At 68.8% G+C, this 109665-nt stretch carries 115 protein-coding genes and 2 tRNA genes (2 of these 117 cut by a window edge); 84 read left to right on the plus strand and 33 right to left on the minus strand.

The window, feature by feature from the left end:
- The 3 genes from rpoC to ACO2Q0_RS12520 form a co-directional block, all read left to right on the plus strand.
- Window positions 1-4174, plus strand: partial view of a DNA-directed RNA polymerase subunit beta' gene (gene rpoC / locus ACO2Q0_RS12510; RefSeq protein WP_423351849.1) — the 3' portion only. Its footprint begins 17 nt before the window's first position; the window shows 4174 of its 4191 coding nt (coding positions 18-4191); its start codon lies off the left edge, out of view; it ends in the stop codon at window positions 4172-4174.
- 130 nt (window positions 4175-4304) lie between these two features.
- Window positions 4305-4634 (plus strand): zf-TFIIB domain-containing protein, encoded by a 330-nt coding sequence (locus ACO2Q0_RS12515; RefSeq protein WP_423351850.1) that lies wholly within the window; start codon window positions 4305-4307, stop codon window positions 4632-4634.
- A 112-nt stretch (window positions 4635-4746) separates the two neighbouring features.
- Window positions 4747-5850: a ferritin-like domain-containing protein gene (locus tag ACO2Q0_RS12520; RefSeq protein ID WP_423351851.1), complete on the plus strand. Its 1104-nt coding sequence runs from the start codon at window positions 4747-4749 to the stop codon at window positions 5848-5850.
- Here the strand turns inward: ACO2Q0_RS12520 and ACO2Q0_RS12525 are convergent, their stop codons facing one another.
- The gene (locus ACO2Q0_RS12525) at window positions 5851-6522 is read right to left on the minus strand and encodes a hypothetical protein (protein ID WP_423351852.1); all 672 of its coding nucleotides are present in this window, start codon (window positions 6520-6522) and stop codon (window positions 5851-5853) included.
- Between the two features lie 184 nt (window positions 6523-6706).
- Here ACO2Q0_RS12525 and ACO2Q0_RS12530 point away from each other — a divergent pair, with 184 nt between their 5' ends.
- From ACO2Q0_RS12530 to ACO2Q0_RS12765, 48 genes are all read left to right on the plus strand, one after another.
- Complete coding sequence (locus tag ACO2Q0_RS12530; RefSeq protein WP_423351853.1) at window positions 6707-8683, plus strand: alpha/beta hydrolase family protein; 1977 nt, start codon at window positions 6707-6709, stop codon at window positions 8681-8683.
- A gap of 230 nt (window positions 8684-8913) precedes the next feature.
- Window positions 8914-9285, plus strand: a complete 372-nt coding sequence (rpsL, locus tag ACO2Q0_RS12535; RefSeq protein ID WP_257837985.1) for a 30S ribosomal protein S12 — start codon at window positions 8914-8916, stop codon at window positions 9283-9285.
- A gap of 11 nt (window positions 9286-9296) precedes the next feature.
- Window positions 9297-9770, plus strand: coding sequence for a 30S ribosomal protein S7 (gene rpsG, locus ACO2Q0_RS12540; protein ID WP_257837986.1), 474 nt, complete (start codon window positions 9297-9299; stop codon window positions 9768-9770).
- A gap of 101 nt (window positions 9771-9871) precedes the next feature.
- A complete protein-coding gene (gene fusA, locus ACO2Q0_RS12545; RefSeq protein ID WP_423351854.1) occupies window positions 9872-11950 on the plus strand; it encodes an elongation factor G in 2079 nt (692 codons plus the stop codon).
- A gap of 49 nt (window positions 11951-11999) precedes the next feature.
- Window positions 12000-13190, plus strand: a complete 1191-nt coding sequence (gene tuf, locus ACO2Q0_RS12550) for an elongation factor Tu (protein WP_423351834.1) — start codon at window positions 12000-12002, stop codon at window positions 13188-13190.
- A gap of 147 nt (window positions 13191-13337) precedes the next feature.
- Window positions 13338-14168, plus strand: coding sequence for a GIN domain-containing protein (locus ACO2Q0_RS12555; protein WP_423351855.1), 831 nt, complete (start codon window positions 13338-13340; stop codon window positions 14166-14168).
- A gap of 315 nt (window positions 14169-14483) precedes the next feature.
- Complete coding sequence (gene rpsJ / locus ACO2Q0_RS12560) at window positions 14484-14792, plus strand: 30S ribosomal protein S10 (RefSeq protein WP_012521787.1); 309 nt, start codon at window positions 14484-14486, stop codon at window positions 14790-14792.
- A 13-nt stretch (window positions 14793-14805) separates the two neighbouring features.
- Window positions 14806-15585, plus strand: coding sequence for a 50S ribosomal protein L3 (gene rplC, locus ACO2Q0_RS12565; protein WP_423351856.1), 780 nt, complete (start codon window positions 14806-14808; stop codon window positions 15583-15585).
- Entirely contained in the window at window positions 15585-16223 is a 639-nt protein-coding gene (gene rplD / locus ACO2Q0_RS12570; RefSeq protein WP_423351857.1) for a 50S ribosomal protein L4, read from the plus strand. Before rplC ends, rplD begins: the two co-directional genes overlap by 1 nt.
- Entirely contained in the window at window positions 16223-16525 is a 303-nt protein-coding gene (locus tag ACO2Q0_RS12575; RefSeq protein ID WP_423351858.1) for a 50S ribosomal protein L23, read from the plus strand. Before rplD ends, ACO2Q0_RS12575 begins: the two co-directional genes overlap by 1 nt.
- Window positions 16526-16529: 4 nt before the next feature.
- Window positions 16530-17366 carry a 50S ribosomal protein L2 gene (rplB, locus tag ACO2Q0_RS12580; protein WP_423351859.1) on the plus strand — a complete coding sequence of 279 codons (837 nt, stop codon included), beginning with the start codon at window positions 16530-16532 and terminating at the stop codon, window positions 17364-17366.
- Window positions 17367-17369: 3 nt separating this feature from the next.
- Window positions 17370-17648, plus strand: coding sequence for a 30S ribosomal protein S19 (rpsS, locus tag ACO2Q0_RS12585; protein WP_257837993.1), 279 nt, complete (start codon window positions 17370-17372; stop codon window positions 17646-17648).
- A gap of 1 nt (window position 17649) precedes the next feature.
- Window positions 17650-18030: a 50S ribosomal protein L22 gene (gene rplV / locus ACO2Q0_RS12590; protein ID WP_257837994.1), complete on the plus strand. Its 381-nt coding sequence runs from the start codon at window positions 17650-17652 to the stop codon at window positions 18028-18030.
- Complete coding sequence (gene rpsC / locus ACO2Q0_RS12595; RefSeq protein ID WP_309091950.1) at window positions 18030-18788, plus strand: 30S ribosomal protein S3; 759 nt, start codon at window positions 18030-18032, stop codon at window positions 18786-18788. Before rplV ends, rpsC begins: the two co-directional genes overlap by 1 nt.
- Before the next feature lie 11 nt (window positions 18789-18799).
- Entirely contained in the window at window positions 18800-19228 is a 429-nt protein-coding gene (gene rplP, locus ACO2Q0_RS12600) for a 50S ribosomal protein L16 (protein ID WP_423351860.1), read from the plus strand.
- Window positions 19228-19422: a 50S ribosomal protein L29 gene (gene rpmC, locus ACO2Q0_RS12605; RefSeq protein WP_423351861.1), complete on the plus strand. Its 195-nt coding sequence runs from the start codon at window positions 19228-19230 to the stop codon at window positions 19420-19422. Before rplP ends, rpmC begins: the two co-directional genes overlap by 1 nt.
- 14 nt (window positions 19423-19436) lie before the next feature.
- Window positions 19437-19685 (plus strand): 30S ribosomal protein S17, encoded by a 249-nt coding sequence (gene rpsQ, locus ACO2Q0_RS12610; RefSeq protein WP_012521797.1) that lies wholly within the window; start codon window positions 19437-19439, stop codon window positions 19683-19685.
- A 12-nt stretch (window positions 19686-19697) separates the two neighbouring features.
- Window positions 19698-20066 (plus strand): 50S ribosomal protein L14, encoded by a 369-nt coding sequence (rplN, locus tag ACO2Q0_RS12615; RefSeq protein ID WP_012521798.1) that lies wholly within the window; start codon window positions 19698-19700, stop codon window positions 20064-20066.
- Complete coding sequence (gene rplX, locus ACO2Q0_RS12620) at window positions 20066-20380, plus strand: 50S ribosomal protein L24 (protein WP_257837998.1); 315 nt, start codon at window positions 20066-20068, stop codon at window positions 20378-20380. Before rplN ends, rplX begins: the two co-directional genes overlap by 1 nt.
- Window positions 20373-20942 (plus strand): 50S ribosomal protein L5, encoded by a 570-nt coding sequence (gene rplE / locus ACO2Q0_RS12625; RefSeq protein WP_423351862.1) that lies wholly within the window; start codon window positions 20373-20375, stop codon window positions 20940-20942. Before rplX ends, rplE begins: the two co-directional genes overlap by 8 nt.
- Window positions 20943-20946: 4 nt before the next feature.
- Window positions 20947-21252, plus strand: coding sequence for a 30S ribosomal protein S14 (gene rpsN, locus ACO2Q0_RS12630; RefSeq protein WP_423351863.1), 306 nt, complete (start codon window positions 20947-20949; stop codon window positions 21250-21252).
- 13 nt (window positions 21253-21265) lie between these two features.
- Window positions 21266-21661 (plus strand): 30S ribosomal protein S8, encoded by a 396-nt coding sequence (rpsH, locus tag ACO2Q0_RS12635; protein ID WP_423351864.1) that lies wholly within the window; start codon window positions 21266-21268, stop codon window positions 21659-21661.
- A 1-nt stretch (window position 21662) separates the two neighbouring features.
- Window positions 21663-22196 (plus strand): 50S ribosomal protein L6, encoded by a 534-nt coding sequence (rplF, locus tag ACO2Q0_RS12640; RefSeq protein WP_423351865.1) that lies wholly within the window; start codon window positions 21663-21665, stop codon window positions 22194-22196.
- 3 nt (window positions 22197-22199) lie between these two features.
- On the plus strand, window positions 22200-22556 hold the full coding sequence (gene rplR / locus ACO2Q0_RS12645) for a 50S ribosomal protein L18 (RefSeq protein ID WP_423351866.1): 357 nt from the start codon (window positions 22200-22202) through the stop codon (window positions 22554-22556).
- A gap of 11 nt (window positions 22557-22567) precedes the next feature.
- Window positions 22568-23155 (plus strand): 30S ribosomal protein S5, encoded by a 588-nt coding sequence (gene rpsE, locus ACO2Q0_RS12650; RefSeq protein WP_423351867.1) that lies wholly within the window; start codon window positions 22568-22570, stop codon window positions 23153-23155.
- A 4-nt stretch (window positions 23156-23159) separates the two neighbouring features.
- Complete coding sequence (rpmD, locus tag ACO2Q0_RS12655) at window positions 23160-23336, plus strand: 50S ribosomal protein L30 (protein ID WP_257838005.1); 177 nt, start codon at window positions 23160-23162, stop codon at window positions 23334-23336.
- A 132-nt stretch (window positions 23337-23468) separates the two neighbouring features.
- Window positions 23469-23963, plus strand: coding sequence for a 50S ribosomal protein L15 (gene rplO / locus ACO2Q0_RS12660; RefSeq protein ID WP_423351868.1), 495 nt, complete (start codon window positions 23469-23471; stop codon window positions 23961-23963).
- A gap of 83 nt (window positions 23964-24046) precedes the next feature.
- On the plus strand, window positions 24047-25396 hold the full coding sequence (gene secY / locus ACO2Q0_RS12665) for a preprotein translocase subunit SecY (protein ID WP_423351869.1): 1350 nt from the start codon (window positions 24047-24049) through the stop codon (window positions 25394-25396).
- 65 nt (window positions 25397-25461) lie between these two features.
- Complete coding sequence (locus tag ACO2Q0_RS12670) at window positions 25462-26028, plus strand: adenylate kinase (protein ID WP_423351870.1); 567 nt, start codon at window positions 25462-25464, stop codon at window positions 26026-26028.
- A gap of 319 nt (window positions 26029-26347) precedes the next feature.
- The gene (rpsM, locus tag ACO2Q0_RS12675; RefSeq protein WP_423351871.1) at window positions 26348-26716 is read left to right on the plus strand and encodes a 30S ribosomal protein S13; all 369 of its coding nucleotides are present in this window, start codon (window positions 26348-26350) and stop codon (window positions 26714-26716) included.
- A 15-nt stretch (window positions 26717-26731) separates the two neighbouring features.
- Window positions 26732-27121, plus strand: coding sequence for a 30S ribosomal protein S11 (gene rpsK, locus ACO2Q0_RS12680; RefSeq protein ID WP_012521811.1), 390 nt, complete (start codon window positions 26732-26734; stop codon window positions 27119-27121).
- 73 nt (window positions 27122-27194) lie between these two features.
- Entirely contained in the window at window positions 27195-28211 is a 1017-nt protein-coding gene (locus ACO2Q0_RS12685; protein ID WP_423351872.1) for a DNA-directed RNA polymerase subunit alpha, read from the plus strand.
- A 194-nt stretch (window positions 28212-28405) separates the two neighbouring features.
- A complete protein-coding gene (rplQ, locus tag ACO2Q0_RS12690; RefSeq protein ID WP_423351873.1) occupies window positions 28406-28822 on the plus strand; it encodes a 50S ribosomal protein L17 in 417 nt (138 codons plus the stop codon).
- A gap of 118 nt (window positions 28823-28940) precedes the next feature.
- Window positions 28941-29393, plus strand: coding sequence for a VOC family protein (locus ACO2Q0_RS12695; RefSeq protein WP_423351874.1), 453 nt, complete (start codon window positions 28941-28943; stop codon window positions 29391-29393).
- Window positions 29384-29722 (plus strand): ArsR/SmtB family transcription factor, encoded by a 339-nt coding sequence (locus ACO2Q0_RS12700; RefSeq protein WP_423351875.1) that lies wholly within the window; start codon window positions 29384-29386, stop codon window positions 29720-29722. The genes ACO2Q0_RS12695 and ACO2Q0_RS12700 overlap by 10 nt, the downstream gene beginning before the upstream one ends.
- On the plus strand, window positions 29719-30186 hold the full coding sequence (locus tag ACO2Q0_RS12705) for an SRPBCC domain-containing protein (RefSeq protein ID WP_423351876.1): 468 nt from the start codon (window positions 29719-29721) through the stop codon (window positions 30184-30186). The genes ACO2Q0_RS12700 and ACO2Q0_RS12705 overlap by 4 nt, the downstream gene beginning before the upstream one ends.
- A gap of 52 nt (window positions 30187-30238) precedes the next feature.
- On the plus strand, window positions 30239-31486 hold the full coding sequence (locus ACO2Q0_RS12710) for a TCR/Tet family MFS transporter (protein ID WP_423351877.1): 1248 nt from the start codon (window positions 30239-30241) through the stop codon (window positions 31484-31486).
- A gap of 68 nt (window positions 31487-31554) precedes the next feature.
- Entirely contained in the window at window positions 31555-32961 is a 1407-nt protein-coding gene (locus tag ACO2Q0_RS12715) for a Do family serine endopeptidase (RefSeq protein WP_423351878.1), read from the plus strand.
- Window positions 32962-32985: 24 nt separating this feature from the next.
- Window positions 32986-34290 (plus strand): replication-associated recombination protein A, encoded by a 1305-nt coding sequence (locus ACO2Q0_RS12720; protein WP_423351879.1) that lies wholly within the window; start codon window positions 32986-32988, stop codon window positions 34288-34290.
- 66 nt (window positions 34291-34356) lie between these two features.
- Window positions 34357-34809, plus strand: a complete 453-nt coding sequence (locus ACO2Q0_RS12725) for a hypothetical protein (RefSeq protein ID WP_423351880.1) — start codon at window positions 34357-34359, stop codon at window positions 34807-34809.
- An 8-nt stretch (window positions 34810-34817) separates the two neighbouring features.
- Window positions 34818-35549: an RluA family pseudouridine synthase gene (locus ACO2Q0_RS12730; RefSeq protein WP_423351881.1), complete on the plus strand. Its 732-nt coding sequence runs from the start codon at window positions 34818-34820 to the stop codon at window positions 35547-35549.
- 85 nt (window positions 35550-35634) lie between these two features.
- A complete protein-coding gene (locus tag ACO2Q0_RS12735; protein WP_423351882.1) occupies window positions 35635-36120 on the plus strand; it encodes a CC0125/CC1285 family lipoprotein in 486 nt (161 codons plus the stop codon).
- A gap of 37 nt (window positions 36121-36157) precedes the next feature.
- Complete coding sequence (crcB, locus tag ACO2Q0_RS12740) at window positions 36158-36538, plus strand: fluoride efflux transporter CrcB (protein WP_423351883.1); 381 nt, start codon at window positions 36158-36160, stop codon at window positions 36536-36538.
- The gene (locus ACO2Q0_RS12745) at window positions 36535-37506 is read left to right on the plus strand and encodes an RluA family pseudouridine synthase (protein ID WP_423351884.1); all 972 of its coding nucleotides are present in this window, start codon (window positions 36535-36537) and stop codon (window positions 37504-37506) included. The genes crcB and ACO2Q0_RS12745 overlap by 4 nt, the downstream gene beginning before the upstream one ends.
- A gap of 14 nt (window positions 37507-37520) precedes the next feature.
- Window positions 37521-38255, plus strand: a complete 735-nt coding sequence (locus ACO2Q0_RS12750) for an ATP12 family chaperone protein (protein ID WP_423351885.1) — start codon at window positions 37521-37523, stop codon at window positions 38253-38255.
- A gap of 85 nt (window positions 38256-38340) precedes the next feature.
- Window positions 38341-39039 carry a hypothetical protein gene (locus ACO2Q0_RS12755; RefSeq protein WP_423351886.1) on the plus strand — a complete coding sequence of 233 codons (699 nt, stop codon included), beginning with the start codon at window positions 38341-38343 and terminating at the stop codon, window positions 39037-39039.
- An 83-nt stretch (window positions 39040-39122) separates the two neighbouring features.
- Window positions 39123-40655: an acyl-CoA carboxylase subunit beta gene (locus ACO2Q0_RS12760; protein WP_423351887.1), complete on the plus strand. Its 1533-nt coding sequence runs from the start codon at window positions 39123-39125 to the stop codon at window positions 40653-40655.
- Between the two features lie 75 nt (window positions 40656-40730).
- The gene (locus ACO2Q0_RS12765) at window positions 40731-42047 is read left to right on the plus strand and encodes a BON domain-containing protein (protein WP_423351888.1); all 1317 of its coding nucleotides are present in this window, start codon (window positions 40731-40733) and stop codon (window positions 42045-42047) included.
- Window positions 42048-42215: 168 nt separating this feature from the next.
- On the opposite strand, the gene ACO2Q0_RS12770 is transcribed toward ACO2Q0_RS12765, so the two are convergent.
- Both ACO2Q0_RS12770 and msrB read right to left on the minus strand, forming a co-directional pair.
- Window positions 42216-43022, minus strand: coding sequence for a phytanoyl-CoA dioxygenase family protein (locus ACO2Q0_RS12770; RefSeq protein WP_423351889.1), 807 nt, complete (start codon window positions 43020-43022; stop codon window positions 42216-42218).
- A 92-nt stretch (window positions 43023-43114) separates the two neighbouring features.
- Window positions 43115-43612 (minus strand): peptide-methionine (R)-S-oxide reductase MsrB, encoded by a 498-nt coding sequence (msrB, locus tag ACO2Q0_RS12775; protein WP_423351890.1) that lies wholly within the window; start codon window positions 43610-43612, stop codon window positions 43115-43117.
- A gap of 96 nt (window positions 43613-43708) precedes the next feature.
- Here msrB and ACO2Q0_RS12780 point away from each other — a divergent pair, with 96 nt between their 5' ends.
- Window positions 43709-45682 carry an acetyl-CoA carboxylase biotin carboxylase subunit gene (locus ACO2Q0_RS12780; protein WP_423351891.1) on the plus strand — a complete coding sequence of 658 codons (1974 nt, stop codon included), beginning with the start codon at window positions 43709-43711 and terminating at the stop codon, window positions 45680-45682.
- Between the two features lie 26 nt (window positions 45683-45708).
- Window positions 45709-46107 carry a DUF805 domain-containing protein gene (locus tag ACO2Q0_RS12785; RefSeq protein WP_423351892.1) on the plus strand — a complete coding sequence of 133 codons (399 nt, stop codon included), beginning with the start codon at window positions 45709-45711 and terminating at the stop codon, window positions 46105-46107.
- Here the strand turns inward: ACO2Q0_RS12785 and lipB are convergent.
- Window positions 46104-46823: a lipoyl(octanoyl) transferase LipB gene (lipB, locus tag ACO2Q0_RS12790; RefSeq protein WP_423351893.1), complete on the minus strand. Its 720-nt coding sequence runs from the start codon at window positions 46821-46823 to the stop codon at window positions 46104-46106. The genes ACO2Q0_RS12785 and lipB overlap by 4 nt on opposite strands.
- A gap of 11 nt (window positions 46824-46834) precedes the next feature.
- On the opposite strand from lipB, the gene ACO2Q0_RS12795 reads away from it, so the two are divergent.
- The 7 genes from ACO2Q0_RS12795 (at window position 46835) to ACO2Q0_RS12825 (ending at window position 52109) form a co-directional block, all read left to right on the plus strand.
- A complete protein-coding gene (locus ACO2Q0_RS12795) occupies window positions 46835-47143 on the plus strand; it encodes a FliM/FliN family flagellar motor switch protein (protein ID WP_423351894.1) in 309 nt (102 codons plus the stop codon).
- 59 nt (window positions 47144-47202) lie between these two features.
- Window positions 47203-47287 (plus strand) — tRNA-Leu (locus tag ACO2Q0_RS12800).
- A gap of 94 nt (window positions 47288-47381) precedes the next feature.
- Window positions 47382-47630, plus strand: a complete 249-nt coding sequence (locus ACO2Q0_RS12805; RefSeq protein ID WP_423351895.1) for a GIY-YIG nuclease family protein — start codon at window positions 47382-47384, stop codon at window positions 47628-47630.
- A gap of 93 nt (window positions 47631-47723) precedes the next feature.
- On the plus strand, window positions 47724-49154 hold the full coding sequence (gene mgtE, locus ACO2Q0_RS12810) for a magnesium transporter (protein WP_423351896.1): 1431 nt from the start codon (window positions 47724-47726) through the stop codon (window positions 49152-49154).
- A gap of 73 nt (window positions 49155-49227) precedes the next feature.
- Window positions 49228-50463: a lysozyme gene (locus ACO2Q0_RS12815; protein ID WP_423351897.1), complete on the plus strand. Its 1236-nt coding sequence runs from the start codon at window positions 49228-49230 to the stop codon at window positions 50461-50463.
- A gap of 72 nt (window positions 50464-50535) precedes the next feature.
- Window positions 50536-51702: an isovaleryl-CoA dehydrogenase gene (locus ACO2Q0_RS12820; RefSeq protein WP_423351898.1), complete on the plus strand. Its 1167-nt coding sequence runs from the start codon at window positions 50536-50538 to the stop codon at window positions 51700-51702.
- Complete coding sequence (locus ACO2Q0_RS12825) at window positions 51699-52109, plus strand: DUF3574 domain-containing protein (RefSeq protein ID WP_423351899.1); 411 nt, start codon at window positions 51699-51701, stop codon at window positions 52107-52109. The genes ACO2Q0_RS12820 and ACO2Q0_RS12825 overlap by 4 nt, the downstream gene beginning before the upstream one ends.
- Here the strand turns inward: ACO2Q0_RS12825 and ACO2Q0_RS12830 are convergent.
- Both ACO2Q0_RS12830 and ACO2Q0_RS12835 read right to left on the minus strand, forming a co-directional pair.
- On the minus strand, window positions 52106-52882 hold the full coding sequence (locus tag ACO2Q0_RS12830) for a thioesterase family protein (RefSeq protein WP_423351900.1): 777 nt from the start codon (window positions 52880-52882) through the stop codon (window positions 52106-52108). The genes ACO2Q0_RS12825 and ACO2Q0_RS12830 overlap by 4 nt on opposite strands.
- Window positions 52879-53310 (minus strand): hypothetical protein, encoded by a 432-nt coding sequence (locus ACO2Q0_RS12835; RefSeq protein ID WP_423351901.1) that lies wholly within the window; start codon window positions 53308-53310, stop codon window positions 52879-52881. The genes ACO2Q0_RS12830 and ACO2Q0_RS12835 overlap by 4 nt, the downstream gene beginning before the upstream one ends.
- A 314-nt stretch (window positions 53311-53624) precedes the next feature.
- Here ACO2Q0_RS12835 and ACO2Q0_RS12840 point away from each other — a divergent pair, with 314 nt between their 5' ends.
- The gene (locus tag ACO2Q0_RS12840; RefSeq protein ID WP_423351902.1) at window positions 53625-54347 is read left to right on the plus strand and encodes a glutathione S-transferase N-terminal domain-containing protein; all 723 of its coding nucleotides are present in this window, start codon (window positions 53625-53627) and stop codon (window positions 54345-54347) included.
- Here the strand turns inward: ACO2Q0_RS12840 and ACO2Q0_RS12845 are convergent.
- The 3 genes from ACO2Q0_RS12845 to ACO2Q0_RS12855 are packed head-to-tail and all read right to left on the minus strand — an operon-like array spanning window position 54344 to window position 57508.
- Entirely contained in the window at window positions 54344-55327 is a 984-nt protein-coding gene (locus ACO2Q0_RS12845) for a helix-turn-helix domain-containing protein (RefSeq protein ID WP_423351903.1), read from the minus strand. The genes ACO2Q0_RS12840 and ACO2Q0_RS12845 overlap by 4 nt on opposite strands.
- Window positions 55328-55383: 56 nt before the next feature.
- Window positions 55384-56292 carry an SDR family NAD(P)-dependent oxidoreductase gene (locus tag ACO2Q0_RS12850; RefSeq protein ID WP_423351904.1) on the minus strand — a complete coding sequence of 303 codons (909 nt, stop codon included), beginning with the start codon at window positions 56290-56292 and terminating at the stop codon, window positions 55384-55386.
- A gap of 40 nt (window positions 56293-56332) precedes the next feature.
- A complete protein-coding gene (locus ACO2Q0_RS12855; RefSeq protein WP_423351905.1) occupies window positions 56333-57508 on the minus strand; it encodes a CaiB/BaiF CoA transferase family protein in 1176 nt (391 codons plus the stop codon).
- 53 nt (window positions 57509-57561) lie between these two features.
- Between ACO2Q0_RS12855 and ACO2Q0_RS12860 the strand changes: the two genes are divergently transcribed.
- Window positions 57562-58707 (plus strand): acyl-CoA dehydrogenase family protein, encoded by a 1146-nt coding sequence (locus ACO2Q0_RS12860; RefSeq protein ID WP_423351906.1) that lies wholly within the window; start codon window positions 57562-57564, stop codon window positions 58705-58707.
- A 4-nt stretch (window positions 58708-58711) separates the two neighbouring features.
- Window positions 58712-59383 (plus strand): acyl-CoA dehydrogenase family protein, encoded by a 672-nt coding sequence (locus ACO2Q0_RS12865; RefSeq protein ID WP_423351907.1) that lies wholly within the window; start codon window positions 58712-58714, stop codon window positions 59381-59383.
- 28 nt (window positions 59384-59411) lie between these two features.
- Here ACO2Q0_RS12865 and ACO2Q0_RS12870 read toward each other — a convergent pair whose 3' ends face one another.
- Together ACO2Q0_RS12870 and ACO2Q0_RS12875 are read right to left on the minus strand one after the other, a co-directional pair.
- On the minus strand, window positions 59412-62747 hold the full coding sequence (locus ACO2Q0_RS12870) for a DEAD/DEAH box helicase (RefSeq protein ID WP_423351908.1): 3336 nt from the start codon (window positions 62745-62747) through the stop codon (window positions 59412-59414).
- Between the two features lie 288 nt (window positions 62748-63035).
- On the minus strand, window positions 63036-64835 hold the full coding sequence (locus ACO2Q0_RS12875) for a patatin-like phospholipase family protein (protein ID WP_423352268.1): 1800 nt from the start codon (window positions 64833-64835) through the stop codon (window positions 63036-63038).
- Window positions 64836-64937: 102 nt separating this feature from the next.
- Between ACO2Q0_RS12875 and ACO2Q0_RS12880 the strand changes: the two genes are divergently transcribed.
- Window positions 64938-65348, plus strand: coding sequence for a DUF1489 family protein (locus ACO2Q0_RS12880; RefSeq protein WP_423351909.1), 411 nt, complete (start codon window positions 64938-64940; stop codon window positions 65346-65348).
- Between the two features lie 121 nt (window positions 65349-65469).
- Here ACO2Q0_RS12880 and ACO2Q0_RS12885 read toward each other — a convergent pair whose 3' ends face one another.
- A complete protein-coding gene (locus tag ACO2Q0_RS12885; RefSeq protein WP_423351910.1) occupies window positions 65470-68181 on the minus strand; it encodes a family 16 glycosylhydrolase in 2712 nt (903 codons plus the stop codon).
- Window positions 68182-68618: 437 nt separating this feature from the next.
- A complete protein-coding gene (panC, locus tag ACO2Q0_RS12890; protein ID WP_423351911.1) occupies window positions 68619-69467 on the minus strand; it encodes a pantoate--beta-alanine ligase in 849 nt (282 codons plus the stop codon).
- Between the two features lie 146 nt (window positions 69468-69613).
- Between panC and ACO2Q0_RS12895 the strand changes: the two genes are divergently transcribed.
- Both ACO2Q0_RS12895 and ACO2Q0_RS12900 read left to right on the plus strand, forming a co-directional pair.
- Window positions 69614-70447 carry a division plane positioning ATPase MipZ gene (locus ACO2Q0_RS12895; RefSeq protein ID WP_423351912.1) on the plus strand — a complete coding sequence of 278 codons (834 nt, stop codon included), beginning with the start codon at window positions 69614-69616 and terminating at the stop codon, window positions 70445-70447.
- A 4-nt stretch (window positions 70448-70451) separates the two neighbouring features.
- Window positions 70452-70871, plus strand: a complete 420-nt coding sequence (locus ACO2Q0_RS12900; RefSeq protein WP_423351913.1) for a J domain-containing protein — start codon at window positions 70452-70454, stop codon at window positions 70869-70871.
- A gap of 62 nt (window positions 70872-70933) precedes the next feature.
- Here ACO2Q0_RS12900 and ACO2Q0_RS12905 read toward each other — a convergent pair whose 3' ends face one another.
- Window positions 70934-72223: a D-alanyl-D-alanine carboxypeptidase gene (locus ACO2Q0_RS12905; RefSeq protein WP_423351914.1), complete on the minus strand. Its 1290-nt coding sequence runs from the start codon at window positions 72221-72223 to the stop codon at window positions 70934-70936.
- Between the two features lie 283 nt (window positions 72224-72506).
- Between ACO2Q0_RS12905 and ACO2Q0_RS12910 the strand changes: the two genes are divergently transcribed.
- The 6 genes from ACO2Q0_RS12910 (at window position 72507) to ACO2Q0_RS12935 (ending at window position 76878) form a co-directional block, all read left to right on the plus strand.
- Entirely contained in the window at window positions 72507-72941 is a 435-nt protein-coding gene (locus tag ACO2Q0_RS12910; RefSeq protein WP_423351915.1) for a phasin family protein, read from the plus strand.
- A 104-nt stretch (window positions 72942-73045) separates the two neighbouring features.
- Complete coding sequence (locus ACO2Q0_RS12915) at window positions 73046-73507, plus strand: RidA family protein (RefSeq protein WP_423351916.1); 462 nt, start codon at window positions 73046-73048, stop codon at window positions 73505-73507.
- Window positions 73504-74250, plus strand: a complete 747-nt coding sequence (locus ACO2Q0_RS12920) for a glycerophosphodiester phosphodiesterase (protein ID WP_423351917.1) — start codon at window positions 73504-73506, stop codon at window positions 74248-74250. The genes ACO2Q0_RS12915 and ACO2Q0_RS12920 overlap by 4 nt, the downstream gene beginning before the upstream one ends.
- On the plus strand, window positions 74247-75407 hold the full coding sequence (locus tag ACO2Q0_RS12925) for a GNAT family N-acetyltransferase (RefSeq protein WP_423351918.1): 1161 nt from the start codon (window positions 74247-74249) through the stop codon (window positions 75405-75407). Before ACO2Q0_RS12920 ends, ACO2Q0_RS12925 begins: the two co-directional genes overlap by 4 nt.
- Before the next feature lie 116 nt (window positions 75408-75523).
- A complete protein-coding gene (locus ACO2Q0_RS12930) occupies window positions 75524-75961 on the plus strand; it encodes an HIT family protein (protein ID WP_423351919.1) in 438 nt (145 codons plus the stop codon).
- Window positions 75958-76878 (plus strand): phytanoyl-CoA dioxygenase family protein, encoded by a 921-nt coding sequence (locus ACO2Q0_RS12935; RefSeq protein ID WP_423351920.1) that lies wholly within the window; start codon window positions 75958-75960, stop codon window positions 76876-76878. The genes ACO2Q0_RS12930 and ACO2Q0_RS12935 overlap by 4 nt, the downstream gene beginning before the upstream one ends.
- 59 nt (window positions 76879-76937) lie before the next feature.
- Here the strand turns inward: ACO2Q0_RS12935 and clpA are convergent, their stop codons facing one another.
- The 6 genes from clpA to ACO2Q0_RS12965 form a co-directional block, all read right to left on the minus strand.
- A complete protein-coding gene (gene clpA / locus ACO2Q0_RS12940) occupies window positions 76938-79247 on the minus strand; it encodes an ATP-dependent Clp protease ATP-binding subunit ClpA (RefSeq protein WP_423351921.1) in 2310 nt (769 codons plus the stop codon).
- Window positions 79248-79253: 6 nt separating this feature from the next.
- Window positions 79254-79583: an ATP-dependent Clp protease adapter ClpS gene (gene clpS, locus ACO2Q0_RS12945; RefSeq protein WP_012521861.1), complete on the minus strand. Its 330-nt coding sequence runs from the start codon at window positions 79581-79583 to the stop codon at window positions 79254-79256.
- 123 nt (window positions 79584-79706) lie between these two features.
- Window positions 79707-80978 carry a DNA polymerase IV gene (locus ACO2Q0_RS12950; protein ID WP_423352269.1) on the minus strand — a complete coding sequence of 424 codons (1272 nt, stop codon included), beginning with the start codon at window positions 80976-80978 and terminating at the stop codon, window positions 79707-79709.
- On the minus strand, window positions 80975-81832 hold the full coding sequence (locus ACO2Q0_RS12955) for an ROK family protein (RefSeq protein WP_423351922.1): 858 nt from the start codon (window positions 81830-81832) through the stop codon (window positions 80975-80977). The genes ACO2Q0_RS12950 and ACO2Q0_RS12955 overlap by 4 nt, the downstream gene beginning before the upstream one ends.
- Before the next feature lie 25 nt (window positions 81833-81857).
- A complete protein-coding gene (locus ACO2Q0_RS12960; RefSeq protein WP_423351923.1) occupies window positions 81858-82316 on the minus strand; it encodes a hypothetical protein in 459 nt (152 codons plus the stop codon).
- 4 nt (window positions 82317-82320) lie between these two features.
- The gene (locus ACO2Q0_RS12965) at window positions 82321-82953 is read right to left on the minus strand and encodes a hypothetical protein (RefSeq protein ID WP_423351924.1); all 633 of its coding nucleotides are present in this window, start codon (window positions 82951-82953) and stop codon (window positions 82321-82323) included.
- Window positions 82954-83088: 135 nt separating this feature from the next.
- Here ACO2Q0_RS12965 and ACO2Q0_RS12970 point away from each other — a divergent pair, with 135 nt between their 5' ends.
- Together ACO2Q0_RS12970 and ACO2Q0_RS12975 are read left to right on the plus strand one after the other, a co-directional pair.
- Window positions 83089-83454: a response regulator gene (locus tag ACO2Q0_RS12970; protein ID WP_423351925.1), complete on the plus strand. Its 366-nt coding sequence runs from the start codon at window positions 83089-83091 to the stop codon at window positions 83452-83454.
- 5 nt (window positions 83455-83459) lie between these two features.
- A complete protein-coding gene (locus tag ACO2Q0_RS12975; protein WP_423351926.1) occupies window positions 83460-84824 on the plus strand; it encodes a PleD family two-component system response regulator in 1365 nt (454 codons plus the stop codon).
- Between the two features lie 62 nt (window positions 84825-84886).
- Here ACO2Q0_RS12975 and rpmG read toward each other — a convergent pair whose 3' ends face one another.
- The 6 genes from rpmG to plsY all read right to left on the minus strand — a co-directional run bounded on the left by rpmG (window position 84887) and on the right by plsY (window position 92732).
- A complete protein-coding gene (gene rpmG / locus ACO2Q0_RS12980; protein ID WP_257838066.1) occupies window positions 84887-85054 on the minus strand; it encodes a 50S ribosomal protein L33 in 168 nt (55 codons plus the stop codon).
- A gap of 102 nt (window positions 85055-85156) precedes the next feature.
- Window positions 85157-85873, minus strand: a complete 717-nt coding sequence (locus ACO2Q0_RS12985; RefSeq protein WP_423351927.1) for an NUDIX hydrolase — start codon at window positions 85871-85873, stop codon at window positions 85157-85159.
- Between the two features lie 66 nt (window positions 85874-85939).
- Window positions 85940-88273 (minus strand): ribonuclease R, encoded by a 2334-nt coding sequence (gene rnr, locus ACO2Q0_RS12990; protein WP_423351928.1) that lies wholly within the window; start codon window positions 88271-88273, stop codon window positions 85940-85942.
- A 44-nt stretch (window positions 88274-88317) separates the two neighbouring features.
- Entirely contained in the window at window positions 88318-90888 is a 2571-nt protein-coding gene (gene topA / locus ACO2Q0_RS12995; protein WP_423351929.1) for a type I DNA topoisomerase, read from the minus strand.
- Window positions 90889-90988: 100 nt separating this feature from the next.
- Window positions 90989-92080: a DNA-processing protein DprA gene (gene dprA / locus ACO2Q0_RS13000; protein ID WP_423351930.1), complete on the minus strand. Its 1092-nt coding sequence runs from the start codon at window positions 92078-92080 to the stop codon at window positions 90989-90991.
- 10 nt (window positions 92081-92090) lie between these two features.
- Window positions 92091-92732 (minus strand): glycerol-3-phosphate 1-O-acyltransferase PlsY, encoded by a 642-nt coding sequence (plsY, locus tag ACO2Q0_RS13005; protein ID WP_423351931.1) that lies wholly within the window; start codon window positions 92730-92732, stop codon window positions 92091-92093.
- Between the two features lie 177 nt (window positions 92733-92909).
- On the opposite strand from plsY, the gene ACO2Q0_RS13010 reads away from it, so the two are divergent.
- Window positions 92910-93281, plus strand: a complete 372-nt coding sequence (locus ACO2Q0_RS13010) for a cupin domain-containing protein (protein ID WP_423351932.1) — start codon at window positions 92910-92912, stop codon at window positions 93279-93281.
- On the opposite strand, the gene pyrC is transcribed toward ACO2Q0_RS13010, so the two are convergent.
- Window positions 93278-94573, minus strand: coding sequence for a dihydroorotase (pyrC, locus tag ACO2Q0_RS13015; RefSeq protein WP_423351933.1), 1296 nt, complete (start codon window positions 94571-94573; stop codon window positions 93278-93280). The genes ACO2Q0_RS13010 and pyrC overlap by 4 nt on opposite strands.
- Window positions 94570-95550, minus strand: a complete 981-nt coding sequence (locus tag ACO2Q0_RS13020; RefSeq protein WP_423351934.1) for an aspartate carbamoyltransferase catalytic subunit — start codon at window positions 95548-95550, stop codon at window positions 94570-94572. The genes pyrC and ACO2Q0_RS13020 overlap by 4 nt, the downstream gene beginning before the upstream one ends.
- 79 nt (window positions 95551-95629) lie before the next feature.
- Between ACO2Q0_RS13020 and ACO2Q0_RS13025 the strand changes: the two genes are divergently transcribed.
- Window positions 95630-96139 (plus strand): DUF1993 domain-containing protein, encoded by a 510-nt coding sequence (locus ACO2Q0_RS13025; RefSeq protein ID WP_423351935.1) that lies wholly within the window; start codon window positions 95630-95632, stop codon window positions 96137-96139.
- Here the strand turns inward: ACO2Q0_RS13025 and ruvX are convergent.
- Window positions 96136-96606, minus strand: a complete 471-nt coding sequence (gene ruvX, locus ACO2Q0_RS13030; RefSeq protein WP_423351936.1) for a Holliday junction resolvase RuvX — start codon at window positions 96604-96606, stop codon at window positions 96136-96138. The genes ACO2Q0_RS13025 and ruvX overlap by 4 nt on opposite strands.
- 70 nt (window positions 96607-96676) lie before the next feature.
- Between ruvX and gatC the strand changes: the two genes are divergently transcribed.
- Both gatC and gatA read left to right on the plus strand, forming a co-directional pair.
- On the plus strand, window positions 96677-96964 hold the full coding sequence (gene gatC / locus ACO2Q0_RS13035) for an Asp-tRNA(Asn)/Glu-tRNA(Gln) amidotransferase subunit GatC (RefSeq protein WP_423351937.1): 288 nt from the start codon (window positions 96677-96679) through the stop codon (window positions 96962-96964).
- The gene (gene gatA, locus ACO2Q0_RS13040) at window positions 96964-98436 is read left to right on the plus strand and encodes an Asp-tRNA(Asn)/Glu-tRNA(Gln) amidotransferase subunit GatA (protein ID WP_423351938.1); all 1473 of its coding nucleotides are present in this window, start codon (window positions 96964-96966) and stop codon (window positions 98434-98436) included. Before gatC ends, gatA begins: the two co-directional genes overlap by 1 nt.
- Window positions 98437-98491: 55 nt before the next feature.
- On the opposite strand, the gene ACO2Q0_RS13045 is transcribed toward gatA, so the two are convergent.
- Window positions 98492-98809: a hypothetical protein gene (locus tag ACO2Q0_RS13045; RefSeq protein WP_423351939.1), complete on the minus strand. Its 318-nt coding sequence runs from the start codon at window positions 98807-98809 to the stop codon at window positions 98492-98494.
- Between the two features lie 138 nt (window positions 98810-98947).
- On the opposite strand from ACO2Q0_RS13045, the gene gatB reads away from it, so the two are divergent.
- Window positions 98948-100447, plus strand: coding sequence for an Asp-tRNA(Asn)/Glu-tRNA(Gln) amidotransferase subunit GatB (gene gatB / locus ACO2Q0_RS13050; protein WP_423351940.1), 1500 nt, complete (start codon window positions 98948-98950; stop codon window positions 100445-100447).
- Between the two features lie 6 nt (window positions 100448-100453).
- Here gatB and ACO2Q0_RS13055 read toward each other — a convergent pair whose 3' ends face one another.
- Window positions 100454-100891 (minus strand): RcnB family protein, encoded by a 438-nt coding sequence (locus ACO2Q0_RS13055; protein WP_423351941.1) that lies wholly within the window; start codon window positions 100889-100891, stop codon window positions 100454-100456.
- A 381-nt stretch (window positions 100892-101272) separates the two neighbouring features.
- Here ACO2Q0_RS13055 and ACO2Q0_RS13060 point away from each other — a divergent pair, with 381 nt between their 5' ends.
- The 3 genes from ACO2Q0_RS13060 (at window position 101273) to ACO2Q0_RS13070 (ending at window position 104862) form a co-directional block, all read left to right on the plus strand.
- Window positions 101273-101545: a sel1 repeat family protein gene (locus ACO2Q0_RS13060; protein WP_423351942.1), complete on the plus strand. Its 273-nt coding sequence runs from the start codon at window positions 101273-101275 to the stop codon at window positions 101543-101545.
- A 109-nt stretch (window positions 101546-101654) separates the two neighbouring features.
- Window positions 101655-101744: transfer RNA gene (locus ACO2Q0_RS13065), tRNA-Ser, on the plus strand.
- Window positions 101745-101898: 154 nt separating this feature from the next.
- Window positions 101899-104862, plus strand: coding sequence for a TonB-dependent receptor plug domain-containing protein (locus ACO2Q0_RS13070; RefSeq protein ID WP_423351943.1), 2964 nt, complete (start codon window positions 101899-101901; stop codon window positions 104860-104862).
- Between the two features lie 54 nt (window positions 104863-104916).
- On the opposite strand, the gene ACO2Q0_RS13075 is transcribed toward ACO2Q0_RS13070, so the two are convergent.
- On the minus strand, window positions 104917-106440 hold the full coding sequence (locus ACO2Q0_RS13075; RefSeq protein ID WP_423351944.1) for a flavin-containing monooxygenase: 1524 nt from the start codon (window positions 106438-106440) through the stop codon (window positions 104917-104919).
- A 218-nt stretch (window positions 106441-106658) separates the two neighbouring features.
- On the opposite strand from ACO2Q0_RS13075, the gene ACO2Q0_RS13080 reads away from it, so the two are divergent.
- Window positions 106659-108146: a flavin-containing monooxygenase gene (locus ACO2Q0_RS13080; RefSeq protein WP_423351945.1), complete on the plus strand. Its 1488-nt coding sequence runs from the start codon at window positions 106659-106661 to the stop codon at window positions 108144-108146.
- 21 nt (window positions 108147-108167) lie between these two features.
- On the opposite strand, the gene ACO2Q0_RS13085 is transcribed toward ACO2Q0_RS13080, so the two are convergent.
- The gene (locus tag ACO2Q0_RS13085; protein ID WP_423351946.1) at window positions 108168-108392 is read right to left on the minus strand and encodes a hypothetical protein; all 225 of its coding nucleotides are present in this window, start codon (window positions 108390-108392) and stop codon (window positions 108168-108170) included.
- A 189-nt stretch (window positions 108393-108581) separates the two neighbouring features.
- Here ACO2Q0_RS13085 and ACO2Q0_RS13090 point away from each other — a divergent pair, with 189 nt between their 5' ends.
- Window positions 108582-109665: the 5' portion of an MFS transporter gene (locus tag ACO2Q0_RS13090; protein ID WP_423351947.1), read on the plus strand. The gene runs 341 nt beyond the window's last position; only the first 1084 of its 1425 coding nucleotides appear in the window; the start codon lies at window positions 108582-108584; its stop codon lies off the right edge, out of view.

A 109665-nucleotide genomic window follows, 5' to 3' on the forward strand; every position in this document is an offset into this window, starting at 1 on the left:
GAACATCTTCAATCCGGTCCAGGCCGCTCCGACCTTCGACCAGATCCGTATCGCGCTGGCCTCGCCGGAAAAGATCCGCTCGTGGTCGTTCGGCGAGATCAAGAAGCCCGAGACCATCAACTACCGTACGTTCAAGCCGGAACGTGACGGCCTGTTCTGCGCCCGCATCTTCGGGCCGACGAAGGACTACGAGTGCCTTTGCGGCAAGTACAAGCGGATGAAGTACAAGGGCATCATCTGCGAGAAGTGCGGGGTCGAAGTGACCCTGGCGCGCGTCCGCCGCGAGCGGATGGGCCACATCGAGCTGGCCTCGCCGGTCGCCCACATCTGGTTCCTGAAGTCGCTGCCGAGCCGCATCGCCCTGATGCTGGACATGGCGCTGAAGGACGTCGAGCGCGTCCTCTACTTCGAGAACTACATCGTCACCGAGCCGGGCCTGACGCCGCTGAAGCTGCACCAGCTCCTGTCGGAAGACGACTACCTGCGCTTCCAGGAAGAGTTCGGCGACGACAGCTTCACCGCCGAGATCGGCGCCGAGGCGGTCCAGGGCCTGCTGCGCGGCATCGACCTCGAGAAGGAGGCCGAGAAGCTTCGCGAGGAGCTGCAGACGACGACGTCCGAGATGAAGCTGAAGAAGGCGTCCAAGCGCCTGAAGCTCATCGAGAACTTCACCGAGAGCAACAACAAGCCCGAGTGGATGGTCCTGACGGTGATCCCCGTGATCCCGCCGGAACTGCGCCCGCTGGTGCCGCTGGACGGCGGCCGCTTCGCGACCTCGGACCTGAACGACCTGTACCGCCGGGTCATCAACCGGAACAACCGCCTGAAGCGCCTCATCGAGCTGCGCGCGCCGGACATCATCATCCGCAACGAAAAGCGGATGCTGCAGGAAGCCGTCGACGCCCTGTTCGACAACGGCCGCCGCGGCCGCGTGATCACGGGCGCCAACAAGCGTCCGCTGAAGTCGCTGGCCGACATGCTGAAGGGCAAGCAGGGTCGCTTCCGCCAGAACCTGCTGGGCAAGCGCGTGGACTACTCGGGCCGTTCGGTCATCGTGGTGGGTCCCGAGCTGAAGCTGCACGAGTGCGGCCTGCCCAAGAAGATGGCGCTCGAGCTGTTCAAGCCGTTCATCTATGCGCGCCTGGACGCCAAGGGCCTGTCGGGCACCGTCAAGCAGTCCAAGCGCATGGTGGAGCGTGAGCAGCCGGCCGTTTGGGACATCCTGGACGAGGTGATCCGCGAGCACCCCGTGCTTCTGAACCGCGCGCCGACCCTGCACCGCCTGGGCATCCAGGCGTTCGAGCCCAAGCTGATCGAAGGCAAGGCGATCCAGCTTCACCCGCTGGTCTGCGCCGCCTTCAACGCCGACTTCGACGGCGACCAGATGGCCGTCCACGTGCCGCTCTCGCTGGAAGCCCAGCTTGAAGCGCGCGTGCTGATGATGAGCACGAACAACATCCTGTCGCCCGCCAACGGCCGGCCGATCATCGTGCCGTCGCAGGACATCGTGCTGGGCCTGTACTACCTGTCGCTGGTCAAGGACGGCGAGCCCGGCGAGGGCAAGGCGTTCGCGAGCCTGGGCGAGATCGAGGCCGCGCTCGACGCCGGCGTCGTGTCGCTGCACTCGAAGATCCGCTGCCGCTATACCGAGATGGACGCCGAAGGGACGCTCGTGACCAAGGTCATCGAGACCAGCCCCGGCCGGATGAAGATCGCCGCGCTGTTCCCGCAGCACCCGGCGGTCGGCCATCGCCTTCTGGAGAAGAACCTCACCAAGAAGGAAATCGGCAACCTGATCGACACCGTCTATCGGCACTGCGGTCAGAAGGCGACGGTCATCTTCGCCGACCAGATCATGGGCCTGGGCTTCCGCGAGGCGGCCAAGGCGGGGATCTCCTTCGGCAAGGACGACATCGTCATCCCGGCCCGCAAGGCCCCGATCGTCGAAGAGACCCGCAAGCTCGTGGAAGAGTACGAGCAGCAGTACGCCGACGGCCTGATCACCAAGGGCGAGAAGTACAACAAGGTCGTCGACGCCTGGGCCAAGGCCACGGATCGCGTCGCCGACGAGATGATGGCCGAGGTGAGCTCGGCCCCGGTGGGCGCCGACGGCCGCCAGGGCGAGATCAACTCGATCTTCATGATGAGCAACTCGGGCGCCCGCGGTTCGCAGGCCCAGATGAAGCAGCTCGGCGGGATGCGCGGCCTGATGGCCAAGCCTTCCGGCGAGATCATCGAGACGCCCATCATCTCGAACTTCAAGGAAGGCCTGACCGTCCAGGAGTACTTCAACTCCACCCACGGCGCCCGTAAGGGCCTGGCCGACACGGCGCTGAAGACGGCGAACTCGGGCTACCTGACCCGCCGTCTCGTCGACGTGGCGCAGGACTGCATCATCACCGAGGAAGACTGCGGCACCACGCGCGGCATCACGCTGCGCGCCGTGGTCGAGGGCGGCGACGTGCTGGTCTCGCTGGGTCAGCGCATCCTGGGCCGTTTCGCGGCCGAGGACGTGAAGGATCCGGGCAGCAACGACGTCATCGTTCCCGCCGACACCTATCTCGACGAGAACATGATCGAGCTGGTGGAAAGCGCCGGCGTCCAGTCGGTGAAGGTCCGCTCGGTCCTGACCTGCGAGACCAAGACCGGCGTCTGCGGCGCCTGCTACGGCCGCGACCTGGCGCGCGGCACGCCGGTGAACATCGGCGAGGCGGTGGGCGTCATCGCCGCCCAGTCGATCGGCGAGCCCGGCACCCAGCTGACGATGCGGACCTTCCACATCGGCGGCACCGCCCAGGTGGCCGAGCAGTCGTTCTACGAGAGCGCCAACGAAGGCGTGGCCCGCATCACCGGCAACACCGTGACGGCTCCGGACGGCGCGCTCATCTCGATGAGCCGCAACCTGCAGCTGACGGTGCAGGTCGATGGCAAGGACCGCGAGGCGTACAAGGTGCCCTACGGCGCCCGCCTGCGGGTGAAGGAAGGCGACAAGGTCAAGCGCGGTCAGCGCCTGGCCGAATGGGACCCCTACACCACCCCGATCATCACCGAAGTCGGCGGCAAGGTCCGCTTCGAGGACCTCGTCGAGAACTTCTCGTTCCGCGAGGAGGCCGACGAGGCGACCGGCATCTCGAACCGCGTGGTCATCGACTGGCGCGCCAGCTCCAAGGGTTCGGACCTGCGTCCGGCCATGGCGGTGCTCGCCGAGGACGGCTCGTACAAGCGGATCTCGAACGGCGGTGAAGCCCGCTACCTGCTGCCCGTGGGCGCCATTCTCTCCGTCGGCGACGGCGACGAGGTGAAGCCCGGCGAGGTGATGGCCCGTATCCCGACGGAAAGCGCCAAGACCCGCGACATCACCGGCGGTCTGCCGCGGGTGGCGGAGCTGTTCGAAGCGCGTCGTCCGAAGGACTGCGCGGTGATCGCCGAGATGGACGGCCGGGTCGAGTTCGGCCGGGACTACAAGAACAAGCGCCGGATCAAGATCACGCCGGAAGACGGCGGCGATGCGGTCGAGTTCCTGATCCCGAAGGGCAAGCACATCGCCGTCCACGACGGCGACGTGATCCGCAAGGGCGAGTACCTGATCGACGGCAACCCGGATCCGCACGACATCCTGCGCATCCAGGGCATCGAGGCGCTGGCCGACTTCCTGGTCAACGAGATCCAGGAGGTCTACCGACTGCAGGGCGTGCCGATCAACGACAAGCACATCGAGACGATCGTCCGTCAGATGCTGCAGAAGGTCGAGATCCTCGAGCCGGGCGACACCGGCCTGCTCAAGGGCGACCACCTCGACAAGCTCGAGGTGGAGGAAGAGAGCGCCAAGGCGGAAGCCCGCGGCGGTCGTCCGGCCCTGACGCAGCCCGTGCTGCTCGGCATCACCAAGGCTTCGCTGCAGACCCGCAGCTTCATCTCCGCGGCCTCGTTCCAGGAGACGACGCGGGTGCTCACCGAAGCCGCGGTCCAGGGCAAGATCGACACCCTGGAAGGCCTGAAGGAGAACGTGATCGTGGGCCGCCTCATCCCGGCGGGCACGGGCTCGTACCTGCGCAACCTGCAGCGCATCGCCGCCAAGCGCGACGAGGCGCTCACCCAGAGCCGCGAAGAGGCGATGGAGCCGCTGCCGGTGGAAATCGCCGACGCCGCGGTGGGCGAGCAGGTGGAGTCCTAAGGGCTCTCTCCAGTAGCCTGAGCGTAACGAGCGGCCCGGGAGCGATCCCGGGCCGTTTCGTCTTGCGGGCTTGGCTTCAGCGTCCGAGCGCCTAGATCAGGGGCGTAGACGACAAAGAGGAGATCGCCCGGTGCCCCTGCTGCTTTGCCCGAACGACAATACGTCGATGCAGAACGTGAACCGGGGAGGGGTGGAGATCGACATCTGCCCGACCTGCCGCGGCGTGTGGCTGGACCGGGGCGAACTGGAGAAGCTGCTGGAGGGGACGCGCCAGGAGCACACCCACCAGGCCGAGGATCGCCAGCGGTTCGACCGCGAGATCCAGGACTTCCATCGCAATCCGGACGAATGGAAGAAGCGGCATCCCTACGACAGCCAGCACGGCCGTTACCGGTACGACGACCAGTACCACTACAAGAAGAAAAAGAAGGGCTTCGACATCTTCGACATCTTCGACTGACGTCCGTTCCGGAGGCTTGTCGCCAAGCGCGGCCGTTTGATCTGGATCAAAGATGACGCCGGCGTCATTTTTATAGTGCTCCCAGGCCGGAAGGGCCGACAGGGAGGACGATATGCTGCAGGTTCAGGTCGTGAAGGGACCGCCTAACGAGGTCCAGTATTTCGACGAGGACGATCTCGCCCATCGGCTCACCGACCGCGATGTCGAGGTGATCCGCGAGATCTTCCGCACGCCCCTGACGGGTTCGTACAACTGGGACTACGAGGCCGCGAACTCGCGGATCCGGCGGCTGTACGAGCTGGGCAAGCGGTTCAACTGGAACTCCGAGCTCGACGTGGACTGGGCGCTGGAGATGCCGGCGCCGACCGGTCGGCCGCCCGAGCCGGAGGGGTTCTGCGACCATCCGAAGTGGCGCGCCCTGACGCCCGAGCAGAAGGGCGACTTCATGCGCCGCACCACGGCGCAGACGCTGTCGCAGTTCCTGCATGGCGAGCAGGGCGCGCTGATGGTGGCCTCGCAGCTGGTGAGCTGCGCCCCCACGCACGACGCCAAGCTGTACGCGGCCTCGCAGACCTTCGACGAGGCGCGGCACGTAGAGGTGTTCCACCGTTACCTGATGGAGCGGTGCCACATGATCTACCCGATCAACCCGAACCTGAAGTTCCTGCTGGACAAGGTCCTGACCGACGAACGTTGGGACCTGAAGTTCATCGGCATGCAGATCCTCATCGAGGGGCTGGCGCTGGCCGCCTTCCAGACCATCCACGAGACGACTCCGGACCCGTTGCTCAAGCAGGTCGTCGGCCTGGTGATGCGCGACGAGGGCCGCCACGTGGCCTTCGGCGTCAACTACCTGGAGGACTGGATCCGTTCGCTCCCGCAGGCCGAGATCGAGGAGCGCGCCCAGTTCGCCTACGAGGCCTGCGTGGTGATGAAGAACAGGCTGATCTCCACGACCGTGGCGGAGGAGTTCGGCTTCACGCACGAGGAGGCGCTGGAGATCAACGCGCGGACCCAGGGCGGGCAGGCGTTCCGCAGGTTCCTCTTCGAGCGGATGATCCCCAACCTGAAACGGGTCGGCCTGCTCACCGAGGCCGTCCGGCCGAAGTTCGAGGAACTGGGCGTCCTCGAATTCGAGACCCTGCAGCACGACGGGATGATCGACTGGGCGGTGCTGGAGGCGCCTCTGGAGATGAAGGCGCGGGTGGCCGCCTGATCAGAAGGGGACCTTGAGCGTTGAGCGGTCGTTGCCGAGCGAGGCCCCGAGATCCTCGGCGCCCTGTCCCATGCCCTTCAGGTGCGGCGTGCCGCCCGGCGGGCTGCGCTGGGTGTCCCAGGGGATCGCCTCGTTCGGATTGCGCGGCTGTGAGCCCGGCATGCCGCGCTTGTAGCGGAAGTCGGCTTCGCGGCGCGCTGCGGCGCGGTCGAGGTCGCGGCTCTTGCCGCGATCGATGCCGAGGCCGGTGAAGGGCGCGTCGCGTCCCCCGCGGGCGAGCTGCTGGTCGCACTTCTCGCGCTCCTCGCGGCTGAGGCTCGCCGGATTGGCGCAGCCGACGAGGCCGCGCAGGGCCTGGCGCGCGTTCTGCGCCACGGGGTCGGGCGCGACGGCCTGGGCCGGGCGAGGCGTCTCCGGCCTGGGCTGCGCCTGCGGTTCGGGCGTCACGAGGGGGGCTACCGGCAACGCCGCCGGCGCATGCCGCAGGGCCCGGCGGTGCAGGCGGATCGGGGCAGGGGGGCCGCCGGCATGCGCGGGCGGCACCCGCGGCAGGATCAGCACCGGGATGATCGGCTCGGGCGGGCCCGAGCGGATGGGGGGAGCGACCAGCTTGGGGACATGCACCGCCAGCGCCGTCAGGACGACGGCGTGTGCGACCACCGAGATCGCCACGGCTCTGTAGGTTCGGCCCCGTCCAGCCGCCAAATGGCGCTCCAAGCAATGGTCAAGCTTCGCCGTGAAGCGTAGCGCGACCGGCGAGGCTATTTCATGGCGGCTCGGCCGCCGGTTGTCTGCCCCCCGCCTTGCAGAGGCTCGGCGCGCCACCTAGGGTGGTTCCGGTTCTGGGGGGAACTCGATGTATCGCAAGCTTACCGCCGTGGCGCTGGCCGCGAGCGTTCATGGTGCGGCCCTGGCGCAGGGCGCGCCCGGCGTCTCGGCGTTCGCGCGGCTTCCGGCCGTCGTCGAGGCCGAGATCTCGCCGAACGGGCAGGGCATCGCGATCCTGGGCGGGGGACCCGCCGATCGCACCATCAGCTTCATGGTCATCGACCAGCCCAACGTGAACGCGCTACGGCTGGGGGACGTGGAGACCGTGTCCATCGACTGGGCCGGCGACAACTACGCCATCGCCCGGATCGCCGTCTGGGAGAAGGTCGGCCCGCGCAACGACTACCGCTTCGAGCGCAACGTGGCCGTGAAGCCGGACGGCAAGGTGGCCTCCTACCTGCTGATGTCGGACGGCCTGTCGCAGTACCTGGTCAGCCAGCCGGTGGTGGGCGTGGTCACCGAGCCCAAGCCGCAGGTGATCGTCCGCGGCCTGACGCTGGCGGCCAAGCCGGAAGGCGACATCAACACCCGCTTCGCCCGCAAGGGCGGCGACGGCAATCCGCTCATCGCCGCACTGTTCACGGTCGACCCCTCCACAGGCCGCGGACGCCAGATCGAGAAGGGCGACTTCGACACCGAGGGCTGGGACGTCGACCTGAAGGGCGAGGCCCGGGTGATGCTGTCGGTCGACGAACTGAACGGACGCGTGAGCATCCGTGGACGGCCGAAGGGCTCCCGGACCTGGGCGCTGCTGCGCATCGAGGGGCCGAACGAGCCCGTGTTCGCCTACCTGGGCTATTCCGATCCCGAGGACGCCGCCTACATCCGGATCGACACGCCGCAGGGCGGACAGATCATGCGCTACAGGCTGGCCGGCGGGGCGCCGGAGCCGGTGGGCGCGCCCGTGGCCGACGCCAACACCTGGCTCGTCTGGGACAGCCAGCGGGCGACGCCGATCGGCGTCGCCCGCAGCGGCAAGCCGGTCGAGTGGAGCGACCAGGACTTCGCCGCGGCGTCCGCCACCCTGACGCGGGCGTTCAAGGGCAAGACGGTGAGCATCGTCTCCTGGTCGAAGGACCGGACGCGGATGCTGGCCCAGGTGGAGGGCATGGATACGCCGCCGACCTGGTATCTTTTCGACCGCCCCCGCAAGGAGATCTCGCCCATCGGCGAGGCGTATCCGGAGCTGGCGGGCGCGAAGCTCGGACGGACGACCTTCCTCAGCTACAAGGCGCGCGACGGGCTGGAGATCCCGGCCTACTTCACGCTGCCGCCCGGCGCGCCGGAGAGCGGGGCCAAGGCGCCGCTGGTGGTCCTGCCGCACGGCGGGCCCTCGGCGCGGGACGACGACAGCTTCGACTACCTCACGCATTTCCTGGCCAGCCGCGGCTATGCGGTGCTGCGGCCGCAGTACCGCGGCTCGGCGGGCTTCGGCGCGGCCTTCGAGAAGGCGGGGAACGGGGAGTGGGGCGGCAAGATGCAGACCGACCTGCTCGACGGCGTGGCCGCCATGGCCGCCGGCGGCGCGGTCGATCCCGCCCGGGTCTGCATCGTGGGCCACAGCTTCGGCGGTTATGCCGCACTCTCGGGAGCGGTCTTCCATCCGGAGGCGTATCGCTGCGCCGCCTCGATCGCCGGCGTCTCCGACCTGGGCCTGCTCATCGGGGCGCACGGCAGCGACTACGGACGGACGTCGAAGTCCTTCCGGGCGCTGCGTCAGCAGATCGCCGGCGCGACGCCGGACAAGATCGAGGCCATCTCGCCGCTGAAGAACGCCGCCAGGGCCGGCGCGCCCGTCCTGCTGCTCCACGGCGACCAGGACACCATCGTCGATCCGCTGCACTCGACGAAGATGTCGGAGGCGCTGACGAAGGCCGGCAAGCCGGTGGAGTATGTGGCGCTGGCGGGGGAGAACCACTATCTCACCAAGACCGCGTCGCGGACCCGGATTCTGGAGGCGCTGGACGCCTTCCTGGCCCGCAACCTGCCCGTCGCGCGCCCCTGAGGGCTCGCCCCTCGGAGTCGCGTTGACGGGAAGGCCGCTTACGACTATGTAGCGCGCTCTTTCGAGGCCGGGAGTCGTATCCCAGTCCGATGAGCTCATCCCGCCGGAACACTCACCAGGGCGTCCCGGCGAGTTTTTGCGTTCAGCGGGCCGGCCTCGAACCAAACGACAACGAAGACCCCAACCGAGGCGCCCCGGCCAAACGGCACACGCCTCCCAAGCGAGATTAGATGCCGACAGTCAACCAGCTCATCCGCAAGCCTCGCCAGTCGAAGCCCGCGCGGAACAAGGTCCCCGCCCTGAAGGGCTGCCCGCAGCGCCGCGGCGTCTGCACCCGGGTGTACACCACGACCCCGAAGAAGCCGAACTCGGCTCTGCGTAAGGTCGCCAAGGTGCGCCTGACCACCGGCATCGAAGCGGTGTGCTACATCCCCGGCGAAGGCCACAACCTGCAGGAACACTCGGTGGTCCTGATCCGTGGCGGCCGCGTGAAGGACCTTCCGGGCGTGCGCTACCACATCCTGCGCGGCGTGCTCGACACCCAAGGGGTCAAGGACCGCAAGCAGCGCCGTTCGCTCTACGGCGCCAAGCGTCCGAAGTAAGGATTTAAGAGATGTCCCGTCGCCGTCGCGCAGACAAACGTGAAGTCCTCCCGGATCCGAAGTTCGGGGACCTCGTCGTCACCAAGTTCATGAACTACGTGATGTACGAAGGTAAGAAGGCCGTGGCCGAGAACATCGTCTACGGCGCCTTCGACATCCTGGAGGCCCGCCGCAAGGACCAGGGCCCGCTGGAAACCTTCCACGCCGCCCTGGACAACGTGGCCCCGGCCATCGAAGTCCGTTCGCGTCGGGTCGGCGGCGCCACCTACCAGGTGCCGGTCGAAGTCCGTCCGGAGCGCCGTCGCGCCCTGGCCATCCGCTGGCTGGTGAACGCCGCCCGTTCGCGTGGCGAGAACACCATGACGGAAAAGCTGGCCGGCGAGCTGCTGGACGCCTCTTCGAACCGCGGCTCCGCGGTGAAGAAGCGTGAAGACACCCACAAGATGGCCGAAGCCAACCGGGCCTTCTCGCACTACCGCTGGTAAGCGCCCGTCATAGTGAGCTTTCCGGCGCGGGCGGTTTGAGATAAACCGCCCGCGCCGTTCGTTCAGCCTCCCCCGAAATACCTTTTTGCAGAGCTTCCGCTATGCCCCGCACCCACAAGATCGAAGATTACCGCAACTTCGGGATCATGGCCCACATCGACGCGGGCAAGACCACCACGACCGAGCGGATCCTCTACTACACCGGCAAGAGCCATAAGATCGGCGAAGTCCATGACGGCGCGGCCACCATGGACTGGATGGAACAGGAGCAGGAGCGCGGCATCACGATCACGTCGGCCGCGACGACCGCTTTCTGGAACGGCAAGCGCCTGAACATCATCGACACCCCCGGCCACGTGGACTTCACCATCGAGGTGGAGCGTTCCCTGCGCGTCCTCGACGGCGCCGTGACCGTGCTGGACGGCAACGCCGGCGTCGAACCGCAGACCGAGACCGTCTGGCGCCAGGCCGACAAGTACAAGGTTCCGCGGATCGTCTTCGTCAACAAGATGGACAAGCTGGGCGCCGACTTCGACAAGTCGGTGGAGAGCATCCGCGACCGCCTGGGCGCGAAGGCCGTTCCGATCCAGCTGCCGATTGGTTCGGAATCGGCCCTGAAGGGCATCGTCGACCTCGTCCGCATGAAGGCGGTGGTCTGGGACAACGACGGCCTCGGCGCGAAGTACGAGGACCAGGAGATCCCGGCCGACCTCAAGGCGAAGGCCGAGGAAGCCCGCAACTACATGATCGAGAGCGCCGTCGAGATGGACGACGAGGCCATGGAGGCCTACCTCTCGGGCGAGGAACCCTCGGAAGAGGTGATCAAGAAGTGCATCCGTAAGGCTGTGCTGACCGGCGCCTTCTACCCGATCCTCTGCGGCTCGGCGTTCAAGAACAAGGGCGTGCAGCCGCTGCTGGACGCCGTCGTGGACTACCTGCCGTCGCCGGTGGACATCCCGCCGACCAAGGGCATCGACTTCCGCACGGAAGAAGAAGTGGAGCGTCGCGCCTCGGACGACGAGCCGCTGTCGGTCCTGGCGTTCAAGATCATGGACGACCCCTTCGTGGGCTCGCTGACCTTCTGCCGCATCTACTCGGGCAAGCTCGAGACCGGCATGGGCCTGATGAACTCCACGCGCGACAAGAAGGAGCGCGTCGGCCGCATGCTGCTGATGCACTCGAACAACCGCGAGGACATCAAGGAAGCCTACGCCGGCGACATCGTCGCCCTGGCCGGCCTGAAGGAAACCCGCACGGGCGACACCCTGTGCGACCCGAACAAGTCGCCGGTGATCCTGGAGCGCATGGAGTTCCCGGCGCCGGTGATCGAGATCGCCGTCGAGCCCAAGTCGAAGGCCGACCAGGAGAAGCTGGGCGTCGCCCTGGCGAAACTGGCCGCCGAGGACCCGTCCTTCACCGTCTCGACCGACCACGAGTCGGGCCAGACGATCCTGAAGGGCATGGGCGAGCTGCACCTCGACATCAAGATCGACATCCTGAAGCGCACCTATAAGGTCGAGGCCAACATCGGCGCGCCGCAGGTGGCCTACCGCGAGAGCATCTCGCGCCGGGCCGAGATCGACTACACGCACAAGAAGCAGACCGGCGGCACGGGCCAGTTCGCCCGCGTGAAGCTGGTGTTCGAGCCGGGCGAGCCGGGTTCGGGCTTCATCTTCGAGAGCGCGATCGTCGGCGGCGCGGTGCCGAAGGAATACGTGCCCGGCGTCCAGAAGGGCCTGGAGTCGGCGAAGGAAAACGGCCTGCTGGCCGGCTTCCCGCTGATCGACTTCAAGGCGACCCTGGTCGACGGCGCCTTCCACGACGTCGACTCGTCGGTCCTGGCGTTCGAAATCGCCTCGCGCGCGGCCTTCAAGGAACTGCGCGAGAAGGCGGCTCCGAAGCTGCTCGAGCCGATCATGTCGGTGGAAGTGGTGACGCCCGAGGAATACCTGGGCTCGGTCATCGGCGACCTGAACGGGCGCCGGGGTCAGATCCAGGGCCAGGACATGCGCGGCAACGCCACGGTGATCAACGCCTACGTGCCGCTGGCGAACATGTTCGGCTACGTGAACAACCTGCGCGGCATGTCGCAAGGCCGCGCCCAGTTCACCATGCAGTTCAGCCACTACGACACGGTGCCGCAAGTCGTCGCCGAAGAAGTCATCAAGAAGTACGCCTGATTTCCAACCCTAGCTGAGAGGACAAGCCCGGACAGGGCTGGAGCTTGAAATGGCCAAAGAGAAGTTCGAACGTAACAAGCCGCACTGCAACATCGGCACGATTGGTCACGTCGACCACGGCAAGACGACGCTGACGGCGGCGATCACGATCACGCTGGCGAAGTCGGGTGGTGCGACGGCGAAGAACTACGCCGACATCGACGCGGCGCCGGAAGAGAAGGCGCGCGGGATCACGATCAACACGGCGCACGTGGAGTACGAGACGAGCAACCGTCACTACGCCCACGTCGACTGCCCCGGCCACGCCGACTACGTGAAGAACATGATCACGGGCGCGGCGCAGATGGACGGCGCGATCCTGGTGGTTTCGGCGGCCGACGGCCCGATGCCGCAGACGCGCGAGCACATCCTGCTGGCCCGTCAGGTGGGCGTGCCGGCGCTGGTGGTGTTCATGAACAAGGTCGACATGGTCGACGACGCCGAGCTGCTGGACCTGGTCGAGATGGAAGTGCGCGAGCTGCTGAGCTCGTATCAGTTCCCGGGCGACGACATCCCGGTGGTGAAGGGCTCGGCCCTGGCGGCGGTGGAAGGCCGTGATCCGGAGATCGGCGAGAACGCGATCCTGGAGCTGATGGCGGCGGTCGACGCCTACATCCCGCAGCCGGAGCGTCCGATCGACCAGCCGTTCCTGATGCCGGTGGAAGACGTGTTCTCGATCTCGGGCCGCGGCACGGTGGTGACGGGCCGGATCGAGAAGGGCATCGTGAAGGTCGGCGACGAAGTCGAGATCGTCGGCATCCGCGACGTGCAGAAGACGACCTGCACGGGCGTCGAGATGTTCCGCAAGCTGCTGGACCAAGGCCAGGCGGGCGACAACGTGGGCGTGCTGCTGCGCGGCACCAAGCGTGAGGACGTCGAGCGCGGCCAGGTGCTGTGCAAGCCGGGCTCGATCACGCCGCACACCGAGTTCGTGGCCGAGGCCTACATCCTGACGAAGGAAGAAGGCGGCCGTCACACCCCGTTCTTCACGAACTACCGTCCGCAGTTCTACTTCCGCACGACGGACGTGACGGGGATCATCAAGCTGAAGGAAGGCGTGGAGATGATCATGCCCGGCGACAACGCCGAGCTGAACGTCGAGCTGATCACGCCGATCGCCATGGACCAGGGCCTGCGCTTCGCCATCCGCGAAGGCGGCCGGACTGTCGGCGCCGGCGTCGTGGCCAAGATCATCAAGTAAGCCACGCGCTCACAGCGTAGAGACCACGAAAGGCCGTCGGGGAAACCCGGCGGCCTTTTCTCTTACAAGCGCGTCATGACCTCGATTTAAGCTGATCGCGGCGCGCCGCCGGACTAGCGTCCTGTCACAAGGTTACGGGAGACGGCGATGCGCTTTTCGATTGCTCTGACGACGGCTGCGGCCGCGATCTCGCTGGCCGGGGCGGCGAACGCCGCGTCGGTCGAGGTGAAGGACGCGGTGGCCCGGGTGACGGTGATCCCGGAGAACCGCGGCGACATCAAGGTCGAGATCATCCAGCCGAACGCCCGGCTGCCGCTGCAGGTGCGCTCGATGGGCGACCGGGTGATCGTCGACGGCGACCTCGATCGCCGGATCCGCAACTGCCGCGGCTCGGGCGAGAACCGCAGCGTCGACGTCCGCGGCGTCGGCGACATCGGCTGGCGCGACATCCCGCAGGTGGTGATCCGCACGCCGCGCGACGCCCGCGTCGAGGCGGGCGGGGCGGTGTTCGGCGCGGTCGGCCGCTCGGCCAGCCTGACGCTCACCAACGCGGGCTGCGGCGACTGGACCGTCGCCAATGTGGAAGGCGAGATGAAGATCCGCCAGGCCGGCTCGGGCGACACCCGCACGGGCTCCGCAGGCTCGGCCTCGATCCGTGTCGCGGGCTCGGGCGCCATCGCGACGGCCGACATCCGCGGCGGCCTGGACGTGGACATCGCAGGCTCGGGGGACGTCACCGCCAAGTCGGTGCAGGGCCCGCTGGACGTCAACATCGCCGGCTCGGGCGACGTGAGCGTCGCGGGCGGCCGCGCCACGACGATGAAGGCCTCGATCGCCGGCTCGGGCGACATCGACTTCCGCGGTACGACCGGCAGCCTGAAGGCGCGTATCGCCGGCTCGGGCGACATCCGCGCCCGCGAAGTGAAGGGCGAGGTGTCGAAGTCCATCATGGGCTCGGGCGCCGTCACCATCGGCTAGTCGGTCGCACCCGAAAGGGCGCGCCGACCCCGTCGGCGGCCCTTGACGGGGACGAGTCGCGTAGGTATTTACGCGCCTCCTGTTGGACCGGCTGTGTGCTTCGAAGGGATTTGAAGCGCAGACGCGGTTCGCGGAACGAACCTGGGACAGTGCTTAAAAGCTAGCGTTTCGGGATGGGGCCCTCGCTTCCGCGTGGGCCTAAGTCGTTTGTGCGGACTTTCGCGTACGGGCTCTCATTCGAGGGTTCGGGCTGGTCTTTGAAATGGTCGAGATCACGCGGGCGGGCCGCCGTCTGTAGGGAATGATAAGAGCGATATGGATCGTCAGAACATCCGCATTCGGCTCAAAGCCTTCGATCACCGCGTGCTGGATCATTCCACCCGCGAGATCGTGAACACCGCGAAGCGGACCGGCGCCACCGTGCGCGGCCCGATTCCGCTGCCGACGCGCATTGAGAAATTCACCGTCAACCGCTCGCCGCACATCGACAAGAAGTCGCGCGAGCAGTTCGAAATCCGCACGCACAAGCGCGTGCTCGACATCGTCGACCCCACCCCGCAGACCGTGGACGCGCTGATGAAGCTCGACCTGTCCGCCGGCGTGGACGTCGAGATCAAGCTCTAAGGGGATCGGTCCGATGCGTACCGGCGTGATCGCCAAGAAGCTGGGCATGGCGCGCTTCTTCGACGAAGCGGGCGTCCATGTGCCCGTGACGGTCCTCAGCCTCGAAGGCTGCCAGGTCGTCGCCCACCGCACCGCTGACAAGGACGGCTATGTCGCCCTGCAGCTCGGCGCGGGTTCCAAGAAGCCCAAGAACACCTCCAAGGGTCTGCGCGGTCACTTCGCGAAGGGCCAGGTGGAGCCGAAGGCCAAGGTGGCCGAGTTCCGGGTGTCGGAAGACAACCTCATCGACGTGGGCGCGGAGATCACCGCCGACCACTTCGTGCCGGGCCAGAAGATCGACATCACCGGCGTCACCGTCGGTAAGGGCTTCGCCGGCGCGATGAAGCGCTGGAACTTCGGCGGCCTGCGGGCCACCCACGGCGTGTCCGTGTCGCACCGTTCGCACGGTTCGACCGGTAACCGCCAGGATCCGGGCCGCACCTTCCCGGGCAAGAAGATGGCCGGCCACTACGGCCAGGAAACCGTCACCACCCTCAACCTCACCGTCTGGCGCGTGGACGCCGAGCGCGGCCTCATCCTGGTCAAGGGCTCCGTCCCGGGCTCGGAAGGCTCGTTCGTGAAGATCCGCGACGCGGTGAAGAGCCCGCTGCCGGCCGAAGCGCCGAAGCCGGGCGCGTTCCGCGGCGCTGGCGCTCCGACCCCGGTCGAAGCCGCCGCCGAGGAAGCGCCGGCCCAGGACGCCACGACCGAAGCGCCGGCCGCCGAGGCGACTGAAGCTGGGGATCAAGCGTAATGAAACTCGACGTCATCAAGCTGGACGGCGGGAAGGGCGGCTCGATCGAGCTGGCCGACGACATCTTCGGCATCGAAGAGATCCGCGGCGACATCCTGCAGCGCGTCGTCACCTGGCAGCTCGCCAAGCGCCGCGCCGGGACCCACAAGATTCAGGTCCGCAACGAGGTCTCCCGCACCTCGAAGAAGATGTACAAGCAGAAGGGCACCGGCGGCGCCCGTCACGGTTCGCGCCGTGCGGCTCAGTTCGTCGGCGGCGCCAAGGCCCACGGTCCCGTGGTCCGCAGCCACGCCTTCGACCTGCCCAAGAAGGTCCGCGCCCTGGCCCTGCGCCATGCGCTGTCCTCGAAGGCCAAGGATGGTGCGCTGATCGTCCTGGACTCGGCTGTGCTGCCGGAAGCCAAGACCGCCGCGCTGCGCGAGCAGCTGGGCAAGATCGGCGTGACCAATGCGCTGGTGATCGCCGGCGCCCAGGTCGACAACAACCTGAAGCTCGCCGCCCGGAACATCCCGAACGTGGACGTGCTGCCGAATGCCGGCCTGAACGTCTACGACGTGCTGCGTCGCCGCACCTTGGTCCTGACCAAGGAGGCGGTCGAAGCGATCCAGGCGCGTTTCCAGCCTGAGGAGGCCGCGTGATGGCCGTCGAGCCCACCGCCCGCCACTACGACACCATCCTGTCGCCGATCATCACGGAAAAGGCCACGCTGCTCTCCGAGCAGAACAAGGTCGTCTTCCGGGTCGCCGGGGATGCGTCCAAGGACGAGATCGCCGCTGCGGTCGAGGCGCTGTTCAAGGTCAACGTGACCAAGGTCAACACCCTCAACGTGAAGGGCAAGACCAAGCGCTTCCGCGGCATCGTCGGCCGTCGTTCCGACGTCAAGAAAGCGATCGTGACCCTGGCCGAAGGCCAGTCGATCGACATCACCACGGGGCTCTGATCCGATGGCTCTGAAGCAATTCAATCCGACCTCGCCGGGTCGCCGCCAGCTGGTGCTGGTGGACAAGTCCGAGCTCCACAAGGGCCGGCCGGAAAAGACGCTCGTGGAAGGCCTGACGAAGTCGGGCGGCCGCGGCGGCAACGGCCGCATCGCCGTCCGCTTCCGCGGCGGCGGCGCGAAGCGCCTGTACCGCGTGATCGACTTCAAGCGCCGCAAGTTCGACGTGCCCGCCACGGTCGAGCGCCTGGAGTACGACCCGAACCGTTCGGCCTTCATCGCCCTGGTGAAGTACGAAGACGGCGAGCTGGCCTACATCCTGGCCCCGCAACGCCTGAAGGCCGGCGACCAGGTCGTGGCCTCGGAAAAGGCGGACGTGAAGCCGGGTAACGCCATGCCGCTGCGCGGCATGCCGATCGGCACGATCATCCACAACGTCGAGCTGAAGCCGATGAAGGGCGGGCAGATCGCCCGTTCGGCCGGCGCCTACGCCCAGCTGGTCGGCCGTGACGCCGGCTACGCCCAGATCCGCCTGAACTCGGGCGAGCTGCGCATGGTGCAGGACAGCTGCATGGCCACCGTCGGCGCCGTGTCGAACCCGGACCACATGAACGAGAGCCTCGGCAAGGCCGGCCGCTCGCGTCACAAGGGCCGTCGTCCGCACGTCCGCGGCGTCGCCATGAACCCGATCGACCACCCGCACGGCGGCGGTGAAGGCCGCACCTCGGGCGGCCGTCACCCGGTCACCCCGTGGGGCCAACCCACGAAGGGCCGGAAGACCCGCAAGAACAAGGCGACGGACAAGTTCATCATCCGCTCGCGCCACGCTCGGAAGGCTCGCTAACCGATGACCCGCTCCGTCTGGAAAGGCCCGTTCGTCGACGGGTACCTGCTCAAGAAGGCCGAGGCCGCGCAGTCCTCGGGCCGCAAGGACGTGATCAAGACCTGGTCGCGCCGCTCGACCATCATGCCCCAGTTCGTGGGCCTGACGTTCGGCGTGCACAACGGCCAGAAGCACGTCCCGGTGCTGGTGTCGGAAGACATGGTCGGCATGAAGTTCGGCGAGTTCGCGCCGACGCGCTTCTTCCCCGGCCACGCCGCCGACAAGAAGGCCAAGAGGAAGTAAGATGGCCAAGCAAGCTAAAGCCCGCCGGCTGACCGGCGCCGAGGCGATGGCCAAGGTGCGGACCCTCCGCACCAGCCCGCGCAAGCTGAACCTGGTGGCCCAGTCGATCCGCGGCCTCAAGGTGCAGCGCGCCCTCAACGAGCTGGAGTTCAGCCCCAAGCGCATCGCCAACGATGTGCGCAAGGCGCTCTACTCGGCCATCTCGAACGCCGAGAACAACCACAACCTCGACATCGACAACCTGGTCGTCGCCGAGGCCTTCGTGGGCAAGAACCTGATCATGAAGCGCTTCCACGCCCGTGCGCGCGGTCGCGCCTCGCGCATCGAGAAGCCGTTCAGCGAGATCACCATCGTGGTCCGCGAGCAAGGTGAGGCCGCCTAATGGGTCAGAAGATCAATCCCGTCGGGCTGCGCCTCGGCATCAACCGCACCTGGGACAGCCGCTGGTTCGCCGACGGCCCCGAGTACGGCCGCCTGCTGCACGAAGACATCAAGGTCCGTCGCGCGCTGAAGAAGCGCCTGTACCAGGCCGGCGTGTCGCGGATCATCATCGAACGTCCGCACAAGAAGTGCCGCATCACCATCTATGCCGCGCGCCCCGGCGTGATCATCGGCAAGAAGGGCGCGGACATCGACAAGCTGCGCAAGGACATCGCGGCGATGACGGACGGCGAGGTTCACCTGAACATCGTCGAGATCCGCAAGCCCGAGACCGACGCCCAGCTGGTCGCCGAGAACATCGCCCAGCAGCTCGAGCGCCGCGTGGCCTTCCGCCGCGCCATGAAGCGTTCGATGCAGTCGGCGATGCGCCTGGGCGCCAAGGGCGTCCGGATCAACGTCTCGGGCCGCCTCGGCGGCGCCGAAATCGCCCGCATGGAGTGGTACCGCGAAGGTCGTGTGCCGCTGCACACCCTGCGCGCCGACGTGGACTACGGCTTCACCGAGGCCAAGACCACCTACGGCGTGATCGGCGTGAAGGTGTGGGTGTTCAAGGGCGAAGTGCTCGAGCACGACCCGATGGCTCTCGACAAGCGCCTGGCCGGCGAAAGCGGCCCGGCCGGCGAGGGCGGCGGACGTGAGCGTGGCGACCGTCCGGATCGTGGCCCCCGTCGCGATCGCCGTGAATCGGCGAACGCCTAAGGACCTGAACCATGCTGTCTCCGAAGAAGACCAAGTATCGTAAGCAGTTCAAGGGCCGCATCCACGGCACGGCCAAGGGCGGGTTCACGCTGAACTTCGGCTCCTACGGCCTGAAGTCGCTGGAACCCGAGCGCGTCACCGCGCGGCAGATCGAGGCGGCCCGCCGCGCGATCACCCGCCAGATGAAGCGTCAGGGTCGGGTGTGGATCCGGGTGTTCCCCGACGTGCCGGTGACCGGCAAGCCGGCGGAAGTCCGGATGGGTTCGGGCAAGGGGGCCGTCGATTACTGGGCCGCCCGCGTCCACCCTGGCCGCATCATGTTCGAAATCGACGGCGTGCCGGATGACGTCGCCCGCGAAGCCCTGCGCCTCGGCGCGGCCAAGCTTCCGGTCAAGACGCGCATCGTCACCCGCATCGACGCCGCCGTGGAGCACGCGTGATGAAGATCGACGAAGTTCGCGGCCTGACGGCCGACCAGCTGAACGAGCAGCTCGTGTCCCTGAAGAAGGAGCAGTTCAACCTGCGCTTCCAGAAGGCCACGGGTCAGCTCGAGAAGACCCATCGCGTGAACGAGCTGCGCAAGGACATTGCGCGGATCCAGACCGTTCTGCGCGGCAAGCAGGCCCAGGCCTGAGGAGACTGACGGATATGCCGAAACGAATTCTCGAAGGCGTCGTCGTCTCGGACAAGGGCGACAAGACGGTCGTGGTGAAGGTCGAACGGACCTTCCTGCACCCGGTGCTGAAGAAGACCGTCCGCCGGTCGAAGAAGTACCACGCCCACGACGAGGCCAACACGTACAAGGTCGGCGAGGTCGCCCGCATCATCGAATGCGCGCCCAAGTCGAAGCTCAAAACCTGGGAAGTGCTGCCTAAGGGCGGCGCGGCCCAAGCGTAAGGATCGAGACCAATGATCCAGATGCAAACTAACCTGGACGTCGCCGACAATTCCGGCGCCCGCCGGGTCATGTGCATCAAGGTGCTCGGCGGCGCGAAGCGTCGCTACGCCGGCGTGGGCGACAAGATCGTCGTCTCCGTGAAGGAAGCCATTCCGCGCGGCCGCGTGAAGAAGGGCGACGTGCTGCAGGCGATCGTCGTGCGCACCAGCCAGGGCATCAAGCGCAAGGACGGCTCGGTGATCCGCTTCGACAAGAACGCGGCCGTGATCGTCAACAAGCAATCCGAGCCGATCGGCACGCGGATCTTTGGCCCGGTTCCCCGTGAACTGCGCGCGAAGAACCACATGAAGATCATCTCGCTCGCGCCTGAGGTGCTGTAATGGCTGCGAAGATCAAGAAGGGCGACCGCGTCGTCGTCCTCGCCGGCAAGGACAAGGGCCGCCAGGGCGCGGTCACCAAGGTGTTCCCGCAGGAGCAACGCGTCCTGGTCGAGGGCATCAACATCGTCCAGCGCCATACGCGCCCCTCGCAGACGGATCCCCAGGGCGGGATCAAGAACAAGGAAGCGCCGATCCACCTGTCGAACGTGGCTCTGGTCGACTCCAAGGGCAAGCCGACCCGCGTCGGCTTCCGCGTGGACGGCGACAAGAAGGTCCGGATCGCCAAGACGACCGGCGAGGTGATCAATGGCTGATCAAGCTTACGAACCGCGGCTGAAGACCGAGTACCGCGAGCGCATCCGCAAGGCGCTCAAGGACCGCTTCGGCTACAGCAACGAGATGCAGATCCCGAAGCTGGAAAAGATCGTGATCAACATGGGCGTGGGCGAAGCTGTCGCCGACTCCAAGAAGATCCAGTCCGCCATGACCGACTTGGCGAAGATCGCCGGTCAGAAGCCCGTGCCGACCAAGGCGCGGACCTCGATCGCCGGCTTCAAGCTGCGCGAAGGCATGACGGTGGGCTGCAAGGTCACGCTGCGCAAGGACCAGATGTACGAGTTCCTTGACCGGCTGATCACCATCGCGCTGCCGCGCGTGAAGGACTTCCGGGGTCTGAAGCCCACGTCCTTCGACGGCCGCGGCAACTACGCCATGGGTCTGAAGGAGCACATCGTGTTCCCGGAGATCAATTACGACCAGATCGACCAGATCTGGGGCATGGACATCATCGTCACCACGACCGCGAAGACCGACGACGAGGCTCGCGAGCTTCTCCGGGAATTCCAGTTCCCGTTCGTTCAAGCGGGGCAGGGGTAATCACATGGCCAAGAAAAGCGCCGTCAACCGCAACGAACGGGTCAAGAAGCTCGTCAAGCAACACGCCGCCAAGCGCCAAGCGCTGAAGGACGTTGCGAACAACGAGAGCCTCCCGATCGAAGAACGTTTCGAAGCCCGGCTGAAGCTTGCTGAGCTGCCGCGCAACTCGGCGGCTGTCCGCATCCGCAACCGCTGCGAGGTGACGGGCCGTCCGCGCGCCTATTACCGCAAGCTGAAGATGAGCCGGATCTCGCTGCGGGAGCTCGGCTCCCACGGTCTGATCCCCGGCCTCGTCAAGTCGAGCTGGTAGGAGGGTCTTACAGATGGTCAACGACCCCATCGGCGATCTGATCGCCCGCATCAAGAACGCCGCCTCGCGCGGCCGGTCCAAGCTGACGACGCCGGCGTCGAAGATGCGCGCGCGCGTCCTCGATGTGCTGACCGAGGAAGGCTACATCCGCGGCTACCACCTGGTGGAAAAGCCCGGCGCCTTCCCCGAGTTCGAGATCGAGCTGAAGTACTTCGATGGCCAGCCGGTCATCGTGGAGATCAGCCGCGTCTCGAAGCCCGGCCGCCGCGTCTATTCGTCGATCAAGGACCTGAAGCCCGTGAAGAACGGTCTCGGGATCTCGATCCTGTCGACGCCCAAGGGCGTCATGTCGGACAACGCGGCCCGCGAGGCCAACGTTGGCGGCGAAGTCCTCTGCCGGGTCTACTAATATGTCTCGTATCGGTAAGAAGGCGGTCGCGGTCCCCAGCGGGGTGACGGTGACCATCGACGGCCAGACGGTGACGGTGAAGGGCCCCAAGGGCCAGCTCGCCTGGACCGTGGCCGAAGAGATCGAAGTCCGCCAGGAAGGCGCCGAGATCCTGCTCACCAAGCGTCAGGAAACCACCCGCGCCCAGGCGATGTGGGGTCTCTCGCGCACGCTGGTGAACAACATGGTCGCTGGCGTCACCCAGGGCTTCGAACAGACGCTCGAGCTGGTGGGCGTGGGCTACCGCGCCGCGATGAAGGGCCAGGCCCTTTCGATGCAGCTCGGCTTCTCCCACGACGTCGACATCAAGGCTCCGGAAGGCATCACCTTCGCCACGCCGAAGCAGACCGAGATCAAGATCTCGGGCATCGACAAGCAGCTGGTCGGCGAAACCGCCGCCCGGATCCGCCGCATCCGTCCGCCGGAGCCCTACAAGGGCAAGGGCGTGCGCTATGCCGGCGAGACGGTCCGGCGCAAGGAAGGCAAGAAGAAGTAAGCCATGGCGCTCTCTCCCCGCGACACCACCAAGCGCCGCGCCCAGCGCGTCCGCACCCACCTCAAGAAGGTGGCGAACGGCCGTCCGCGCCTGTCGGTCTTCCGCTCGGCCAAGAACATCTACGCCCAGGTCATCGACGATGAGAACGGCGTGACGCTCGCGGCCGCTTCCTCGCTGGAAGGCGAGAAGAAGGACAAGGGTTCGGACAAGGACGCCGCCGCCCGCGTCGGCGCCCTCGTGGCCCAGCGCGCGATCGACAAGGGCGTCAAGGACGTCGTCTTCGACCGTGGCGGCTACCTGTACCATGGCCGGGTGAAGGCCCTGGCCGACGCCGCGCGCGAAGCCGGCCTGAATTTCTAAGGAACGATCGCATGGCTCGCAGAGACGAACAGCGCGGCGACCGTCGCAATCGCGAAGAAGAACGCGACAGCGAACTGGTCGAGAAGCTGGTCCACATCAACCGCGTCGCGGCCACCGTGAAGGGCGGCCGCCGGTTCTCGTTCGCCGCCCTGATGGTGGTCGGCGATCAGAAGGGCCGCGTGGGCTTCGGTCATGGCAAGGCGCGCGAAGTGCCGGAAGCCATCCGCAAGGCGACCGAAGAGGCCAAGAAGTCGATGATCCGCGTGCCGCTCCGCGAGAGCCGCACCCTGCACCACGACGGCAACGGCCGTTGGGGCGCTGGCAAGGTGATGGTCCGCGCGGCGCCTCCCGGCACCGGCGTCATCGCCGGCGGTCCGATGCGCGCGGTGCTGGAAACCCTGGGCGTCCAGGACGTCGTCGGCAAGTCGACCGGCTCGTCCAACCCCTACAACATGGTGCGCGCGACCTTCGAGGCGCTGAAGGCCCAGTCTTCGCCCCGCCAGGTCGCGGCCAAGCGCGGCAAGAAGGTCTCCGACGTGATCGGCCGTCGCGCCGACGGCGCCTCGGCGGCCCAGCCCGCCGCGGATGCGGAAGGTTAAGTTCATGGCCCAGATCAAAGTTCGCCAGACCGGCAGCCCGATCCGCCGGACCAAGGACCAACGCGCCACGCTCATCGGCCTCGGCCTGAACCGCGTCGGCCGCGTCTCCACCCTGGAAGACACCCCTGCCGTCCGCGGCATGGTCGCCAAGGTGGCCCACCTCGTCGAGGTGGTGGAATAGCCATCCGTTTCGTGCCATAGGCACGGACGCTTGAGGGCGGGGCGAAAGCCTCGCCCGTCGGCGTTTATACGCCAAGCCAACACAGCCGAGTCGGGGCAGGGCCCCGGCGCCAGATCTCCAAGGAGAGGCCACATGACCAAGCTGAACGAACTCGCCCCCCGCGAAGGCTCCACCAAGGGCCGCATGCGCGTCGGCCGCGGCCCGGGCTCGGGCAAGGGCAAGACCGCCGGCCGCGGCGTGAAGGGCCAGAAGGCCCGCACCGGCGTGTCGATCGCCGGCTTCGAAGGCGGCCAGATGCCGCTGCACATGCGCATGCCCAAGCGGGGCTTCAACAGCCTCAACCGCAAGGACTTCGCCGAGGTGAACCTGTGGCGCATCGAGCAGGCGATCGCCGCCGGCAAGCTCGACGCCAAGGGCGCCATCGACGCCGAAGCGCTGGTCAAGGCCGGCGTGATCCGTCGCGTGAAGGACGGCGTGAAGCTGCTGGGCAAGGGCGAGCTGAAGTCGAAGCTCAACCTGACCGTCTACTCGGCCACCGCCTCGGCCCGTGCGGCCGTGGAAAAGGCCGGCGGCTCGCTGACCACCACCAAGCCGGAAGCTGCCCAGGACGCTTCGGCGGAAGCCTGATCCGCATCGGTGGCGACGCCGGCCTCGCTTCCGCGGCCGGCGCGCCCTATGTGAGCAGGACTACAGGTCAGGGGATACGCTGAATGGCTTCGGCCGCCGAACAGCTCGCCGCGAACATGAACTTCCAGGCCTTCGCGAAGGCCACGGAACTTCACAAGCGCATCTGGTTCACCCTTCTGGCGATGATCGTCTACCGGGCGGGGTGCTACATCCCGATCCCCGGCATCGACGCCGCCGCCCTGCAGCAGGCCTTCCAGGGCCAGGCGGGGGGCATCCTCGGGATGTTCAACCTGTTCTCCGGCGGCGCCGTGGAACGGATGGCGCTGTTCGCGCTGAACGTCGGCCCCTACATCTCGGCCTCGATCATCGTGCAGCTCCTCGGCACCGTCTATCCGCCGTGGGAGAAGCTGCGGAAGGAAGGCGGCGAGGCCGGCCGCAAGCAGCTCAACCAGTACACCCGCTACCTGACCGTCGTCCTGGCCCTGGTCCAGGCGTTCGGCATCGCCGTGGGCCTCAGCAACAGCCCGGGCCTCGTCGACACCCCCGGCCTGTTCTTCATCGTCTCGACCGTCGTGACGCTGACCGGCGGCACCATGTTCCTGATGTGGCTGGGCGAGCAGATCACCAGCCGGGGCGTCGGCAACGGCATCAGCCTGCTGATCTTCGCCGGCATCGTGGCGGTCCTGCCGCGGTACATCGGCCAGGCCTTCGAGATGGCCCGCACGGGCGCCATGAGCGGCGCGGGCCTGCTGATGATCGCCGTCCTGGTGATCGGCGTCACGGTCGCCATCGTCTTCATGGAGCGCTCGCAGCGCCGCCTGCTGGTGCAGTACCCCAAGCGCCAGATGGGCAACCGCATGTTCGGCGGCGACACCTCGTTCCTGCCGCTGAAGATCAACACCGCCGGCGTGATCCCGCCGATCTTCGCCTCGTCGCTGCTGCTGCTGCCGACCACGGTGATGGGTTTCGCCGCGAGCGCGAACCTGCCCGAGTACATGCAGTGGCTGCCGGGCCTCACCGGCCAGCTCCAGCACGGCCAGCCGCTGTTCATGCTGCTGTACGGCCTGCTGATCGTCTTCTTCTGCTTCTTCTACACGTCGATCGTCTTCAACCCCGAGGACACGGCGGAGAACCTGCGCAAGTACGGCGGCTTCCTGCCGGGCATCCGCCCGGGCAAGCGGACGGCCGAGTACCTCGACTTCGTGCTGACGCGCCTGACGGTGATCGGGGCGGCCTACATCACGCTCGTCTGCCTGCTGCCGGAAGCGCTGATCAGCTTCTACAACGTGCAGTTCTACATGGGCGGCACCAGCCTGCTGATCGTGGTGAGCGTCACCATGGACACGGTGGCCCAGATCCAGTCGCACCTGCTGGCGCACCAGTACGAAGGGCTGATCAAGAAGTCGAAACTGCGCGGCGGACGGCAGCGCTAGCCTTTGGGCTTTGAGGAGAGGCGCCGGCGCCGCCAAGAGCGCCGGCGAGGGGAGGGCAGCAGTCGATGAACCTGATCCTGTTCGGACCGCCGGCGGCGGGGAAGGGCACCCAGGCCAAGCGCCTGGTCGAGGAGCGGAACATGGTCCAGCTCTCGACCGGCGATATGCTGCGCGCGGCGATCGCGTCGGGCTCCGAGCTCGGCAAGCGCGTCGAGGGCATCATGCAGCGCGGCGAGCTGGTCTCGGACGAGATCGTCATCGAGCTGATCGAAAGCCGGCTTCCCGAGGCGGAGGCCGCGGGCGGCGCGATCTTCGACGGCTTCCCCCGCACGCTCGCCCAGGCCCAGGCCCTGGACGTCATGCTGAAAGGCCGCGGCCGCCAGATCGACCTGGTGGTGCGCCTGAAGGTGGACGACGAGGTGCTGACGCAGCGGATCGCCGGGCGATTCGCGGAATCGGGCCGGGCCGACGACAACCCCGAGAGCTTCAAGGTCCGCCTGGGCGCCTACAACGCCCAGACCGCGCCGCTGCTTCCGTACTACGAGAACCAGGGCAAGCTGGTCGAGGTGGACGGCATGGGTACGATCACCGAGGTGGCGGCGGCCATCGATCAGGCGCTGGCCAAGGCGTGAGGCTCCGCCGTCGCGCCTCGACGGCTGTCTGCGCGGCAGGACCGGCCAAGTTGCCAGTCCGCTGCGGTCATGCTTTCCTTAACCATCCCCGGATTAGAGTCCGGGCGACGACGTTCTCCGGCGTGGGAAGGGGCTGCCCCCTTGCGCGCGCAGGAAATCGTTCACATTTGGGCGTTTCCTCCATTGACGGAGGCGCGCCGATCCCTATAACGAAGCGCTTCCGCGAAAGAGCGCGAAGGACGCGCCGGCCTATGCCTATGGCAGCAAGGGGCCGGGGCGCCGTTCGCGCTTCTCTTGCGTGATCAGGAGATCTTCCCACGTGGCCCGTATCGCTGGCGTCAACATTCCCACCAACAAGCGCGTGATCATCGCGCTGCAGTACATCCATGGCATCGGCGCGGCGAAGGCCCGCGAGATCGTCAGCAAGGTCGGCATCGAGGACGCTCGCCGCGTCAACCAGCTGACCGACCAGGAAGTCCTGCAGATCCGCGAGACGATCGACCGCGACTACCTCGTCGAAGGCGACCTGCGTCGCGAGACGGCGGTCAACATCAAGCGCCTCATGGACCTGGCCTGCTACCGCGGCCTGCGTCACCGCAAGGGCCTCCCGGTCCGCGGCCAGCGCACGCACACCAACGCCCGGACCCGCAAGGGCCCGGCCAAGCCGATCGCCGGCAAGAAGAAGTAAGAGAGTCTAGCTCCGATGGCCAAGGAACCGGCGCGCGTCAAACGCCGCGAGCGCAAGAACATCACGTCGGGCGTCGCCCACGTGAACGCCTCGTTCAACAACACGATGGTGACCATCACCGACGCCCAGGGGAACACCATCTCCTGGTCGAGCGCCGGCCTGATGGGCTTCAAGGGCTCGCGGAAGTCGACGCCCTACGCCGCCCAGATGGCCGCCGAGGATGCGGGCCGCAAGGCCGCCGAGCACGGCGTGCGCACCCTCGAAGTGAACGTCTCGGGCCCGGGTTCGGGCCGCGAGTCGGCGCTGCGGGCCCTGCAGGCCGTCGGCATGACGATCACCACCATTCGCGATGTGACCCCGATCCCGCACAACGGCTGCCGTCCGCCGAAGCGCCGTCGGGTCTGAGTAACATCGTACTGCAATTCAAGGCGCCGGACCGCTTTCGCGGCCGGCGATCCTGCGTTCCGAGGGACACCCTGTGATCGAAAGAAACTGGAACGAGCTTATCCGTCCCGAGAAGCCGCAGATCGAGACCGGCGCCGACGCCAGCCGCAAGGCGCGTCTGGTGGCCGAGCCCCTCGAGCGCGGCTTCGGCGTGACGCTCGGCAACAGCCTGCGCCGAGTCCTGCTGTCGTCGCTGCAAGGCGCGGCGGTGACCGCCGTCCAGATCGACGGCGTGGTCCACGAGTTCTCCTCGCTGGAAGGCGTGCGTGAGGACGTCGTCGACATCGTCCTGAACATCAAGCAGCTGGCGCTGCGGATGCACGCCGAAGGCCCGAAGCGCATGACGCTCCGCGCCACCGGCCCCGGCCCCGTGACGGCCAGCCAGATCGAGGCTCCGGCCGACATCGAGATCCTGAACGGCGACCACGTGCTCTGCACGCTGGACGACGGCGCCCAGGTGCGCATGGAATTCACGGTGCAGACCGGCAAGGGCTACGTCCCCGCCGAGATGAACCGTCCGGAAGACGCCCCGATCGGCCTGATCGCCGTCGACAGCCTGTTCTCGCCGGTCAAGCGCGTCGCCTACCGCGTCGAGCCGACCCGCCAGGGCCAGAGCCTCGACTACGACAAGCTGATCATGGAAGTGGAGACCAACGGCGCGGTCAGCCCCGTCGACGCGGTGGCCTACGCCGCCCGCATCCTCCAGGACCAGCTGCAGATCTTCATCACCTTCGAAGAGCCGAAGAAGAAGGTCGAAGGCGAAGCCAAGCCGGAACTGCCGTTCAACCCGGCGCTGCTGAAGAAGGTCGACGAGCTCGAGCTGTCGGTCCGTTCGGCCAACTGCCTGAAGAACGACAACATCGTCTACATCGGCGACCTGATCCAGAAGACGGAAGCCGAGATGCTGCGCACGCCGAACTTCGGCCGGAAGTCTCTGAACGAGATCAAGGAAGTGCTCGCCGGCATGGGCCTTCACCTCGGCATGGACGTGCCGAACTGGCCGCCGGAGAACATCGAAGAGCTGGCGAAGAAGTTCGAAGACCAGATGTAATCAGACTGCCGCGCTGACCTCCGGGCCGCTCCTCCTCTTCGGGCGCGCGGCCTGGGCCCGAGGAAGCCGCAACAGCGGTGGAGGGCCCCGGCGCTTCGTGATGACCCAGGCGGGAGCAGGCTGGGACTTGGTTAGGCGACGCTTCCAGAAGATCGGGAGCGTCAGGCGGGCCGGAGAGCCCAGGAGATATCGAGATGCGTCACGGCAAAGCCCACCGCAAACTGGGTCGTACGACCGCCCACCGCACCGCCATGTTCGCGAACATGTCGGCCAGCCTGATCAAGCACGAGCAGATCGTGACCACCCTGCCGAAGGCCAAGGAGCTCCGCCCCTTCGTCGAGAAGCTCGTGACGCTCGCCAAGCGCGGCGACCTGCACGCCCGCCGCCAGGCGATCAGCCACGTCCGTGACGTCGAGCAGGTCGGCAAGCTGTTCGCGGTCCTCGGTCCGCGCTACGCCGACCGTAACGGCGGCTACATCCGCGTGCTGAAGGCCGGCTACCGCCACGGCGACAACGCTCCGATGGCCGTGATCGAGTTCGTCGATCGCGACCCGGCCGAGAAGGGCAAGGACTCGGGCCCGGTGGCCGAAGCGGCCTTCGCCGAAGCCTAGGCGTTCACAAGAGACCTGAACTTCGAGAGGCCCCGGACGGCGACGTCCGGGGCCTTTCCGTCTTGCCAGATAGTTGCGCAAATGCATAACTATTGTCGGAAATTGCAAGGAGCCCGTGATGGCCGACCGCAACGCACTGACCTCGGCGCTCTGCTACCGCGACCCCAAGGCCGCCCTGCGATTCCTGGAGCAGGCGTTCGGCTTCGAGCTCGTCATGCTGATCGAGGATGACGCCGGCAATCTGGCGCACTCGGAGATGCGGTGCGGCGACAGCCTGATCATGATCGGGACCGAGTGGACCGACGATCACAAGAGCCCGGCCTCCCTGGGCGGTAAGAACACCCAGACGGTCCATATCCACGTCGAGACCGACATCGACGCCCACTGCGAACGCGCGCGCGCCGCCGGGTTCGAGATCCTGATGGAGCCGGCGGACCAGTTCTACGGCGACCGCACCTATCGCTGCCGCGATCCCGAGGGGCACTACTGGACCGTCGGCCAGACCATCCATGCGGTGAGCCGGGAGGAGGCCGAGGCCGCCAGCGGGCTGAAGATCGAAGGATGGCTGTGACGGCTACGGCGGCCGTCGACCGGACCCTGGCCGCGCTGGCCGACCCGCACCGGCGCCGGGTCGTCGACCTTCTGGCCGAGCGGCCGCGCCCGGCGGGGGAGCTCGCCCGCGAGCTGGGGCTGACCGCGCCCGCCATGAGCCGGCATCTGAAGGCGCTGCGCACGAGCGGCCTCGTCGAGGAATCGCATCCGGAGTTCGACGCGCGCGTCCGCATCTATGCCCTGAGGCCCGAACCGATGGTCCATCTGCTGCGCTGGCTGGAAGAGAGCGAACGGCTGTGGAGCGCACAGCTCGCCGCCTTCAAGGCTCACGTCGAGACGGGCGCATGACGTCCAAGGTGTTCGTCGCGCTCCGGGTGAAGGCCTCGTGCGACCGGGCGTTCGCGGCCTTCGTCGAGGAGATCGGCGAGTGGTGGCGGCCGAACGGCCTCTTCCAGACCACGCCGCGCGCGCCAGGGAGACTGGCCTTCGAGGGCGGGGAGGGCGGGCGCCTCGTCGAGACGCTGGAGAGCGGCAAGGTCTTCGAGATCGGCCGCATCCGCGTCTGGGAGCCGCCGTACCGGCTGGTGTTCTCATGGCGGCAGGCCAGCTTCCCGCCCGACCTGGTCACCGAGGTGGAGGTGACGTTCGAGCCGGTCGGCGAGGAGACCCGCGTCAGCGTCGAGCATCGCGGCTTCACCCAGGTTCCGGCCGACCACGCCGCCCGGCACGGCTTCCCGGACCAGGCGCTGCAGATGCGGCTGGCCGAGTGGTGGCAGGCGCAGCTTCGGGCGGTCGCCGGCCGGCTGGCGTAACGTTGTTGCGCCGGCTCGGGGCGCATTCCATCCTGGGGATCAGGGGAGAGACATGAGTGAGTCATCGACGCGCGGCGCCGGCCGCCAGGCCAGCTTCGGCTTCATCTTCGCGCTGGCGCTGATGAACTCTGTGTCGTTCGGGATCATGATCCCGATCCTGCCGAACCTCATCAAGCAGTTCACCGGCGGCGATACGGCGGCGGCCTCGGAGTGGAACCTGGTGTTCGGGGCCACCTGGGGCCTGCTGCAGTTCGTCTGCGGGCCGATCCTGGGCCTGATGGCCGACCGCTGGGGCCGCCGGCCCGTCCTGCTGATCTCGCTGTTCGGACTGGCGGTGGATTTCCTGTTCATGGCCTTCGCGCCGAGCCTGTGGTGGCTGTTCCTGGGCCGCATCCTGAACGGCATGACGGCGGCGAGCTTCTCCACCGCCGGCGCGTACCTGGCCGACGTCACCCCGCCGGCCGAACGGGCCAAGGTGTTCGGCTGGATGAGCTCGGCCTTCAGCTTCGGCTTCATCTTCGGGCCCTTCATCGGCGGATGGCTGGGCGAGTCGGACCTGCGCCTGCCGTTCATCGCGGCCGCAGCCCTGACCTTCGTGAACTGGCTTTATGGCCTCTTCATCCTGCCCGAGAGCCTGCCGGTCGAGCGGCGGGCGACGCGGTTCGACTGGCGCAAGGCCAATCCGCTGGGCTCGCTCACCCTGCTGCGCTCCCATCGCGGCCTGCTGCCGCTGGCGGGCGTCGGCTTCCTGTTCCAGCTCGCCCACGTGGTGCTGCCAACCATTTTCGTCCTCTACCTGGGCTACCGCTACGGCTGGACGCCCAAGGTCCTGGGCTCGATCTTCCTGGCGACGGGCGTCTCGGGCGTCATCGTCCAGACCTTCCTCGTGGGCCCGGTCGTGAAGGCGGTGGGCGAGCGCAACACCGTGCTGATCGGCACGGCGGCGGGCGCCGTGGCCTTCGCCTGGTACGCCGGCGCGCCCACGGGCACGCTCTATCTGATCGGGATACCGGTCTTCGCGTTCACGGGCCTGATCATGCCGGGCCTTCAGGGGCTGATGACCCAGCGTGTCAGCCCGCAGGAGCAGGGGCAGCTCCAGGGGGCGAACCAGAGCCTGATGGGGCTCGCCTCGATCTTCGGCCCGGTGATTTTCGGCGAGACCTTCGCCTGGTCGCTCCGGCACGAGGGCTTCCACGTGCCGGGTCTTGCGATCTACGTCGCGTCGAGCCTGATGGCGGGAGCGTTCCTGCTGGCCTTCGCGTCGGCGCGGGCGCGAAAGGCTTCGCCGCAACCGGCTTGAAACTTCGCCATTTTTGCGCCTGAAACCTGAGGCGATTTCCGCTGGTTGACCGGTCTTTCGGAGCCCTCATGCGCGCTGTACGCGTCCTTGCTTCCGCCGCCCTGCTGGCGGCGCTCGCCCAACCCGCCCTGAGCCAGGGCCAGCCCGGATTCGCCGCGCCGAACCGCGCCCCGCCGACGAGCGCCATGGCCATGAAGAGCTCGTTCGCCCCCGTGGTCAGCCGGGCGGCCCCGGCCGTGGTCAACATCTCGGCCAAGCGGCTGGTGCGCCAGCAGACGGACCCCTTCTGGCAGCTGTTCGGCCTGGGCGCGCCGCGCGCGCGGATACAGGGCTCGCTGGGCTCGGGCGTGATCGTGCGGCCGGACGGCGTCATCGTCACCAACAACCACGTCGTCGAGGGCGGGCAGGAGATCACCGTCGCGCTCAACGACCGCCGCGAGTTCCCGGCCCGCATCCTGCTGGCCGACGCGCGGACCGACCTGGCGGTCCTCAAGATCGATCTGCCGCCGGGCGAGCGGCTGCCGGTCCTGCCGATCGACGATTCCGGAGACACCCAGGTCGGCGACCTGGTGCTGGCCATCGGCGATCCCTTCGGCGTGGGCCAGACCGTCACCAACGGCATCGTCTCTGCGCTGAACCGCACGACCGATTCCGGGGAGGGCGCCGGCGCCTATATCCAGACCGATGCGGCGATCAACCCGGGCAACTCGGGCGGGGCGCTGGTCGACATGGACGGCGACCTGATCGGGGTGAACAGCTTCATCCTCTCGCGCTCGGGCACCTCCTCGGGCGTGGGCTTCGCCATCCCCGCCGCCGTCGTACGACGGGTCGTCGAGACCGCCGCGGGCGGCGGACGCGCGGTCGTGCGGCCGTGGCTGGGCGCGCGCACCCAGAGCGTCACCGCCGAGATCGCGCGATCGCTGGGCATGGCGCTTCCGCAGGGCGCCCTGGTCGCCGACGTGTGGCCGGGCGGACCGGCTGCGCGGGCGGGCCTGCGCCAGGGCGATGTGGTGACGGCGGCCGACGGCCGGCCCGTCGTCGACGCCGCCAGCCTGAACTACGTCTTCGCCACCAAGCGACCAGGCGACACGGTGCAGCTCGCGGTGCGCCGCGACGGCTCGGGCCGCGAGCAGACGCTGAACGTGCGGGCCGAGGCGCCGCCCGCCAGCCCGGCGCGCGACCAGCGCACCATCGAAGGCCAGAACCCGCTGAACGGCGCGACGGTGATCAACCTGTCGCCGGCCGTGGCGGACGAACTGGGCCTCGACCCGTTCAGCGGCCCCGGCGTGCTGATCTCGGGCGTCGGCCGCGGCTTCGCCGTGGGGGCGGGCTTCCGGCCCGGCGACATGATCCGCTCGGTGAACGGCCGGCGGGTCGAGACCGTGCGGGACCTGGTCACGGCGCTGGAGACCCCTTCGCGCGGCTGGCAGATCTCCCTGGAACGCGGCGGCCAGACGATCACCGCCAACTTCTGACGCGGCTGTGCTAAGCCGCTCGCCATGGCCGACCTGTTCGAAGCCGCGGGCCTGACGCCCCAGCAGCCCTCGCCGCTCGCCGACCGCCTGCGCCCGCAGCGGCTGGACGAGGTGGTGGGGCAGGAGCACCTGCTGGGGCCCGAAGGCCCGATCCGGCGGATGGCCGAGGCCAAGCGCCTGTCGTCGATGATCCTGTGGGGGCCGCCCGGCACCGGAAAGACGACGATCGCGCGGCTGCTGGCCAAGGAGGCGGGCTACGAGTTCCAGCAGCTCTCGGCGGTGTTCTCCGGCGTCGCCGACCTGAAGAAGGCGTTCGAGCAGGCCCGTACGCGGCGGCTGGCCGGACAGGCGACCCTGCTGTTCGTCGACGAAATCCACCGCTTCAACCGCGCCCAGCAGGACGGCTTCCTGCCCTTCGTGGAGGAGGGGATCGTCACCCTGGTGGGCGCGACCACCGAGAACCCCTCGTTCGAGCTGAACGGGGCGCTGCTGTCCCGCTGCCAGGTCTATGTGCTGAAGCGGCTGGACGAGGCGGCGCTGGAGGCGTTGCTGGCCAAGGCCGAGGCCCACGAGGACCGGCCGCTGCCGCTGGAGCCCGAGGCGCGGGCGGCGCTGGTCGCGCTGGCCGACGGCGACGGCCGCTACCTGCTGACGCTGTCGGAGACCCTGTTCAACATCGCCTCGGCCAAGCCGCTGACGACCAAGGAGCTGGGCCAGATCCTGCAGAAGCGGAGCCCGGCCTACGACAAGGACCGGGAGGAGCACTACAACCTCATCTCGGCGCTGCATAAGTCGATCCGCGGCTCGGACCCGGACGCGGCGCTCTACTGGCTGGCGCGGATGCTGCAGGGCGGCGAGGACCCGCTGTTCATCGCCCGCCGGCTGATCCGCGCCGCGGCCGAGGACATCGGCGAGGCCGATCCGATGTCGCTGGTGCTCGCGAACGCGGCCAAGGACACCTACGACTTCCTGGGGTCGCCCGAGGGCGAGCTGGCCCTGGCTCAGCTCGTGGTCCACCTGGCGGCCGCTCCGAAGTCGAACGCGGTCTATGTGGCTTACAAGGAGGCGATGCGGGCGGCGAAGGAGACCGGCTCGCTGATGCCGCCCAGCCATATCCTGAATGCGCCGACGCGGCTGATGAAGGACTTGGGCTACGGCAAGGGCTACGCCTACGACCACGACACGGCCGAAGGCTTCTCAGGCCAGGACTACTTCCCGGACGGCATGGAGCGGCGGCAGTTCTATCGCCCCCGGGGCGAGGGCTCGGAGGCGCGGATCAAGGAACGCCTGGACCGCTGGGCGGCGCTGCGCCGCCAGACGGGTGACTGATCGCAGATCATTGTTATTCGGTCGATCGAGGCCTAGGCTCCCTCCGTCTCTTGGGAGGGAGCGACAATGACTGCAACGATGGACAATCCGGCGGCGAAAGCGCCCCGGCACCTGTGGGTGGTCGGGATCGTGGCCTTGCTGTGGAACGGCTTCGGCGCGTTCGACTACACGATGACCAACCTGCAGGGCGACGCCTGGCTGCGGCAGGCCGGCATGACCGACGCGCAGATCACCTACTTCCACGCCATGCCCGTCTGGATGACGGCGGTTTGGGCGGTTGGCGTCTGGGGCGGCCTGCTGGGCGCGATCCTGCTGCTGGTGCGCCGCAAGCTGGCGACGCCGGTCTTCCTGGCCTCGCTGGCCGCCTATGTGCTGAGCCTCGTGTACTACTACCTGCTGAGCGACGGCCTCGCCGCCATGGGCCAGGCGATGATCCCGATGAACATCATGATCCTCGTCGGGTGCCTGTTCTTCGCCTGGTACGCGTGGACGATGACGAAGCGGGGCGTCCTCCGCTAGATGGCGGTGTGAAGCCGCTCAAGCCTGTAAACCTCACTCCGGGCGAGGTCGCCCTCGTCCGGAGCCTGGTCCTCTACGAGGACGCCGACATCCTGGCGTTGAACAAGCCCGCGGGCCTGTCCAGCCAGGGCGGCCGCGGTCAGGTGAACACCCTCGACGAACTGGTGTGGGCCTTCGCCAAGCCGGGCAAGGCCCGGCCGCGCCTGATCCACCGCCTGGACCGGGACACCTCGGGCGTGATCCTGACCGCGAAGACCAAGCCTGCCGCAGGTTTCCTTGGCAAGGCCTTGATGAAGCGGTCTTTTTCCAAGACTTACCAGGCGATCGTGACCCCCGGCGCGCCGGAGCCGGCAAAGGGCGTCATCGACCTGCCGCTGCGGCGGGACGAGCAGGGCCGCGAAGCCTTCATGCGCGTCTGCAAGCCGGACCATCCCGACGCCGAGGCGGCCGTCTCGCGCTATCGCACCCTGAAGGCAGTCGAGGGCGCGGCGCTGCTGGAGCTGGAGCCCGAGACCGGCCGCATGCACCAGCTCCGCGTCCATCTCGCCGCCATCGGCCGGCCGATCGCCGGCGACGCGCGCTACGGCGGCGCCCTGGTGGTCGCCGGTCAGCCCGTGCCGCGGCTGATGCTGCATGCGCGGGCGCTGGCCTTCCCGCACCCGGCCGGCGGGATGAAACGGCTGGAGGCCGAGCCACCCGCCGACATGGCCGGGCTGATCGCCGCCCTCGGTCTCGGCTAAGCTGCGCGGAACGTCGGCCGCCGTTCATCTGTTTCCGCCTACAAGCGACGGAACCGCAACGCTTTTCGCCTTCAGAGGCCTCGAGATGAAACGCCTGATCCTTCCCGCGCTGGCCGGCCTCGCGCTCGCCGCCTGCGCCACGCAGCCCACGCTGTACCAGCCTGCCGCCGCGCCGAACGCGGTGGGCTATTCGGACTACCGGATCGAGAACGACCGCTTCCGAGTGACCTTCCAGGGCGGCCCGGGCGCCTCGCCGCAGTACGTCAGCGACCTGGCGCTGCTGCGCGCCGCCGACCTCGCCATCGCCAACGGCTACGACTGGTTCCGCGTGACCGACCGCTTCATGCAGGGCCGCGGCGACAGCGGCCCGCGGGTGGGCGTAGGCCTGGGCGGCGCCGACTTCGGCCGTCACTCCAGCGTGGGCCTCGGCCTCGGCACCAGCTTCAGCCTGGGCGGCGGGCCTTCTGCCCAGGTCACCCTGGAAGTGATGATGGGCAAGGGCGAGCGTCCGCGCGACCGGGACACGTACGACGCCCGCTCGCTGCGGCAGAACCTGGCTCCTCGGGTCTAGACTTCCGTCGCGCGCACGCCCGTCGCATAAGGGCGGCATGCAAGCTCTCCTGCTCGTCGGGGCCGGCGGCGCGGCCGGCGCCATGGCGCGCTACCTGCTCGGCGTCCAGGCGCTGCGGTGGGTCGGCCCGTCCTGGCCCGCCGGAACCTTCACGGCCAATATCCTGGGCGGCTTCCTGATGGGGCTGCTGGCCGGCGTCCTGGCGCACCGGGGCGAGGGCGGCGAGAGCTGGCGTCTGCTGCTGGGCGTGGGCGTGCTGGGCGGCTTCACCACCTTTTCGGCCTATTCGCTGGAGGTCGCCCTGATGATCGAACGGCGCGCCTACGGTCAGGCCTTCGCCTACGGCGCCGGATCGGCCCTGCTTTCGGTCGCGGCCCTGTTCGCCGGCCTCATGCTCGCCCGCCGGGTGTTCGCATGAAGGAGGTGAAGACCCTCTGGGTCGACAAGGCCGAGGACGGCGTGCGGCTGGATCGCTGGTTCAAGCGCCGGTGGCCCCACCTGAACCACATCCAGCTGCAGAAGCTGACCCGCTCCGGACAGATCCGCGTCGACGGCGCACGCGCCAAGCCGGATACGCGGCTGACCGCCGGCTCGCAGGTCCGCGTGCCGCCGCTGCCCGACGCGCCTGCGCCGCGGGCGAAGGGCGAACTCGACCCGCGCGACATCGCCTACGCCAAGAGCCTGGTCATCTACGAGGACGAGGACGTGCTGGCGCTGAACAAGCCTTCGGGCCTGGCCGTCCAGGGCGGGACCAAGACGACGCGGCACATCGATGGCCTGCTGTCGGCGTGGGGCGAGGGGATGGAGCGACCGCGCCTGGTCCACCGCCTGGACCGCGACACCTCGGGCGTGCTGGTCCTGGGCAAGAGCCCGGCGGCGGCGGCGAAGCTGGCCGGGGCCTTCGCCAAACGACGGACGCAGAAGATCTACTGGGCGCTGGTCGCGGGCCTGCCGAAGCCGGGCGACGGGGTGCTGGAACTGCCGCTGGCCAAGAAGGGCGTCGGCGACCGGGAGATGATGGTCCCGGCCGATCCGAAGGACCCCCGCTCTGAGAGCGCCGAGACCGAGTTCGTGACCCTGGCCCGCGCCGCCGACAAGGTCGCCTGGATGGCGCTGTGGCCGCACACCGGCCGGACGCACCAGCTTCGCGCCCACATGCTCGCCATGGGCCATCCGATCCTGGGCGACCCGAAGTACAGGACCGACGCCTCGGCCGAACTCTCGGGCGAGCTGAAGCTGCAGCTTCACGCCCGCCGGCTCGTGCTGCCGCATCCGTCGCGCGGCACGCTTCTGCTGGAAGCGCCGATCGGCAAGGAGATGAAGGCGGGGTTCGAGCGTTTCGGCTTCGACGAGCACGAGGCCGATCCCGAGCCGTTCAACCGCTAGCAGGAGCTGAGGTCTTGTCGACCAAGGGGTTCATCGAGCCGGGCGAAAAGCCCCGGCGGTTCTACAAGGACGTCTCGGTCGTCGAAGCCGACGACGGGGGCTTCGGCATCCTGCTGGACGGCCGCAACCTGCGGACGCCGCAGGGCCGGGTGTTCCGTGCGCCGACCCGCGCCGTGGCCGACCAGGTCGCCGAGGAATGGGCGGGGCAGGGCGAGCACCTGGACCTCGCGAACATGCACGCCAACCGCCTCGCCAACACGGCCCTCGAGTCGATCCCCGGCAACCGGGACGCGGTGGCCGCCCAGATGGCGCAGTACGCGGGCGCCGACCTCGTCTGCTACTACGCCGAAGGCCCTGCGGCCCTCGTGGATCGGCAGGCCGCCGCCTGGGGGCCGCTGATGGACCGCGCCGAGGCCGAGGAAGCCCTGGCCTTCGTGCGCGCCGAAGGCATCATCCATCGCGACCAGCCGCAGGCGACCTTGGAGCGTGTGCGCGCCCTGGCTCTGGAACTGGACGACTTCACCCTGGCCGGTTTCGCGTTCGGCGTCGCCCTGTTCGGCTCGACGGTGCTGGCCATCGCCCTCCTTCGCGGCTGGGTAGGCGGCGTCGAGGCCTTCGAGCTGTCGCGGATCGACGAGGCCTTCCAGGAGGAGAAGTGGGGCGTCGACGCCGAGGCGGCGGAGCGCGCCGACCGGCTGCGCAGCGAGGCCGCGGTGCTGGAGCGCTGGTTCCGCGGGCTGGCTTCGTAAACCGCGACCACCATGCCCTGGCGCCCCGCTTGCGCCGAGGCCTCCGTCCGGACGGCGACTGTGCCGCTTCGGAACGGAGTTGGTCGTGGTCTCCAGCGTCGCCGCCCTGAAGCATCTCTCCGCCGGCCGGTGGCCGGTCGCTTCCGTGCGCCCGCAGGCTGCGTCCCAATCCGGAACGACCCAGAAGAAGACGGACGAGACGTCGGCGGGCCGGGGGGCCAGGACCGACGTCGATCCCGCGCGGCGGGTCGTGGACGGCAAGGCCGAACTTTCATCGGCCGCGATGGCGGCGCTGCTCCGGGTTCAGGAGCGGCACGGTTCCGACGACATCTTCGACCGGCTGGAGGACGTTCTGGGGGGCGTTCTCGAGCGGCTGGCGGAGCATTGGAGCCACAAGAAGCCCAAGCCGCCAAAGCCCCACGACCCGCCGCCTCCGCCGCCGCCTCCGCCGCCGCCTCCCGCGCCTCCGGTGGTGCGGGTGGTCGATGATCCGGCGCCCGCGCGCTATCTGGAGAGCGTGCTGGAGCGCCTCCACGCGCAGCCGGCAAGCCGCGCGCCCGAGCTGCCGTTCTCGCAGCGCCCCGAAAACCGCCGGCAGACCCAGGCCTCTGCGCCCGCGGCGCCCGCCGGTCTCGGCGCCTTCTACACCCCCGGCGTCTTCACCCTGGCCCAGGCCGGCGCCATGCGCACCGTGACCCAGGGCCAGGCGGGCCTGGCCCTGCTGCAGGCGGCCGCATACGCCCGGTCGGCAACGGACCCGTTCCGCATCAGCACCTTCGCGTAGGCGCCCAATTGCGCTCACCCCGCGTGAGCTTGCGTGGGCGGATGGTCCCGACTACCCCTTCAGCACGTATTGAGGGGTCGTTCGTGAAGCACATCCTGGAAGAGCTCGAGAAGCGCCGCGAGGAGGCCCGCCAGGGCGGCGGCGAGAAGCGCATCGCGGCCCAGCACGCCAAGGGCAAGCTGACCGCCCGCGAGCGCATCGACCTCCTGCTCGACGAGGGCTCGTTCGAGGAGTTCGACATGTTCGTCGAGCACCGCGTGACCGAGTTCGGGATGGACAAGAACCGCATCCCCGGCGACGGCGTGGTGACGGGCTGGGGCACGATCAACGGCCGCGTGGTCTATGTTTTCTCCAAGGATTTCACGGTCTTCGGCGGCTCGCTTTCCAGCGCCCACGCGGAGAAGATTCTCAAGGTCCAGCGCCAGGCGTTGAAGGTTGGCGCGCCGATCATCGGCCTGTTCGACGCCGGCGGCGCCCGCATCCAGGAGGGGGTGGCGGCGCTGGGCGGCTATGCCGACATTTTCCTCGAGAACACCCTGGCCTCGGGCGTCATCCCGCAGATCAGCGTGATCATGGGCCCGTGCGCCGGCGGCGACGTCTATTCGCCGGCCATCACCGACTTCATCTTCATGGTGAAGGACACCTCCTACATGTACGTGACGGGCCCCGACGTGGTGAAGACCGTCACCCACGAAGAGGTCAGCCACGAGGAGCTGGGCGGCTACCGCGTCCATGCCCTGAAGTCCGGCGTCGCCGACGGCGCCTTCGAGAACGACCTGGAGGCGCTGACCCAGGTCCGCCGCCTGATCGACTTCCTGCCGCTGTCCAACCGCGAGAAGCCGCCCGTGCGGCAGAGCTTCGACGATCCGGCGCGGGAAGAGGGCTCGCTGGACACCCTGGTGCCCGCCAACCCCAACAAGCCCTACGACATGAAGGAGCTGATCCTGAAGGTCGTGGACGAGGCCGACTTCTTCGAGATCAGCCCGGACTTCGCCAAGAACATCGTGGTCGGTTTCGCCCGCATGGACGGCCAGACGGTGGGCATCGTCGCCAACCAGCCGCAGACCCTGGCCGGCGTGCTGGACATCGACGCCAGCCGCAAGGGCGCCCGCTTCGTGCGCTTCTGCGACGCCTTCGAGATCCCGATCATCACCTTCGTCGACGTGCCGGGCTTCATGCCGGGGACGAAGCAGGAGCAGGGCGGCCTGATCCGCCACGGCGCCAAGCTGCTGTTCGCCTACGCCGAGGCGACCGTGCCGAAGATCACTCTGATCACGCGCAAGGCTTACGGCGGCGCCTATGACGTGATGAGCTCAAAGCACATCCGCGGCGACGTGAACTACGCCTGGCCGACGGCCGAGATCGCGGTGATGGGCTCGAAGGGCGCCGTGGAGATCATCTTCCGCGCCGAGATCGGGGACCCCGATGCGATCGCCGCCCGGGAGGCCGAATACAAGGCCCGCTTCGCCAATCCGTTCGTGGCTGCCTCACGCGGCTACATCGACGACGTGATCATGCCGCACGGCACGCGTCGCCGGATCGTGCGGGCGCTGAAGAGCCTCAAGGGCAAGCAGCTCCAGAATCCCTGGAAGAAGCACGACAACATCCCGCTCTAGGTTCCGAAGGAACCACCGCCACCGTCCCTTGTTCTGCCAGGAAGCCCTTTTGCCTGCAGAACAGGAGGATTCCCCATGCCCGATCGGTGGAACGAGGAGCGCGATCGCCGCTTGCGCGAGCGCAACTGGCGCAACGAGGCCTATGGCCGAGGCGGCGACGAGCAGCGGCAGGATCCGCGACAGGGGCGGCCCTGGCAGGAGGACCGCAGCTTCGACGACAGCCGCGGCGGCTATGATTTCGAAGGCGGCTATCGCAGCAGCCGGGACCGTTACGCGGCCCGCTTCGAAGGCCGCGATCGCGACCGGGTGTTCGGGGAGCGCGACACCGGCGCGGAATACAACCGGTCCAACGTGCAGTCGGGCGGCGGCGCCTATGGCGCGGGCGGCAGCTATGGCGGCGGCCAGAGCTACGGCCGCGGCGCCGGCGGCGGCCAGGGCTACGGCGGCCAGAACGACGGCGGCCGCCCTGAATGGCAGGACCGCGACTACCAGGGCGTGAGCCCGGCCTACGAGAACAACGAGTACGACCTGGAGCGCAGCCGCGGCATGCGGTTCGAAAACCAGGATTATACCCGAGGCGGCCGCTTCTATGGCGACGACCGCCGCCAGCCGATCTACCGCCAGGAGTACGGCCAGGGCGGTCGCGAGTACGGCGACGTGCCGCGCGGCTATGACGCCGACCGCGAGATGGAGCGCCGCTACGCCGGAGAGATGCGTCACCGCGCCTCCGGCGGCACCGGAGGCTACGATTTCGAGCGCGGCTACGGCGACGGCGGGCGCGGCGAGGACCGCGGCGGCCAGACCTATGGTCGCGACGAGCGCGGCGGCTCCGGCGCAGGCGGCTTCTTCCAGCGCGCCAAGAGCTGGATCGGCGAGGCCGTCGACGAGGTCCGGCGCGACCTGTCCGGCGACCGAGGCCAGGAGCGCGGCGAGGGCGGCTATGGCGAGCGCCGCTACAGCTCGGACTTCAACGGCGAAGCCCGCTGGAGCGACGACCGCGGCCAGCGCGGCCGGGGTCCGAAGGACTACAAGCGCTCGGACGAGCGGATCAGCGACGACGCCCATCAGCGCCTGACGGACGATCCGTGGCTGGACGCCTCGAACATCAGCGTCTCGGTCTCGGGCGGCGAGGTGACGCTCTCCGGCACGGTCGAGAACCGCGAGGCCAAGCACCGCGCCGAGCGCTGCGTCGAGGACATCTCGGGCGTCAACCATGTGCAGAACAACCTGCGCATCGACGCCGGCGGCTTCCTCACCAGCCCCACTAAGGGATACGGCGACAGCGTCCTGGAAGCGCAGATGCGCAAGGACGGCGGCGACGCCAACGCCAACGGGGGGACCTCGGTCAGCGAGGACAGCGCCGCCACCCGCAGCACCACGCGGCGGACGTAACAACGCTTCCCTTCTCCCCTTGCGGGAGAAGGTGTCGGCCCCAGGCCGACGGATGAGGGGTCGCACGGAAAGCGCCGCGCGGCCCCCCTTCGTTGCGGCAAGGCTTGGCGAAGCCCCTCATCCGACCTGCTTCGCAGGCCACCTTCTCCCGCAAGGGGAGAAGGAAGGTCAGTAGGCGAAAGCCCGGTACGTCTCTTCCGGCCGGGCGGCCTCGGCCTTGGTCTCGAAGACCGGATTGTGCCGCAGCCAGCGTCGGGCGCGTTCGGGCAGGGCGACCAGGATTTCCGCCGGGACGCGGATATTCACCTCGGGCCGGTGCAGCCAGCGGCGGGAATAGCCGATCACCACCATCGGACGCGGCGTGCCGACCCGGTTGGGCGTGCCACGATGGATGTGGCGGACGTCCCGGATCATCACGTCGCCGCGGCTCATGTAGGCCTTCACCAGCGGGATCTCGCCGCTCTCGACCTTCGCCATGCCTTCGGCCTTGGACAGCATGTGGGTGCCGGGCGCGTATTCCATCGGACCGTTGTCGTCGGTGACGTCCACCAGCGGGAAGTTCACGGCAAGCTGGTAGGGCGGGGTCTCGACGCCGCTCTCGGGGAACAGCAGCTGGGTGTCGCGGTGTAGCTCCTGATGCTCGGAGCCTGCGAGAGGGGTGTCGCTGGCGAGCTGGCACATGACGCCGTCCGCGCCGACGAGGTCCTCCACCACGGCCATGATCGCGTCGTTGTCGACGATCGCCGGATCGGCCCAGAGGTCCTGGAAGGGCAGGGTGACGTAGTAGCGGTGGGCGCCGCGGTTCGGGTTGTCGCCCTCGCGCCGGACGGCGGCCGCCAGCAGCGGGCCGAACGCGCTGTTCCAGGCGTCGATCGTCTCGGTCGGGATCAGGCCCTTCAGGATGGTGACGCTGGTCTGGCGCACCTCGTCGGCATGGGCGCGGGCTTGGTGGGGCGTGAGCTTCATCGGGATCATCCGGGCTGGGATGCTCGAATGATACCGCCTGTCGAATTGCCAAGCTTTGCGGGCGGATCGTCGCAGCCGCCCGTCGCCCACAGGTTCGGCGGCTACTTGCCCAGGGTCGCCATCAGCGCGGCGTTGTCGCCGCGGTGCAGCGGGTCGCGCAGCGGCTGACCGCTGGCCACGAACTCCAGCGACACCGAGTTGATGCAATAGCGCAGCCGGGTCGGCGGCGGGCCGTCGGGGAAGACGTGGCCCTGGTGGCTGCCGCAGCGGGCGCAGAGCGTCTCGATCCGGACCATGCCGTAGGAGGTGTCGCGGACGCCCTGCACGTGGGCCTCGTCGAAGGGCGCCCAGAACGAGGGCCAGCCGGTGCCGCTCTCGAACTTGGTCTGGTGCCGGAAGAGCGGCAGGGCGCAGAGACGGCAGCAGTAGACGCCGTCGTCCTTCTGATCGAGCAGGCCGCCGCAGAACGGGGCTTCCGTTCCGTGGTGCAGGAGGACGTCCGCCTCCTCGCGGGAGAGCCCGGCTTCGAGGCGCTTGCGTTCCTCTGCGTCAGGCGGCGAGAGGTCGAAACCGGAAGGGGAGACCGCTGGCGTGCTCATGTGCGCCAATCTAAGGTCGCCGCTTCGCAAGTGAAAGACACGACGGCGGGAATGCCGCGTGGAGCCGCCTCAAGGGACCCAGGCGTAAGGGACGGAATGTTTTCGAAGATCCTGATCGCGAACCGGGGCGAGATCGCCGTCCGGATCATCAAGACCTGCCGCCGGATGGGCATCAAGACGGTGGTCGTCTACTCCGAGGCCGACGCCGACTCGATGGCGGTTGAGATGGCCGACGAGGCGGTGTTCATCGGCCCGCCGCCGGCCGCCCAGAGCTATCTGCTGCAGGACAAGATCGTCGAGGCGGTGCGCCAGACCGGCGCCGAGGCGGTGCACCCGGGCTTCGGCTTCCTGTCCGAGAACGCCAGCTTCGCGCGCAGGCTGGCCGCCGAAAGCATCGTCTTCATCGGTCCGAACCCCAAGGCTATCGAGGCCATGGGCGACAAGATCGAATCCAAGAAGTTCGCCGCCAAGGCGGGCGTTTCGACCGTGCCCGGGCACGTGGGCGAGATCGACGACACGGCGCACGCCATCAAGATCTCCGAGGAGATCGGCTATCCGGTGATGATCAAGGCCTCCGCCGGCGGCGGAGGCAAGGGCATCCGCGTCGCCTGGAACCGCAAGGACGTGGAGGAGGGCTTCCCGGCCGTCCGCGCCGAGGCCAAGGCCAGCTTCGGCGACGACCGGATCTTCATCGAGAAATTCATCGAGAGCCCCAGGCACGTCGAGATCCAGGTGCTGGGCGACAAGCACGGCAACGTCGTCCACCTGTTCGAGCGCGAGTGCTCGATCCAGCGCCGCAACCAGAAGGTCATCGAAGAGGCGCCGAGCCCGCTGCTCGACGAGAAGACCCGCAAGGCGATGGGCGAGCAGGCCGTCGCCCTGGCCCAGGCGGTCGGCTACGACAGCGCCGGCACCGTCGAGTTCGTGGCCGGCCAGGATCGCAGCTTCTTCTTCCTGGAGATGAACACCCGCCTGCAGGTGGAGCATCCGGTGACCGAGATGATCACCGGCGTCGACCTCGTCGAGCAGATGATCCGGGTAGCCGATGGCGAAAAGCTCGCCTTCGGGCAGAAGGACCTGAAGATCGACGGCTGGGCCATCGAGAGCCGCATCTACGCCGAGGACCCTTACCGCGGCTTCCTGCCGTCCATCGGCCGCCTGGTCCGCTACGAGCCGCCGGTGGAGGGCGAGGCCGGGGCGGCCAAGGTCCGCAATGACGCCGGGGTCCGCGAAGGCGACGAGATCTCGATGTTCTACGACCCGATGATCTCCAAGCTGTCGACGTGGGCGAAGACCCGTGAGGCGGCGATCGACGCCATGGGCCGGGCGCTGGAGGACTTCCACATCGAGGGCCTGGGCCAGAACATTCCGTTCCTCGCCGCCGTCATGGACCAGCCCAGGTTCCGGTCGGGCAAGCTGTCGACCAACTACATCAAGGACGAGTTCCCGGACGGCTTCCACGGCCTGCCGCCCACCGAGGCGCAGCGCGACATCATGGGCGCGGCGGCGCTGTACATGCACCGCACGCTGCTGGCCCGCTCGGCTCCCGACCAGCTCCGCAACGAGTGGATCGAGATCATCGGCCACGAGAAGCGCGCCGTCCGCGTCTCGGCGGAAGGCGACGCGCTGGTCGTCGAAGGCGAGGGGCGCTCGCACCGGCTGACCGACGTGACGTGGCGGCCGGGCCGAGCGTTGTTCCGGGCCAAGCTGGACGGCGTGCCGTTCACCGTCTCGGTGAAGCCGGCCGCCGAGGGCTTCATCGTCCGCCACCGCGCCGCCCAGGCCAACGTGCTGGTGCTGACCCCGCGCTCGGCCGAGTTGCACGAGAAGCTTCCGCCCAAGAAGGCCGCCGACACCTCCAAGATGGTGCTCTCGCCGATGCCGGGCCTGGTGGTCTCCATCGACGTGGCGACCGGCCAGGAGGTGAAGACCGGCGAGGTCGTGGCCGTGCTCGAGGCCATGAAGATGCAGAACATCATCCGCGCCGAGCGCGACGGCGTGGTGAAGGCCGTCGGCGCCAAACCCGGCGACAGCGTCGCGGCCGACGAGGTTCTGGTAGAGTTCGCCTGACCTGAGAATCACGGCGGGGGCGCCAGATGGGCTTTTCGGAGCTATTCCTCTCGGCGAACGGCCGCGCTTCGCGCCTGCCGTCGCTGATCGCCGCCGTCGTGCTGCTGGCCCTGGCCGCCCTCTATGAGGCGCTGGTGGAGGGCATGCTGCCGCGGCTGCTCACCGGCTGGCTGGTCTATCCCGTGCTGATCTACTGCGGCGCCTGCGTGCTGTCGAAGCGGCTGCACGACCGCGGGCGCTCGGGCTGGTGGGCGGCGCTGATCCTGCTGTCGATCGCCGCGTGCTGGCCGCATCCGGCCAACTTCCTGGACTTCGCCTTCTTCCTGGTTCTGCTCTGGGCGGTGGTCGAGCTGGCCGTGATGCCGGGCGAACCCGGCGCGAACCGCTACGGGGCCAATCCGCTGCGGCCCCTGGCGCCGGCCTAGAGCGGCGCCTCGGCTTCGGCGACCTCGCCGAACACCTGCCGGAAGCTGGCCTTCAGCGCCGCGTCGGCCTCGTCCATGGTCACCGGCAGGCCCAGGTCCACGAGGCTGGTCACCCCGTGCTCGGTCTGGCCGCACGGCACGATCCCCGAAAAGTGGGAGAGGTCGGGCTCCACGTTCACGGACACCCCGTGGAACGACACCCAGCGGCGCAGCTTCACGCCGATGGCGGCGATCTTGTCTTCCCGGGTCGGCGCGCCGGGCGCCCTGCGTTCGACCCAGACGCCCACGCGGCCGTCGCGGATCTCGCCCTTCACGTTGAAGGCGTCCAGGGCGCCGATGACCCACGCCTCCAGCGCTGCGACGAAGGCGCGCACGTCGCGCCGGCGCTTCGTCAGGTCGAGCATCACGTAGGCCACGCGCTGGCCGGGGCCGTGATAGGTGAACTGGCCGCCCCTGGCGCTCTCGAACACCGGGAAGCGGTCAGGCTGCAGCAGGTCGCCCGACTTCGCAGAGACGCCGGCGGTGTAGAGCGGCGGGTGCTCCAGCAGCCAGATGAGTTCGCCCGCGCTTCCGTCCGCGATCGCCGCCGCGCGCGCCTCCATCGCCGCCACCGCGGCGGGATAATCCACGTAGCCCTTCGAAACCGCCCAGCCGGCCGGGGCGTCGTCCTCGCGGCCGAAGGGCAGGGCGGCAGGGTTTAACGTGCGGTCAAGCATGTTCCTCCAATGTGGGCGTCCGGCCTGCTTCGCGCAAAGCCCTCAGTTCTGTCTGGAGTGTCCCTCACGTGTCTCAGGTCAAGGCCGTCAACGTCGAGATCCAGGTCGTGCTGGGCCGGGCTACGATCCCGATGGCGCAACTGCTGCGCATGGGCCGCGGCGCGGTGATTCCGCTCGACACGACGGTGAACGAGGAAGTCTGGATCCTGGCCAACAACCATCCGGTCGCTCGCGGCGAGATCCAGATCGCCGAAGACAAGATCGCCATCGCCGTGACCCGCGAGGCGAACGTCTACGACTACATGGCCGGCGGCGCCTAAGTTACGCTCCGCACTTCACAAAGCGATTGGCGTTTGCTACCTGCCGCGCCTCACCACGAGCGGTCGTGGCGGAATTGGTAGACGCGCAGCGTTGAGGTCGCTGTGGGGCAACCCGTGGAAGTTCGAGTCTTCTCGACCGCACCATCCTGCTTCGCCCCACGGGGCTTCGCAGGATCGGGCTCAGAGGTGGGTGGGCGAGGCAGGATGCCCTGCGAAGCCTTGGCGTAGCAGGGCGCTCTTGCACTACGTCTATCTGATCAGGAGCATCAGTGAACCCGCGAGGCGCTACATCGGCGTGACGTCGGATCTTCGCTCCAGGATCAGCGAACACAACGCCGGAAAGTCTTCGCACACCGCCAAGTACACGCCGTGGGAGCTCGTTACCTACCTGGCCTTCTCGGATCGGCGCCGAGCCGAGGCGTTCGAGATTTCCTTGAAGTCCGGTTCCGGCCATGCATTCGCTCGGAAGCGGCTGTGGCCGCAATGACCTCGCCGAGATGCTGATTGCGATTCAGCGCTGAATCAGGGCCTTAACTTTTCAACGAGCTAGTCTGTCCGAACCGTAGCCAGGGAGGTCCGCATGAGCCGTGAAACGGACGACCTCACCCAGCTCGACAGAAAGCTTCCTCCCGAGATCGACGAAGACCTGGAAGACCTCGCGCTCGGCGAGGACTACGCGCTCAATCCCGAATTCGTGTCCGACGTGGTGGACGCGCTGGACCGCGGCGACGCCGAGCGCCTGCGCGAGCTGCTGGGGGCTCTGCACCCGGCCGACGTCGCCGACCTGATGGGCTTCCTCTCGGCGGACGCCCGGGAGGAGCTGGTCCCACACCTCGATCCCGAGACGCTGGCCGAGATCCTGTCCGAGCTGGACACGGAAATCCGCGAGGCGGTTCTGGAACACGTCCCGTCCGCGACGCTGGCCAAGGCCATCGGCGAGATGGAATCGGACGACGCCGCCGACGTCGTCGACGACCTGGAGGACGACAAGCGCGCCCAGGTGCTGGCCGCGATGCCCGAGATCGACCGTGCGACCATCGAGGCGACGCTGGCCTACGAGGACGAGACCGCTGGCCGCCTCATGCAGCGCGAGGTGGTGGCCGCGCCGCAGTTCTGGACCGTCGGCCAGGCGATCGACCACTTCCGCAAGGAGGTGGACGACCTGCCCGAGCTGTTCTTCGACGTCTACGTGGTCGACCCCAGCTACAAGCCGGTGGGCGCCGTCCCGGTCAGCCAGCTGCTGCGGTCCAGCCGGGCCGTGCCGCTGGCGCAGATCATGGAGCCGGTCACCGAAATCCCGGTCGACATGGACCAGGAAGAGGTCGCCTACATCTTCGACAAGTACCACCTGATCTCGGCGCCGGTGGTCGAGCCGGGCGGCCGGCTGGTGGGCCAGATCACCGTCGACGACATCGTGGGCGTCATCCAGGAGGAGGGCGAGGAGGACATCCTGGCCCTCGCGGGGGTGTCCGACGCCGGCCGCGACGCCGGCGTGTTCGGCATCGTCCGCTCTCGCATCCCGTGGCTGATGATCAACACGGTGACGGCGGCGGTGGCGGCGAGCGTCATCGGCGCCTTCCAGGGCGAGATCCAGAAGCTGGTGATCCTGGCCGCGCTCTACCCGATCGTCGCCTCGCTGGGCGGCAACGCCGGAACCCAGACCCTGGCGGTGGCGGTGCGCGCCCTGGCCAGCCGCGAGCTTTCGGCGTTCAACGCGCGCCGCACGGTGCTGCGGGAGGTCGCCGTCGGGCTCCTGAACGGCCTGGCCCTGGCGGCGGTCACCGGCGGCGTGATCTACCTGCTCTTCCACGACCTGCGGCTGACCAGCGTCTTCGGGCTGGCGCTGGTGATCAACCTGTCGGTCGCGGCGCTCGCCGGCGCCGTCGTTCCCTTGATCCTGGAGCGGATGGGGCGCGACCCAGCGGTTTCATCCTCGATTTTCGTGACGTTTGTCACGGATTTCACAGGCTTCTTCGCCTTCCTGGGACTCGCCGCCCTCATTCTGCTGTAAGTGGCGTGGCAATTGCGGCGGGGGCGCACAGGCTCCGTCCGTCTGTGTCGTTTTGGGTCAATGTCTTAGGGCCATGCGTCCGCGCCACCGCGTCTCCCGGAACGCCATCGAGCTGATCCAGCGGTTCGAAGGCTATCGCCGCAAGGCCGCCCGTCTCGCCGACGGGCGCTGGACGATCGGCTATGGCCATACGCTGACCGCCCGCGAAGGCGCGGAGGTGTCCGAGGAGGATGCCGAAGCCCTCCTGATCTACGACCTGATCGCCGTCGCCCACGCGGTGAACGAGAACGTCTTCACCCCGCTCACCCAGAACCAGTTCGACGCGCTGTGCAGCTTCGCGTTCAACCTGGGGACCGACGCCTTCCGCACCTCGCAGGTGCTGGCGCGCCTGAACGCTGGCGAGACGCTGCAGGCCGCCTGCGCCATGGAGCTGTGGCGCAAGGTCGAGTTCGAGGGCCGCCGCATCGTCCTGGACGCCCTGGTCCGCCGCCGCGCCGCCGAGAAGACCCTGTTCCTGACGCCGCCCGGCGACGCCTGGCCGGCCGCGCCGTCGCCGGTGCTGCGCCCGCTGGTGGACCTCGACGCCCGAGAGCTCGTGCCGGCCGAGCGCCCGACGGAGCTTTCCGCTTCGCTGGACGGCGAGACCGTGCGGATCAGCCGCGAGGGCGACCCCGAACCTGTCCCGCCTCCTGTCGAAGACGAGGCGCCTGGCGGCGAGGCCGGCGAGACCCTGCGCGCCGCGGCCGAGGCCGTGACCAATCGCCTGCAGGCGATCTTCCCGGAGGGCGACCCCGAACCGGCGTATGCGCCTCAGGCGCAATGCGAGCCGGCCGCGGCGCCCGAACCGGCGCCAGCGCCGCAGCCGGCGCCTGAGCCGCATCCGGCAGCCGAAGCGGCGGCAGAGCCCGCCGTCGCGCCGGAAGCCCCCTTGGAACCGGCCGAGGCGTTCGAAGCCCCTGAGCCGGCGAACGACGCCCACATCGTCCCGGAACCCGCGGAGACGCCGCTGCGGCGGGTCGTGATCGACGACACCGCCGTCCACGAGTTCATCCCAGCCCGCGTGGCCCCGCTGCCGCGCAAGAAGGAGAACGGCGGCCTTACGATCGATCTGGCGCTCGCGCTGCTGGGGCTGGCCTTCTTCGGCTTCGGCCTGTTCTGGGGCCTCAATGCGAGGTCCGGCGCGCCGTCGCCGGGCGTCGCTGCGCCCCTCGTTGTCGCCTGGGCCTCCGGTCTGGCCGGCGTGGGCTTCTCCGTCGTCGCGGTGTTCCGCCTGCTGGAGCGGCTGGGCCGGATGTCGGATCGGAACTAGGCCGCGCCCGGGCGCGACCAGACGCTGACGCTCCCTCCTGACGTTCCGGGCGACGCGTGCTAACTCGCCGCCATGATCCCGAACCACGGACCCAACCTCGAATTCGGCCTCGGAGAGTCGGCGGACATGATCCGCGAGACCACGGCCCGGTTCGCTTCCGACAAGATCGCGCCGCTCGCGGCCGAGATCGACCAGACCAATGAATTCCCGCGCCACCTCTGGCCCCAGATGGGCGAGCTGGGGCTCCACGGCGTCACCGTCGAGGAGGAGTTCGGCGGGCTGGGGCTCGGCTATCTCGAGCATGTCGTGGCCATGGAGGAGGTGTCGCGCGCCTCGGCCTCGGTCGGCCTGAGCTACGGCGCCCACTCGAACCTGTGCGTGAACCAGCTGCGCCGCTGGGGCACGGAGGAGCAGAAGCGCCGCTACCTGCCCAAGCTGATCTCGGGCGAGCACGTGGGCTCGCTGGCCATGAGCGAGGCGGGCTCGGGCTCGGACGTGGTCTCCATGCGGCTCAAGGCCGAGAAGAAGGGCGACCGCTACGTCCTGAACGGCACGAAGTTCTGGATAACCAACGCGCCGCACGCCGACACCCTGATCGTCTACGCCAAGACCGATCCCGACGCGCAGAGCCGCGGCATCACCGCCTTCATCATCGAGAAGGACTTCAAGGGTTTCCGAGTCTCCCAGAAGCTCGACAAGATGGGCATGCGCGGCTCCGACACCGGCGAGCTGGTGTTCGAGGACTGCGAGGTGCCGGAAGAGAACGTCATGGGGCCGCTGAACGGCGGCGCGGGCGTGCTGATGAGCGGCCTGGACTATGAGCGCGCGGTGCTGTCGGCGGGTCCGCTGGGCATCATGCAGGCCTGCATGGACGTCGTCCTGCCCTACGTCCGTGACCGCAAGCAGTTCGGCAAGCCGATAGGCAGCTTCCAGCTCATGCAGGGCAAAGTGGCCGACATGTACGTGGCCCTGAACTCGGCCCGCGCCTACGTCTATGCCGTGGCCAAGGCGTGCGACGCCGGCATGACGACCCGCTTCGACGCGGCGGGGGCCATCCTGATGGCCAGCGAGAATGCGGTGAAGGTGGCGCTCGAGGCCATCCAGGCCCTGGGCGGCGCGGGCTATACGAAGGAATATCCCGTCGAGCGATTCCTGCGGGACGCGAAGCTGTACGACATCGGCGCCGGCACCAACGAGATCCGGCGCTTCCTGATCGGACGGGAGCTGGTGGGCGGATGAGGTTGGCGGGGGCCGTGGTGCTGGCGATGGCGGTGGCGGGTTGCGCCACCGCGCCGGCGCCCTCGTGCCCCGCCGGCCAGGAGCACATGCGCACGGCTCAGCTCTTCCTCGGCGGTGCGCCGCGCGGGGCGGGAGGCGGCTCGCGGGTGCGGGAAGCGGACATCCGCACGTTCGTGGACCAGGAAATCACCCCGCGCTTCCCGAACGGCGTCACCGTCCTGGATGGCGGCGGCCAATGGCGGGGCGACGAGAACCGCCTGATCCGCGAGGCGCAGAAGGTGGTGCTGATCGTCCTGCCGCCGGCGCGGGGCGCCCAGGATCGCCTGGACGCGGTGCGCAGCGCCTACAGGGCGCGGTTCAAGCAGGATGCGGTGCTGGTGACCCAGGCCGCCTGCGTGGCGGTCTAGCGCCGCTCGATCACCAGGCTCTGCTGGGCGACGCCGAAGTAGCCGTGGACGTCGGCCAGCCGGGTCATGGCGAGGCCGCCTCCGTCCGGGGAGAGCCAGCTCACCGCGTTGGACAGGATCCATTCTCCGCGCGGCATGCGGGCGAAGCTCACCGTCAGGTCGCCGTTGATGAAGGTCCACTCCTCGAACGGCAGGACGGACGAGATGCCATTCGAGAAGTCCGCGACCGCCGCGGCGCGGATGGCCGGCGTCATGGGCTGGCGGAGGATCGTCGGGCGATGCTGCCGGAACCAGTTGGCCGCCGGTCCCGGCTCCCCGAAGCCGCCGCGCACCGAGCGCATTTCGAAGTTGCCGCCGAAGTTGTTGGGCGTGCCCAAGCGGGTGGGCGAGGGGGCTCCGGTGTCCGGCAGGCCCTCGTCGAGCGCCGGCAGGAACTCGCCGGGCAGCGGCAGGTCGGTTTCCCGAACCTTCAGCACCGTGCCGCGGGTCACCTCGACGCCGTTGGCCGACAGCCGCACCTCGAGGAGCTGGATCTTCCGACCCTGGCGCAGCACTTCGGTCTCGATGGCCAGCTCGCCGACGGGCACCGGCCGCAGCAGGTCGATGGTCAGGCGCGCGATCCGCATCGGGGCGGGCGCTTCCACCTGTTCGGCGGCCCAGGCGATCAGGGCCGACGGGGCTCCGCCGTGCATCAGGCCCGGATCCCAGGGGCCAGCCGCCCACGGCGTGGCGCGGGCGACCGCGCCTTCCACTTCGAAGACAGCGTCGGTCATGCGGGGATGGTCTCGAGGGTCAGCTCGGAAAGGGTGATGTCCACGGCCGTGGCGAATACCGTGGCCATCGGATGGAAGGAAGGCGGCGTTTCACGGCGCCGGCGCGGGCCGTCCGGCATGGGCCCGCGGCGACCCAGGCTATGCATCGGCGGCCATCTCGAAGATTCCTCCGCGACCAGCGCATTGTCGTCGCCGTAGGCGCGGAGCTGCAGGCGGTCGCCGCGAGCGTCGGGCGTGCGCGTGAGCCACACCAGCTCCTTGGCCGTGCCGGCGGGCAGCAGGCGGGCGAAGACGCCTTCCACAGCGCATAGGGCGGGCATGCCGTGGCGGCTGTCGAGGCGGGCCTCAATGCGGCTGGCGGCGCCGTGGGCGAGGCGGGCGGCGAAGCTTTCCGCGGCTTGGGCGAGGCGATCGAGCGGCTTGGTCATGGTCTCGGGTCCTTCAGTGCAGGTCCCGGCCGGGCGCGAAAGCCAAATAAAAACCCCGCGTCCTGGCCGGAGCGGGGTTGCTGATGCTTGCTGATCTTGGCGGTTCGTCAGGCCGCGCGGGATCGCCCCCGTCCGTTATGGAGGGTGGTAATCATCATCGTCGCGGTCAGGCGCGGAGTGCGCATGGGCTTCGAAAGAGTCCTACGAACAGGGCGAGGACTGCTTAGCGCATCGAAGCGCGGCTGGAAAGCGCAGGCTGGCTGACCCAGAGGAAGTGCAACTAAATTGACGGTTCGCAGATCCGGAGAGCCCGCATGATCGACCTGCACTTCGTGGCGACGCCCAACGGCCAGAAGATCAGCATCGCGCTGGAAGAGCTGGAGCTTCCCTACCGGGTCATCAGCTACGACATCTTCGAGGGCGACCAGCACGCCCCGGAGTTCGGCCGCATCAACCCGAACCACAAGCTGCCGGCGATCGTCGACCAGGACCCTTCCTTCGGCGGCGGGCCGCACGCGGTGTTCGAGTCCGGGGCCATCCTGCAGTACCTGGCCGAGAAGACCGGCAAGCTGCTGCCGCGCGATCCGCGCCAGCGCAGCGTGGCCATCCAGTGGCTGACCTGGCAGGTCGCCGGGCTGGGGCCCATGGGCGGGCAGGCGGCGCACTTCGTCCGGTACGCGCCCGAGAGGATCGAGTACGCCATCGAGCGCTACACCAAGGAACTGGCCCGGCTGATGCAGGTGCTCGAGCGGCGGCTGGGCGAGGCCGAGTACCTGGCGGGCGACGAATATTCCATCGCCGACATCGCCGTCTGGCCAGGCCGCGCGGCGGCCGGGACCATGAGTATCGACCTCCAGCAGCAGTATCCGAACACCTGGCGCTGGTTCAGCAAGATCGCCGAGCGTCCGGCGGTGATACGCGGCCGCGACGCCGAAAAGGCCGTGCCGGAGAAGTACCTGCAGAAGAAGGCCAAGCTGACGCCGGACCAGTGGTCCAACATGTTCGGCGAGCGCATGCACAAGGCCGTGCGGCTCTAGGTGGCGGGGCGCGCCCTCAGGTCATCCCAGATCGCCAGCACGCCGAGCTGCGACAGCGCCGCGAACATCCGGCGAAGATGCATGGTGTTCTCGACGGCGAAGCGGATGGAGCCGGGCCTGGCGAGCGCCTTGGCCGGGGCGATGACGCCCGAGCCGGCGCGCTGCAGCCAGCCGGCGTCCAAGAGCAGTCGCACATGCCGCCGGGCGGTCTCGCGCGGGAGGCCCACGCGCTCGGCCAGTTGGCTGACCCGCACCGGCCGGCGATGGGCGTCGTAGAGGAAGCCGCGCGGGTCCAGCATCTCAGGGGACTCCGGGCGCAGGCCCAGGTGTTCGGTATTGCTGCGGACGACCTCCAGAAGCAGCAGGGCGGAAAACAGGTCGTGGAACTCCGCCTGCGCCAGGTCCAGGGCCCGAAGGACATAGTCGGTCGCCAGCCTCGCCACGGCGCGGAGCGGCAGGAACCCGCCGTCGTGCTCGATGGTCGGCGCCGGCAGGCCCTCCAGGGCTCCGAGATCGGACAGCGTGGCGTGGAAGACCCTGAGCCGCTCATAGGCGGCGTACGCTTGGCGCAGATAGGGCTCGGAGAGCAGGATCTCCGTCGGCACCACCACGCCCGCCGGCTCGATGCGGCAAAGGCCCGCCGCTTTCAGGGCATGGACGCGGCGGCGGACCGTCTCGAACGGCAGGCGCAGCGAGCTGGCCAGGGCGTTGATGCTGACCGGCCGCCGCATCTCGTCAGGCGGGGGCGTGTGCGCGGACGCCAGCTCCACCTGAAGGTCGGCCCGGGCGCTGACCTGCGCGACATTGGCCTGGGTGATGGTGCTCAGTAGCAGGGCGTCCAGCGGATGGCGGCCATCGCGGGCGAGGGTGACCACATCGAGCAGGTAGGCGATCGACGCGCGGTTCAGCAAACGCCGTCGTTCGGCCTCGTAGGATTGGGCGTCGGGGCGGGGGAGCGGGCGAGGTTCGCGCGCGGTCATGGTTAAGCTTTAGCAGAAGTCCGCCCCGTCGTCCCGTGCGCCCTATGGCTGCGCCCTCACACCGGATCGTAGGGGAAGACGGACGCCGTCGCGCCCAGGTCGGTGAAGCTCGCCTGCATGGCAGGGAACCCCTGAGCGATCAGGTCCGCGGGTGACCAGCCCTCGACCTTGGTCACCGACTTCACGGGCCGGGGCTGGCTGAACAGCACCACTTCGTTCCCGCGGGCGGCGAACACCTGGCCGTTCACGTCCGAGCCCGCGAGCGCGACGGCGAGCTGGGCGACCTGATCGGCGCGCATGAAGTTCTTCATCCGCTCGACGCGCTGCGCCGACGCCTCGTCCTTGACCGGGATGGTGGCGATCATCCGGGTCCAGGCGAAAGGCGCGATGATGTTGGAGCGGACGTTCTTGGCCGCGCCTTCCATGGCGACGATGCGCGAGAGGCCCATGACGCCCAGCTTGGCGGCGGCGTAGTTCGCCTGGCCGATGTTGCCGATCAGGCCCGAGGTCGAGGTGAAGTGGACGTAGGAGCCGTCCTGCTGATCGCGGAAGTGCTCGACGGTGGCGCGGGTGACGTTGAAGGCGCCCCGCAGATGCACCTGGATCACCGCATCCCAGTCGGCCTCGTCCATCTTGTGGAACATCTTGTCCCGCAGGATGCCGGCCGGGTTCACCACCGCGTGCAGCCCGCCGAAGCTGTCCATGGCCTGTTCGAACATGCGCCGGGCGCCGGCCATGTCGGCGACGCTGTCCGAGTTGGCGACCGCCTCGCCGCCGGCCGCGCGGATCTCCTGGGCGGTCTGCTCGGCGGGGCCCGCGTCGCCCAGGTCGCCGCCCGACACGCCGCCGCCAAGGTCGTTGACGACCACCTTCGCGCCTTCCCTCGCCGCCAGCAGCGCGCACTCCTTGCCGATGCCGCCCGCGGCGCCCGTGACCAGCACAACCTTTCCGCTCAGAACGCCCACGTCGTGTCTCCCGATGTTGTCAGCGACCGCTGCGACGCGGTCAGGTGAGGGCTTCGACCTGCTGCGGGGACAGGCCCGCGGCAAGCAGGATTTCGCGCGTGTGTTCGCCAAGCCTTGGCGGCATGCGCACCGGCGGGCGCTCGCCGTCGATCAGGACGGGCACGCCGGTCATCCGCAGGGTCGAGCCATCCGCCTGCGGCAGGGTTTCGAAAAGTCCGACCGCTTCCAGGTGCGGGTCGGCGATCAGGTCGTCGAGGCTCTTCACCGGGCCGTTCGGCACTTCGAGCCGCTGGAGAATCTGGCTCCATTCGGCGGTGGTGCGGGTGACGAGGATCTCGCTGACGATGGCGTAGAGCGCCTCGATGTTCTCGGTGCGCGGGCCGACGCCGTCGAAGCGCGGATCGTCGGCGACTTCGGGTCGGCCCGCGGCCTCGAAGAAGCTCTTCCAATGCTGGTCGGTGTAGGGCAGCACGCAGATGTGCCCATCGGCGGTGGCGAAGGGCCGCCGCTCGGCCGTCATCACCCGCGGATAGGCCGCGGGGCCCTTCGGTGGATCGAAGTGGCGGCCATACAGGTGCTCCACGGCGGTATAGGCCACCAGGTTCTCGAACATCGGGACCTCGACGTAGGCGCCGACGCCGTCGCGCTGCTGGCGGACCACCGCGGCGAGGATGGCGATGGCGCCGGCCATTCCCGCCGTCTTGTCCGCCGCCGACGTGGGCAGGTAGCCCGGCGCGCCGGACCGCTGCCCCTGCAGGTCGGCCAGGCCGCACATGCCCTGGATGATGTCGTCGTAGGCCGGACGGCCGCCGTAAGGGCCCGTCTCGCCGAAGCCGTGCAGGCAGGCGTAGACGAGGCGCGGACTGCGGGCGCGCAGCGTTTCGGGATCGAGGCCAAGGGCGCGCATCTTCTGCGGCCGGTTGTTGTGCATCAGCACGTCGGCGCCATCGACGAGGGCTAGCAGCGCCTCGCGCCCCGCGTCGGTCTTCAGGTCGAGGACGATGCTCTTCTTGTTGCGGTTGGCGCCCAGGAACACCGAGGCCATGTCGGGCTCGGCGCGCGGCCCGATGCGCCGGGTCGTGTCGCCGGCCGGCGGCTCGACCTTGATCACCTCGGCGCCGAAGTCGGCCAGCCATTGGGCGGCGTAGGGCGCCATGAGCACGGCGCCCAGGTCCAGAACTCTCACACCGTGCAGCGGCAGCGTCTCGAGACTCATGCGGGAAGCTTAGTTGGTTGACGCAGCGGCGGCCCAACTAGGATCGCGCCGGCATGCTGGAAACCCTCGATCTCGCGATCATACCTCCGGAAGACGAGGCGCTGCGCGAGCCCGTGCGCGCGTTCCTGGCCGAGCGGCTGGCGGGCGTGCCGCCGGCCCGCCGCGCCCGGACCTGGATGGGCTTCGACGCCGACTTCACCCGGGCGCTCGCGGAGAAGGGCTGGGTGGGCCTCACCCTGCCCAAGGACTACGGCGGCGGCGCGCGGAGCCACTTCGCCCGCTTCGTGCTGATCGAGGAGCTGCTGGCCGCCGGGGCGCCGGTCGCCGCCCACTGGATCGCCGAGCGGCAGAGCGCGCCGCTGATCCTGCGTTACGGAAGCGAGGACCAGAAGCGGAAGATCGTGCCGGCGGTGTGCCGGGGCGAAGCCTTCTTCTGCATCGGGATGAGCGAGCCGAACTCGGGCTCCGACCTCGCCAGCGTGCGGACGCGGGCGGAGAAGGTCGCCGGCGGCTGGAAGCTGTCGGGAACCAAGATCTGGACGACCTACGGCCACAAGGCGCACTACATGATCGCCCTGGTGCGGACGAGCGGGACGCCGGAAGACCGAAGCGGGGGACTCTCCCAGCTCCTCATCGACCTGAACACGCCGGGCGTCACCGCTCGGCCTATCCGCGATCTGGCGGGCGACGAGCATTTCTCGGAAGTGCATTTCGACGACGTGCTGCTGCCGGAAGACGCCCTGCTCGGCCGCGAAGGCGCGGGCTGGGAGCAGGTGAACGCCGAGCTCGCCTTCGAGCGCTCAGGTCCGGAGCGGATCTACTCGTCCACCGTGCTCGTGGATGCCTGGCTGGATTACGTGCGGGGACGCGGCGACGTGACCGAGGCGGAGCGCGTTCTAGCCGGGCGGCTGCTGGCGGAGCTTTCGGCGCTAAGGAACATGTCGCTGTCCGTCACCGCGATGCTGGCGGCGGGCAAGAGCCCCGTGGTCGAGGCCTCGATCGTGAAGGACCTGGGAACCGGATTCGAGCAATCGATCCCGACGCTCATCGCCGATCATCTGGCGGGCCGAGAGGACGCGCCCGAGAGCCTGCTCGCGACTCTGGAATACCTCGGCGGCATGTGCCCGACGTTCTCGCTCCGGGGCGGCACGCGCGAGATCCTGCGCGGGATCATCGCCCGCGGCCTGGGCCTGAGGTGAGGCGATGAGCGACCTGATTTCCGAACAGTACGCGCGCCTGCTGGAGAGCCTTCCGCCCGAGGATCCCTGGCCGCCGCTCGAACAGTCCGGCTTCCTCGACCTGCTGGCCGAGGTCTCGCTTGAGGAGGTCTTCCCGCTCGCGCTGGCGACGGGCGCCAGGGCCGGCGCGCCCGACGTGCTGCAAGCGATGGCCAGGCGCTTCGCCGATCCTGTACCGGCGGCGCTGGCGGCGACCCTGGCGGCCGGGGAGATGGCGGGGTCCATGCTGGCCATCCAGGCCCTGACGGCGGACTACGCCGTCACGCGGAAGCAGTTCGGACGCGAGATCGGCAAGTTCCAGGCGATCCAGCACCAGATCGCCGTGATGGCCGAAGAGGTCGTGGCGGCGCGGATGGCGGCGCAGGCGGCCTTCGTGGGCGCGCCCGCCGACCTTTCGGAGCGCCGCGCCGCGGCGGCCAAGATCCGCTGCAACCAGGCCGCGGCCCGGGTCGCGGCCATCGCCCATGCCGTGCACGGCGCGATCGGCGTCAGCGAGGAATTCGTGCTGCATCATCACACTCGACGGCTTCGGGCCCTCAGCCTGGCGCACGGCGGCGAGAGCGTCTGGGCCGTGCGTCTGGGGGACTGGGCGCTTTCGCAAGCGCAGGATTTCACCTCCCTGGCGCGCGCGCTGTAGGAGAAGACGGCCGTCGAGGGCCTGATCCTCAGGCCAGCGCCTCGAGGAGCGAGATGATCCTGCCCAGGCGAGCCCGGGCCTCCGGAACCTCGCCCCGCCACAGCACGCGGTCGCCCGACGCCTCTAGCCCCGCCTTCGCGAGCGCCTTCCGCGGCGCGCCGGGCGCAGGGGTGAACGCGATGGCCTTGGGTCCGGCATCGATCTTACCGATGCCTGCAGCCAGGGCCAGGGCATGGATGCGCGCGAGGTCGAGCAGGATCTGGGTCTCCTCGGGCACGGCGCCGAACCGGTCTTCCAGCTCTTCGGCAAAGGCGTCGACGTCGTCGCCCGAGGCCAGCCGGGCCAGGCGGGCGTAAAGGTTGATCCGGACGGTCGGATCGGGGACGTAGCTCTCGGAGATGGCCCCTGTGACGCCCACGTTGAGCTGGGGCGTCCACTCCGGTCCTGCGATCTCGCCCTTGGCCACCCGGACGGCGCGGGACAGCAGACGCTGGTAGAGCGCGGTCCCGATCAGCTTCACATGCCCGGCCTGCTCGTCGCCCAGGAGGTCGCCGGCGCCGCGCAGCTCGAGATCGCGGGCGCTGATCGCCAGGCCCGAGCCCAGGCGGTCGAAGGCCTCCAGGGTCGAGAGCCTCGCGCGGGTGACCTCCGGCAATTCCGTCTCGGGGGCGTGGAACAGATAGGCGATGCCCTGGGCCCGTCCACGTCCCACCCGGCCGCGCAACTGATGCAGCTGGGCGAGGCCGAAGAGGTCGGCCCGGACCACGAGCATGGTGTTGGCGCGCGGCACGTCCAGGCCGCTCTCGATGATGTTCGTGGCCAGCAGCACGTCCCCGTGCCCGGCGGCGAACCGCACCATCACCTCGTCCGCCTCCTCGGGCGGCAGTTCGCCGTGGACGATCTGGACGGACAGCTCGGGAACCAGGCGCTGGAGTTCCTCGGCGAGCGGCCCGAGGTCTTCGATCCGCGGCGCGACGACGAAGCTCTGCCCCGCCCGCCGGCGTTCCCGCAACAGGGCCGTGCGCACGGTGGCGGCGTCGTAGGCGGCCAGGAAGGTGCGGATGGGGCGTCGTCGGGCCGGAGGCGTGGCGATGACGCTCACGTCCTCGATGCCGACCATCGCGAGCTGCAGCGTGCGCGGAATGGGCGTGGCCGTCATGGTGAGGAGGTGGGCCTCGGGCGCGAGGTCGCGCAGCCGTTGCTTCAGGGCCGCGCCGAAGCGCTGCTCCTCGTCGATGATCAGGAGCCCCAGGTTCTTGAAGGCGACGTCCTTGCCGGCCAAAGCGTGGGTGCCGACCACGACCTGGATGGATCCGTCCGCCAGGCCGACCTTCACCTCGGCCGCCTCCTTGGGGGAGGCGAGCCGGGAGAGCCGGGCCACCTTGATGTCGGTTCCCGCGAAGCGCCGGCGAACGCTGTCGTAATGCTGGCGGGCCAGTACGGTGGTGGGAGCGACGAGCGCCACCTGTACGCCGCTGAGCGCCGCGGCCGAGGCGGCCCGCAGCGCGACCTCGGTCTTGCCGAACCCGACGTCGCCGCACACCAGTCGGTTCATCATGCGTCCCGACGCGAGATCCTCGAGGACGGCTTCGATGGCGCCCGCCTGGTCAGGCGTCTCGGGATAGGGGAAGCGGGCGGCGAGCCGCGCGTACGCCGGCTTCGGCGGACGCACCACCAGGCCGGGCGTCTCCCGTCGACGCCGGGCGAGCTCGACGAGGTGCTCCGCCGTGCGATCGATGTCGGCGCTGAGCTCCGCCCGCCGCTTCGTCCAGGCGTCGGTGTGCAGCCGATCCAGGGCTACCGCTTCGCGTTCCGCGCCGTAGCGCCAGATGCGTCCGAACTCCTCCACCGGTGCAAGGAGGCTTGCCCCGCCGTGGTATTCGAGGCGCAGGGCGTCGCGCTCCGCCCCGTCGACTTCCACGCGTTCGAGTGCGCTCAGCACCCCGACGCCGTGATCCTCGTGGATGACGACGTCCCCGACGCGGAGATCCGGGTCGTTGAAGGGATCGGCCGCCGCCGCCGCGTCGCTGCGGACCGCCACCCGCCCGCCGAGCACGTCGGGCGCGGCGACCACCACGACACCCAGTGCGGCGTCGCGGAAGCCTGCATCGATGTCCGCCGGCATCGAGAGCAGAGCGCCCGGGGGCGCCGCCATCAGAGCCGCCCAGTCGGCCGCAGGGGCGGGGACCTGATCGAGACCGCGCTTCATCGCCCGGGAAAGCGGCCGCAACTCGTGCGGCAACCCCGTGAGCGCCACGCGGAAGCCCTCGGCGAGGGCGCGGCCCACATAGTCGGAGAACGCTCGGCCCGGACTACGCTCGACGGCGAACCGCGGCGTGGCTTCGACGGCGACGGTCTCGATCTCCAGGACCGCACGCCGCGCGATGGCGGCGCGGTAGGCCTTGCGGGTGAGATACAGGCTGTCGGGCGGAAGGATCTCGCCGGCCTCGTCCTGGGCGAGCTGTCGACGCGCGTCATAGGCTTCGCCGACCTGGTCCAGGAAGTCCAACGCGCGCTGGTCGGCCTTGGCATCGAAGACGAGGCGGGCCCTCGGCGCAGCGTCCAGAAGGTCGGCCATCCTGCCGTAGGTGAGCGGAGCCCGGTGCTCGGCGCCGGGCTGGCGCTCTTGCCCGGGCTCGTCGAGGATCAGCTCCGATGCGGGGCCGAGCAGCGCGCAGTCGACCGAGGCTTCGGTGCGCTGGGTGAGCGGGTCGTACCGTTTGATCTCGACGATGCGGTCGTCCTCGTCGAGCGTCAGGCGGATCGGCGCGTCGGCGGCGGCTGGATAGACGTCAGCCACCAAGCCCAGCAGGGCGATCTCGCCGGGCTCGTCGATGCGGTCGTCGACGACATAGCCGGTGCGCGCCGCAAAGGCCTGAAGCGTGTCGCGGTCGAGGCGTTCGCCCTGCCGAACCTGGAAGAACGCGGATCGCAGGGGCCCCTCGGGCGGCGCCCGCTGCAGGAGCGCTTCGGCGGGCGTGACGAGCACCCGCGGCCCATCCGGCTCATCCCGCAAGCGGGCCAGGACAGCCATGCGGCGTCCCATCACGTCACGCGACGGCGAGGCGCGGTCGTAGGGGAGACAGTCCCAGGCCGGCAGGACGAGGACCTCGATGTCGGGCGCGAAATGGCGAAGCGCGCGGCCGATCTCTTCGGCGCGACGATCGCTGGACGCGACGTAGATCAGCCCGTCGGCGCCCGCCTCCCGCGCTGGGGCGATAACCGCCTGCGCGCACCAGGCCGCCGGCGCCTGCCGCGCTTCGCGTGGGGGTTCGGCCTCCGGGGCCGCCGCGGGCGAGGGAGCCAGCGCCGCGTCGACATGCGCCGCCTCGGCGCGTTCGTCTGTGCCCGGATCCCTGTCCATCGCCCGCCTCCGTCGGGCCATGAACCCGCGGGCAAGGCGCCTGTTCCGCAAGCCCTAAGCCGGAATCGAAAGGGCGGGCCGTTTCCAGCCCGCCCCCACCGATCTCGGAAATCACTGTCCGTGAAACGGCGTAGACTCGAATGCTACCGCGCGGAGGCGGAGGTCATCGATCCAGCAGTGGTTTCCGGTTGATAGCGGTGAGACACTGGATCACCTCCTTTCAGCTGTTGAACAGGACCCTCCGAATATGGGTCGCGCGAGGCCGGTGCGCAAACGGCGCCTTGGGGATTATTCGGCTGCGGTCGAAGGCGCCCGCGCGAAGGGCGCCCTGCCCACTGCGGAGGCCGCTTCCTCGGCCAGGCTGAGGCGGCGACGCAGCTCCGTCACCGGCCGAGTCAGCTTGTCGAGAGCCTCGAGCGTGGCGCGGTAGCCCGCCTCCACCGCGACGTCGTAGGCGCCCCAATCGCGGATTTCGATGCGGCTCACGTCGGGCAGGACGAGGACGTCGGTGGCCTCCCGCGCCGCGGCGAGGTCGCGGCCGGTGGAGACGGTGGCCGCGCGCATCAGCAGCGACACGATCGGCGGACCGTTGCGCCACTGACCCGAACGTAACCAGCGCCAGACGGAGGAGGGGCGGGCGACATCCTCGGCGGTGATGCTGCGCGAGGCGGTCACGTCCACCCCCACGATGGGCCCGAGCTGGTTGGCCCGCATGATGTCGGCCGGGTAGTTCTTCATCACCGCGCCGTCGACCAGGACGTTGGTCCCGTCCGTCGCCGGCGGCAGCACGCCCGGCAGGGAAATCGAGGCGCGCAGCGCCTGGCGCAGAAGGCCGCGCCGGTGCAGCTGGTAGGCGCCGGTCGTCAGGTTGGACGAGAGGCAGAAGAACGGCAGCCGCAGGTCGGCGATCTGCGTGTCTCCGAAATGCTGGGCCAGCCGTTCGCTGACCTTCACCCCCTGGGTCATGGCCAGCAGGGGCAGGGCGATGTCGTCCAGCGGGCTGTTGTCGACGAAGGCCTCGCGGATGCGGCGGTCCATCTCGTCGTCGTCCCAGCCCATGGCGCAGCCGGCCGCCACGATCGCGCCCATGGAGACGCCGCCGACGAAGTCGATCGGCACGCCGCGCTCGCGCAACGCCTTGATCGCGCCGACGTGGGCGTAGGCCCGGGCGCCGCCGCCGGACAGCACCAGGCCCACCGACTGCCCGGTGAGGACCCGGGCCAGGCGCTTGATGTCCTCGTCGCCCGAGCGGCGCACGTGGAACAGCCGCGCCGCGCCGGTGGCGTCCAGCCAGGCCCCTGAGCCGGACGGCCGCTCCTGTCCCGCGGGCTGGAGGAGGATGATGTCGACGAGCTGCTGCGCCTGAAGGGGCGACGCCGTCCGCAGCGGCTCCCGCGGCGGCCCACGGTCGCCGCGGCCGACGCGGAACAGCCGGTCGACCTGCCGGGCGACGACCTGGCGCCAGCCGCCGTCGTCGGCCTCGGCGACATAGAGGACGAAGTCGTGGGTGCGTTCGACGTCCGAGAACCACTCGGTGGGGGCGCTGGCGGCCTCGACGCCGACCGTCGTCACGGAATAGCCCAGCGCTGCGATCTGGCGTTCCAGCCGCTCGACCGTGGGCCGCACCGCGCCGGGCTGGCCCAGGCTCATGAAGCCGAACACCGACGGTTCGCCCATGGGACCGCGCGTGGCCGCCTGACGGGTCCGCAAGATCATCAGTCGGGCGAGTTCGGTCATCACCGAAGCGTCGGCCTGGCAGGCCTCCAGGAACACGTCTCGCGGCAGGGCGATGACCTCGGAGTCGCGCAGGGCGACGACGTCGGCCGAGTGCGGGATGCCCGCCACCAGCGCCATTTCGCCGGCCGGTTCGCCCGGGCGGATCACGCCGAGAAAGAGCGGCTCCTGGCCGGCTTCGCGGCGGAAGGCGCCGAGCCGTCCGGTCCTTAGGATGTAAAGGTGATCGGCGGGCCCGCCCGCGGTGTAGAGCGTCTGCCCGCCCGGCAGCGAGAACCAATGAGCCGCCTCGCGCGCCTTGGCCTGGCGGAACAGGCGCGCCAGCGTCGAATCGGCCGGAAGCTCAGGCAGCATGGGCAAGCGTAGCGCCGTCGGGTCGCGCGAGCTACGCCTTGGCTAGGGCTGAGGCCGCCCGCCGCACTTCTCATCGTTCGCCCACGGCACTATCCGAAGGTCATGGCGCTCCACATGATCAAGCTGGTGGTCGGCTGCGACACCATCGAGGACCTGCTCGACTGGCGGAAGGCGCATGCGGCGCCCGGCGAGCCTTGGCTCCTACGGACCCGCCAGACGCCCAAGCGGGCGGCCGAGATGCTGGACGGGGGCTCGGTGTATCGGGTGTTCCGCGGCAATATCCTCTGCCGCCAGCGGATCCTGGACGTCGAGACGGTGGGGGAGGGCGTGACGGCGAGATGCCAGGTGACCCTGGACGAGGCCATCGTCCGCGTCGCGCCGACGCCGCGGCGCGCCTTCCAGGGCTGGCGCTACCTCGAGCACAAGGACGCGCCGCCCGATCTGGACGAGGCCGCCTTCGGCGAGATCCCGCCCGAACTGGCCCGGCAACTCCGCGAAGTCGGCGCCTGGTGACGAAAAAGGGCTCCCTCTGGCCGGAGGGAGCCCTTCGCGTCTGCACCAGCTAGCATCGGCGCCGACGCCTGCGAGCGGCTGGCCCGCGGACGGGCGCGCCAGCCTTTCGCATTTTCGTGGACTAGAAGATCCAGTCGCTGGTCTTCACTTGGTCGGGCGTCACGTGCTCGAGGGTGGTGACGAACGTCCCCCACTGGTCGCTGGAGCCGGCGCCGTCGCGGTCGAAGTACATCCAGGTGTCGCCGTGACCGCTGTCGATCAGCTTTACATAGCCGTCCGACAGCGCGTTCGAGCCCGCGTAGCCCGCCTGGTCCAGCAGGCCCGACACATCCAGCTTGTCTTCGCCGGAGTGGAAGTCGCTCACCTTGGAGGCCTGCCACGGGAGGTTGTCAAAAACGAAGTGGTCCGCGCCCACGCCGCCCGTCAGGGTCTCGGCGCCGTTGCCGGCGTTCAGCGTGTCGGCGCCCGCGCCGCCCTGGAGCGTGGCGCCCCAGGTGTCGGCCACTAGGTTCGCGCCGGCCCAGACGGGAGCCGGAGCCGGCGTGGCGGCCGTGCCCGCGCCCAGCAGTGTCGCGGCCGTGAGGCCGGCCGCTGGAACGCCCTGCAGGTGCGCGACGTACTGCGGCCACTCGCCGCCCGAGCCGTCGGCGTCGACGCAGACCTTCGTCCCGCCGGCGCCGTCGTCGAACAGATAGAGGCGACCGTCCGCGACCGGATCCGAACCCGCGTAGCCGCTCATCAGGGCCTTCAGGTCCAGCTTGTCGACGCCGACCTGGAAGTCCTTGATCTCGGTGGGCGACCACGGGAAGCGGGTGAACACGAACACGTCGCCGCCGCCCGCGCCGGTCATCTGCTCGCCGCCGTTGCCGGCGGTCAGGGTGTCGGCGCCCGCGCCGCCCGTCATGACAGCGCCGAAAGCGGTCGAGGTGAGGGAGACGCCGGCAGGCGCGGTCGGCGGGGGCTCCACCACCGGCGGCGGCGTGACGACGGTCGGGTTCAGCAGCGCGGCCACCGTGAGGCCGGCGACGGGCACGCCCTGCAGGTGGGCCACGTAGTCCGGCCACGCTCCGCCGGCGCCGTCGGGATCGACGCACACCTTCGTGCCGCCCGCGCCGTCATCCAGAAGCATCACGCGTTCGGCGGCCGGAGCGCCCTTCAGCAGAGCGGTAAGGTCCAGCTTGTCGACGCCGACCTGGAAGTCCTTGATTGCGGTGGGCGACCAGGGAACGGTCTTGAAGGTGAAGACGTCGCCGCCGGCCCCGCCGGTCATCTGCTCGCCGCCGTTGCCGGCGGTCAGGGTGTCAGCGCCCGCGCCGCCCGTCATGATGTCGCCGAAAGCCTTGGAGGTCAGGTTCACGCCCGCGCCGGCGGCTGGGGGCGGCTCCTGCGCCGGAGGCGGGTTGCCGGTGGACGGCTGACCCGTCCCACCGCCGAGGGAGTAGGCGCGGATGTAGTCGATCTTGAATTCGGCGGGGAGGTGGCTGTTGTCGATGGCGCCGCCCCAGCCGCCGAGGGCGAGGTTGGCGATCATGAACATGGGCTTGTTCATGTCGGCGGGGGTGGCGGTGCGGAAGACCTCGACGTTGTCGACGTACCAGACGATCTCGGTGGGCGACCACAGGGCGCCGTAGGTGTGCATGCCGTCGGCGGTGTCGGGGACGTAGGAGAGCTGGCCGTTGGAGGAGTGGCCGCCTTCGCCCAGGCCCGAGTGCTCGGTGGTCCAGAGCGCGTTGGGGTCGTAGGTGAGGGTCTCCATGATGTCGAGTTCCGGCGGCCAGGAGCCGTCGGCGGGGATCAGCCAGAAGGCGGGCCAGGCGCCGATCGCATCGGGGATGTCGGCGCGCATCTCGAAGTAGCCGTAGGTCTGGCTGAAGCTCTCCTTGGTGGTGATCATCCCCGAGGTGTAGCCGTAGCCGAAGATCTCGCCGTTGGCGCTGGGCCTGGCGACGATGGACAGCGTGCCGTCGGGGTTGGTGACGAAGGGGCTCTCCGAGAAGTCGCCGTTGTGCCCGCGGAAGTAGGGCGAGGTGTAGATCTGCTTCTCGTTGTTGCTCATCAGGGTGTAGGAGCCCGTGCCCTGCTCGCCCTGGTAGCCGAAGTCCGGCCGCCACGTGCCGGTGGGGTTGGACTGGGCGTCCCACAGCGACAGCGGGCCTGAGAAGTCGTCGCCGAAGGTCTGGGCGCCGAGGGTGGCGTGGTTGAGCTCGAGCTGGAAGTTCGAGGCCTGGAACTGGTCGATGGTGATGTTGCGGAAGATCAGGCCGTCGCCGTCGCCGAGGTCGAGCTTCACGTCGGCGCCGTCCTGGGTCATGCGCGCCTTGACCTGGTCGAAGGAGGTGAGGCCGGCCTTCAGGCGCAGCTTGTCGTCGGCGACGCTGAAGTCCTGGATGACGTCGTTGTCTTCGCCCTTCACCACGACGAACACGTCGCGGCCGGCGCCGCCGACCAGCACGTCCTGGCCCTTGCCGCCGTACAGCTGCTGGGCGCCGGCCTGGCCTTCCACGACGTTGTCGAAGGCGTTGCCCGCCGCATAGGTCCCGTCGTTGCCGACCGAGACGTTCTCGATGTTCGAATACTTCGACAGGTCGACGTTCGACCAGGCGACGATCTTGTCGACGCCCGCGCCCGCGGCTTCCACGATCGTCGTGTTGTGGCCCTGCAGGTAATAGGTGTCGTCGCCCGCGCCGCCGACGCCGGTGTCGCGCTCGCCCAGCCACAGCGATTCATGCGCGCTCGTGCCCGTCAGGGTCTCGACAAGGTCCGTGCCGAACTTGTCCGAAGCAGGCGCAGTGGTCTGAACGGCGGCCGAGCCGTCGTACTTCCGATAAGACATCAGTTCTTCCCGTCCGAAGATGCAGGCGGCCCCCAAGCCGCCGTGTTGTTGTCTGCGACGCCGTCCGCATCGCAGTGACGGGAAGGTAGACTCGGACTTTCTTTCTGGCGTCTTACGAGATGTCGCAGTTCTACCTGCTTGAACGGTCAGTTTCGCCGCACCTGTCGCAGTCTATCCTCTGCGTCCGAACAGTGGCGTACGGTCAAGCTTGTTGGAAATTCGCCGGAATTTACAGGGTGGTAGGTAGCGCTAAGCTTAGCCGTAGTGTGGCAAAATTTGGCCGATGGCGTTCTAGTCGATGCGGTCGAAGTCTAGTGCGCGCGCAGCTTCGCTGTGGCGCCTTGCCGCAGTTAAGCTGTGGCGGCCTGTCGCAACCGGAGGCTGCGACTCCTGCGACAGTTCGTCTCTGAAATGCAACCAACCCGCGAGATCGAGGATCAGACGGCCATGTTGTCGATGAGGCGGGTCTTCCCGAGGACCGCGGCGGCAAGGATTCGGGCCGGCCGGTCGACAGGCCCAGGCCCCAGGCGGGAGAGATCGCCGGCGTCGCGCACCTCCACGTAGTCGATACGTGCGAAGCCCGCGCCCTCCAGCGCCGCTACGGCCTTGGCTTCGACGGCGTCCACCCGCGCGCCCGCGTTCAGCTCGGCGATGGCGTGGCGCATCACCTGGTTCAGTTGGCCCGCGATCGGCCGTTCGGCGTCGGTGAGGTAGGCGTTGCGCGAGGAGAGGGCGAGGCCGTCTTCCGCACGCGCCGTCGGGCCGCCTACGATCTCGACCGGCAGGTCCAGGTCGCGGACCACGCGGCGGATCACCTGGAGCTGCTGGTAGTCCTTCTCACCGAAGACCGCGACGTGGGCCTGACTCTGGTTGAGCAGCTTGGAGACCACGGTGGCGACGCCGGCGAAGTGCCCCGGCCGCGCCTGGCCGTCCAAAGGTTCGGACACCCCCGTGACGGTCACGGTCGTTGCGAAGCCGTCGGGGTACATCTCGGCCACCGTCGGCGCGAAGAGCAGGTCGCAACCGGCGCCGGCCAGCAGCTCCGCGTCGCGGGCCTCGTCCCGCGGGTAGGCGTCGAAGTCCTCGTTCGGGCCGAACTGCGTCGGGTTGACGAAGACGCTGGCGACGACGCGCTGGGCCCGCGTCCGCGCCAGCCGGACCAGCGAAAGGTGGCCCTCGTGCAGCGCCCCCATCGTCGGCACGAAGCCCACGCGCTCGCCCGCGGCTTTCCAGGCGGCCACCTGGGCGCGGAGGTCGGCGACGGTGCGAACGATCTGCAGGCTCATGCGGCACCGCTTACGCCAGCGCGGGTCCTCGCGTCCATCCACAGCCCGTGGCGATCGGCGCGTTGACGGGACTTCGCCCGGCGGGCTCACGTAGGAGAGGTGAGTCGGTTCACGCCGGTTCGAGGGCTGTTGGGAGTTGAGCGACGATGGGCCAAGCCAGCGTCATTGTTGTGGGCAACGAGAAGGGCGGGGCGGGCAAGTCCACGATCGCCATCCACATCACCACGGCCCTGCTGCACGGGGGCGCGAATGTCGCCGTGCTAGACCTCGACCTGCGTCAGCAGACGCTGGGCCGCTTCTTCGCCAATCGTAAGGCCTGGTTGGCCGCCAACGGCGCCGAGGCGCCGATGCCGCTCGAGCACGCCATCAGCTCGGCCGGCGACGCGCTGGCCAAGGCGCCTGACGCGGAGCAACTCGCCCGGTTCGAGGAAGCCTTCGCCGAGATGAGCGCAGCGGCCGATTTCGTGCTGATCGACACGCCCGGCAGCGACACGGCGATCAGCCGGGCCGCCCACGGCAAGGCCGACCTGATCGTCACGCCGATGAACGACAGCTTCGTCGACTTCGACATGCTCGGGCAGGTGGATCCGGTGACGCTCGAACTGAAGCGCCACAGCCTCTATTCCGAGACGGTCTGGGGCTGCCGCAAGTCCCGGGCGCTGGCGACAGGCCGGCAGACCGACTGGGTGGTGCTGCGCAACCGCCTGGCCCCGACCGAGGCACGAAACCGCAAGCGCCTGGACGAGCGGGTCGAGGCCCTGTCGCGCAAGGTGGGGTTCCGTGTCGGCCCCGGCCTGCGTGACCGCGTGATCTATCGCGAGCTGTTCCCGTTCGGCCTGACCGTGGCCGACCTGTCGCCGAGCATCCGGCCGGTGGCCATGTCGCTGCAGCACGTGGCGGCGCGTCAGGAACTGCGGGCCCTGATGGGCGCCCTCGGCTTCACGGGTCTGGACGAGAGCGAGAAGATCGCGGCGGAATAGCCGCATGCTTCCGTACCTGGCGCTGGGCTGCGTCGTCCTGGCGCTCTACCTCTTCGCGACCGGCGGCAAGCCGGTGTTCAAACGCCGCGAGTGGCGCTTCCTGTCCGGCGCGGCGGCCATCGTCGCATTCACCGCTGCGGCCTGGGTCGGCGTCCGTGGCGGCTGGGGCGCCGCCATCGTGCTCGTCGTCGTCGGCTTGTGGTTCGCGGTCTCCACGCGCCGGACCGGCATGGCTGCGGCGTCGGGGCCGCGCATGAGCGTCGCCGAAGCCCGCCGCATCCTGGGCGTCGAAGAGGGCGCCAGCCGCGAGGAGATCCAGGCGGCTTATACCCGGCTCATGCGGCTGGCCCACCCAGACAAGGGCGGCACCGCCGGCCTGGCGGCCCAGCTCAACGCGGCGCGGGACCGGCTGCTGTCGGAATAGCACCCAACGAAAAAGCCCCGGGCGGGGCCCGGGGCTTTCCAACTCTCATCGATGCCCGGCCGCTAGGCGCTGGGCGAGATCACCATGCAGGGCTGCTTCTTGGCCTTCAGCGCCTGGCAGGCCGCCTTGGCGGACTTCTCGCTGAACCCGGAGAAGCGGCTGCGGTACTTGCCGCCGTCCTTCTCGGCCATGCCCTTGGCGTCGTCGAAGTGCTTGCCGAACTTCTTCTCGACGATCGAGAGCTGCTCGCGCGCGTCCGAGCGGCTGTTGAACGAGCCGACCTGGACGGTCCACTTGCCGGCGGCGACCTTCTTGCCGGCCTTCGGCTTCTCGACGATCTCGATCTTGGAGGCGCGCAGCGGCGGCGCCGTCGAGGCCAGCACGATCTTCATGCCTTCGTCGCGATCGCCTTGGGCCGTTTGCGGCGCCTGGCGGCCGGTGAACATCGGCGCCCCGGCCTCGAAGAAGCTCTGGGCCACCTGGATGTTCTCGCCCCGGGCGCGGCGGCCCATGACGTCGAAGCCGGTCAGCAGCAGTTGCTCGGCGGTGGCGTCGCGCGCCTTGGTGGTCGGTCCCCCCATCACCACCGCGATCAGGCGACGGTTGTCGCGCACGGCCGAAACCGCGAGGTTGAAACCCGAGGCGTTGGTGTAGCCGGTCTTCAGGCCATCCACGCCGTACATGCGATGCAGCAGGCCGTTGTGGTTGCGCAGCTGCTGGCCGCGGAAGTCGAAATAGGTGGTGCTGAACAGCTTGTAGTACTGCGGATAGTCCCGCATCACCGCCCGCGAAAGGACCGCGATGTCACGCGCCGTCGAGATCTGGCGGCTGTCCGGCAGGCCCGAAGCGTTCGCGAAGTGGGTGTTCTTCATGCCCAGCTCCTGGGCGCGAAGCGTCATCAGGGCGGCGAAACGCTGCTCGCTGCCGCCGAGCTTTTCGGCGAGGGCCACGGCGGCGTCGTTGGCCGACTTGGTGGCCAGCGCCTTCATCGCCTCGTCAACGCTGATCGAGTCGCCTGCGCGGACCCCAAGCTTCGTCGGCGCCTGGGCCGCGGCGCGGGGCGAGAACACGACCCGGTCGTCGAGGTCCAGCTTGCCGGAAGCCAGCGCCTCGAAGGTGAGGTACAGCGTCATCACCTTGGTGATCGAGGCGGGATAGCGCGGACTGTCGGCGCGGTTCTCGTACAGCACCTCGCCCGTCTTGGCGTCCACCACGATGGCCGCAGCCTTCGAGGATGTCTGAGAGAGCATGGCGTAGGGGACCTGCGCCTGAGCCTGAGGCGCGAGCGCCCCCAGGGCCGCGGTGGCCGCGATGCCGAAAGAGAGCATAAGGCGGCGGGCGTGCTGGAACATGCTTCGTCCGTCGAATCAAAGCGTTGGGGCGGCCACAGCGCCGCCGGAGACTGGCTATCATGACAGCCGCAGCCTTTCGGTAGAGTAAACAGCTGTTGAATGGACGAATTGCCGCGCCTGCGTAACGCTGCGGCAAAACGAGCTTTGCCGTAGGCGGCAGACCCATTGTGCGGTGCACAAAAAATGGTTGACTGCTGCACTGCAACATGAGACAAGGGGGTGCGTTTCCATAGGGACGCACGAGTCCCTCGTTCCCCGCCGCACCCATTCCGGAGTTCACGTCATGGCCGCCGCCGAAGCCGCGAAGACCACCGTCGAACAGATGACCGCCGCCACCAACGTCGCCTTCAAGGACGGCGTCGAAAAGGGCCTGGCCGCGCTCAACGAACTGAACAGCCATTCGAAGAAGAACCTGGAAGCCGTCGTCGCCTCGGTGACGGCCGCGACCAAGGGCGCCGAAGCCCTCAGCGCCCAGGCGATGGCGTTCTCGAAGAGCGCCTTCGAGACCCAGGTCAACGCCGCCCGCTCGTTCGCCGGCGCCAAGAGCGTCCAGGAAGTGATGGAGCTGCAGACCGCCTTCGCCAAGTCGTACCTCGAGACCTACATGGCCGAAGTCGGCAAGATGTCGGAGACCGTTTCGGCCTCGGTGAAGGACAGCGTGAAGCCGCTCAACGAGCGCGTCACCGCCGTCGTCGAGAAGCTGCAGGCCGTCCGCTAAGCCACAAGTTCAGTACCGCGTACCCAAGGGCCGGTCCGAAAGGGCCGGCCCTTTTCGCGTGGGCGCTCTTTCCTGCGCCGAAGCCCGGCGCTAGACGTGCGGCCATGTCCAAAGTCGAAGACCGCCTGGCCGAGCTGGGCCTGACGCTGCCGCAGCCGAACGCGCCGGTGGCCAACTATGTGCCCTTCGTCCGCTCGGGCGATCTTCTGCACATCTCCGGCCAGGTGTCGGTGGACGCCTCCGGCGGCGTCAAGGGAACCGTCGGCGTCGACGTCGACGCCGAGACCGCCAAGCGCGCGGCCCGGCTGTGCGGGATCAACCTGATCGCGCAGATGAAGGCGGCCTGCGAAGGCGACCTCGACCGCGTGGTCCGCGTCGTGAAGCTGGGTGGCTTCGTGCAGGCAGGGCCCGAGTTCTTCGACATCCCGCAGGTGGTCAACGGCTGCTCCGACCTGATGGTCGAGGTGTTCGGCGACGCCGGGCGGCACGCGCGCTCGGCCGTGGGCGTCTATCGCCTGCCGCTGAACTTCGCTGTCGAGGTCGACGCGGTGGTGCAACTGCGGTGAGGGACCGGTTCGGCGAGGCCTGGGACCTTCTCTTCCACCCGCCGATCGCGCACCGGGGGCTCTGGAGCCCCGACGGGGCGCCTGAGAACTCGCTAGGCGCCTTCCAGGCGGCATGCGCCGCCGGTTATGGCGTCGAGCTGGACGTCCAGCTCAGCGCCGACGGCGAGGCCGTGGTTTTCCACGACGCCACGCTGGAGCGGATGACCGGGCAGGCCGGCCGGGTCGGGGACCGTTCCGCCGCCGACCTCGCCGAACTGCGCCTGAAGGGGACGGACGAGAAGATCCCGACGCTGCTGGAGACGCTCGCGGTCATCGGGCATCGGGCCATGGTCCACGTCGAGCTGAAGACGCCGCCGGGCGAGGTGGGCCCGCTGGAGCGCCGGGTGCACGAGGTGATCGCCGACCACAACGGGCCGCTCGCCGTGATCGGCTTCAATGCCTACAGCCACGCCTGGTTCGCGCAGCACTATCCCGGCGTGCTGCGGGGCCTCGACAGCTATTCCTACGCCGACAATCCGAAGCTCTCCGCCGAGCAGCGCCGGGGCTATGCCGCCTTGGAGCACGTCGAGATCGCCCGGCCGCACTTCCTGGCGCTCGGCCTCGACATGCTGCCCAGCGCAGAGGCCGCGAAGTTCCGGGCGGGGGGCATGCCGGTGGTGGCCTGGACGGTGCGGAGCCCCGCTCAGTGGGAGGGGCTGAAGGACCACTGCGACAACCTCATCTTCGAGGGATACCGCGCGTGAGCCTGACGCCGGCGGTGAAGGTTTCCCGCCGTATCGCGGAGATCGGGCGCGACGCCTGGGACGCCTGCGCCGCCAACCCGGCGCACCTCGGCAATCCCTTCGTGCTGTACGACTTCCTGGACGCGCTGGAGCAGGGGAACTGCGCGGTCGAGCGTCAGGGCTGGGGCCCGCAGCACCTGTCGATCGAAGACGAGGCCGGTCGGGTGGCGGCGGTGATGCCGCTGTACCTGAAGTCGCACAGTCAGGGCGAATACGTCTTCGACCACGCGTGGGCCGATGCCTACGAGCGCGCCGGCGGGCGCTACTATCCGAAGCTGCTGTCGGCCGCTCCGTTCGTCCCCGCCACGGGACCCCGGCTGCTGGTGCGTCCCGACGTCGACGCCGACGAGGCGAGGGGGCTGCTGCTCGGCGGGGCGCTGACGCTGTGCGAGCGCTATGGCGCCTCGTCCTTCCACGTGAACTTTCCCACCGAGGCCGAGTGGCGGTTCATGGGCGACTTCGGCTTCGGCCTGCGCGAGGGGCAGCAGTACCACTGGGAGAACCGTGGCTATCGCGACTTCGAGGAATTCCTGGGGGCGCTGTCGTCCGGCCGCCGCAAGACCATCCGCCGCGAGCGGCGCGAGGCCCAGGCATCGGTCGAGATCGTGCGGCTGACCGGCGCGGACCTCACCGAGGACCACTGGGACGCCTTCTTCGGCTTCTACATGGACACCGGGTCGCGCAAGTGGGGCCGGCCCTATCTGACGCGGCCGTTCTTCTCGATGCTGGGCGAGCGCATGGCCGAGCGCGTTCTGCTGGTGATGGCGCGGCGGGAGGGCCGCTGGATCGCCGGCGCCCTGAACCTGATCGGCGACGACTGCCTCTATGGCCGCCACTGGGGCTGCGTGGAGGACGTGCCGTTCCTGCACTTCGAGCTCTGCTACTACCAGGCCATCGAATGGGCGATCGAGCAGGGCCTGGCCCGCGTGGAGGCCGGAGCCCAGGGGCAGCACAAGATCGCCCGTGGCTACCTGCCGAAGCCCGTGTACTCGGCGCACTACATCGCCGACCCGGCGTTGCGGGGGCCCGTCGAGCGCTTCCTCGAAGAGGAGCGGGCCGCCGTCGATCAGGAGATCGAGTGGCTGACGGAGGAGTATTCCCCCTTCCGCGAGGGCTAAGAGCCCTCCCACTTCGCCGGGCGGGCGGTCATGCCGCCGGGCTTGTCGGACCTGGCGCATTTCCCCAGTGGGGACGATTTGATAGGCCTTCGCTCCGGAACTCAGGAGCGCGTGCGATGAGCTTGGACGGGACCTACGAGCACGACAACATCTTCGCGAAGATCCTGCGCGGCGAGATGCCGGCCGTCCGGGTCTACGAGGACGACCACGTCTTCGCCTTCATGGACGTCTTCCCGCAGGCCAAGGGCCACGTTCTAGTGATCCCGAAACACTCTTCGGCGCGGAACATCCTGGAGGAGGAGCCTGAGAAGCTGTCGCACCTGATCCTTGGCGTGCAGCGGATGGCCAAGGCCGTGCGCGCAGCGCTGAACCCGGACGGCGTCGTGGTGACCCAGTTCAACGGCGCGCCGGCAGGGCAGACCGTCTATCACCTGCATTTCCACATTATTCCGCGCTGGGAAGGCGTGCCGATGGGCCGCCACGCCTCCGGCGGCATGGCCGACATGGACGAACTCAAGGCCCTGGCGCAGCAGATTTCGGCCAAGATCGCATGACCCGTGCGGCCGAGGCTCCGGAGACGCCCTGGTTCGAGGGGCCGGAACTCGAAGCCTACCTCGCGCGCGCCGGTCTCGACCGACAGACCGAGGCCTTCGTGCGCAGTCTCGCCGAGAAGGGCTATGCGCTGGTGGATCTCGGCGACGAGGCTCGCGTGCTGTGCGACCGGGCCGTCGCCGACACCGAGCGCTACTTCGGCCGCAGGGGCAGCGGCAACCGCATCCAGGACGCCTGGTTCGTTTCGAAAGCGGTGCGCCGCCTCGCCGCCTGGCCCGAGATGGGGCGGCTGCTGAAGGCCGCCTACGGGCGCGAGCCGTTCGCCTTCCAGACGCTGAACTTCCAGCGCGGCAGCGGCCAGGCGCTGCATCCCGACACGATCCACTTCCACAGCCTTCCCGAGCGCTTCATGTGCGGGGTCTGGATCGCGCTGGAAGACGTCCGGCCCGACGCCGGACCGCTGGTCTATCACCCGGGGTCGCACCGTCTGCCTGTGCCCTCCATGCGCGACGCGGGCGTCAATGCGCCGGCCCCCGGTCCCGAACAGTACGAGAGCGTCTTCGTGAAGTGGTTTGGCGGGAAGATCGCCGCCGCGGGCTTCCCGACGGAGCACGCGATCATCCCAAAGGGCTGGGCGTTCGTCTGGGCGGCGAACCTGGCGCATGGCGGCTCACCGGTGGCCGACCCCGCGTCGACGCGGCGATCGTTGGTGGTCCACTGGTATTTCAGGGACTGCCTCTACTACACGCCCATGACGTCCGACCTGGACAGCGGCCGGCTAAAGCTGCGCCTGCCGTTCGACGTGGCCAGCGGCGGCTGGGTCTGGCCGAGGCGCGAGGGGCGGGTCGCCTGGCCCGGCGCGAAGCAGCTGCTGGACGCCGTCCGCCGGCGGGTGCTGCGCCGGCCGTTCCTCAACTAGCGGATACGAAAAAGCCCCGGGGAGCGCCCGGGGCTTCTCGCTTGGTCTGACGTGTCGCCTCAGTCGACGGGCTCGGCCTGGGGGGTCTCGACCACCGGGGCGCCGGGCTCGCGGCTCTGGCCCTCGATCTCGAACGCCAGCTTGCCGTCCTTGAGCACCACCTTGACGTGGCCGCCCTTGGCGAGCCGGCCGAACAGGATCTCGTCCGCCAGCGGCTTCTTGATGTTCTCCTGGATGACCCGGGCCAGCGGCCGGGCGCCGTAGAGTTCGTCGAAGCCGTTCTTGGCGAGCCAGTCGGTCGCTTCCTCGTCCGTCTCGATGGTGACGTGGCGGTCCGCCAGCTGGGCTTCCAGCTGCATGACGAACTTCTGCACCACCTGGCGGATGATCTCGGGCGTCAGCGCGCGGAAGTGCACGATGGCGTCCAGACGGTTGCGGAACTCCGGCGTGAATTGGCGCTTCAGCGCCTCCTCGACCTCGTCGTCCTGCTTGCCGCGGCCGAAGCCGATGGCGTTGCGCTGGGCGTCGGCGGCGCCGGCGTTGGTGGTCATGATCAGGACCACGTTGCGGAAGTCGATCTTCTTGCCGTTGGAGTCGGTCAGCTGACCGTGGTCCATGACCTGCAGGAGGATGTTGTAGACGTCCGGGTGGGCCTTCTCGATCTCGTCCAGCAGCACCACGGCGTGCGGGTGCTGGTCGACGGCGTCGGTCAGCAGACCGCCCTGGTCGAAGCCGACATAGCCCGGAGGCGCGCCGATCAGGCGGCTCACCGTGTGGCGCTCCATGTACTCCGACATGTCGAACCGCAGCAGCTCGATGCCGAGCGTGCTCGCCAGCTGGCGGGCGGTCTCGGTCTTGCCGGTGCCGGTCGGGCCGGTGAACAGGTAGCAGCCGATGGGCTTGTTGGCGTCGCGCAGACCGGCCCGGGCCATCTTCATGGCCGCGGAGAGCTGCTCGATGGCGTCGTCCTGGCCGTACACGGCGCGCTTCAGGTCGCTTTCCAGCTGCTTCAGCGCCTCGGTGTCCGACTTCGAGACCGACTTGGGCGGGATGCGGGCGATCTTGGCGACGACCGCCTCGATCTCCTTCACGCCCAGCGTCTTCTTCCGCTTGCCCTCGGTCAGCAGCATCTGGGAGGCGCCGGCCTCGTCGATGATGTCGATCGCCTTGTCCGGCAGCTTGCGGTCGGTGATGTACTTCGCCGACAGCTCCACCGCCGCCTTGATGGCGTCGTTCGTGTACCGGAGCTTGTGGAACTCCTCGTAGTAGGACTTCAGGCCCTTCAGGATCTTGATCGTGTCGTCGATCGTGGGCTCGTTCACGTCGATCTTCTGGAAGCGCCGGACGAGGGCCCGGTCCTTCTCGAAGTGCTGGCGGAACTCCTTGTAGGTCGTCGAGCCCATGCAGCGCAGCGTGCCCGAGGCCAGCGCCGGCTTCAGCAGGTTCGAGGCGTCCATCGCCCCGCCCGACGTCGCGCCCGCGCCGATCACCGTGTGGATCTCGTCGATGAAGAGCACCGCGTTCGGGTGGTTCTCCAGCTCCTTGACCACCTGCTTCACGCGCTCTTCGAAGTCGCCGCGATAGCGGGTGCCGGCCAGCAGGGCGCCCATGTCGAGCGAGAAGATCGTGGCGCCCGCCAGGACTTCCGGGACCTGCTTGTTGACGATCTTGCGCGCCAGGCCTTCGGCGATGGCGGTCTTGCCGACGCCCGGATCGCCCACCAGCAGCGGGTTGTTCTTGGTCCGGCGGCAGAGGATCTGGATGCAGCGCTCCACCTCGGCCATCCGCCCGATGAGCGGGTCGACCTTGCCCTGCTTGGCCTTCTCGTTGAGGTTCACGCAGTAGGCTTCGAGCGCCTCGCCGCCGGTCTTGACCGCGGGCTTCTCGTCGTCTTCCGCGCCCTTCACGGGCTTGGCTTCCGCAGCGCCAGCCTTCTTGGCGATGCCGTGGGCGATGTAGTTGACCGCGTCGTACCGCGTCATGTCCTGCTCCTGCAGGAAGTAGGCGGCGTGGCTCTCGCGCTCGGAGAAGATCGCCACCAGCACATTGGCGCCGGTGACCTCCTCACGGCCGGACGACTGGACGTGGATCACCGCGCGCTGGATCACGCGCTGGAAGCCCGCCGTGGGCTTGGCGTCCTCGCCGTCGTCCACCACGAGCGAGCGGAGCTCGTTGTCGACGTAGTTGGTCAGGGTTGTGCGCAGGGAGCCAAGGTCCACGTCGCAGGCGCGCATGACGCTGGCGGCGTCCTCGTCGTCGACGAGGGAGAGCAGGAGATGCTCAAGGGTGGCGTATTCATGCTTACGCTGGTTGGCGTAGGCGACCGCGCGATGCAGGGACTCTTCGAGCTGGCGCGAAAATGAAGGCAAAGGGCCTTAATCCTTTTCCATGGTGCACTGCAGCGGGTGTTGATGCCGCCGCGCCGTATCAACGACCTGGGCCACTTTTGTTTCCGCCACTTCGTATGTGTAGACCCCGCACACGCCCACGCCATGTTGATGGACATGGAGCATTATGCGAGTCGCGTCTTCGCGCGACTTATTGAAGAACTGCTCAAGTACGTAGACTACGAATTCCATAGGCGTGTAGTCGTCGTTGAGCAGCAGAACCCGGTACATCGCCGGCTTCTGCGTCTTCGGCTTGGTCTGGGTGATGACCGCCGAACGAACGCCGGCGCCCGAGTCACCTTCCTTGCGTTCGCTCATTGACGGCATCTCCTGCGGACGCAGAGACGCGCGTCCACGATGATTAGATATGTAAGACGCGGGCTTTTGAAAGGGTCGAATTGTCTCGGGGGCGTCTAAACCGGCGTTATCTGCGCCCGACGATCACTCTTCGTTGAGCGCCTTGGATTTGAGCATCCGCCCGGACGTCACGGCGTCCTTGCCGAACTTCGCCCGGATGACGTCCAGCGTCTTCTCGCCCGCCAGCGCCTTGCGCTCCGCCTCGGCGAAGAAGTCCGAGGTGGCGGCTTCGGCGTCCACGAAGTCCGACATGCCGATCCCGATCAGCCGCCACGGCCGTCCGGTCGCCTCGCGGGCCAGCAGTTCGCGCCCCACCGCGAAGAGGGTCTTCGCCGTCTGGGTCGCGACCGGGATGGTGCGGCGCCGGGTGACGATCTTGAAGTCGGTGGTGCGCAGCTTCAGCGTCACCACGCGGCCGGCGACGCCGCCGGCGCGGGCCTGACGCGCCACCTTCTCGCAGAGCGGCGCCAGCACATCCTCGAGGTCGGAGACCTTCGAGAGATCTTCGTTGAACGTGGTCTCGGCGCTGATGCCCTTGCGCTCCTCGTTGGGGTTCACGGCGCGGGCGTCCTGGCCGTGGGCGAGGCGCGAGAGACGCAGCCCGTGCGCGCCCCATCGTTCGGCCAGGAACTTGATGTCGGCGCGGGCGAGGTCGCCCACGGTGCGGAAGCCGGCCTTCTCCAGAGAGGCCACCATGGCCGGGCCGACGCCCGGCAGGATGCCCACGGGCCTGGGCGCCAGGAACGCCTGGGCGCCCGCCGCGCCGATCACCGAGAAGCCGCGCGGCTTGTCGAGGTCTGAGGCGATCTTGGCCAGGAACTTGTTGGGAGCCAGCCCGATGGAGACGGTCAGCCCGGTCTCGGCCTCGATCCGGGCCTGCAGCTTCGCCAGCGTCACCGCGGGCGGCGCGCCGTGCAGCCGCTCGGTGCCGGACAGGTCCATCCAGGCCTCGTCGAGGCTCAGGTTCTGGATCAGCGGCGTCAACTCGCCGGCCATGCCCAGGATGCGCTTGCTCTCGAAGCGGTACTTGGTGAAATCCGGCTTGATCACCACGGCCTCGGGGCAGGCCTTCAGCGCCTTGAACATCGGCATGGCCGAGCGCACGCCCGAGATGCGCGCGATGTAGCAGCACGTGGTGACCACGCCGCGCTTGCCGCCGCCCACGATCACCGGACGATCGCGCAGCTCGGGGCGGTCGCGCTTTTCCACGCTGGCGTAGAAGGCGTCGCAGTCCATGTGGGCGATGGAGAGCTGGCCCAGCTCCTCGTGCGCGACGATGCGCGGCGAGCCGCAGGACGGGCAGCGACGCACGGCCTCCTCGCCGGTCCAGAAGCAATCGCGGCAGAGCGCCTTCATGCCGGCCATAGCCAGGCCGCGCCGCGCACGCCCGAGGAGTCGCCGTGCGCCGCCTTCCGCACCGGCGTCTCGACCACGTCGGAGAAGACATGCGGCGCGATGGCGGCAGGCAGCCGGTCGTACAGAGCCTCGACGTTCGACATGCCGCCGCCCAGGACGATGACGTCCGGGTCCAGCAGGTCGACGATGACCGCCAGGCCGCGGCCCAGGCGGTCCACATAGCGGTCGAGGGCGGCAGCGTCCTGGACGGCCTGTTCGGCCGCGACGCCGGCGTCCCGCGCCAGGCCCGAGCCGCTGATCCACAACTCCAGGCAGCCACGCCGGCCGCACCAGCACTCCGGGGCCGGCAGTTCGTCGGGCCGCGGCCAGGGCAGGGGCATGTGCCCCCATTCGCCGGCCACGGCGTTGCGACCGATGATCGGCCGGCCGCCGATGGCGACCCCGCCGCCGCATCCGGTGCCCAGGATCGCGGCGAAGACGACGTCGGAGCCGGCGCCGGCTCCGTCCGTCGCCTCGGACAGGGCGAGGCAGTTGGCGTCGTTGGCGTAACGGACGGGGCGCCCAAGCGCGCGGGTCAGGTCGTCCGCGAAAGGCCGGCCGTTCAGCTGGGTGGAGTTGGCGTTGCGGATCAGGCCGCTGACCGGGGAGACGGAGCCTGGACCTCCGACGCCGACGCGATCGGCGGGGACGCCCGCCCGACGCTCAGCTTCGTCGACGAGCGCCCGCACGGCGTCCAGGGCCTGATCGTAGTCGCGCGGCGTGGGGCTACGGACCCGCGCGACGACGCGGCCGTCGCCATCGAGGGCCGCCGCCTCGATCTTGGTGCCGCCGAAGTCCACGCCGAAGCGGATCATCCGCCTCTTCTACCTGATTTGTTCCTCAGACGCCTGCCTTGGCGAGGTTGGGCTTTGGAATGGGGAAGGCGAAGGGGCCGTTTTTGGCGCGATCCCGGGCCTGCTCCGCCCAGGCGGCGGTGAAGGCGAGGGGCCCGCCGGGTGCGGCGGCCTGACGCACGATCCGGATCTGCCCCGCCTTGAAGGCCGTGGTGACCTGCGCCCACAGATCGAGGTCTTCGGTCGGCGGCGCATCGCCCGTGGCCGCCAGCTGGTCAGGGACCGCGGCCAGCAGCGGATCGGCAGTGGCAAGCGTCACGGGGGGCGGCGCATCCTTGAGCGCCGCCAGGAGAGCCATGAGGGTCAGCCGCTGGCGGGTGATCCGCCTATCGCCGGCCGCCTGGCCCGTGACGGCGCCGCCGGCGCTGCGGACATGCGCCCAGCCGCCGGTGCGGAAGGGCTCGGCGTAGGAGACCGCCAGCCAGATTCGGATGGATTCGGACATCGGATCAGCGGCGTAGCGCCGCCTCGATGGCTTCGGCAAGCTCGGCCCAGTCGTCGATCCGCGGATGCCGGTCGGACACGGGGGCGTAGGGGCGCAGGCGCTCGTCCGCCACATGCTGGAACGTGGCCGTGCCGGGCGAGTGGTCCGCGACCGAGTCGAGGTTCGGCAGCAGGTCGTCGACGAAGGCGGTCGGATGAGCCGTCTGGCGCGTGAGGGCCGAGGCGACCGGGCCCTTCGGGCCGGTGTTGAGGATCAGGGGGTGCTCGAGCCCGTGGCTCCGCAGCCATTGGCTCCGCAGCCGCTCGGCCGGAGCCGGGGCATTGGAGAGGATCAGGATCTCAGCCTGACGCCCCAGGCGGTTCAGGGCCGCGATCGCGCCCGGGGCGGGCTCGATCTCATGGCAATGGCTGGCGAAGAAGGCGTCGAAGAGCGCCTTGCCCTCGTTGAGGTCCAGGTGCTGGTCCTCACCCGGGCGATAGATGTTCTGGAACAGCGCGAACCGCTCGATTCGCATCTCCAGGCCGCGGCCGGCCAGGAAGTCGCCGAAGCCCTGCATGAACAGGCCCAGCACCTCGTCCACGTCGACCAGAACGAGCGGCCGGTCTCGGGAAAGGCCAAGGGATTCAAGGCTGGGCATGGCGGGGAGCGGGGCTTCGGGCAAGGGCGGTCCAGACGCGGCTAACGAAGTTTAAGGATATCAGTGCGATCTAACCCGGACAGTTGGGGAAGGTCGCTCCGAGGCGCCCGACCTCGAAGAAGGCGTCGGGTCCGAATGGCCAAGAAGGTCCTCATCGTCGAGGATAACGAGCTGAACATGAAGCTCTTTCATGATCTGCTCGAAGCCCAGGGCTATGAAACCATCGAGACCCGCGAGGGTCTCGCGGCGCTCTCGCTCGCCCGCGAGCACCGGCCCGACCTGATCCTCATGGATATCCAGCTTCCCGAGATCTCGGGCCTGGAAGTCACCAAGTGGCTGAAGGAAGACGATGAGCTGGCGAAGATCCCCGTGGTCGCGGTGACGGCTTTTGCGATGAAGGGCGACGAGGAGCGGATCCGGGAGGGCGGCTGCGAGGCCTATATCTCGAAGCCCATCTCCGTTTCGCACTTCCTCGACACCATCCGCCGTCTCCTGGACTAGCGCGCATGTCCGCCCGCATCCTCGTGGTGGACGATATCGAGGCGAACGTCCGCCTGCTCGAAGCCAAGCTGACGGCCGAGTACTACGAAGTGCTGACCGCCTCGGACGGGCCTACGGCGCTGGCGATGGCCGCGGCCGAGCGGCCCGACATCATCCTGCTCGACGTCATGATGCCCGGCATGGACGGCTTCCAGGTCTGCCGCCGGCTCAAGGACGATCCCGAGACCCGGCACGTGCCGGTGGTGCTGGTGACCGCCCTGGACGGCCGCGCCGACCGGGTGGCCGGCCTCGAGGCGGGCGCCGACGATTTCCTGACCAAGCCCATCGACGACATGATGCTGTTCGCCCGTGTCCGATCGCTGACCCGGCTGAAGGCGGTGATCGACGAGCTGCGCGAACGCGAGGCCTCGGGCCGCCGCATGGGCGTGATCGCCGGCGCCGCCTCGCGGCTGGGCGGATCGGGCGGCCGCATCCTGATCGTCGACGACAATGCGCGGCAGGCGCAGCGGGTCTGCTCCGAACTCGCGATAGAGCATCGGCCGGTGATCGAGGCCGATCCCGAGAAGGCCATGATGACGGCCAAGGGGCCGGTCGACCTCGTCCTGGTCAACACCAGCGCCAAGGCCTTCGACGGCCTGCGCTTCGCCGCCCACATCCGCTCGGACGAGGCGACCCGCGGCCTGCCGATCCTCGCCATCGTCGATCCGGATGAGCGGCACCGGATCGTGAAAGCGCTGGAGATCGGGGTGAACGATATCCTCGTCCGCCCCATCGATCCCGGCGAGCTGGCGGCGCGGGCCAAGACCCAGATCCGCCGCAAGCGCTATACCGACTACCTGCGCACCAACCTCGACCATTCGCTGGAGCTGGCCGTCACCGACCAGCTCACCGGCCTGCACAACCGCCGCTACATGCAGGGCCAGCTGGAGGCGTTGATGCGGCGCGCGGGCGTCGGCGGCGAGCCCGTGGGCCTCCTGGTCATCGACATCGACCACTTCAAGAAGATCAACGACAGCTTCGGTCACGATGTGGGCGACGAGGTGCTGCGGGAGTTCGCCGTGCGGCTGGCCTCCAACGTCCGCGCCATCGACCTGCCGGTCCGCCACGGCGGAGAGGAGTTCGTGGTGGTCATGCCCGACACCAGCCTCGACGACGCACGCCGCATCGCCGAACGCATCCGCCTGCACGTCGCCGGCTCGCCATTCCGCGTCATGGGCGGAGAGGAACTGCTGAGCGTCACCATTTCGATCGGGGTGGCGGCGAGCTTCGGCGCCGCGGACAGCGCCCAGGGCCTGCTCAAGCGCGCGGACGAAGCGGTCTATGAGGCCAAGTCCCGCGGCCGCAACCGCGTCATCGCGCGGGCGGCGTAGCAATGAAAAACGCCCGGCGGTGAGGCCGGGCGTCTTGCAGCAGAATCAGAGGCTTCTCAGCCTTACTTGATCTTGCCTTCCTTGAACTCGACGTGCTTGCGCGCGATCGGGTCGTACTTCTTCAGCACCATCTTGTCGGTCTTGGTGCGGGCGTTCTTCTTGGTCACGTAGAAGAAGCCGGTGTCCGCCGTCGAATTGAGGCGGATCTTGATGGAGGCGGGCTTCGCCATGTCAGGTCCTTAAAACGCGGGGCCAAACGGGATCGCACCGCCGGCGGGTGTTCGAAGAGGCGGGGAAAATACGAATCCGCAGGCGGAAGTCAATGACCGCGCTCACAGATAAGCGGGTCGCCCTGCGCTCCGGTCCTTGTAACGCAGGAAGGGCTTCGGTCGCGAGGGGTCGGCCATGCGCAATTCGGCCTCCTTGATCATCAGCCGCGTGACCGTCGGAAGCTGCAGTTCCAGCGCCTCGGCGAAGTCCACCCAGGCGATCTCCTCCAGCTCGCCACAGTCGGGCTGCCGCTCCAGGCTCGTCAGGCGCTCGGCGTCGGCCATCAGGAACCAGGTGTCGAACCGCTTGCCGACGCTGGGCGGCGTCACGGCGCGGGCGATCACCTCCAGCGCCGCCAGATCCGGCAGGGCGCCTTGCTCCACGAAGGGCCGCCACGGACCGGCCATAGGACGCACGGGCGCCTTGCGGGCCAGAAGCAGGCCGGCCTCCTCCCAGGTCTCGCGAACCGCCGCCAAGGCCAGCGCGCGGCCCTTGCCGGGCTTGAGATAGGCGTCGAAGAGCGCGGCGGTCTCGCGCTGCAGATCGGTGGCGAACGGCGCGCGATAGTCGCTGCGGTCGATGCGGCCGCCAGGAAAGACCCAGCGATCAGGCATGAAGCTGTGCCCGCCGTGCCGGCGGCCCATCAGCACGCGCGGCTTGGGCCCGTCGCGGCGGATGATCATCACGGTGGCGGCGCTCTTCGGCCGCACGGCCCGCTGGCCGGCCGTTCTGGGCGGCCCTTCGGGTTTCAGCGGCAGGATGGGCGCGTCGTCGGACATCGGCGGAACTGTGGAGACGGAAACGGGACGTGGAAAGCGTGACGCAGCGTCACTCGGGGGGCGGCGTCAGCGCCGGGGCTTCTTCTTGCCCTTGGACTTGGGCGTGCGGCCGGCGCCGCCGCCGCGAAGCTTCGCCCCTCCGGGTTTGCCGCGCGGCGGACCCCTGAACTCGCCGCCCGGCCGCCGGTCGCCCCGGGCGCGCACGCCCAGCCTGGGCCGGGGCGCCGAACGGTCGGGCGGAGCGGGCTCGCTCAGCATGTCGAAAAGCAGGCCGCCGGTGATGGGCGTCGCTTCCCGCAGCCGGACCTGGACGCTCATGCCCAGGGGCCACCGGGCGCCGGTCCGCTCGCCGACCAGGGCGTGCGCCCGGTCGTCGTGGACGAAATACTCGCCGCCCAGGCTCGAGACCGGCACCAGGCCGTCGGCGCCGGTCTCCTTCAGACGCACGAAGAGCCCGAAGCGGGTGACGCCGGTGATCTTGCCTTCGAACTCAGCGCCCACCCGGTCCGACAGGAAGGCGGCGACATAGCGGTCGGTGGCGTCGCGCTCCGCCGCCATGGCCCGCCGCTCGGCCCCGGTGATCTGCTCGGCCGTGCCCTTCATCTGGGCGATGTCGCGCTCGGAGAGGCCGTCCTTGCCAAGGTCAAGCGCGGTGACCAGCGCCCTGTGGACGATCAGGTCGGCGTAACGGCGGATCGGCGAGGTGAAGTGGGCGTACTTGGCGAGGTTCAGCCCATAGTGGCCGATGTTCTCGGTCGAATAGTGCGCCTGCATCTGGGTGCGCAGGACCACCTCGTTGACGATCTCGGCGTGCGGCGTGTCGTGCGTCTCTTCCAGCAGGCGGTTGAAGCGCTCGGTGCGCGGCGCCTCGCCCTTGGTCCAGGGCATGCCGAGGGTCGCCAGGAAGTCCACCAGCGCGAAGATCTTCTCCTGGCTGGGCGCGTCGTGGACCCGATAGATCAGCGGGATCTTCTTCTGCTCCAGGGTCTCGGCGGCGGCCACGTTCGCCTGGATCATGAACTCCTCGATCAGGCGGTGGGCCTCGAGGCTCGTCCGGGGCGTGATCGACACGACCTGGCCCTGTTCGTCGATGACGATCTTCCGCTCCAGGCTCTCGATGGCCAGCGGCGAGCGAGCGTCGCGGCCCTTCTTCAGCACGGCGTAGGCCGCCCAGAGGGGCTTCAGCACCGGCTCCAGCAGCGGGCCGGCCTTGTCGTCGGGCGCGCCGTCGATCGCCGCCTGCGCCTGTTCGTAAGACAGCTTCGCGGCCGAGCGCATCAGGCCGCGCACGAAGCGGTGCGAGCGCTTCCTGCCGTCAGCGCCGAACACCATCCGCACGGCCATCGTGGCGCGGTTCTCGCCCTCGCGCAGGCTGCACAGGCCGTTCGACAGCCGCTCGGGCAGCATGGGCTCGACGCGATCGGGGAAGTAGACGCTGTTGCCCTTGTCGCGCGCCTCGCGGTCGAGGGCCGAGCCGGGCGTCACATAGGCGGCGACGTCGGCGATGGCGACCCAGACGATCCAGCCGCCGGGGTTCTTCTCGTCCGTGTCCGGCTCCGCATAGACGGCGTCGTCGTGGTCGCGGGCGTCCGCCGGGTCGATGGTGATCAGCGGAACCTCGCGCAGGTCCTCGCGGCCCGCGAGCGTCGGCGGCTGGGCTTCTTCGGCCTCCGCCTCGGCGGCCTGGCTGAAGCCCGTGGGGATGCCGTGCGCGTGGATGGCGATCAGGGAGGCCGCGCGGGGCTCGTCCTCGCGGCCCACGACCTCCAGCAGCTTGCCGCGCTTGGGGCCATAGCGGCTGGCGGAGCCTTCGACCTGCGCCAGGACGAGGTCGCCGTCCCGCAGGTCGCCCGGCGCGGACAGCACAAGGGTGTCCTTCGAGCGGCGGTCGACCGGCTCGACGCGAACCTCGCGCCGCGCCTTCCGCACGACGCCCAGCACGCGGTGGGCGCTCTGGCCCAGGCGCTTGATGAGCCGGGCCTCGAAGTCGCCGCTCTCGAGCCGCACGAAGCGGACCAGCAGCCTGTCGCCGAGGCCGGGCGCGGGGCCGGAAACATCCCCGCCAGGCGCCAGCGGGACCAGCGGCGCGTCCTCGCCCTTGGCCAGCCTGACCAGGAGGTCGCCGTCGGGATCGCGTTCGGCGACGTTGACGACGCCGACCTCGGGAAGCGCGCCGGTCTCGGCGAAGCCCCGCCGACTGCGGCGGCTGAGCGTGCCGTCCTCTTCGAGTTCGGTCAGCATCATCCGCAGGGCGCGGCGGTCGCCGCCCTTCAGCCCGAACGCCCGCGCCATGGCGGCCTTGTCGGTCTCGCCGTGCTCGCGGATGTAGTTCAGGAGCGTCTCGCGATCCGGCAGACCCTGGGGGATGCGGACGGGTTTGGGCTTGTGCGGTCGGGCCATGGCGGGTGCTTAGCACAACGCCATGGCGCAGGCCCGGCTCCCGATCAGGCTTCGGCCTTGGCCTTCTTCTTGGCCGGCGACTTCTTCGCGGCGGCCGCCTTGCCGCGGGCGGGTTTCTTCTTGCCGCCGCCCTTGGCCTCGCGTTCGGCGAGCAGCTTCAACGCCTCGTCCATAGTCAGGGCCGCGGGATCGGCGCCCTTCGGCACCGTCGCGTTGGTGGAGCCGTGCTTCACGTAGGGCCCGTAGCGGCCGGCCAGAACGCGGACGGGCTGCCCGTCGGCGGGGTGGGCGCCCAGGTCCTTGAGGGGCGCCTGTTCGGCTCCGCCCCGCTTGCCGCCCGCCCGCTTGGTGGCGATCAGGTCGACGGCGCGGTTGAGGCCCACGTCGAACACCTCCTCCACGTTGGGCAGATTGGCGTAGGTGCCGTTGTGCTGGACGAAGGGCCCGTAGCGGCCGATGCCCGCCAGGATCGGCTGGCCGTCCTCAGGATGCAGGCCGACCTCGCGCGGCAGGCGCAGCAGCCGCAGCGCTTTCTCCAGGTCCATGTCGCCCACGCTCCAGCCCTTGGGCAGGCTGGACCGCTTGGGCTTCTCGCCTTCGCCGAGCTGGACGTAGGGCCCGAAGCGGCCGGCCTTCAGCCAGACGGTCTCGCCGGTGGCGGGGTCCTGGCCGAGGTCCCGGTCGCCGCCCGTTTCAGCGCCTTCCGCGTCCGGGGGACCGAACGGGCGGGTGAAGCGGCATTCCGGATAGTTCGAGCAGCCGACGAAGGCCCCGGTGCGGCTGGGCTTCAGGCTGAGCCGGCCGCTGCCGCAGCGCGGGCAGGTGCGGGGATCCGAGCCGTCGGGCGTCGGCGGGAACAGGGTGGACGACAGGCTTTCGTCCAGGGCGTCGATCACCTCGCGGGTGCCGATCTGGCCCAGCTCGCCCACCTTGGCGTTGAAGTCCGCCCAGAAGTTCTTGAGCAGCACCTTCCAGTCGAGGTCGCCGGCCGACACCTGGTCGAGCTGGTCCTCCAGGTCGGCGGTGAAATCGTACTCGACGTACTTCTTGAAGAACTCCTCGAGGAAGATGGTGACGATCCGGCCCTGGTCCTCGGGCACGAACCGCTGCTTCTCCATCCGCACGTATGAGCGGTCGCGCAGGCGCTCCAGGATCGAGGCGTAGGTCGAGGGCCGGCCGATGCCGAGCTCCTCCATCTTCTTCACCAGGCTGGCTTCGGAATAGCGGGGCGGCGGCTCGGTGAAGTGCTGGTCGGCCTTGGCCGAGCGGACGGTCGCCTGGGAGCCCTCGGTCACCTGGGGCAGGCGGCCGCCTTCCTCGTCCTCGGGATCGTCCTGGCCTTCCTCGTAGACGGCGAGGTAGCCGGGGAAGGTCACCACCTGGCCGGTGGCGCGCAGGCCCGTCTGGCCGTCGGCGCTGTCGAGATCGATGGTGGTCTTCTCGACGCGGGCGCTCTCCATCTGCGAGGCGATCATCCGCTTCCAGATCAGCTCGTAGAGCCGTCCCAGGTCCCCCTCCAGGCGCAGCCGGCCCGGGTTGCGGGCGAGGCTCGTCGGACGGATCGCCTCGTGGGCCTCCTGGGCGTTCTTGGCCTTGGTGGAATAGAGGCGCGGCTTCTCCGGCACGTACTCCTTGCCGTAGAGCCCGCCGATGACCGAGCGGGCCTCGTCCAGAGCCTCGGGCGCGGTCTGCACGCCGTCGGTTCGCATGTAGGTGATGAGGCCCACCGTCTCGCCGCCGATGTCGACGCCCTCGTACAGCTTCTGGGCCGTCTGCATGGTGCGCTGGGCCGAGAAGCCGAGCTTGCGGGCGGCTTCCTGCTGCAGGGTGGAGGTGGTGAAGGGCGGCGGCGGCGAGCGCCGGCCGGGCTTGCGCTCGACGGCGGCGATCTTGAACGTCGCGGCCTTGACCGCATCGCGCGCTGCGAACGCCGAGGTCTCGTTGCCGAGGTCGAACTTCGAGAGCCGCTTGCCCTCGTGCTTCACCAGTCGGGCGGTGAAGGGATCGCCGCCGGCGGCCACGTCGGCTTCGACGGTCCAGTATTCCTGGGTCTTGAAGCGCTCGATTTCGAGCTCGCGGTCGACGATCAGGCGCAGCGCCACCGACTGCACGCGGCCGGCCGACTTCGCGCCCGGCAGCTTGCGCCACAGCACCGGCGAGAGGGTGAAGCCCACCAGATAGTCCAGGGCGCGGCGGGCGAGGTAGGCCTCGACCAGCTCCATGTCGAGCTCGCGCGGGTTGGCCATGGCCTCGGTGACGGCCGACTTGGTGATGGCGTTGAACACCACCCGCTGGACCTTGGCGTCCTTCAGCGCGCGCTTCTTCTGCAGCACCTCGAGCACGTGCCAGGAGATGGCCTCGCCCTCGCGATCCGGGTCGGTGGCCAGGATCACGCGATCGGCGCCCTTGGCGGCCTCCGCAATCTCGGACAGGCGCTTAGCCGCCTTCGAATCCACGTCCCACGACATGGCGAAGTCCTCGTCCGGGCGCACCGAACCGTCCTTCGCGGGCAGGTCGCGGACGTGGCCGTAGCTGGCCAGCACCTTGAAGTCGGACCCCAGGTACTTGTTGATGGTCTTGGCCTTGGCCGGGCTCTCGACGATGACGACGTTCATTATAGTGGGTCTGGTCCTCAGAAGCCGCGGAAGGTGGGGGCGGCCTGGACCCCCTGTCAACGGCCGGGATGACGCGGATTCCGCGAGCCCCTTAAGGGGCTCATCCGCTTGAGACCATGCCGCCGGGCAGCAGTTCGGCCCGGCCGGCCAGCGACAGTTCCACCAGGGCGGCGAAGACGGCGGGCGCCGGCGCGGCGGCGGCGCGCACCAGTTCGTCCCGGCTGACGGGGGTCGGCGACAGCAGGTCGGCCACCCTGCGGATCAGCGCCGGATAGGGGTCGATGGGCGCCGGGCGATAGGCGGGCCGGTCCGGTTCGCGCAGGTCACGCAGGCCCTCCAGCGCCCGTAGCACGTCGTCCACGCCTTCGCACAACGCCGCGCCCTGGCGGATCAGGTCGTTGGCGCCCTTGGCGCGGGGATCCAGCGGCGAGCCCGGAACGGCCAGGACCTCGCGGCCCTGTTCGGCGGCGAGTCTTGCGGTGATCAGCGAGCCGGAGCGCAGCTCGGCCTCCACCACCACCACGGCGCGGGAGAGGCCGGCGATGATCCGGTTGCGGCGGGGGAAGTCGCGGGCGACGGCGGTGCGGCCGGGTTCGTTCTCCGAGACCACGCAGCCCTCGACGATCAGGCGCTCGTACAGCGGCCGGTGCTCGGGCGGATAGACGTCGTCGATCCCGCCGCCGAGGACCGCGACCGTTCCGAAGGGCAGGGCGCCCTCGTGGGCGGCGCCGTCGATGCCTCGGGCCATGCCGGAGACAACCACGTGGCCCGTCCTGCCGAGGTCGGCGGCGAGGCCCCGAGCGAACCGCTGTCCGGCCGCCGACGCTACTCGCGCGCCGACAACGGCGACGCACGGCCGCGCCAGCAGCTCAGCCTTCCCACGGACCCACAGCAGCGGCGGCGGCGGATCAAGCGCCGCGAGCGGCAAGGGGAAGTCGGCTTCACAGGATGCGATCAGGCGCGCCCCGAGCGCTGCGCCCGCCTCCAGTTCCGCGTCAGCCTGGGCTTCGCTCGGGATGCTGAGCGGCTTGATCCGCCCGCCGCGGCGGGCGAGGTCGGGCAGGGCGGCCAGCGCCAGGGCCGGCTCGCCGAAGCGGCCGATGAGCTGGTCGAAGGTGACCGCGCCCACGTTCTCGGTGCGGGCGAGCCTCAGCCAGTCGCGGCGCTGGGCGTCGGTGAGGCTGCGGATCAAGCGCCCCTCGTCATTCGGCCGTCTTCTTCGACCCGCCGATGCGCGGCTCCTCGCCCTTGAGCAGGCGGCGGATGTTCGGCGCGTGGCGGACGTAGATCAGGATCGCCATGAAGAGGGCCATCAGCGCGATCGGCTCGGGCCGCTTCACCAGGAAGACGAAGGCCGGCGCGAGCGCCACCGCGACAAGCGCCGCCAGCGAGGAGATGCGGAAGACGGCGGCGACGACCAGCCACGTCGCGCCCGCGAACACGCCGACGGGCCAGGCGGCGGCCAGCAGGGTGCCGAAGAAGGTCGCCACGCCCTTGCCGCCCTTGAAGCCCAGCCACACCGGGAACAGGTGGCCCAGGAAGGCGAAGGCGCCGGCGAGACCGGTGAGCGTCGCCTGGACCTCGACGGAGGCTTCGCGGGTCGCCAGCCACGCCAGCAAGACGGCGACCGCGCCCTTGCCGCCGTCGCCCAGCAGAGTGAGCAGCGCCAGGTCCTTGCGGCCGGTGCGCAGGACGTTCGTCGCTCCGATATTCCCCGAGCCGATCGAGCGCAGGTCGCCGGCGCCGCCCAGCTTGGTGGCGATCACCCCGAACGGGATCGACCCTAGCAGATAGCCGCCGATGACGGCCGCCGCGGTGAGGACAGGATTCAGAGACTCGAACATTCGGCGCTCCCCCAGTGCAGGACGGGAGTCCTAGCGGCCGGGCGCGCGAAGTCTAGGACAGCAAGCGTCGCAATGGAAACGAAAAGAGAACATCGCATCCAAGCCACTGTCGATCGAGCGGCCCTTGCCTCGCCGCACCTGAAGCGCAAGCTCGGTCGACGCGAAAGGGAGGCCGCTATGGACGACGCGAAGGCCTACGACATCGAGACCAGCATCCTCTTCGACCAGGGCCAGCATATCGACGTCGCCGCCGTGGCGGCCGCGCAGACGCCGTGGTGGAACCGGACCCTGACGGCGGTGAACGACTCCGTGGTGCGCCTGGGGGTGCTGGACGGCGACTTCCACTGGCACAAGCATGAGAACGAGGACGAGTTCTTCTACGTGGTGGAGGGGCAGCTCGACATCGAGCTCGAGGACGGCCGCACGGTAGTGCTGAAGCCGGGGCAGGCGCTGACCGTGCCGAAGGGCGTGATGCACTTCCCGAAGGCCCGCGGGCGCACGGTGATCCTGATGGTCGAGACGGCCAGCGTCGTGCCGACCGGCAACTAGACGGAGTAGACCGTGCGGCCGTCCACCACCGTCCGCAGCACCTTGCCCTGCAGGCGGCGGCCGTCGAAGGGCGAGTTCTTGGACTTCGACGTCAGCTTGTCGGCGTCGATCAGCACCGGGGCGTTCACGTCGCAGAGCACGAGGTCGGCCGGCGCGCCCTTGGCGATGCGGCCGCCGGGCAGGCCCAGCAGCTCGGCCGGAGCGGACGTGACGGTGCGGATCAGGTCGATCAAGCCGATCCGCTCGTCGTGGTGGAAGGCGAGAAGGGCGGCCAGCAGGGTCTCGAGGCCCACCGCGCCGGGCGCCGCCTCGTCGTAGGGCAGGCGCTTGTCCTCGGCCGGCGCGGGCGCATGGGCCGAGACGATCACCTTGATGAGCCCCGAGGCCACGGCGTCGACGACAGCCTGCCGGTCGTCCTCGCTGCGCAGCGGCGGGTCCAGCTTGCAGAAGGTGCGGTAGTCGCCGATGTCGAGTTCGTTGAACGACAGGTGGTTGATCGAGGTGGTGGCGGTGGCGTTCACGCCGCGCTTCACCGCCCGCTCGAAGCTCTCCAGCGCCGCCGCCGTGGTGAGCTGGTCGACGATCAGCGTGGCGCCGGTCACCTCGGCCAGCGCCAGGTCGCGCTCCAGCATGATCTTCTCGGCGATCGCCGGCACGTTCGGCAGGCCCATGCGGGCGGCGAACTCGCCGGAGGTTGCGGCGGCGCCTGCTGATAACCAGGGATCGGCCGGCCGGTGCGCCACCGGCGTGTCGAACGCCTTGGCGTAGCTCAGCACCCGCTGGAAGACCTTGGAGTTGGCGATCGGTCGGTCGGCGTCGGTCACATAGAGGCAGCCCGCCTCGCGCATCAGGCCGATCTCGGCCATCCGCTCACCCTGCGCGCCCTTGGTGGCGGCGCCGGCCGGATACACGTTGACCAGCTCGATGTCCCGCGCCCGGCGCAGGATGAAGTCCACCACCGAGGGCTCGTCGACCACGGGTGAGGTGTCGGGCTGGACGACGATGGTGGTGACGCCGCCGGCCGCCGCCGCGCGGCCCGCCGACTTCAGCGTCTCCTTGGTCTCGAAACCCGGTTCGCCGGTCTTCACCCGGATGTCGATGAGGCCGGGGATCAGCAGCTTGCCGCCGCCGTCGACGACTTCGACGTCACTTGAGAGGGCGCCAAGGCTTCCGCCCTGCGCGACGTCGGCGATCACGCCCTCGGTCAGCACCACGGCGCCGGGGCCGTCGTAGCCCGAGGCGGGGTCCACCAGCCGGACGTTGGTGAAGGCGAGGGGACGGCCGGCGCTCATCGGTCGTTCTCCAGCCGCGCCGAGAGCGAGGTCAGCACCGCCATGCGAGCGGCCACGCCCATCTCCACCTGGTCCTGGATCAGGCTCACCGACAGGTCGTCGGCGACGTCGGAGTCGATCTCGACGCCGCGGTTCATCGGGCCCGGGTGCATGACGCGCACATTGTCGGCCGCGAAGGCCAGCTTCTCGCGGTCCAGGCCGTAGAAGCGGAAGTACTCCCGCTGGGACGGCGCCATCACGCCGTCCATCCGCTCGAGCTGGAGGCGCAGCATCATCACCACGTCGCAGCCCGCGACGCCCTTGCGCATGTCGTGGAAGACTTCGACGTTCCAGCGGTGCGCGGCCGACGGGATCAGGGTCGGCGGGCCCACCAGCCGGACATGCGCGCCCAGCATCTGCAGCATGGCGATGTTCGACCGGGCGACGCGGCTGTGCAGGACGTCGCCGCAGATGGCCACCTTCAGCCCCGCGATGCGGCCGAAGGCGCGCCGCATGGAGAGCGCATCCAGCAGCGCCTGGGTCGGGTGCTCGTGCTGGCCGTCGCCGGCGTTGATCACCGAACAGCCGACCTTCTGGGACAGGAGGGAGGCCGCGCCGGATGACGAGTGGCGGATCACCAGCAGGTCGGGCTGCATCGCGTTCAGCGTCACCGCCGTGTCGATCAGGGTCTCGCCCTTGGCGATCGACGACGAGCGGGGGCTCATGTTGACGACGTCCGCGCCCAGCCGCTTGCCCGCCAGCTCGAAGGAGGACTGCGTCCGCGTCGAGTTCTCGAAGAACAGGTTCATCAGCGTCCGACCCTTCAGCAGGTCGAGCTTCTTCGAGGTCTGGCGATTGAGGCTGACGAAACCGTCGGCGAGGTCGAGGAGGTTGGCGACCTCCACCTCGTTCAGATCCGTGGCCGACAGGAAATGGCGTTGGGGGAAGGCGAAGGTCCGTTGCAGGACCTCGTTCAATCCGGGGGGCGCGCCGCTCATTAAAGCGCCCTCTTATTGGGCTTTCCGACCCGAGGGAAGGGCGCCATGCAGGGGGCGGGCGTCAAACCTGGGGGAAACCGTGACGATCAATCTCTACAGCTTCGTCGGCATGTACGACCGGACGCTGGGCACGCTGTCGCACCTGCTGAACAAGGGCGCCGAACACGCCAAGGCGACAGGCGCGTCCGAGGCGCAGATGCTGGACTGGCGGCTGATCGATGACATGCAGCCGCTGAGCTTCCAGGCGATGGTGGTGATCAACTTCACCCGCGCCTACCTGGCCCGTGCCATCGGGTCGGACGTTCCCGCGGAAGTGACCATGGATATGGATGTGGCGGGCTTCCAGGCGGCGATCGCCGACGCCAAGGCCTACCTCGCCGCACTGACGCCCGAGCAGTTCGCCGGCCGCGACGACGTTCCGCTCACGATCACCATCGGCAACGGGATGGAGCTGACCTTCCCGGCTGGCCAGTGGGTCAGCGTGTTCGCGACCACGAACATCTACTTCCACCTGTCCACCGCCTATGGGATCCTGCGGGCCAAGGGCGTGCAGATCGGCAAGCCGGATCTCTTCGCCGGCGGGCTCTAGGCGTTCCTCAGCCGGTCCAGAGCGCCTTGGAGGATCCAGGCGGCGGCCATCTTGTCGACCACGTCGGCGCGACGGGCGCGGGTCATGTCGGCCTCGCCGACGAGCATACGGTTCACCGCCATCGTCGACATCCGCTCGTCCCAGAAGGCGATGGTCAGATCGGGCCGCAGCCGCAGCAGGTTGCGGGCGAAGGCGCGATTGGATTGGCAGCGCACGCCCTCCGTGCCGTCCATGTTCACCGGCAGGCCGATGACGATCCCGCCCGCGTGGCGGCTCTCCATCAGCTTGAAGAGCGCATTGGCGTCGTCGGTGAACTTGGTCTTGCGGATCAGCTCCAGCGGGCTCGCCACCATGCGGGTCGCGTCCGAGACGGCGACGCCGATGGTCTTTTCGCCCAGGTCCAGGCCCACGAGCGGCGTGTTCTTCGGCGCGGTTGCGGGCAGTTCCAGGAGATCGATGACGGCCATCGGGCCGTCATAGCTTGCAAAATGCCGCGCCGCACGGCTAACCCACGCCTCTGAGTTCAAGGAGGGCCCCATGGCCATCGACGCCGCGACCGTACGCAAGGTCGCGAGGCTCGCGCGGATCGCCGAGCCGGAAGACCGACTGGAGCCGCTGGCCAAGGAGCTGTCCGGCATCCTGAACTGGATCGAGCAGCTCAACGAGGTCGACGTCGAGGGCGTCGAGCCGATGACCACGTCCGTGGAGACCGCGCTGCCGATGCGCGACGATGTCGTCACCGACGGCGGCGATCCGGCCAAGGTGCTGGCCAACGCGCCCAAGGCGAACAAGAACTTCTTCGTCGTGCCGAAGGTGGTCGAGTAATGGCCGAGCTCACCTCGCTGACGCTGAAGGCCGCCCTGGATGGGCTGGCGTCGAAGTCGTTTTCCGCCGTGGAGCTGACGCAGGCGCACGTCGAGGCCGTCGAGGCCGCCCGCGCGCTCAACGCCTATGTGGTCGAGACGCCCGAGAAGGCGCTCGAGATGGCCCGCGCCTCGGACGCGCGCCGCGCCCGCGGCGAAGCCGGACGCCTGGAGGGCGCGCCGCTCGGCATCAAGGACCTGTTCTGCACCGAAGGCGTCGAGTCGACCGCCGCCTCGAAGATCCTGCGGGGCTTCAAGCCGACGTATGAGTCCACCGTAAGCGCCAATCTGTGGCGCGACGGGGCGGTCATGCTGGGCAAGCTCAACATGGACGAGTTCGCTATGGGCTCGTCCAACGAAACCTCGGCCTGGGGCCCCGTGGCCAATCCCTGGCGGGCGGAGGGCGGCAACGCCAACCTGACACCCGGCGGCTCCTCGGGCGGCTCGGCGTCCGCCGTGGCTGCGGAGCTCTGCCTGGGCGCGACGGCCACCGACACCGGCGGCTCGATCCGCCAGCCGGCGGCGTTCACGGGCACCGTCGGCATCAAGCCGACCTACGGCCGCTGCTCGCGCTGGGGCATCGTGGCTTTCGCTTCGTCGCTCGACCAGGCCGGCCCGATGGCGCGGACCGTCGAGGACACGGCGATCCTGCTCACCTCCATGGCCGGCCACGACCCGAAGGACTCCACGAGCCTTCCGGTGGAAACGCCGGATTTCGCCAGCTTCTGCGGCAAGTCGGTGAAGGGTCTGCGGGTCGGCATCCCGAAGGAATATCGCGTCGACGGCATGCCGGCCGAGATCGAGAAGCTGTGGGAGCAGGGCATCGCCTGGCTGAAGGAGGCCGGCTGCGAGATCGTCGAGGTCAGCCTGCCGCACACGAAGTACGCCCTGCCGGCGTACTACATCATCGCCCCGGCGGAAGCGTCCTCGAACCTCGCCCGCTACGATGGGATGCGCTACGGCCTGCGGGTCGAGGGCGGCAACCTCACCGAGACCTATGAGAAGAGCCGGGCTGAGGGCTTCGGCGACGAGGTGAAGCGCCGGATCCTGATCGGCACCTATGTGCTGTCGGCCGGCTACTACGACGCCTACTACTTGAAGGCCCTGAAGGTCCGCCGGCGCATCGCCGACGACTTCGATCAGGCCTGGCAGAAGGTGGACGCGCTGTTGACGCCGACCGCGCCGTCCGCGGCCTTCGCCCTGGGCGAGAAGTCGGACGATCCGGTGGCGATGTACCTGAATGACATCTTCACGGTGACGGTGAACCTTGCCGGCCTGCCGGGGATGAGCGTTCCGGCCGGCGTCGACGCGGCCGGCCTGCCGCTGGGGCTGCAGCTCATCGGCCGCAACCTGGACGAGGGCACGCTGTTCTCGCTGGGCTCGGCCATCGAGAAGGCCGCAGACTTCAGGGCCAAGCCCAAGAAGTGGTGGTGACCTGAAAACAGAAACGCCCGCCGGACCGGCGGGCGTTTCGCTTTCAGGACCTGCCTTAGCTGATCTTGTCGAACTCGGCCTGGATTTCCTTGAGCTTGGCGTCGTCGATGGCGCCTTGGCTCATCGGGGCCACCTGGGCCAGGGTCATCGTGCCGATCTGGTCGTAATAGGCGGTGATGGCCGGAAGAGCCTTTTCGAGCGCCGCCTTGGCCTTCTCGTTCTTCACGATCTCGGCGATGGTGGTCGTCTCCACCGACAGCTTGCCCGCGGCGGCCGGAGCGGCGGCGGCGTGGTCGGCGTGATTGTGCTCCTGGGCGAGCGCGGGGCCCGCGACGAGCGCCGCGGCGACGGCGGCGAGAGCGATGGTCTTCATTTGGGTGGTCTTTCCCCCGGGAGGTTTCTCTGGACGCTGTATAGCGTCGCCCTAGCTTGAGGCCATTTCGTGACGTTTGCGCAAGGGGGAACGTGATCGCGCTTCACCTCGCGCGCGAGCGGCAGTAGGGAAGCGGCCATGAGCGAAACCGCCAACATCAAGCAGATCCAGGGCCGCACGGGCCCGTGGGAACTCGTCCTCGGCCTCGAGATCCACGCTCAGGTGTCTTCGAACGCCAAGCTGTTCTCGGGGGCCGCCGTGGGCTTCGGCGCGGGGCCGAACGAACAGGTGAGCCTGGTGGACGCAGCCATGCCCGGCATGCTGCCGGTGATCAACCGTCACTGCGTCGAACAAGCGGTCAAGGCGGGCCTCGGCCTGAAGGCGCAGATCAACCTGAAGAGCCGCTTCGCCCGGAAGAACTACTTCTATCCGGACCTGCCGCAGGGCTACCAGATCAGCCAGTTCGACCAGCCGATCGTGGGCGAGGGCGAGGTGCTCGTCGAGCGCGACGACGGCTCCACCTTCGCGGTGCGCATCGAGCGGCTGCACCTGGAGCAGGACGCCGGCAAGAGCCTGCACGACCAGGACCCTAACTTCACCTACGTCGACCTGAACCGCGCCGGCACGGCCCTGATGGAGATCGTGTCGCGACCCGACATGCGCTCGTCGGACGAGGCCGCGGCCTACGTGAAGAAGGTGCGCACCATCCTGATCTACCTGGGCGCCTGCGACGGCGACATGGAGAAGGGCAACCTGCGCGCCGACGTGAACGTCTCGGTCTGCCGCCCGGGCGCCTACGAGAAGTACCGCGAGACCGGCGACTTCAGCCATCTCGGCACCCGTTGCGAGATCAAGAACGTCAACTCGTTCCGCTTCATGCAGCAGGCGATCGAGTACGAGGCCCGCCGCCAGATCGAGATCATCGAGGAGGGCGGCGCGGTCGACCAGGAGACCCGGCTCTTCGATCCGAACAAGGGCGAGACCCGGTCGCTGCGCTCCAAGGAAGAGGCCCACGACTATCGCTACTTCCCCGACCCCGACCTGATGCCTCTGGTGCTGGATCCGGCGTGGGTGAAGGAGATCGAGGCGAAGCTTCCGGAACTCCCCGACGCCAAGAAGGCGCGCTTCCAGTCGCAATACGGCCTGTCGGCCTATGACGCCGGGGTCCTGATCGCCGAACAGGCCAAGGCCGACTTCTACGAGGCCGCCGCCAAGGGCCGCGACGCCAAGCTGGTCGCCAACTGGGTGACCAACGACCTGGCCGCGCGGCTGACCGCCGCGGGGCAGGACATCGCCGACAGCCCGATCTCGCCTTCGGCCATCGCCGAACTGGTGCAGCTCATCGAAGAGGGCGTGATCTCGTCCAAGATCGCCAAGGACGTCTTCGAACGGATGTGGGCCGGCGAGGGCTCGGCGTCGGAGATCGTCGAGAAGCAGGGCCTGAAGCAGGTCTCCGACACCGGCGCGCTGGAGAAGATCATCGACGACCTGATCGCCGCCAACCCTGACCAGGCCGCGGCCGTGAAGGACAAGCCCCAGGCCATCGGCTGGTTCGTGGGCCAGGTGATGAAGGCCACCCAGGGCAAGGCGAACCCAGGCGTGATCAACGGGCTGCTGAAGGCGAAGCTGGGGCTCTAGCCCCGGCTAATCCGGGATGACGTCGAAGATCCGGCCTTCACGGTCGGTGAGGACGAAGGCGTCGCCCATTCGCCTCCAGGCGTAGCCCGCGGGCGGCGGCCGCAGCCGATAGCGTGGATAGTCGGCGACCGGCGGACCGCGATATTCGGGCGGCAGGCGGCCGCCCGGTCGCGGCGCGTAGAAGCGGCCCGGCGGGCTATCGTCGTCCCGGCGCTCGTAACCGCGCCGTTCATAGCCGCGGCCTTCGTAGTTTCGACGCTCGTAGCCCCGGCCTTCCGGCGGGCCGCGACGCTCATAGCCCCGCTGGGCCTCGGCGCGGCCACGCCCCTGGCCATGACCGCCGCCCCGCCCCTGACCGTCCTTGGCGAACGCCAGATCGGCCGCAAAAGGCGAGGCTGCGACCGCCACGACGGCGGTGATAGCGAGGGTCAGGCGTTTGATCACGCCGGTGAGTCTCCGAGGTTTCTGCGATGTACGCCTTAACATGCTCGGGCGGTCGTGAACTGAGGCTGAACGCCGGTTCCAGCCCAACGCCGCCGACCGTCTAAAGCTCCGCTGCGGCGCCTTGCCACGGGCAAGGGCGAGGAGGTTCGCCGCCGGGCCGCCGTCAACGCCTCGTCGACGGAGGCCGAGGCGGCGCGCGGGCAACGCGGCCCTTAGTCCGAGACCCGCCAGTTGAAGCGGCGAATTCTAGCCGCTGATCTTGGATGAAGGCCGCACAACAGCCCGTTTAACCATGTGTTCAGCTTAACCTTGGTTTCCTCGCAGTCGTAAGCCGGAAGAGGGTTCGAAAACCGGACCCGCCGGCCGACAGGGACTAGGATCATGCTGGCGACCATGGAGATGAAGGGCGAAGGCCTGCCGCTCCCGAAGCCGGACGCGTCGGGCGACGAGCTGTTCCGCCTGGGCCTGCTGTACTCCACGGGCCAGGGCGGCGCGCCGCTGGACTACGTGTCGGCGCACATGCTGTTCAACCTCGCGGCGATGCGCGGCTCGATCGAAGCGAAGATCTACCGCAAGGAGCTCGCCGACGAGATGGCCTCCGACGAGGTCGCGGAGGCCCAGCGCCAGGCCCGCGAGTGGCTGGCCCAGGGCTAGGGCCCGCGTAAGCGGCGCAAGGTCAATTTGCTCTGCCAGACCCGCTAGGCAGAGCGACCTGCGTCCGCTAATAACCGCCCTCCGCGGGCGGTCTGCCGCCCGGCGTGCTGGTGACGTGGCCGAGTGGCTGAAGGCAACGGTTTGCTAAATCGTCATACGTGAAAGCGTATCGAGGGTTCGAATCCCTCCGTCACCGCCATCTCCTTCGCGCTCCGGGCGTCGCGGACACACTCCCCAACTTCCTCCGTCCACGCCGCAAGCGCCGCCTTGGCGCGACTCCGATGCGCCCATAGGCTGCCGATCAGGATTGCCGCACGGCGAAGCTGAGCCGTAGGCGCTGGGGAGATTCCATGATGTCGAAGATGCGTTCCGGCCTGCTGTGCGCCTCGGCGCTGGTCGGCATGATGTCGTTTGCGGCTCCGGCCGCGGCCCAGGACAGCGAAGTGGGCGAGGTGATCGTCACCGGCAGCCGCATCGCCCGCCAGGACTACGTATCGGAAAGCCCTGTGGTCACCCTGGGCCAGGAACAGATCGCCGCGACCGGCTCGGTGAACATCGAGACCAGCCTCAATCAGCTTCCGCAGTTCACGCCGTCGAACGGCGCGGGCACAAACACCACCAATTTCGTGGGCACCCCCGGGCAGGCCTACGCCAACCTGCGCGGGCTCGGTCCGACGCGCACCCTGGTGCTGGTCGACGGCCGCCGCGTGGTGGCCGGCAACCCGAACGCCGTGGTCGACCTCAACACCATACCGACGGCCCTGGTGGAGAGCGTCGAGACCATCACCGGGGGCGCCTCGGCCGTCTACGGCTCGGACGCCATCGCCGGCGTGGTCAACTTCAAGCTGCGGCGGAACCTCGAAGGCGGTCTCGTCGACATCCAGTACGGCCAGACGGGCGAGGAGGACGCCGCCCAGACCAGCATCTCGCTGGCCTACGGCTTCGACCTGGGCGGCCGCGGCAATCTCAGCCTGGCGGCCGGGTACGACAAGCGCGACGGGCTCACCGCCGCCGAGCGGCGCTGGTCGCGGGTGGGCTACACGGTGCTGACCACTGGTCTGACGCCGTCGGGCGCGGCGACCATCCTCGAAGGACGCTTCGATCCGGCCTCAAACGCGGGCGGAGCGGCGAACCTGCCCAGCCAGGCCGCGCTGGATGCGGTGTTCGCCCAGTACGGCGTCGCCCCGGGCATCGCCCGCAACTCGAACATCGGCTTCAACGCCGACGGCACGCTGTTCACCGCCTCCCCCGTGCGGAACTTCCGCGGCGACACCTCCGACCCCGGCTTCTCCGCCGCAAGCTACACCTTCAATTCGGCGGACTACCGATACCTATTCCTGCCGCTGGAGCGGATCTCGCTCTTCGCCAACGGCCGCTACGACCTGACCGACCGCATCGAGGCCTACGGCACGGCGAGCTACGTCACCTACGATGTGTCGCGCCAACTCGGCCCGGCCTCGGCCTCCGACGGCGCCTTCCCGGGCCCGGACATCGTCGTGCCCGTCACGAACCCCTTCATCCCGCAGGACCTGCGCACGCTGCTGGCGTCCCGCGCCAATCCCACCGCCGAGTTCTATCCCCGCCGGGCCTTCAGCGAGGTGGGCGGCCGTCTGTCGGAGAACACCTACGAGACCCTGCAACTCGTCGGCGGGCTCCGCGGCGACCTCGGGTTCAACGACTGGAAGTGGGACGTCTACGCCAGCTACGGCCGGATGGACCACACCGAGGACCAGCACGGCAACGTCAGCCGGGCGGCCATGCGCCAGCTCACCTTCGCTCCGGACGGCGGCGTGGCCATCTGCGGCGGCTTCGACATCTTTGGGGCAGGGCAGGTGAGCCCGGGCTGCGCGGCCTACATCGCCCGCGAGGTGAAGAACGACACCGAGATCCAGCAGCAGGTCTATGAGGCCAATCTCACCGGCACGCTGTTCGCGCTTCCGACCGGCGACCTGAAGTTCGCCGCCGGCGCCCAGTACCGGAAGGACGAGTTCGATTACCAGCCCGACCTGCTGCTGCAGGGCCCAGACATCGTGGGCTTCAACCCGGCCGTGCCGGTGAAGGGCGAGATCACGTCCAAGGAGCTCTATGGCGAGCTGCTGGTCCCGCTGCTTGCGCAAGACTGGGGCGTCGGCGAGCTGGAGGTGACGCTCGGCGGGCGGATGGCCGACTACAACACCGTCGGTACGACCTATGCTTACAAGGTCGACGGGACCTACAAGCCGTTCGCCGGCCTGCTGCTGCGCGGCGGCTACCAGCGAGCGGTCCGCGCGCCGAACATCGCCGAGCTGTTCTCGCCGCAGTCGCTGGGCTTCGCAGGCATCGGCACGCCGGGCGCGACCACGACGGCGGGCGACCCCTGTGACGTGCGGTCGTCGTTCCGCGCCGCCGGCAACCCGAACGCCGCCGCCATCCAGGCGCTGTGCCTGGCCCAGGGCGTGCCGTCGGCGATCATCGGCAGCTACAACCAGCCTTCGACCCAGGCCGAGATCCTGACCGGCGGCAATCCGGACCTGAAGGAGGAGACCTCCGACAGCTATACGGCCGGTCTCGTCTGGTCGCCGTCCGTGGACCAGCCGTTCTTCCGCCGCTTCCAGGTGGCGGTGGACTGGTACCGCATCAACCTCGACGATGTGGTGGGCACCCTGACGGTGCAGAACATCCTCGGCTCGTGCTTCAACACCGATGGCGCGAACCCGACCTTCTCCAACGACAACTTCTACTGCCAGCTCTTCGACCGGCTGCGCACGTCGGGCGCGATCACCAACGTCCAGCTCAACCAGATCAACCTGGCGGCCTGGAAGACCGAGGGTGTGGACGTCCAGGTCGACTGGGGCATGGAGCTGGCCGACCTGGGCGCGCCGGAGGCGGCGGGGCGGTTCGACGTAAACCTCGTCATGTCGCACCTGACCTCGTTCAAGAAGCAGGCGCGTCCGGGCGCGCCGTTCCTGCAGAACGGGGGCACGATCGGCGGCGACCTGTCGGGCGGCGCCTATCCGGAGTTCAAGTGGGTGGCGTCGTTCAGCTGGAGCGCCGGTCCGGTGCGCACCACCCTGCGCTGGCGGCACATCGACTCGATGCTCGACTTCCGGAACGTGCCGGTCTTCTCGCCCACGGCGGTCAATCCGAAGGCCTACAACGCGTATGACCTCGTGGGCTGGTGGGACGTGGACGAGCGCGTGACCGTGCGCGCCGGCGTGAACAACCTGTTCGACAAGAACCCGCCGCTGTTCACCAGCTACTCGAACTCCAACACGGACCCCTCGACCTACGACGTGCTGGGCCGCCGCTGGTTCATCGGCGTGCGGGCCAAGTTCTAGGACTGCGGTGCGAGGTCGGTTCTGCGCCGACCTCGCCCGTAGGAACTCGAGCCGCTAGGCGGCGCGCTCCGACGCCGTCGCGCCTTCGTAGCGGAAGGCCGGGTCATCCAGGTCGATGAGCGGCAGCTCGTCCTTCTCGCGCCAGTAGTCCTGGCTGTGCTGCCACTCGGGCTTGTCGCCGCGCCTGGGCAACAGGTGCATGGACCGCATGAGGTAGCCCGGGTTGAAGTTCTCCGGGTCGATCCACGGCTTCAGCGGCATGTCCGCGTCCTCGGGGCGCAGCGCCACCGTGACCTTCCGAACGCCCTTGCGGTCCATGTGCTGCAGCAGGCGGCAGACGAAGTCCGCGACCAGGTCGGCGCGTAGCGTCCAGCTTGCCCGGAAGTATCCGAACACCCAGACGAGGTTCGGCACGCCGGTGAACATCATCCCGCGATAGGTGACCGTATCGGCGAAGTTCAGCGCGCGTCCATCGATGCTGAAGGCGATGTCGCCCAGGACGTTCAGGTTGAAGCCGGTGGCGGTGATGATCACGTCCGCCTCGAGCTCTTCGCCGGATTTCAGCAGGATGCCGTTCGGCGTGAAGCGGTCGATGTGGTCGGTCACCACCGAGGCCTTGCCGCGGTTCACGCACTGGAACAGGTCGCCGTCGGGCACGAAGGCGATCCGCTGGCGCCACGGACGATAGCTGGGCGTGAAGTGCTGGGCCGTCAGTTCGGGCCCGACGAAGGCGCTGACGCCCGCCAGCAGCTCCTGCTTGACCGCCTCGGGTTCGCCGAATGCGCGGCGGGTGAACTGGTCCTGATCGTGCAACAGCTTGCGGCGGACGATCTCGTGGATCCAGCTCTCGTCGATCTTGAGTTCGCGCAGGGTGTCGGCGAGTTCGTTGGCGTTGCGACCCGGGATGAAATAGGTCGGCGAGCGCTGCAGGAGAGTGACGTGCCCGCAGCTGTCGGCGATAGCCGGGACCAGGGTGGCGGCCGTCGCGCCGGACCCGATCACCACGACCTTCTTGTCCGCCAGCTCCAGGTCGTCCGGCCAGGTCTGCGGGTGGACGATGCGGCCCTTGAACTCGGCCATGCCGGGCCACTTCGGCGTATAGCCTTCCGACTGGCGATAGTAGCCCTGGCACATCCAGAGGAAGTTGCAGGTGAAGGCCAGCGCCTCGCCGGTGTCGAGCCGCTCGGCCTCGACCGTCCAGAGGTTGTCGCGGCTCGACCAGGCGGCGGCCGTGATGCGGTGACGATAGCGGATGTGCGGCGCGAGATCGTTCTCCTCGATCACCTCGCCCATGTAGCTGAGGATCTCTTCGGCGGAGGCGATCGGCGGGCCGACCCAGGGCTTGAACCGGTAGCCGAACGTGTAGAGGTCGCTGTCCGAGCGGATACCGGGGTACTTGTGGGTGAGCCACGTGCCGCCGAAGCTCTCCAGGGCCTCCAGGACCACGAAGGTCTTGTCCGGGCACTGCTTCGTCATGTGGTAGGCGCCGCCAACGCCCGAGATGCCGGCCCCGACGATCAGAACGTCGAAATGCTCGGCTCCGGCGGCGGCGCGTGTGGTTTTGGCGGGGTAGCTCATGGCGGGTCTCCTCCGACGATGGCCGCGTTCTGGCGTCGCGGCGCAGCTGCGGCCGGCAGGATCAGACGGCCGCGCATTCGGGGATTTGATCCACATCAAGCCTAAGTGATCAACGATAACTTTTGTCCGCCGCCGCGGGGCGCCCGGCGTTTTCGGCTGGTACGTGAACGCCGTTCAGATATCTTGCCCGCCGGTAGCTGGAGCAGGTGGAAGCGTAGATGCCTCTGGAACACTTCGACGTGGTGATCGTGGGCGCGGGTCTGTCGGGCGTGGGCGCGGGTTACCACCTGCAGTCCGAGGCGCCGGACCGCAGCTATGTCATCCTCGAGGGCCGCGACGCCATCGGCGGCACCTGGGACCTGTTCCGCTATCCAGGCATCCGCTCGGACAGCGACATGTACACCCTGGGCTATGCCTTCAAGCCATGGACCGAGGCCAAGGCCATCGCCGACGGCCCCTCGATCCTGAAGTATGTCCGCCAGACCGCCGCCGAGCATGGCATCGACCGCCACATCCGCTTCGGCCATCTGGTGAAGAAGGCCTCCTGGTCGACCGAGGACGCGCTGTGGACCGTCGAGGCGAACCACGGCGGCCAGACCGTGCGCTTCACCTGCAGCTTCCTGTTCCTGTGCGGCGGCTACTATTCGTACGAAGGCGGCTACACGCCCGAATACCCTGGCCGGGATCGCTTCAAGGGCGCCTTCGTCCACCCGCAGCAGTGGCCGGAAGGCCTGGACTACAAGGGTAAGAACGTCGTGGTCATCGGCTCGGGCGCCACCGCGGTGACCCTGGTGCCCGAAATGGCGAGCGACGCCGCTCACGTCACCATGCTGCAGCGTTCGCCGACCTACGTGGTCTCGCGTCCGGCCGAGGACAAGTTGGCCAACAGTCTTCGTAAGTGGCTGCCGGGCAAATTGGCGTACGACATCATCCGTTGGCGGAACGTACTGTTCGGCATGTATTTCTTCCGGATGGCCCGCGAGAAGCCCGCGGCTGTGAAGGCCCGCATCCTGAAGATGGTGCGCGAGGAGCTTGGCCCGGACTACGACGTGGAGACCCACTTCACGCCCACCTACAATCCCTGGGACCAGCGCCTCTGCCTCGTCCCGGACTCCGACATGTTCAAGATGATCAAGTCGGGCGCCGCCTCGGTGGTGACCGACCACATCGAGACGTTCACGGAAGACGGGATCCGGCTGAAGTCGGGCCAGGAGTTGAAGGCCGACGTCGTCGTCTCGGCCACGGGCCTGGTGCTGGAGGTCTGGAACGGCGTCGAGATCGTCGTAGACGGCCGCCGTGTGGATGCGTCCCAGACGCTTTCCTACAAGGGCATGATGTACGAGGGCGTGCCGAACATGGCCTCGGCCTTCGGTTACACGAACGCCTCATGGACGCTGAAGTGCGACCTGACGTGCGAGTACGTGAGCCGGGTGCTCAACCATATGAAGCGCACCGGCCTGCGACAGGCGACGCCCGTGAACGACGACCCGACCGTCAAGCACGAGCCGTGGCTGGATTTCTCGTCCGGCTATGTGCAGCGCGCCATGGCCCGCTTCCCCAAGCAGGGAAACAAGGCGCCGTGGAAGCTCTACCAGAACTACGCCATGGACCTGATGGCGCTGCGCTACGGCAAGCTGGAGGACGGCGTGCTGCGGTTCGGCAATCCGGCCTCGGACGTCCGCGAGCCCGGCAGGCTCGCGGCCTAGAGCCGCGCCGGCCGGTCGAGGTCAGTAGGCGAAGCAGTCCGCCAGCGGGCGCTCGGCAGTGGGCAGGGGCGCTTCCGCGCCGCCGGCGCCGCCGCGCGGCCAGCGCGAGGTGACGAAGTGCCCTTCATCCGGATCGGGACCAGGGCGCGCCTTCGGTCGGCTGAGCTGAACCTTCAGGCGGGTGAGGAGATCGTCCAGGCTCTCGTCCGAGCCCGTCAGATCGGGTCTGAAACTGCGCTCGTGCATAGCGGCGTTATACGCCGATCGATTCGCGGATTCCAGCGTCGGCTTTACTTTATTTTCGGTTAAGTCAACGAGCTTCGCTGTCGCGGCCACGTAGAATTGCGGGGATAAATCGGCCCTCCCGGTCCCTGTTGCGGTTGACCGGCGACCATCCACCCGGGATACGCGAGCCCTCCTCAACGGTTGGGGCACATGCCGAAGCCGAACGCCGACACCGACGCGATCCTCGCCGAGCCCGCCGACGGTCTGCCTACCCCACGCCGCTACTGGGCGATGCTGAGCATCTGGCTGGCCATCGGCATGGCGGTGCTGGATGGGGCCATCGCCAATGTGGCGCTGCCGACCATCGCCCGGGAGCTCGACGCGACGGCGGCGGCGTCCATCTGGATCGTCAATGCCTACCAGCTCGCGATCACCGTGACGCTGCTGCCGTTGGCGGCCCTCGGCGACAGGCTCGGCTATCGACGAGTCTATATCTGCGGCCTGATCGTCTTCACCGTCGGCTCCCTGGCCTGCGCGCTGTCGCACAGCCTGCCGCAGCTCACGGCGGCTCGGGTGCTGCAGGGCCTGGGGGCGGGCGCGGTGATGAGCATCAACGCCGCGCTCGTCCGCTTCACCTATCCGAAGCGGCTGCTCGGCCGCGGCATCGGCGGCAACGCGGTGGTGATCTCCATCGCCGCGGCGGTGGGCCCGACCATCGCGGCCGCCGTCCTGGCGCGCGCGTCCTGGGAGTGGCTGTTCGCCATCAGCGTCCCGGTGGGCCTGCTGGCCATCGCCGTCGGCTCCTGCGCGTTGCCGAAGACGGTGGGCTCGGGCCGGCCGTTCGACGTGCTATCGGCGGTGCTGAACGCCCTGGCCTTCGGCTTCCTGATCCTCGGCGCCGAGAGCCTCGCGCGCGAGGGCTTCGCCGCCGGCCTTTGGAAGCTGACGGTGGGCGTGGTGGCCGCCGTGCTTCTGGTGCGCCGGGAGCTTGCCCGCGAGGCGCCGCTCGTGCCGTTCGACCTCCTCCGGATCCCGATCTTCGGCCTCTCGATCGCCACCTCGGTCGCCAGCTTCGCGGCCCAGATGATGGCCTTCGTGGCGCTGCCCTTCGCGTTCCAGGCGGTCCTCGGCCGCTCCGCGGTGGAGACCGGCCTGCTGATGACCCCGTGGCCGCTTGCCGTGGGCGTCGCCGCCCCGATCGCCGGACGGCTGTCCGACCGCTACTCGGCCGGCGCCCTCGGGGGCATAGGCTTGGCGGTTTTCTCGGCAGGGCTCTTGCTGCTGGCCTTGCTGA

It is taken from the genome of Phenylobacterium sp. VNQ135 (assembly GCF_049445735.1).
Lineage (GTDB): Bacteria > Pseudomonadota > Alphaproteobacteria > Caulobacterales > Caulobacteraceae > Phenylobacterium.

Bases quoted from the DNA above. Each gene is read 5' to 3' on its own strand.
- ACO2Q0_RS12520 (WP_423351851.1), top strand. From the start codon at position 4,747: ATGCTGCAGGTTCAGGTCGTGAAGGGACCGCCTAACGAGGTCCAGTAT.
- ACO2Q0_RS12530 (WP_423351853.1), top strand. From the start codon at position 6,707: ATGTATCGCAAGCTTACCGCCGTGGCGCTGGCCGCGAGCGTTCATGGT.
- rpsL (WP_257837985.1), top strand. From the start codon at position 8,914: ATGCCGACAGTCAACCAGCTCATCCGCAAGCCTCGCCAGTCGAAGCCC.
- rpsG (WP_257837986.1), top strand. From the start codon at position 9,297: ATGTCCCGTCGCCGTCGCGCAGACAAACGTGAAGTCCTCCCGGATCCG.
- fusA (WP_423351854.1), top strand. From the start codon at position 9,872: ATGCCCCGCACCCACAAGATCGAAGATTACCGCAACTTCGGGATCATG.
- tuf (WP_423351834.1), top strand. From the start codon at position 12,000: ATGGCCAAAGAGAAGTTCGAACGTAACAAGCCGCACTGCAACATCGGC.
- ACO2Q0_RS12555 (WP_423351855.1), top strand. From the start codon at position 13,338: ATGCGCTTTTCGATTGCTCTGACGACGGCTGCGGCCGCGATCTCGCTG.
- rpsJ (WP_012521787.1), top strand. From the start codon at position 14,484: ATGGATCGTCAGAACATCCGCATTCGGCTCAAAGCCTTCGATCACCGC.
- rplC (WP_423351856.1), top strand. From the start codon at position 14,806: ATGCGTACCGGCGTGATCGCCAAGAAGCTGGGCATGGCGCGCTTCTTC.
- rplD (WP_423351857.1), top strand. From the start codon at position 15,585: ATGAAACTCGACGTCATCAAGCTGGACGGCGGGAAGGGCGGCTCGATC.
- ACO2Q0_RS12575 (WP_423351858.1), top strand. From the start codon at position 16,223: ATGGCCGTCGAGCCCACCGCCCGCCACTACGACACCATCCTGTCGCCG.
- rplB (WP_423351859.1), top strand. From the start codon at position 16,530: ATGGCTCTGAAGCAATTCAATCCGACCTCGCCGGGTCGCCGCCAGCTG.
- rpsS (WP_257837993.1), top strand. From the start codon at position 17,370: ATGACCCGCTCCGTCTGGAAAGGCCCGTTCGTCGACGGGTACCTGCTC.
- rplV (WP_257837994.1), top strand. From the start codon at position 17,650: ATGGCCAAGCAAGCTAAAGCCCGCCGGCTGACCGGCGCCGAGGCGATG.
- rpsC (WP_309091950.1), top strand. From the start codon at position 18,030: ATGGGTCAGAAGATCAATCCCGTCGGGCTGCGCCTCGGCATCAACCGC.
- rplP (WP_423351860.1), top strand. From the start codon at position 18,800: ATGCTGTCTCCGAAGAAGACCAAGTATCGTAAGCAGTTCAAGGGCCGC.
- rpmC (WP_423351861.1), top strand. From the start codon at position 19,228: ATGAAGATCGACGAAGTTCGCGGCCTGACGGCCGACCAGCTGAACGAG.
- rpsQ (WP_012521797.1), top strand. From the start codon at position 19,437: ATGCCGAAACGAATTCTCGAAGGCGTCGTCGTCTCGGACAAGGGCGAC.
- rplN (WP_012521798.1), top strand. From the start codon at position 19,698: ATGATCCAGATGCAAACTAACCTGGACGTCGCCGACAATTCCGGCGCC.
- rplX (WP_257837998.1), top strand. From the start codon at position 20,066: ATGGCTGCGAAGATCAAGAAGGGCGACCGCGTCGTCGTCCTCGCCGGC.
- rplE (WP_423351862.1), top strand. From the start codon at position 20,373: ATGGCTGATCAAGCTTACGAACCGCGGCTGAAGACCGAGTACCGCGAG.
- rpsN (WP_423351863.1), top strand. From the start codon at position 20,947: ATGGCCAAGAAAAGCGCCGTCAACCGCAACGAACGGGTCAAGAAGCTC.
- rpsH (WP_423351864.1), top strand. From the start codon at position 21,266: ATGGTCAACGACCCCATCGGCGATCTGATCGCCCGCATCAAGAACGCC.
- rplF (WP_423351865.1), top strand. From the start codon at position 21,663: ATGTCTCGTATCGGTAAGAAGGCGGTCGCGGTCCCCAGCGGGGTGACG.
- rplR (WP_423351866.1), top strand. From the start codon at position 22,200: ATGGCGCTCTCTCCCCGCGACACCACCAAGCGCCGCGCCCAGCGCGTC.
- rpsE (WP_423351867.1), top strand. From the start codon at position 22,568: ATGGCTCGCAGAGACGAACAGCGCGGCGACCGTCGCAATCGCGAAGAA.
- rpmD (WP_257838005.1), top strand. From the start codon at position 23,160: ATGGCCCAGATCAAAGTTCGCCAGACCGGCAGCCCGATCCGCCGGACC.
- rplO (WP_423351868.1), top strand. From the start codon at position 23,469: ATGACCAAGCTGAACGAACTCGCCCCCCGCGAAGGCTCCACCAAGGGC.
- secY (WP_423351869.1), top strand. From the start codon at position 24,047: ATGGCTTCGGCCGCCGAACAGCTCGCCGCGAACATGAACTTCCAGGCC.
- ACO2Q0_RS12670 (WP_423351870.1), top strand. From the start codon at position 25,462: ATGAACCTGATCCTGTTCGGACCGCCGGCGGCGGGGAAGGGCACCCAG.
- rpsK (WP_012521811.1), top strand. From the start codon at position 26,732: ATGGCCAAGGAACCGGCGCGCGTCAAACGCCGCGAGCGCAAGAACATC.
- rplQ (WP_423351873.1), top strand. From the start codon at position 28,406: ATGCGTCACGGCAAAGCCCACCGCAAACTGGGTCGTACGACCGCCCAC.
- ACO2Q0_RS12695 (WP_423351874.1), top strand. From the start codon at position 28,941: ATGGCCGACCGCAACGCACTGACCTCGGCGCTCTGCTACCGCGACCCC.
- ACO2Q0_RS12700 (WP_423351875.1), top strand. From the start codon at position 29,384: ATGGCTGTGACGGCTACGGCGGCCGTCGACCGGACCCTGGCCGCGCTG.
- ACO2Q0_RS12705 (WP_423351876.1), top strand. From the start codon at position 29,719: ATGACGTCCAAGGTGTTCGTCGCGCTCCGGGTGAAGGCCTCGTGCGAC.
- ACO2Q0_RS12710 (WP_423351877.1), top strand. From the start codon at position 30,239: ATGAGTGAGTCATCGACGCGCGGCGCCGGCCGCCAGGCCAGCTTCGGC.
- ACO2Q0_RS12715 (WP_423351878.1), top strand. From the start codon at position 31,555: ATGCGCGCTGTACGCGTCCTTGCTTCCGCCGCCCTGCTGGCGGCGCTC.
- ACO2Q0_RS12720 (WP_423351879.1), top strand. From the start codon at position 32,986: ATGGCCGACCTGTTCGAAGCCGCGGGCCTGACGCCCCAGCAGCCCTCG.
- ACO2Q0_RS12725 (WP_423351880.1), top strand. From the start codon at position 34,357: ATGACTGCAACGATGGACAATCCGGCGGCGAAAGCGCCCCGGCACCTG.
- ACO2Q0_RS12735 (WP_423351882.1), top strand. From the start codon at position 35,635: ATGAAACGCCTGATCCTTCCCGCGCTGGCCGGCCTCGCGCTCGCCGCC.
- crcB (WP_423351883.1), top strand. From the start codon at position 36,158: ATGCAAGCTCTCCTGCTCGTCGGGGCCGGCGGCGCGGCCGGCGCCATG.
- ACO2Q0_RS12745 (WP_423351884.1), top strand. From the start codon at position 36,535: ATGAAGGAGGTGAAGACCCTCTGGGTCGACAAGGCCGAGGACGGCGTG.
- ACO2Q0_RS12765 (WP_423351888.1), top strand. From the start codon at position 40,731: ATGCCCGATCGGTGGAACGAGGAGCGCGATCGCCGCTTGCGCGAGCGC.
- ACO2Q0_RS12770 (WP_423351889.1), bottom strand. From the start codon at position 43,022: ATGATCCCGATGAAGCTCACGCCCCACCAAGCCCGCGCCCATGCCGAC.
- msrB (WP_423351890.1), bottom strand. From the start codon at position 43,612: ATGAGCACGCCAGCGGTCTCCCCTTCCGGTTTCGACCTCTCGCCGCCT.
- ACO2Q0_RS12780 (WP_423351891.1), top strand. From the start codon at position 43,709: ATGTTTTCGAAGATCCTGATCGCGAACCGGGGCGAGATCGCCGTCCGG.
- ACO2Q0_RS12785 (WP_423351892.1), top strand. From the start codon at position 45,709: ATGGGCTTTTCGGAGCTATTCCTCTCGGCGAACGGCCGCGCTTCGCGC.
- lipB (WP_423351893.1), bottom strand. From the start codon at position 46,823: ATGCTTGACCGCACGTTAAACCCTGCCGCCCTGCCCTTCGGCCGCGAG.
- mgtE (WP_423351896.1), top strand. From the start codon at position 47,724: ATGAGCCGTGAAACGGACGACCTCACCCAGCTCGACAGAAAGCTTCCT.
- ACO2Q0_RS12815 (WP_423351897.1), top strand. From the start codon at position 49,228: ATGCGTCCGCGCCACCGCGTCTCCCGGAACGCCATCGAGCTGATCCAG.
- ACO2Q0_RS12820 (WP_423351898.1), top strand. From the start codon at position 50,536: ATGATCCCGAACCACGGACCCAACCTCGAATTCGGCCTCGGAGAGTCG.
- ACO2Q0_RS12825 (WP_423351899.1), top strand. From the start codon at position 51,699: ATGAGGTTGGCGGGGGCCGTGGTGCTGGCGATGGCGGTGGCGGGTTGC.
- ACO2Q0_RS12830 (WP_423351900.1), bottom strand. From the start codon at position 52,882: ATGACCGACGCTGTCTTCGAAGTGGAAGGCGCGGTCGCCCGCGCCACG.
- ACO2Q0_RS12835 (WP_423351901.1), bottom strand. From the start codon at position 53,310: ATGACCAAGCCGCTCGATCGCCTCGCCCAAGCCGCGGAAAGCTTCGCC.
- ACO2Q0_RS12840 (WP_423351902.1), top strand. From the start codon at position 53,625: ATGATCGACCTGCACTTCGTGGCGACGCCCAACGGCCAGAAGATCAGC.
- ACO2Q0_RS12845 (WP_423351903.1), bottom strand. From the start codon at position 55,327: ATGACCGCGCGCGAACCTCGCCCGCTCCCCCGCCCCGACGCCCAATCC.
- ACO2Q0_RS12855 (WP_423351905.1), bottom strand. From the start codon at position 57,508: ATGAGTCTCGAGACGCTGCCGCTGCACGGTGTGAGAGTTCTGGACCTG.
- ACO2Q0_RS12860 (WP_423351906.1), top strand. From the start codon at position 57,562: ATGCTGGAAACCCTCGATCTCGCGATCATACCTCCGGAAGACGAGGCG.
- ACO2Q0_RS12865 (WP_423351907.1), top strand. From the start codon at position 58,712: ATGAGCGACCTGATTTCCGAACAGTACGCGCGCCTGCTGGAGAGCCTT.
- ACO2Q0_RS12870 (WP_423351908.1), bottom strand. From the start codon at position 62,747: ATGGACAGGGATCCGGGCACAGACGAACGCGCCGAGGCGGCGCATGTC.
- ACO2Q0_RS12875 (WP_423352268.1), bottom strand. From the start codon at position 64,835: ATGCTGCCTGAGCTTCCGGCCGATTCGACGCTGGCGCGCCTGTTCCGC.
- ACO2Q0_RS12880 (WP_423351909.1), top strand. From the start codon at position 64,938: ATGGCGCTCCACATGATCAAGCTGGTGGTCGGCTGCGACACCATCGAG.
- ACO2Q0_RS12885 (WP_423351910.1), bottom strand. From the start codon at position 68,181: ATGTCTTATCGGAAGTACGACGGCTCGGCCGCCGTTCAGACCACTGCG.
- panC (WP_423351911.1), bottom strand. From the start codon at position 69,467: ATGAGCCTGCAGATCGTTCGCACCGTCGCCGACCTCCGCGCCCAGGTG.
- ACO2Q0_RS12895 (WP_423351912.1), top strand. From the start codon at position 69,614: ATGGGCCAAGCCAGCGTCATTGTTGTGGGCAACGAGAAGGGCGGGGCG.
- ACO2Q0_RS12900 (WP_423351913.1), top strand. From the start codon at position 70,452: ATGCTTCCGTACCTGGCGCTGGGCTGCGTCGTCCTGGCGCTCTACCTC.
- ACO2Q0_RS12905 (WP_423351914.1), bottom strand. From the start codon at position 72,223: ATGTTCCAGCACGCCCGCCGCCTTATGCTCTCTTTCGGCATCGCGGCC.
- ACO2Q0_RS12910 (WP_423351915.1), top strand. From the start codon at position 72,507: ATGGCCGCCGCCGAAGCCGCGAAGACCACCGTCGAACAGATGACCGCC.
- ACO2Q0_RS12915 (WP_423351916.1), top strand. From the start codon at position 73,046: ATGTCCAAAGTCGAAGACCGCCTGGCCGAGCTGGGCCTGACGCTGCCG.
- ACO2Q0_RS12930 (WP_423351919.1), top strand. From the start codon at position 75,524: ATGAGCTTGGACGGGACCTACGAGCACGACAACATCTTCGCGAAGATC.
- ACO2Q0_RS12935 (WP_423351920.1), top strand. From the start codon at position 75,958: ATGACCCGTGCGGCCGAGGCTCCGGAGACGCCCTGGTTCGAGGGGCCG.
- clpS (WP_012521861.1), bottom strand. From the start codon at position 79,583: ATGAGCGAACGCAAGGAAGGTGACTCGGGCGCCGGCGTTCGTTCGGCG.
- ACO2Q0_RS12950 (WP_423352269.1), bottom strand. From the start codon at position 80,978: ATGAAGGCGCTCTGCCGCGATTGCTTCTGGACCGGCGAGGAGGCCGTG.
- ACO2Q0_RS12955 (WP_423351922.1), bottom strand. From the start codon at position 81,832: ATGATCCGCTTCGGCGTGGACTTCGGCGGCACCAAGATCGAGGCGGCG.
- ACO2Q0_RS12960 (WP_423351923.1), bottom strand. From the start codon at position 82,316: ATGTCCGAATCCATCCGAATCTGGCTGGCGGTCTCCTACGCCGAGCCC.
- ACO2Q0_RS12965 (WP_423351924.1), bottom strand. From the start codon at position 82,953: ATGCCCAGCCTTGAATCCCTTGGCCTTTCCCGAGACCGGCCGCTCGTT.
- ACO2Q0_RS12970 (WP_423351925.1), top strand. From the start codon at position 83,089: ATGGCCAAGAAGGTCCTCATCGTCGAGGATAACGAGCTGAACATGAAG.
- ACO2Q0_RS12975 (WP_423351926.1), top strand. From the start codon at position 83,460: ATGTCCGCCCGCATCCTCGTGGTGGACGATATCGAGGCGAACGTCCGC.
- rpmG (WP_257838066.1), bottom strand. From the start codon at position 85,054: ATGGCGAAGCCCGCCTCCATCAAGATCCGCCTCAATTCGACGGCGGAC.
- ACO2Q0_RS12985 (WP_423351927.1), bottom strand. From the start codon at position 85,873: ATGTCCGACGACGCGCCCATCCTGCCGCTGAAACCCGAAGGGCCGCCC.
- rnr (WP_423351928.1), bottom strand. From the start codon at position 88,273: ATGGCCCGACCGCACAAGCCCAAACCCGTCCGCATCCCCCAGGGTCTG.
- topA (WP_423351929.1), bottom strand. From the start codon at position 90,888: ATGAACGTCGTCATCGTCGAGAGCCCGGCCAAGGCCAAGACCATCAAC.
- plsY (WP_423351931.1), bottom strand. From the start codon at position 92,732: ATGTTCGAGTCTCTGAATCCTGTCCTCACCGCGGCGGCCGTCATCGGC.
- ACO2Q0_RS13010 (WP_423351932.1), top strand. From the start codon at position 92,910: ATGGACGACGCGAAGGCCTACGACATCGAGACCAGCATCCTCTTCGAC.
- pyrC (WP_423351933.1), bottom strand. From the start codon at position 94,573: ATGAGCGCCGGCCGTCCCCTCGCCTTCACCAACGTCCGGCTGGTGGAC.
- ACO2Q0_RS13020 (WP_423351934.1), bottom strand. From the start codon at position 95,550: ATGAGCGGCGCGCCCCCCGGATTGAACGAGGTCCTGCAACGGACCTTC.
- ruvX (WP_423351936.1), bottom strand. From the start codon at position 96,606: ATGGCCGTCATCGATCTCCTGGAACTGCCCGCAACCGCGCCGAAGAAC.
- gatC (WP_423351937.1), top strand. From the start codon at position 96,677: ATGGCCATCGACGCCGCGACCGTACGCAAGGTCGCGAGGCTCGCGCGG.
- gatA (WP_423351938.1), top strand. From the start codon at position 96,964: ATGGCCGAGCTCACCTCGCTGACGCTGAAGGCCGCCCTGGATGGGCTG.
- ACO2Q0_RS13045 (WP_423351939.1), bottom strand. From the start codon at position 98,809: ATGAAGACCATCGCTCTCGCCGCCGTCGCCGCGGCGCTCGTCGCGGGC.
- gatB (WP_423351940.1), top strand. From the start codon at position 98,948: ATGAGCGAAACCGCCAACATCAAGCAGATCCAGGGCCGCACGGGCCCG.
- ACO2Q0_RS13060 (WP_423351942.1), top strand. From the start codon at position 101,273: ATGCTGGCGACCATGGAGATGAAGGGCGAAGGCCTGCCGCTCCCGAAG.
- ACO2Q0_RS13070 (WP_423351943.1), top strand. From the start codon at position 101,899: ATGTCGAAGATGCGTTCCGGCCTGCTGTGCGCCTCGGCGCTGGTCGGC.
- ACO2Q0_RS13075 (WP_423351944.1), bottom strand. From the start codon at position 106,440: ATGAGCTACCCCGCCAAAACCACACGCGCCGCCGCCGGAGCCGAGCAT.
- ACO2Q0_RS13080 (WP_423351945.1), top strand. From the start codon at position 106,659: ATGCCTCTGGAACACTTCGACGTGGTGATCGTGGGCGCGGGTCTGTCG.
- ACO2Q0_RS13085 (WP_423351946.1), bottom strand. From the start codon at position 108,392: ATGCACGAGCGCAGTTTCAGACCCGATCTGACGGGCTCGGACGAGAGC.